Origin of the sequence: Vibrio gangliei (assembly GCF_026001925.1) — a bacterium.
In the GTDB taxonomy this organism is placed as follows: domain Bacteria; phylum Pseudomonadota; class Gammaproteobacteria; order Enterobacterales; family Vibrionaceae; genus Vibrio; species Vibrio gangliei.
In genome coordinates this window covers 1,499,457-1,614,799 of sequence record NZ_AP021869.1, presented here as the reverse complement: position 1 = coordinate 1,614,799, position 115,343 = coordinate 1,499,457, and the positions used below count along the sequence as shown (strand labels likewise).

Annotated in this window: 107 protein-coding genes, 1 tRNA gene and 1 pseudogene (2 of these 109 cut by a window edge); 73 read left to right on the top strand and 36 right to left on the bottom strand. The window is 42.1% G+C overall.

What is annotated here, in order from left to right; all coding sequences use genetic code 11:
- The 4 genes from Vgang_RS07360 to Vgang_RS07345 all read left to right on the top strand — a co-directional run.
- On the top strand, nt 1-395 hold the 3' portion of the coding sequence (locus tag Vgang_RS07360) for a YcxB family protein (protein ID WP_105903474.1). Its footprint begins 91 nt before the window's first position; 395 of the gene's 486 nt are visible here — the last part of the coding sequence; its start codon lies off the left edge, out of view; its stop codon occupies nt 393-395.
- Nucleotides 396-552: 157 nt separating this feature from the next.
- Nucleotides 553-951, top strand: a complete 399-nt coding sequence (locus tag Vgang_RS07355) for a LexA family protein (protein WP_105903463.1) — start codon at nt 553-555, stop codon at nt 949-951.
- Nucleotides 952-2,208, top strand: a complete 1,257-nt coding sequence (locus Vgang_RS07350) for a Y-family DNA polymerase (protein ID WP_105903462.1) — start codon at nt 952-954, stop codon at nt 2,206-2,208.
- 317 nt (nt 2,209-2,525) lie between these two features.
- A complete protein-coding gene (locus tag Vgang_RS07345) occupies nt 2,526-3,320 on the top strand; it encodes a glycoside hydrolase family 16 protein (protein WP_105903461.1) in 795 nt (264 codons plus the stop codon).
- A 167-nt stretch (nt 3,321-3,487) separates the two neighbouring features.
- Here the strand turns inward: Vgang_RS07345 and Vgang_RS07340 are convergent, their stop codons facing one another.
- Nucleotides 3,488-3,967 carry a peptide-methionine (S)-S-oxide reductase gene (locus Vgang_RS07340; protein WP_105903460.1) on the bottom strand — a complete coding sequence of 160 codons (480 nt, stop codon included), beginning with the start codon at nt 3,965-3,967 and terminating at the stop codon, nt 3,488-3,490.
- A 251-nt stretch (nt 3,968-4,218) separates the two neighbouring features.
- Here Vgang_RS07340 and Vgang_RS07335 point away from each other — a divergent pair, with 251 nt between their 5' ends.
- Entirely contained in the window at nt 4,219-5,265 is a 1,047-nt protein-coding gene (locus Vgang_RS07335; protein ID WP_105903459.1) for an NAD(P)-dependent alcohol dehydrogenase, read from the top strand.
- 59 nt (nt 5,266-5,324) lie between these two features.
- On the opposite strand, the gene Vgang_RS07330 is transcribed toward Vgang_RS07335, so the two are convergent.
- Entirely contained in the window at nt 5,325-6,218 is an 894-nt protein-coding gene (locus tag Vgang_RS07330; protein WP_105903458.1) for a LysR family transcriptional regulator, read from the bottom strand.
- Nucleotides 6,219-6,347: 129 nt separating this feature from the next.
- Between Vgang_RS07330 and Vgang_RS07325 the strand changes: the two genes are divergently transcribed.
- Complete coding sequence (locus Vgang_RS07325; protein ID WP_105903457.1) at nt 6,348-7,103, top strand: SDR family NAD(P)-dependent oxidoreductase; 756 nt, start codon at nt 6,348-6,350, stop codon at nt 7,101-7,103.
- 284 nt (nt 7,104-7,387) lie between these two features.
- On the opposite strand, the gene Vgang_RS07320 is transcribed toward Vgang_RS07325, so the two are convergent.
- The 6 genes from Vgang_RS07320 to Vgang_RS07295 all read right to left on the bottom strand — a co-directional run bounded on the left by Vgang_RS07320 (nt 7,388) and on the right by Vgang_RS07295 (nt 12,841).
- Entirely contained in the window at nt 7,388-7,855 is a 468-nt protein-coding gene (locus tag Vgang_RS07320) for an NfeD family protein (protein WP_105903456.1), read from the bottom strand.
- A 10-nt stretch (nt 7,856-7,865) separates the two neighbouring features.
- Entirely contained in the window at nt 7,866-8,813 is a 948-nt protein-coding gene (locus Vgang_RS07315; protein WP_105903455.1) for an SPFH domain-containing protein, read from the bottom strand.
- Between the two features lie 285 nt (nt 8,814-9,098).
- Nucleotides 9,099-9,530: an acyl-CoA thioesterase gene (locus Vgang_RS07310; protein WP_105903454.1), complete on the bottom strand. Its 432-nt coding sequence runs from the start codon at nt 9,528-9,530 to the stop codon at nt 9,099-9,101.
- 143 nt (nt 9,531-9,673) lie between these two features.
- The gene (locus Vgang_RS07305) at nt 9,674-10,576 is read right to left on the bottom strand and encodes an EamA family transporter (protein ID WP_105903453.1); all 903 of its coding nucleotides are present in this window, start codon (nt 10,574-10,576) and stop codon (nt 9,674-9,676) included.
- Nucleotides 10,577-10,697: 121 nt separating this feature from the next.
- Entirely contained in the window at nt 10,698-11,543 is an 846-nt protein-coding gene (locus Vgang_RS07300; RefSeq protein WP_105903452.1) for a patatin-like phospholipase family protein, read from the bottom strand.
- Between the two features lie 113 nt (nt 11,544-11,656).
- Nucleotides 11,657-12,841 carry a sugar efflux transporter gene (locus tag Vgang_RS07295; RefSeq protein ID WP_105903451.1) on the bottom strand — a complete coding sequence of 395 codons (1,185 nt, stop codon included), beginning with the start codon at nt 12,839-12,841 and terminating at the stop codon, nt 11,657-11,659.
- Nucleotides 12,842-13,050: 209 nt separating this feature from the next.
- Between Vgang_RS07295 and Vgang_RS07290 the strand changes: the two genes are divergently transcribed.
- The 3 genes from Vgang_RS07290 (at nt 13,051) to udp (ending at nt 16,227) form a co-directional block, all read left to right on the top strand.
- Nucleotides 13,051-14,595: a bifunctional GNAT family N-acetyltransferase/carbon-nitrogen hydrolase family protein gene (locus Vgang_RS07290; protein WP_105903450.1), complete on the top strand. Its 1,545-nt coding sequence runs from the start codon at nt 13,051-13,053 to the stop codon at nt 14,593-14,595.
- A 190-nt stretch (nt 14,596-14,785) separates the two neighbouring features.
- Nucleotides 14,786-15,202, top strand: coding sequence for a CBS domain-containing protein (locus tag Vgang_RS07285; RefSeq protein ID WP_105903449.1), 417 nt, complete (start codon nt 14,786-14,788; stop codon nt 15,200-15,202).
- Between the two features lie 254 nt (nt 15,203-15,456).
- A complete protein-coding gene (udp, locus tag Vgang_RS07280; RefSeq protein WP_105903448.1) occupies nt 15,457-16,227 on the top strand; it encodes a uridine phosphorylase in 771 nt (256 codons plus the stop codon).
- A 119-nt stretch (nt 16,228-16,346) separates the two neighbouring features.
- Here udp and Vgang_RS07275 read toward each other — a convergent pair whose 3' ends face one another.
- Nucleotides 16,347-17,510, bottom strand: coding sequence for a Card1-like endonuclease domain-containing protein (locus Vgang_RS07275; RefSeq protein ID WP_105903447.1), 1,164 nt, complete (start codon nt 17,508-17,510; stop codon nt 16,347-16,349).
- A gap of 497 nt (nt 17,511-18,007) precedes the next feature.
- On the opposite strand from Vgang_RS07275, the gene hinT reads away from it, so the two are divergent.
- From hinT to Vgang_RS07240, 7 genes are all read left to right on the top strand, one after another.
- Nucleotides 18,008-18,358: a purine nucleoside phosphoramidase gene (hinT, locus tag Vgang_RS07270; RefSeq protein ID WP_105903446.1), complete on the top strand. Its 351-nt coding sequence runs from the start codon at nt 18,008-18,010 to the stop codon at nt 18,356-18,358.
- Nucleotides 18,359-18,461: 103 nt separating this feature from the next.
- Nucleotides 18,462-19,841, top strand: a complete 1,380-nt coding sequence (locus Vgang_RS07265) for a COG3014 family protein (protein WP_105903473.1) — start codon at nt 18,462-18,464, stop codon at nt 19,839-19,841.
- A complete protein-coding gene (locus Vgang_RS07260; protein WP_105903445.1) occupies nt 19,838-20,227 on the top strand; it encodes a YcfL family protein in 390 nt (129 codons plus the stop codon). The genes Vgang_RS07265 and Vgang_RS07260 overlap by 4 nt, the downstream gene beginning before the upstream one ends.
- Nucleotides 20,228-20,243: 16 nt before the next feature.
- Nucleotides 20,244-20,828 (top strand): penicillin-binding protein activator LpoB, encoded by a 585-nt coding sequence (gene lpoB / locus Vgang_RS07255; protein ID WP_105903444.1) that lies wholly within the window; start codon nt 20,244-20,246, stop codon nt 20,826-20,828.
- Nucleotides 20,828-21,793 (top strand): phosphotransferase, encoded by a 966-nt coding sequence (locus Vgang_RS07250; protein WP_105903443.1) that lies wholly within the window; start codon nt 20,828-20,830, stop codon nt 21,791-21,793. The genes lpoB and Vgang_RS07250 overlap by 1 nt, the downstream gene beginning before the upstream one ends.
- A 147-nt stretch (nt 21,794-21,940) precedes the next feature.
- Nucleotides 21,941-22,480, top strand: a complete 540-nt coding sequence (ycfP, locus tag Vgang_RS07245; protein ID WP_105903442.1) for an alpha/beta hydrolase YcfP — start codon at nt 21,941-21,943, stop codon at nt 22,478-22,480.
- Between the two features lie 357 nt (nt 22,481-22,837).
- Nucleotides 22,838-24,127 carry an NAD(P)/FAD-dependent oxidoreductase gene (locus Vgang_RS07240; RefSeq protein ID WP_105903441.1) on the top strand — a complete coding sequence of 430 codons (1,290 nt, stop codon included), beginning with the start codon at nt 22,838-22,840 and terminating at the stop codon, nt 24,125-24,127.
- Between the two features lie 82 nt (nt 24,128-24,209).
- On the opposite strand, the gene Vgang_RS07235 is transcribed toward Vgang_RS07240, so the two are convergent.
- The 3 genes from Vgang_RS07235 to mfd form a co-directional block, all read right to left on the bottom strand.
- Nucleotides 24,210-24,749: a GNAT family N-acetyltransferase gene (locus Vgang_RS07235; protein ID WP_105903440.1), complete on the bottom strand. Its 540-nt coding sequence runs from the start codon at nt 24,747-24,749 to the stop codon at nt 24,210-24,212.
- Nucleotides 24,750-24,876: 127 nt separating this feature from the next.
- Nucleotides 24,877-25,620, bottom strand: a complete 744-nt coding sequence (locus Vgang_RS07230) for a peptidoglycan binding protein CsiV (RefSeq protein ID WP_105903439.1) — start codon at nt 25,618-25,620, stop codon at nt 24,877-24,879.
- 105 nt (nt 25,621-25,725) lie between these two features.
- Nucleotides 25,726-29,223 carry a transcription-repair coupling factor gene (gene mfd, locus Vgang_RS07225; protein WP_105903438.1) on the bottom strand — a complete coding sequence of 1,166 codons (3,498 nt, stop codon included), beginning with the start codon at nt 29,221-29,223 and terminating at the stop codon, nt 25,726-25,728.
- Nucleotides 29,224-29,571: 348 nt separating this feature from the next.
- Between mfd and lolC the strand changes: the two genes are divergently transcribed.
- Genes lolC through lolE form a run of 3 tightly spaced genes read left to right on the top strand, consistent with a single transcriptional unit; the run spans nt 29,572 to nt 32,796 of the window.
- Nucleotides 29,572-30,795, top strand: coding sequence for a lipoprotein-releasing ABC transporter permease subunit LolC (gene lolC / locus Vgang_RS07220; RefSeq protein WP_105903437.1), 1,224 nt, complete (start codon nt 29,572-29,574; stop codon nt 30,793-30,795).
- 49 nt (nt 30,796-30,844) lie between these two features.
- Nucleotides 30,845-31,555, top strand: a complete 711-nt coding sequence (gene lolD, locus Vgang_RS07215) for a lipoprotein-releasing ABC transporter ATP-binding protein LolD (protein ID WP_105903436.1) — start codon at nt 30,845-30,847, stop codon at nt 31,553-31,555.
- A 2-nt stretch (nt 31,556-31,557) separates the two neighbouring features.
- Complete coding sequence (lolE, locus tag Vgang_RS07210) at nt 31,558-32,796, top strand: lipoprotein-releasing ABC transporter permease subunit LolE (protein ID WP_105903435.1); 1,239 nt, start codon at nt 31,558-31,560, stop codon at nt 32,794-32,796.
- A 273-nt stretch (nt 32,797-33,069) separates the two neighbouring features.
- Here the strand turns inward: lolE and Vgang_RS07205 are convergent, their stop codons facing one another.
- On the bottom strand, nt 33,070-33,579 hold the full coding sequence (locus Vgang_RS07205; RefSeq protein WP_105903434.1) for a DUF2062 domain-containing protein: 510 nt from the start codon (nt 33,577-33,579) through the stop codon (nt 33,070-33,072).
- 53 nt (nt 33,580-33,632) lie between these two features.
- Between Vgang_RS07205 and Vgang_RS07200 the strand changes: the two genes are divergently transcribed.
- The 6 genes from Vgang_RS07200 (at nt 33,633) to Vgang_RS07175 (ending at nt 40,725) form a co-directional block, all read left to right on the top strand.
- Entirely contained in the window at nt 33,633-35,975 is a 2,343-nt protein-coding gene (locus tag Vgang_RS07200; protein ID WP_319952089.1) for a DNA internalization-related competence protein ComEC/Rec2, read from the top strand.
- An 82-nt stretch (nt 35,976-36,057) separates the two neighbouring features.
- Nucleotides 36,058-37,824: a lipid A ABC transporter ATP-binding protein/permease MsbA gene (gene msbA / locus Vgang_RS07195; RefSeq protein WP_105903432.1), complete on the top strand. Its 1,767-nt coding sequence runs from the start codon at nt 36,058-36,060 to the stop codon at nt 37,822-37,824.
- Nucleotides 37,824-38,831, top strand: coding sequence for a tetraacyldisaccharide 4'-kinase (gene lpxK, locus Vgang_RS07190; protein WP_105903431.1), 1,008 nt, complete (start codon nt 37,824-37,826; stop codon nt 38,829-38,831). Before msbA ends, lpxK begins: the two co-directional genes overlap by 1 nt.
- Nucleotides 38,812-38,991 (top strand): Trm112 family protein, encoded by a 180-nt coding sequence (locus tag Vgang_RS07185; RefSeq protein ID WP_105903430.1) that lies wholly within the window; start codon nt 38,812-38,814, stop codon nt 38,989-38,991. The genes lpxK and Vgang_RS07185 overlap by 20 nt, the downstream gene beginning before the upstream one ends.
- Nucleotides 38,991-39,746 (top strand): 3-deoxy-manno-octulosonate cytidylyltransferase, encoded by a 756-nt coding sequence (gene kdsB, locus Vgang_RS07180; RefSeq protein ID WP_105903429.1) that lies wholly within the window; start codon nt 38,991-38,993, stop codon nt 39,744-39,746. Before Vgang_RS07185 ends, kdsB begins: the two co-directional genes overlap by 1 nt.
- A gap of 646 nt (nt 39,747-40,392) precedes the next feature.
- Nucleotides 40,393-40,725 carry a hypothetical protein gene (locus Vgang_RS07175; RefSeq protein WP_105903428.1) on the top strand — a complete coding sequence of 111 codons (333 nt, stop codon included), beginning with the start codon at nt 40,393-40,395 and terminating at the stop codon, nt 40,723-40,725.
- 435 nt (nt 40,726-41,160) lie between these two features.
- Here Vgang_RS07175 and Vgang_RS07165 read toward each other — a convergent pair whose 3' ends face one another.
- On the bottom strand, nt 41,161-42,315 hold the full coding sequence (locus Vgang_RS07165; protein WP_105903794.1) for an IS110 family RNA-guided transposase: 1,155 nt from the start codon (nt 42,313-42,315) through the stop codon (nt 41,161-41,163).
- A 140-nt stretch (nt 42,316-42,455) separates the two neighbouring features.
- On the opposite strand from Vgang_RS07165, the gene Vgang_RS07160 reads away from it, so the two are divergent.
- Together Vgang_RS07160 and Vgang_RS07155 are read left to right on the top strand one after the other, a co-directional pair.
- Complete coding sequence (locus Vgang_RS07160) at nt 42,456-43,919, top strand: LA2681 family HEPN domain-containing protein (RefSeq protein WP_105901830.1); 1,464 nt, start codon at nt 42,456-42,458, stop codon at nt 43,917-43,919.
- Nucleotides 43,920-44,052: 133 nt separating this feature from the next.
- Complete coding sequence (locus Vgang_RS07155) at nt 44,053-45,117, top strand: Shedu anti-phage system protein SduA domain-containing protein (protein ID WP_211294008.1); 1,065 nt, start codon at nt 44,053-44,055, stop codon at nt 45,115-45,117.
- A 30-nt stretch (nt 45,118-45,147) separates the two neighbouring features.
- On the opposite strand, the pseudogene Vgang_RS07150 reads toward Vgang_RS07155, so the two are convergent.
- Nucleotides 45,148-45,489, bottom strand: a pseudogene (locus Vgang_RS07150) (transposase); the annotation flags it as partial.
- A gap of 95 nt (nt 45,490-45,584) precedes the next feature.
- Between Vgang_RS07150 and Vgang_RS07145 the strand changes: the two are divergent.
- The 3 genes from Vgang_RS07145 to Vgang_RS07135 all read left to right on the top strand — a co-directional run bounded on the left by Vgang_RS07145 (nt 45,585) and on the right by Vgang_RS07135 (nt 47,214).
- Entirely contained in the window at nt 45,585-45,878 is a 294-nt protein-coding gene (locus Vgang_RS07145) for a type II toxin-antitoxin system TacA family antitoxin (RefSeq protein ID WP_105901831.1), read from the top strand.
- Nucleotides 45,879-45,925: 47 nt separating this feature from the next.
- Complete coding sequence (locus Vgang_RS07140; protein WP_211294010.1) at nt 45,926-46,717, top strand: PhzF family phenazine biosynthesis protein; 792 nt, start codon at nt 45,926-45,928, stop codon at nt 46,715-46,717.
- Between the two features lie 71 nt (nt 46,718-46,788).
- Nucleotides 46,789-47,214, top strand: coding sequence for a GNAT family N-acetyltransferase (locus Vgang_RS07135; protein WP_105901833.1), 426 nt, complete (start codon nt 46,789-46,791; stop codon nt 47,212-47,214).
- 68 nt (nt 47,215-47,282) lie between these two features.
- On the opposite strand, the gene Vgang_RS07130 is transcribed toward Vgang_RS07135, so the two are convergent.
- The 6 genes from Vgang_RS07130 to pflB all read right to left on the bottom strand — a co-directional run bounded on the left by Vgang_RS07130 (nt 47,283) and on the right by pflB (nt 56,248).
- The gene (locus Vgang_RS07130; RefSeq protein WP_105901834.1) at nt 47,283-48,848 is read right to left on the bottom strand and encodes a SpoVR family protein; all 1,566 of its coding nucleotides are present in this window, start codon (nt 48,846-48,848) and stop codon (nt 47,283-47,285) included.
- Nucleotides 48,849-48,859: 11 nt separating this feature from the next.
- Nucleotides 48,860-50,134 (bottom strand): YeaH/YhbH family protein, encoded by a 1,275-nt coding sequence (locus Vgang_RS07125; RefSeq protein WP_105901835.1) that lies wholly within the window; start codon nt 50,132-50,134, stop codon nt 48,860-48,862.
- A gap of 91 nt (nt 50,135-50,225) precedes the next feature.
- Nucleotides 50,226-52,160, bottom strand: a complete 1,935-nt coding sequence (locus Vgang_RS07120) for a PrkA family serine protein kinase (protein ID WP_105901836.1) — start codon at nt 52,158-52,160, stop codon at nt 50,226-50,228.
- A gap of 343 nt (nt 52,161-52,503) precedes the next feature.
- Complete coding sequence (locus Vgang_RS07115; RefSeq protein ID WP_105901837.1) at nt 52,504-53,004, bottom strand: YfbU family protein; 501 nt, start codon at nt 53,002-53,004, stop codon at nt 52,504-52,506.
- Between the two features lie 67 nt (nt 53,005-53,071).
- The gene (gene pflA / locus Vgang_RS07110) at nt 53,072-53,812 is read right to left on the bottom strand and encodes a pyruvate formate lyase 1-activating protein (RefSeq protein WP_105901838.1); all 741 of its coding nucleotides are present in this window, start codon (nt 53,810-53,812) and stop codon (nt 53,072-53,074) included.
- 159 nt (nt 53,813-53,971) lie between these two features.
- Nucleotides 53,972-56,248, bottom strand: a complete 2,277-nt coding sequence (pflB, locus tag Vgang_RS07105) for a formate C-acetyltransferase (RefSeq protein ID WP_105901839.1) — start codon at nt 56,246-56,248, stop codon at nt 53,972-53,974.
- A gap of 738 nt (nt 56,249-56,986) precedes the next feature.
- On the opposite strand from pflB, the gene Vgang_RS07100 reads away from it, so the two are divergent.
- From Vgang_RS07100 to Vgang_RS07085, 4 genes are all read left to right on the top strand, one after another.
- Entirely contained in the window at nt 56,987-57,757 is a 771-nt protein-coding gene (locus tag Vgang_RS07100; protein ID WP_105901840.1) for an ABC transporter ATP-binding protein, read from the top strand.
- A 200-nt stretch (nt 57,758-57,957) separates the two neighbouring features.
- A complete protein-coding gene (locus Vgang_RS07095; protein WP_105901841.1) occupies nt 57,958-58,728 on the top strand; it encodes an ABC transporter substrate-binding protein in 771 nt (256 codons plus the stop codon).
- 66 nt (nt 58,729-58,794) lie between these two features.
- A complete protein-coding gene (locus tag Vgang_RS07090; protein ID WP_105902127.1) occupies nt 58,795-59,538 on the top strand; it encodes an ABC transporter permease in 744 nt (247 codons plus the stop codon).
- 2 nt (nt 59,539-59,540) lie between these two features.
- Nucleotides 59,541-60,218, top strand: coding sequence for an ABC transporter permease (locus Vgang_RS07085; RefSeq protein ID WP_105901842.1), 678 nt, complete (start codon nt 59,541-59,543; stop codon nt 60,216-60,218).
- Nucleotides 60,219-60,301: 83 nt separating this feature from the next.
- Here the strand turns inward: Vgang_RS07085 and xthA are convergent, their stop codons facing one another.
- From xthA to Vgang_RS07055, 6 genes are all read right to left on the bottom strand, one after another.
- A complete protein-coding gene (gene xthA, locus Vgang_RS07080; RefSeq protein WP_105901843.1) occupies nt 60,302-61,108 on the bottom strand; it encodes an exodeoxyribonuclease III in 807 nt (268 codons plus the stop codon).
- Between the two features lie 189 nt (nt 61,109-61,297).
- Nucleotides 61,298-62,458 (bottom strand): ribosomal protein uL16 3-hydroxylase, encoded by a 1,161-nt coding sequence (locus Vgang_RS07075; RefSeq protein WP_105901844.1) that lies wholly within the window; start codon nt 62,456-62,458, stop codon nt 61,298-61,300.
- A 347-nt stretch (nt 62,459-62,805) separates the two neighbouring features.
- Nucleotides 62,806-64,179: an adenylosuccinate lyase gene (gene purB / locus Vgang_RS07070; RefSeq protein WP_105901845.1), complete on the bottom strand. Its 1,374-nt coding sequence runs from the start codon at nt 64,177-64,179 to the stop codon at nt 62,806-62,808.
- Nucleotides 64,180-64,237: 58 nt separating this feature from the next.
- The gene (gene hflD, locus Vgang_RS07065; protein WP_105901846.1) at nt 64,238-64,858 is read right to left on the bottom strand and encodes a high frequency lysogenization protein HflD; all 621 of its coding nucleotides are present in this window, start codon (nt 64,856-64,858) and stop codon (nt 64,238-64,240) included.
- A gap of 97 nt (nt 64,859-64,955) precedes the next feature.
- Entirely contained in the window at nt 64,956-66,098 is a 1,143-nt protein-coding gene (mnmA, locus tag Vgang_RS07060; RefSeq protein WP_105901847.1) for a tRNA 2-thiouridine(34) synthase MnmA, read from the bottom strand.
- A 381-nt stretch (nt 66,099-66,479) separates the two neighbouring features.
- Nucleotides 66,480-67,193 (bottom strand): pseudouridine synthase, encoded by a 714-nt coding sequence (locus Vgang_RS07055; RefSeq protein ID WP_105901848.1) that lies wholly within the window; start codon nt 67,191-67,193, stop codon nt 66,480-66,482.
- Between the two features lie 422 nt (nt 67,194-67,615).
- Between Vgang_RS07055 and Vgang_RS07050 the strand changes: the two genes are divergently transcribed.
- The gene (locus Vgang_RS07050) at nt 67,616-69,847 is read left to right on the top strand and encodes an NADP-dependent isocitrate dehydrogenase (RefSeq protein ID WP_105901849.1); all 2,232 of its coding nucleotides are present in this window, start codon (nt 67,616-67,618) and stop codon (nt 69,845-69,847) included.
- A 191-nt stretch (nt 69,848-70,038) separates the two neighbouring features.
- On the opposite strand, the gene cspD is transcribed toward Vgang_RS07050, so the two are convergent.
- Complete coding sequence (cspD, locus tag Vgang_RS07045; RefSeq protein WP_105901850.1) at nt 70,039-70,260, bottom strand: cold shock domain-containing protein CspD; 222 nt, start codon at nt 70,258-70,260, stop codon at nt 70,039-70,041.
- 372 nt (nt 70,261-70,632) lie between these two features.
- On the opposite strand from cspD, the gene clpS reads away from it, so the two are divergent.
- Nucleotides 70,633-70,953: an ATP-dependent Clp protease adapter ClpS gene (clpS, locus tag Vgang_RS07040; protein WP_105901851.1), complete on the top strand. Its 321-nt coding sequence runs from the start codon at nt 70,633-70,635 to the stop codon at nt 70,951-70,953.
- Nucleotides 70,954-71,030: 77 nt separating this feature from the next.
- Nucleotides 71,031-73,295: an ATP-dependent Clp protease ATP-binding subunit ClpA gene (gene clpA, locus Vgang_RS07035; protein WP_105901852.1), complete on the top strand. Its 2,265-nt coding sequence runs from the start codon at nt 71,031-71,033 to the stop codon at nt 73,293-73,295.
- Between the two features lie 224 nt (nt 73,296-73,519).
- Here clpA and infA read toward each other — a convergent pair whose 3' ends face one another.
- The 3 genes from infA to aat all read right to left on the bottom strand — a co-directional run bounded on the left by infA (nt 73,520) and on the right by aat (nt 75,397).
- The gene (infA, locus tag Vgang_RS07030; RefSeq protein ID WP_001040192.1) at nt 73,520-73,738 is read right to left on the bottom strand and encodes a translation initiation factor IF-1; all 219 of its coding nucleotides are present in this window, start codon (nt 73,736-73,738) and stop codon (nt 73,520-73,522) included.
- A 118-nt stretch (nt 73,739-73,856) separates the two neighbouring features.
- On the bottom strand, nt 73,857-74,549 hold the full coding sequence (locus tag Vgang_RS07025) for an arginyltransferase (protein WP_105901853.1): 693 nt from the start codon (nt 74,547-74,549) through the stop codon (nt 73,857-73,859).
- Nucleotides 74,550-74,653: 104 nt separating this feature from the next.
- Complete coding sequence (aat, locus tag Vgang_RS07020; protein WP_105901854.1) at nt 74,654-75,397, bottom strand: leucyl/phenylalanyl-tRNA--protein transferase; 744 nt, start codon at nt 75,395-75,397, stop codon at nt 74,654-74,656.
- A 119-nt stretch (nt 75,398-75,516) separates the two neighbouring features.
- On the opposite strand from aat, the gene aroA reads away from it, so the two are divergent.
- From aroA to pyrF, 7 genes are all read left to right on the top strand, one after another.
- The gene (aroA, locus tag Vgang_RS07015; RefSeq protein WP_105901855.1) at nt 75,517-76,803 is read left to right on the top strand and encodes a 3-phosphoshikimate 1-carboxyvinyltransferase; all 1,287 of its coding nucleotides are present in this window, start codon (nt 75,517-75,519) and stop codon (nt 76,801-76,803) included.
- 221 nt (nt 76,804-77,024) lie between these two features.
- Complete coding sequence (cmk, locus tag Vgang_RS07010; RefSeq protein WP_105901856.1) at nt 77,025-77,705, top strand: (d)CMP kinase; 681 nt, start codon at nt 77,025-77,027, stop codon at nt 77,703-77,705.
- A 160-nt stretch (nt 77,706-77,865) separates the two neighbouring features.
- Complete coding sequence (gene rpsA, locus Vgang_RS07005; protein ID WP_105901857.1) at nt 77,866-79,536, top strand: 30S ribosomal protein S1; 1,671 nt, start codon at nt 77,866-77,868, stop codon at nt 79,534-79,536.
- A gap of 72 nt (nt 79,537-79,608) precedes the next feature.
- Nucleotides 79,609-79,896 carry an integration host factor subunit beta gene (ihfB, locus tag Vgang_RS07000; protein ID WP_105901858.1) on the top strand — a complete coding sequence of 96 codons (288 nt, stop codon included), beginning with the start codon at nt 79,609-79,611 and terminating at the stop codon, nt 79,894-79,896.
- A gap of 207 nt (nt 79,897-80,103) precedes the next feature.
- Nucleotides 80,104-80,391 (top strand): LapA family protein, encoded by a 288-nt coding sequence (locus tag Vgang_RS06995; protein WP_105901859.1) that lies wholly within the window; start codon nt 80,104-80,106, stop codon nt 80,389-80,391.
- A gap of 12 nt (nt 80,392-80,403) precedes the next feature.
- Nucleotides 80,404-81,573: a lipopolysaccharide assembly protein LapB gene (gene lapB, locus Vgang_RS06990; protein WP_105901860.1), complete on the top strand. Its 1,170-nt coding sequence runs from the start codon at nt 80,404-80,406 to the stop codon at nt 81,571-81,573.
- A 62-nt stretch (nt 81,574-81,635) separates the two neighbouring features.
- Nucleotides 81,636-82,334 (top strand): orotidine-5'-phosphate decarboxylase, encoded by a 699-nt coding sequence (gene pyrF / locus Vgang_RS06985; RefSeq protein WP_105901861.1) that lies wholly within the window; start codon nt 81,636-81,638, stop codon nt 82,332-82,334.
- Between the two features lie 125 nt (nt 82,335-82,459).
- Here pyrF and Vgang_RS06980 read toward each other — a convergent pair whose 3' ends face one another.
- Nucleotides 82,460-83,035 (bottom strand): UPF0149 family protein, encoded by a 576-nt coding sequence (locus tag Vgang_RS06980; protein WP_105901862.1) that lies wholly within the window; start codon nt 83,033-83,035, stop codon nt 82,460-82,462.
- Between the two features lie 376 nt (nt 83,036-83,411).
- Here Vgang_RS06980 and Vgang_RS06975 point away from each other — a divergent pair, with 376 nt between their 5' ends.
- The 3 genes from Vgang_RS06975 (at nt 83,412) to Vgang_RS06965 (ending at nt 85,613) form a co-directional block, all read left to right on the top strand.
- A complete protein-coding gene (locus tag Vgang_RS06975) occupies nt 83,412-83,852 on the top strand; it encodes an L-alanine exporter AlaE (RefSeq protein ID WP_105901863.1) in 441 nt (146 codons plus the stop codon).
- A 138-nt stretch (nt 83,853-83,990) separates the two neighbouring features.
- A tRNA-Ser gene (locus Vgang_RS06970) sits at nt 83,991-84,078 on the top strand.
- A gap of 311 nt (nt 84,079-84,389) precedes the next feature.
- The gene (locus tag Vgang_RS06965; protein ID WP_105902128.1) at nt 84,390-85,613 is read left to right on the top strand and encodes a tyrosine-type recombinase/integrase; all 1,224 of its coding nucleotides are present in this window, start codon (nt 84,390-84,392) and stop codon (nt 85,611-85,613) included.
- Between the two features lie 36 nt (nt 85,614-85,649).
- On the opposite strand, the gene Vgang_RS06960 is transcribed toward Vgang_RS06965, so the two are convergent.
- The gene (locus Vgang_RS06960) at nt 85,650-86,720 is read right to left on the bottom strand and encodes a hypothetical protein (RefSeq protein WP_157946015.1); all 1,071 of its coding nucleotides are present in this window, start codon (nt 86,718-86,720) and stop codon (nt 85,650-85,652) included.
- A 233-nt stretch (nt 86,721-86,953) separates the two neighbouring features.
- Between Vgang_RS06960 and Vgang_RS17105 the strand changes: the two genes are divergently transcribed.
- The 6 genes from Vgang_RS17105 (at nt 86,954) to Vgang_RS06935 (ending at nt 91,159) form a co-directional block, all read left to right on the top strand.
- Nucleotides 86,954-87,274, top strand: coding sequence for a YagK/YfjJ domain-containing protein (locus Vgang_RS17105; protein ID WP_105901865.1), 321 nt, complete (start codon nt 86,954-86,956; stop codon nt 87,272-87,274).
- Nucleotides 87,275-87,658: 384 nt separating this feature from the next.
- Nucleotides 87,659-87,844 carry an AlpA family transcriptional regulator gene (locus tag Vgang_RS06955; protein ID WP_105901866.1) on the top strand — a complete coding sequence of 62 codons (186 nt, stop codon included), beginning with the start codon at nt 87,659-87,661 and terminating at the stop codon, nt 87,842-87,844.
- A 113-nt stretch (nt 87,845-87,957) separates the two neighbouring features.
- Complete coding sequence (locus Vgang_RS06950) at nt 87,958-88,668, top strand: YagK/YfjJ domain-containing protein (RefSeq protein WP_105901867.1); 711 nt, start codon at nt 87,958-87,960, stop codon at nt 88,666-88,668.
- Between the two features lie 424 nt (nt 88,669-89,092).
- Nucleotides 89,093-89,752, top strand: coding sequence for an inovirus Gp2 family protein (locus Vgang_RS06945; RefSeq protein WP_105901868.1), 660 nt, complete (start codon nt 89,093-89,095; stop codon nt 89,750-89,752).
- Between the two features lie 204 nt (nt 89,753-89,956).
- A complete protein-coding gene (locus tag Vgang_RS06940; RefSeq protein ID WP_105901869.1) occupies nt 89,957-90,769 on the top strand; it encodes a YaaW family protein in 813 nt (270 codons plus the stop codon).
- Nucleotides 90,770-90,772: 3 nt separating this feature from the next.
- Nucleotides 90,773-91,159 carry a hypothetical protein gene (locus tag Vgang_RS06935; protein WP_105901870.1) on the top strand — a complete coding sequence of 129 codons (387 nt, stop codon included), beginning with the start codon at nt 90,773-90,775 and terminating at the stop codon, nt 91,157-91,159.
- Between the two features lie 169 nt (nt 91,160-91,328).
- Here Vgang_RS06935 and Vgang_RS06930 read toward each other — a convergent pair whose 3' ends face one another.
- Nucleotides 91,329-92,099 (bottom strand): helix-turn-helix transcriptional regulator, encoded by a 771-nt coding sequence (locus Vgang_RS06930; RefSeq protein WP_105901871.1) that lies wholly within the window; start codon nt 92,097-92,099, stop codon nt 91,329-91,331.
- A gap of 106 nt (nt 92,100-92,205) precedes the next feature.
- Between Vgang_RS06930 and Vgang_RS06925 the strand changes: the two genes are divergently transcribed.
- Nucleotides 92,206-92,916 carry a type 1 glutamine amidotransferase gene (locus tag Vgang_RS06925; RefSeq protein WP_105901872.1) on the top strand — a complete coding sequence of 237 codons (711 nt, stop codon included), beginning with the start codon at nt 92,206-92,208 and terminating at the stop codon, nt 92,914-92,916.
- A 147-nt stretch (nt 92,917-93,063) separates the two neighbouring features.
- Here Vgang_RS06925 and Vgang_RS06920 read toward each other — a convergent pair whose 3' ends face one another.
- Nucleotides 93,064-94,404, bottom strand: a complete 1,341-nt coding sequence (locus tag Vgang_RS06920) for an aminotransferase-like domain-containing protein (RefSeq protein WP_105901873.1) — start codon at nt 94,402-94,404, stop codon at nt 93,064-93,066.
- A 183-nt stretch (nt 94,405-94,587) separates the two neighbouring features.
- On the opposite strand from Vgang_RS06920, the gene Vgang_RS06915 reads away from it, so the two are divergent.
- The 11 genes from Vgang_RS06915 to Vgang_RS06865 all read left to right on the top strand — a co-directional run bounded on the left by Vgang_RS06915 (nt 94,588) and on the right by Vgang_RS06865 (nt 102,214).
- Nucleotides 94,588-95,610 (top strand): TauD/TfdA family dioxygenase, encoded by a 1,023-nt coding sequence (locus Vgang_RS06915; protein ID WP_105901874.1) that lies wholly within the window; start codon nt 94,588-94,590, stop codon nt 95,608-95,610.
- 10 nt (nt 95,611-95,620) lie between these two features.
- Nucleotides 95,621-96,493, top strand: a complete 873-nt coding sequence (locus Vgang_RS06910) for an NAD(P)-dependent oxidoreductase (protein ID WP_105901875.1) — start codon at nt 95,621-95,623, stop codon at nt 96,491-96,493.
- A 20-nt stretch (nt 96,494-96,513) separates the two neighbouring features.
- The gene (locus Vgang_RS06905) at nt 96,514-97,296 is read left to right on the top strand and encodes a sulfite exporter TauE/SafE family protein (protein ID WP_105901876.1); all 783 of its coding nucleotides are present in this window, start codon (nt 96,514-96,516) and stop codon (nt 97,294-97,296) included.
- A gap of 202 nt (nt 97,297-97,498) precedes the next feature.
- On the top strand, nt 97,499-97,924 hold the full coding sequence (gene radC, locus Vgang_RS06900; protein WP_245879910.1) for a RadC family protein: 426 nt from the start codon (nt 97,499-97,501) through the stop codon (nt 97,922-97,924).
- The gene (locus tag Vgang_RS06895; RefSeq protein WP_105901878.1) at nt 97,921-98,418 is read left to right on the top strand and encodes a DUF2787 family protein; all 498 of its coding nucleotides are present in this window, start codon (nt 97,921-97,923) and stop codon (nt 98,416-98,418) included. The genes radC and Vgang_RS06895 overlap by 4 nt, the downstream gene beginning before the upstream one ends.
- A complete protein-coding gene (locus tag Vgang_RS06890; RefSeq protein ID WP_105901879.1) occupies nt 98,415-98,684 on the top strand; it encodes a hypothetical protein in 270 nt (89 codons plus the stop codon). The genes Vgang_RS06895 and Vgang_RS06890 overlap by 4 nt, the downstream gene beginning before the upstream one ends.
- Before the next feature lie 238 nt (nt 98,685-98,922).
- Nucleotides 98,923-99,432, top strand: coding sequence for a hypothetical protein (locus Vgang_RS06885; RefSeq protein ID WP_264923418.1), 510 nt, complete (start codon nt 98,923-98,925; stop codon nt 99,430-99,432).
- Nucleotides 99,433-99,575: 143 nt separating this feature from the next.
- The gene (locus Vgang_RS06880) at nt 99,576-100,268 is read left to right on the top strand and encodes a hypothetical protein (protein WP_105901881.1); all 693 of its coding nucleotides are present in this window, start codon (nt 99,576-99,578) and stop codon (nt 100,266-100,268) included.
- Between the two features lie 66 nt (nt 100,269-100,334).
- On the top strand, nt 100,335-100,601 hold the full coding sequence (locus Vgang_RS06875) for a hypothetical protein (protein ID WP_105901882.1): 267 nt from the start codon (nt 100,335-100,337) through the stop codon (nt 100,599-100,601).
- 96 nt (nt 100,602-100,697) lie between these two features.
- On the top strand, nt 100,698-101,147 hold the full coding sequence (locus Vgang_RS06870) for a DUF2787 family protein (protein ID WP_157946017.1): 450 nt from the start codon (nt 100,698-100,700) through the stop codon (nt 101,145-101,147).
- 161 nt (nt 101,148-101,308) lie between these two features.
- Nucleotides 101,309-102,214 carry an LPD25 domain-containing protein gene (locus Vgang_RS06865; protein ID WP_105901884.1) on the top strand — a complete coding sequence of 302 codons (906 nt, stop codon included), beginning with the start codon at nt 101,309-101,311 and terminating at the stop codon, nt 102,212-102,214.
- A gap of 45 nt (nt 102,215-102,259) precedes the next feature.
- Here Vgang_RS06865 and Vgang_RS06860 read toward each other — a convergent pair whose 3' ends face one another.
- On the bottom strand, nt 102,260-103,120 hold the full coding sequence (locus tag Vgang_RS06860) for a helix-turn-helix transcriptional regulator (RefSeq protein WP_105901885.1): 861 nt from the start codon (nt 103,118-103,120) through the stop codon (nt 102,260-102,262).
- A 148-nt stretch (nt 103,121-103,268) separates the two neighbouring features.
- Here Vgang_RS06860 and Vgang_RS06855 point away from each other — a divergent pair, with 148 nt between their 5' ends.
- The 8 genes from Vgang_RS06855 to Vgang_RS06820 form a co-directional block, all read left to right on the top strand.
- Nucleotides 103,269-104,546 carry a hypothetical protein gene (locus Vgang_RS06855; RefSeq protein WP_105901886.1) on the top strand — a complete coding sequence of 426 codons (1,278 nt, stop codon included), beginning with the start codon at nt 103,269-103,271 and terminating at the stop codon, nt 104,544-104,546.
- Nucleotides 104,536-105,105, top strand: coding sequence for a condensin complex protein MksE (locus Vgang_RS06850; protein ID WP_105901887.1), 570 nt, complete (start codon nt 104,536-104,538; stop codon nt 105,103-105,105). Before Vgang_RS06855 ends, Vgang_RS06850 begins: the two co-directional genes overlap by 11 nt.
- Nucleotides 105,099-107,891, top strand: a complete 2,793-nt coding sequence (locus tag Vgang_RS06845) for a coiled-coil domain-containing protein (protein WP_105901888.1) — start codon at nt 105,099-105,101, stop codon at nt 107,889-107,891. Before Vgang_RS06850 ends, Vgang_RS06845 begins: the two co-directional genes overlap by 7 nt.
- Nucleotides 107,888-108,769: a DUF7281 domain-containing protein gene (locus Vgang_RS06840; protein WP_105901889.1), complete on the top strand. Its 882-nt coding sequence runs from the start codon at nt 107,888-107,890 to the stop codon at nt 108,767-108,769. The genes Vgang_RS06845 and Vgang_RS06840 overlap by 4 nt, the downstream gene beginning before the upstream one ends.
- Before the next feature lie 121 nt (nt 108,770-108,890).
- Nucleotides 108,891-109,388 (top strand): type II toxin-antitoxin system RelB/DinJ family antitoxin, encoded by a 498-nt coding sequence (locus Vgang_RS06835; protein WP_105901890.1) that lies wholly within the window; start codon nt 108,891-108,893, stop codon nt 109,386-109,388.
- Entirely contained in the window at nt 109,388-112,657 is a 3,270-nt protein-coding gene (locus Vgang_RS06830) for a helicase-related protein (protein ID WP_105901891.1), read from the top strand. The genes Vgang_RS06835 and Vgang_RS06830 overlap by 1 nt, the downstream gene beginning before the upstream one ends.
- Complete coding sequence (locus Vgang_RS06825) at nt 112,657-113,397, top strand: DUF4391 domain-containing protein (RefSeq protein WP_105901892.1); 741 nt, start codon at nt 112,657-112,659, stop codon at nt 113,395-113,397. Before Vgang_RS06830 ends, Vgang_RS06825 begins: the two co-directional genes overlap by 1 nt.
- A 58-nt stretch (nt 113,398-113,455) precedes the next feature.
- Nucleotides 113,456-115,343: the 5' portion of a site-specific DNA-methyltransferase gene (locus tag Vgang_RS06820; RefSeq protein ID WP_105901893.1), read on the top strand. 83 nt of this gene lie beyond the right edge of the window; 1,888 of the gene's 1,971 nt are visible here — the first part of the coding sequence; its start codon is at nt 113,456-113,458; its stop codon lies off the right edge, out of view.

Below are 115,343 nucleotides of genomic sequence, written 5' to 3'. Positions count from 1 at the left end.
TCCCTAAATCCTACTTAAAAGGGCTGTTTTTTCTCGTATTTGGCGTGATTGTCGTTAAGTTTGAACTTCTACCAAGCAGCTACCTTGGCTGGTTTTTTATTGTCTTGAGTGTGGTTGAATTTTTGAATGTATTTTTTAAAAAAAGCTGGTGGGTATGGCGACAAACCTACAGCACAGGCTCTGGCAGTAAAGTGATATTTAAAGTCGATTCTGATGGCGTGAGTTATGAAAGCAATGCCACTCAGCGAACAATTACCTGGAGTGAAATCAGCCAGCTTGAACAAACAGAGCGCGGCTTTATCCTCCATATTGGCAAACAGCGCCAATACCTCAGCAAGTCTTGCTTAAATGAAGATGTCATTGCGTTCATGATTGAGCAGTGTAAGCAACATTAAATCATTTAACTAGGATGCTCCATTTACCGCGCGTTGGTGGCAGCACTTTGCTTCAATGTGATGAACTTTGGCGTCCCCAACATTTACCTTGCCTTTTCCATCAATATCCCTAAAAATAATACTGTGTTTTTATACAGTGTTATTTTAGGTGATCACTATGAAAGTCATTCCTATTCGTGCCAGCGCTGGCGTGTCTGGTTTTGAGTCGCCGGCTTCAGAATATACTCAACTTGGGTTAGATCTTGATGCTTTGTTGATTCGTCACCCTAATGCGACTTTCTTTAGCCGTGTGTCGGGTGAGTCGATGCGTGATGATGGGATTTTTGATGACGATATTCTAATTGTTGATCGAGCTGTGAACGTAACTAACAACAGCATTATTGTGGCGAACTTTAATGGTGAATTTGTCTGTAAGCGCATTGATACTCAACGGGGGTTACTGCTTTCTTCTAATCAGGACTTTGCCCCAGTGGCAATTCATGATTTGGATGCCTTTTCGGTTGAAGGCGTGGTGATTTGCTCGATTCGTTGTCACTTGCCTGTGTCGTGGTGCTAGATGTTTGCTTTGGTGGATGCCAATTCGTTTTATTGCAGCGCTGAGCAAGTGTTTCGGCCTGATTTGCGTGGTAAACCGTTAGTCGTGTTGTCCAATAATGACGGCTGTATTGTGGCGGCCAATCGTCAAGCGAAAGCGTTGGGAATACCTAAATTCGCGCCATTTTTTAAAGTGCAGAAGCAATGTGAAAAATTAGGCGTGATTGCGCTCTCATCAAATTACGAGTTGTACGCCGATTTGTCAGCCAAAATGATGGCGGTGATTGGCCGCTTTGCACCATCTCAACATGTCTATTCTATTGATGAATCTTTTTTGTCGTTTCAGCATTGTTCAAAGGCGATTCCTTGTTTATTTGAGCATGGGTTGCTCATTCGAAAAACGGTGTGGAAAGAATGCCGTTTGCCAGTTTGTGTAGGGATGGGGCCGACTTTAACGTTGGCGAAACTGGCGAACCACGCAGCCAAAAAAGTACCAGGTTATCGCGGCGTGTGTGTGATTGATTCCTCGTTACAAAGAGTGGGTTTACTGAAACAGATTGCGGTATCCGATGTCTGGGGCGTAGGGCGAAAACTCACCGCCAAGCTCGACATGATGGGGGTAAAAACCGCGTTTGATTTGGCAAACCTTGACCCGCGATTAGTGCAACGCCAATTTAGCATTGAAGTTGAGCGCACGGTGCGAGAGTTAAATGGCCAAGTGTGTAAAAACTGGGATGAGGCGAAAATTGATAAGCAGCAGATCTTCTCAACCCGCAGTGTTGGCCGCCGCATTGAGTCTTTGGATGAACTGCAGCAAGCGCTCAGTAAGCATGTGGGTATTGCCGCCATGAAAGCGCGTAAGCAAGGATCGCTATGTCGTACTTTGATGTGCTTTGCGGCAAGTTCACCGCATGATGTGAATCCTGTGAGTGATAAAGCGGTGCATCGTTTTGTGCATCCAACGTCAGACACCTGTGTTCTTACTAAAACGGTTATGCGCATGGCGGAATCGATGTTCAAGCCCAATGTTCGCTATTACAAAATTGGTGTTGGTTTGATGGGTTTAATCAATGAGCAGTATGCGCAACTGGATTGGCTCAATCCTCAGCCAGAAAATCCGAAACTAATGACGGTGTTTGATAGCTTGAATCAGCGTTATGGCCAAGATTGTCTATTTTTAGCGGCGCAAGGCATTGAGCAAAAATGGGCGATGAAGCGGGATAGGCTGACGCCTCAATACACCACAATGTGGCAAGATATTCCGGTGGTGCGGTGTTGATATACATAGTTATTCGGTGTTTTAGGTTGAACGTTTGGCTAGCTCTCTGTGAGACCGTTCAATGTTCACTATGAAACAAGTTAAGCTAATTTTTCTTAGTATGTTTTTTAGCTATTTGAAATACAAAAGAAAATTAGGATTAGGTCAAACATGGGAGTTTCATAAAAATATAGGTTGTTGATGGGTGTGATTGGCCTCGTAGTTGAAAAATTCATATTTATATAGAGTTTAAATGATTGAAATACTTAGCAGTGGCTTAGGGTAACAAGCTAACTGGTGGAGTTATCGAGGATGGAAACTTAAATAAGGATAAAAATATGAAATATTGGCTTTTGCTCTGTTTTGCAGTTTTTAATGTGCAGGCTCAAGAGGTGAATCAAGATACTTTGACCGAAAATGGGGAGAAAAATATCTCATCAACACCTTTATATGGAGCTGAGTTGTATAGCTTAGATACCGTACATTTTGGGAAGTTTGTCATTAAAATGAAAATGCTTTCTGTTCCTGGTTCCGTGTCTTCTTTTTTTACTTATGACAATCAATCATGGCAAGGAGAAGGGCGACCATGGCGTGAAATTGATATCGAAGCGATCGGTATCAAGCCTGATGTGTTACAAACTAATTTAATCACTGGGGAATTGGATAAGCGAATTCACTCTGAAACCAAGCACACAGTTGAGAACTTAACTGATTATCATACTTATACATTAGAATGGACGCCTGACTTTATTAGCTGGAAAGTTGATGGCAGAGAAATTCATAAGGAGCTGGCTGAAAACTCTCAGCAAGTGGTCGATATGCGTGATACACCTCAAACATATCGAATGAATGTCTGGATTTCTGAAGCCATTGGTTGGGTGGGTAAGTTTGATCCAGTATCACTTCCTGCTTATCAGGTTGTCGATTGGATTGAATACTATGAATATAAAGATGATGGTAGCTATTCTCTCAAGTGGAGAGATGATTTTGACCGCTTTGATCAAAAACGCTGGGGCAAAGGTGATTGGGGTTTTCCTGGAAACTTAGTCACATTTTCACCTGATAACGTTATCGTCAATGATGGTAAATTAATGCTAATGCTTAGCACTGAAGCCGGCAGTGATAAAAGCTGAATGCGATAGTCTTGCTATGAACTAAGTAGGTTGCCTATTGATAGAAGCTTGAAGCTTTTCTTTGGTAGGCAACCTAGGGCCTGTTGAGCTTTGGAGATGATTTGCAGCGAATTGTTGGGTATTTGAAAAGCGGCACTATTTTCATTGAATAGGGAACGAATCGCTTATCAACTTTTATACTTATGCAATAAATCCCACGGGATATGGCATAGGTGATGATTCTCAGGGTGATGAGTAAGATGATGTTGATGCTCGTCATCGCTTGGGATGTAGTGAGTCAGTGGGAGCACTTCAAGCTGGATCTTATCGGCATCTTTGCGTTGTTGGATATAGCGTTTCGCTTCCAGCAAATGCTGATCATTTTGACTATAAATGCCGGTGCGATATTTCAATCCAATATCGGGGCCTTGCTGGTTCACACTGTATGGGTCGATGATTTCAAATAGCGCATCCATCAGCTTAGAGACACTCGTTAGTTGCGGGTCAAACACCACTTTCACACATTCTGCATAACCATCATATTCACTGGTGGTCGAGGAACTGCTGCCGTTGGCTCTGCCTGCTTCGGTGTCTAAGACGCCCGGTACATATTTAATGAATTCTTGTACGCCCCATAAACAGCCGCCGGCTAAATAAATCTGATCCATTATCCATTTCCTTGAGTAACGAGTTGTACGTACAGCTAATTATCTACAGCCGAGGTTAATTAGACTAGTCGTGGAAGGGTGCACAGTATGAACGGAATGGTCCCAAAAACAAAATTTTGGAAGATTAGGTAATAATTAAACAGGATCAAGCTAACGCTGTATATCATTCACTTCTATGATTAGTGTGTTGAAAATGCCGATGAAAAAGACGTTGGTTTTCCAAATCTGGCTACAAACCCAAGGAGAGTTTTATGAAAACAGTTGGTTATGCTGCACATTCAGATGATGCGCTCATGGTTCCTTATCATTTCGAGCGTCGTGATTTACGTTCAAACGATGTCGCTATTGAAATTTCCCATAGCGGTGTATGCCACTCTGACTTACACACAGTGAATGGCGATTGGGGCCCACAACCATATCCGCTTGTGCCTGGCCATGAAATCGTCGGTGTGGTGACTTCAATCGGTTCTGATGTCACTAAATACAAAGTGGGTGACCGTGTTGCGGTTGGCTGTATGGTTGATAGTTGCCAAGAGTGTGACCAGTGCCATCATGGTGAAGAGCAATATTGTCGCAATGGCATGACGCCAACGTACGGCGCACCTGATCGTATTTCAGGTGAAATCACACAAGGTGGCTATTCAAAACACATCGTAGTACGTGAAGAGTTTGTGCTATCAATTCCTGACAACATGGACATTAGCCGTGCGGCACCGATTCTATGTGCTGGTATTACAACCTTCTCGCCTCTGCGCACTTGGAACGTAGGTAAAGGCTCGCGTGTTGGTGTGATTGGTTTAGGTGGTTTGGGCCACATGGCAGTAAAACTTGCTGTTGCAATGGGCGCTGAGGTGACCGTGATCAGTCGTTCCAACAAAAAAGAAGCGCAAGCGAAAGAGCTTGGCGCGAAAGGTATTTTGGCATCTAGCGATGAAGCTGCAATGAGCGCAGCAGGATCGTCGTTTGATTTGATCATTGATACTGTGCCGACCAAACATGACATCAATATTTATGTACCGCTATTGGATATTGATGGCTCATTAGTCATTGTTGGCCAAGTTGGGCCATTAGAAGAACCATCGACAGCTCCAATGATTTTGGGTCGTCGCCGTGTGGCGGGTTCATTAATTGGTGGCATTAAAGAAACGCAAGAAGTCTTAGATTTCTGTGCTGAGCATGATGTGTATCCTGAATGTGAAATCATCCGTATGGATCAAATTAATGATGCATTCAAGAGTCTAGCTGCGGGCGATCTCGCTCACCGTTATGTGATTGATATGAGTTCATTAGAAGCTTAATGCTCAATCGCTAAGTTAATCTATGACGGCAGTTCTTCGGAGCTGCCGTTTTTTAAGGCTTATTGTTGTAAAAAGATACTTTCAATCCATTCCATAAAGCAGCGAATGCGTTTTGGCATTTGTTGCCTGGACTGATAAATAATCGCGATAGGCATCGGCTGGCATTGAAACTCAGGTAACACCTCAACCAATTCACCATTCCTTAAATATTCTTTAACGCCATTTTTGGGGAGCTGGATAATACCAAGTCCATGTAAGGCTGCGGAAAGGTAGGCATCGGTTGTGCTGACAGAAATGACACTCGGAACTGGAATGGTGTGTTCGGCTTCTTGGTTAAAATACTCAAACTCACTGTTATTTTGTCGTTGATTGGGGGTGTAATCGACGATGAAGTGCTGGCTAAGATCATCTAGACGAGTTGGCGTTCCATAACGAGCAAGATAATCAGGGCTGGCACAATTGACCATTTCCATTTGCCCAAGAGGCTTAGCGATGAGGTCGTTATTATCGAGCTTTCCTGCACGAATGACGCAATCGACCCGCTCTTTTATCGGATCAATACGATGATCAGCCCCGAGCACGTGAATTTGAGTGTGTGGATGTAACTCAAACCATTCCGATAATCTTGGCATCACAATGGTAGAAAGAAATCGACTGGGCATATCAATTCGAATCATACCTGACAGGCTTTGATTTTCGGTTTGAAAGGCTTCTTCGAGAATATCGAGTTCTTCTAACAGTTGAATACAGCGGGGAAGATAGCGTTCACCGGCTTCGGTTAAATTGACTCGGCGTGTGCTTCGGTTCAATAAACGTGTTTTCAAATGACTTTCCAGCTGACTAATGGAACTTGAAATAGCAGATTTCGGCACATTTAGCTGTTCTGCTGCCTGAGTAAAACTTTCAGTGCGTGCAACGGCGACAAAGCGCTTCATGGTTTCAATTCTATCCATATCAATCTCCATTGTTCACATTGGATGAACAGTCTTATCTTTTTGGTCTGATTTATCAATGTAAATATTTCGCCTAATCTGTATTTACTGTTTCAGACGCATTCAATAAAACAATAGAGGGTAAATACAATGAATAAAGTCGCATTAATTACTGGTGGTAGCCGTGGTTTAGGGCGTAGTGGTGCTATCGCATTGGCAAAACAAGGTGTGAATGTGGTGATCACGTATTTAAATAATGAGCAAGCGGCGCAAGAAGTGGTTAATGACATTTCTGCATTGGGCCAAAAAGCGGTGGCGATGCAGCTTGATACGCGAGATTTCGTTTCTTATCCCGCGTTTGTTGAAGCATTTAAGCTACAACTGCAAAGCGCATTTGGTCGTAATACTTTTGATTACTTGGTCAATAATGCCGGCACGGGGTTACATAAACCGTTTGTTGATACATCAATGCAAGAGTTTGATGATTTATACCAAGTGCATTTAAAAGCGCCTTATTTCTTCACTCAAGCCTTGTTAGATTTGATTGAAGATAAAGGTCATATTTTGAATGTCTCTTCTGGCTTGGCACGTTTTTCTCTACCAGGTTCGAGTGCCTATGCGGTAATGAAAGGTGGCGTCGAGGTGTTGACTCGTTATTTGGCTAAAGAACTCGGTGAACGTGGCATCAGCGTCAATACCCTTGCACCAGGTGCGATTGCGACTGATTTTAATGGTGGTAATGTGCGAGATAATCCGCAAGTAAATGGTTTTGTTAGTCAAGTCACGGCGAAGGGTCGAGCCGGCGAAGCAGATGACATTGGCGACATGATAGCAACCATTCTCAGCGACAAAACCTACTGGATGACTGGGCAACGTATTGAAGCCTCTGGTGGTATGTTTTTATAATTAAGTTCATTAATAGCTGCCATTTTTGTTTGTCATAATAACTGTTATCAATATGCGGGTATCGTATACTCTGCCGATAAGCGTTCAAATGGATCGATAAGGGTTAAGAAAATGAAATTTTTGTGGCTTAAAGTGCTGATCACTTTAGTGGTATTTGCTGCAATATTTGCGGGTGTATATTACAAAGTTCAAAGCGGAATACATTAAAAGCAAAAGCGATGAGCCGTTAAACTCATCGCTTTTTTAGTGTTAATGTCTGGATTATGCGGGACTAGATTGGACTGTTACCTCGGCTCTTGAACGGCTTCTACCCACATCACGCCAACTTCTGTTTTGACTACTTTGACTTTTTGTCCAGCGGCTAATGGAGTCTCACTTTTGACTTTCCATGTAATGCCAGAGTAGGAATGCAATATCGTTTCGCTGTCGGCATCAACGTTTGCATCAAGCACAAACGTTTTTTGCGCAAAATCGGAGGTCAGTTTTTGCGTTGATGGTTTATTTTGCAGTTGTTTTAACGGGCGCCATAGCACAACCGCTAATGCCGCGGTGAAGATAATGTTACTCCAAATAGCGCTGTTAACGGTATCAGGAAGCCAGCCCATATACATAGAAAAGCCACTGATAACGAATGACAAACCGACAAAAAATAAAATAAAGGTAGCAAAGCCTAATACCGCCGCTTCTATAATTAGCGCGATAACACCGAGCGTCATTAAAACCTGCGGTAAATAACTGGCAATCCACTCCATAGCATTAACCTTAAGATTGGTGTTTATTCAAAGTATTGATAATTGACATGCCTTGCGCCACTAATGAGCTGGCATCGGTTCCATTTTCTGGTAAGAGTACCACAGAAGATTCTTTAGCAATCGCATGTTTCGCTTCAATCGCTTTGGTGGCCAAGTCCAGTTGAATCGCTTTTTGACCTTCTTCAGTATTGGCCGCATCACCGATGGTTTTTAGCGCTTCAGCTTGTGCGTTGGCAACCGCAATAATAGCTTTCGCTTCACCTTCTGCTTTTAGAATTTGTTCGGTTTTATCTGCTTCAGCGGCTAATACTTGCGCTTGTTTTTTACCTTCAGCAACGTTGATGGCGGCTTGACGGTCACCTTCTGATTCCAAAATTTGAGCACGTTTCACACGCTCAGCTTTCATTTGCGCTTCCATGGATTCCATGATGGATTGAGGCGGAACAATATCTTTAATCTCATAACGTAAAACTTGGATGCCCCAAGGTTCTGACGCTACATTAATCGCCGACACGATGTTTGTGTTCAGCAAATCACGCTCTTCAAACGTTTTATCCAGCTCCATTTTACCCAGTTCAGAACGCATGGTGGTTTGAGCTAATTGGGTGACGGCAAAGACATAATCATCCACACCGTAGGTTGCTTTGTACGGGTCAAGAACGCGGAAGTAGAGCACACCATCGACAACTAACGAAATGTTATCTTTTGTAATGGCTGATTGAGAAGGGACATCTTGAGCCTGCTCTTTCAAGCTACGGATTGCAGCCACACGGTCGATAAAAGGAATAATAAAGTTAATACCGGCTAATTTGGTCGAGTGGAATTTCCCAAATCGTTCTACTACCCAGGCTTGGTTTTGCGGAACAAACTTGATCCCGCTTTTGAGGATAACAAGCACCAAAACGAAAGCGACAATTAACACCAAGTTATTCAATATAAGATCAAGAGGGTCGTTCATAATATCTTCCTAATATAAGTAAGTGACCTGTGCATCTTTGTGTACCTAACCTCAGTTGAGATCAGCTGTATGGCAAATATGAAAACAGGCAAATAGAAAATACCGACATATTAAGGGGTTTTATTGTAATTAGCTTGTTTGTTTTGAAAAAATGCGAATAAAAAGAGGGTTTAATGTCGTTGAATGAGAAGTTTCTTAAATAATAGAAACTTGATAGCAGGGAGATTGAGCGGAGTCGGTGTTTAACTCCACTCGAAAGAAAGATTTGACCTCAGCTGAGGTTATTTAGCGTAAATTTTCCAATTGTTGGATGGTCGCTAAAATTTCAGGTGAGAGGTTGGCTTTCTGGTTGGTTTTAAAATCAAACATCACCACGGTTGCACTACCTAATGTTGTGACCTTATTCATTTTTTTACTTACGATCTGATACTTCATGGTGAATCGGTCGTCTTGTAAATCGGTAATTTTGGAGCCGACGAGCAAAGTGTCAGGAAAGGTTACCGGGATTTTATAACGGCAGCTGGTTTCACTGACGACGGGGCCGATTTGGGTGATGGCGATATTTTCCATCATGTCGATGTGTTTGAAATAGTCGATTCGAGCCGTTTCAAAATAGCGAAAATAAGTGACGTTATTGACGTGCTGTAGCGCATCCATTTCACCCCAAGCAACAGGAATTTCTGTGACCACAGGAAAGCCATCTAATAAGTTTGTCATTACCTTCATCCTTTAAAGTTAAACGTGCGTTTAAGATAAGTGAAATGTCAATAAATACAATCAACTTATTTAAAAAGCGTGAATGATAGCTCTGAATTCTGCACCTTGATGCCACTGGGTATCGCTTATTTTTACTCGCTGATTTATTGCGTCCTTTCGCGTAAAGCCACCTGGCGCAGTTTGTTGTGAAAAGAATAAATGCTCAGGCCAGAGATTATAACTAAACAACCAAGTGCTTGAATCAAGTTAAGTGTTTCGCCTAAGAAAATCCAACCAGAAAACAGCCCAACAACTGGCACCAGTAGCGCAAATGGGACTACGTTGGCGGTGCCATGTTTTGCGATTAATAGGCCCCAAACGGTGTAGCCAAATAGGGATGCCGCTAAGATTAAATAAGCTAATGCCAGTATGGCCGACAGGCTTGGGTGAGTCACTGCGTAAGCGATCTGTTGATGGTCTTCGAGCAAAAAGCTGATAAAGAAAAATGGAATGATAGGCACCAGCGCTCCCCAAACAACTAATTGCATCATATTGGTGTTCTGATAGCGCATAGAAATGGTGCGATTACATAAATTACCCACGCCCCAAGAGCAGGCCGCGGCAAAAGTAAAGACATAACCTAGGATCGAAATGTTGGTTTCTAAAACCCCATACAATAATAGTCCGATGCCAGCGAGGGCTAAGACTCCGCCAAATAATTGCAGCGGAGTGAGTTTATCTTGATAAATGATCACACCAAGAAGGGCGGTAACAAAAACTTGTGATTGCAAAATGAGCGATGCTTGACCAGAAGGCATCCCAATATACAGTGCATAAAATAAGCAGGCGAATTGACCAAAACTGATGGTCATACCATAAGCAATCAACCAGCGAGTCGGCACTTCGGGTTTAGGCAAGAAACAAACTAATGGGAAAGCGAGAAACGAAAAACGTAGCCCTGCCATAAAGAAAGGTGGGATTTCTTTTACCCCGATGGTAATAACGACAAAGTTAATGCCCCAAACAAACACCACCAATAAAATGAGGCCAAGACTGCGTGCATTCATATTTCTTCCTTGAAAAATGTGTGGAGCAATAACGTTAATTGGTGAGGCTAAGTATTTTTTAAGACTAAGCCTTTTGGAAACTAAGCTTTCTGGGGGACTAAGCCTTGTGGATACTAATAAGCTAGGCAGTAGCGGCGAGCTGGTGCCGTTGCAGTACTTGTTTTGCTGCACTTATGCCCATTTCATAACCCATATCGAGCTTATTTAAATCTTTGGTTAAACGACCAACCGGAAAATCTGCAGGTGGCGCTATCACCGTAATGTTGCAATCTGGCGGAGGAGATTGAATAAATTCGATGCTTTTGTTGTAGTTTTCGGCGCGTTTCAGTGCCGCTTCCGCTAAGTTTGGTGTTTGAGCTAAAAACTTACGAGTGAGCCATGGTGCTTTCGACGGCTTTTTTTGATAGCCAAGTGGGCGAGATAAAATCACAGTAATGTCTTTGGCACCCATTTTATAGGCTTGCTCAACAGGAATAGAATCGGCGACGCCACCATCTGTCATCGACATGCCATCAATCACGGGAAAATCTCGGTAGGCCAAAGGTACAGAGCAAGATGCCTTTAATAGTTCAATCACATTATCTGATGTCGATTGAATATAGTGTGCCTGTCCAGATTGAATGTTGGTTGTGACGACATAAAAAGGAATGGTTTGATGGTGAAGAGCGTCAATATCAATTGGAATTTCTTTGATGGTAATATCCCACAGCCAATCCAGATCAAGCCAATGGCCACCACGAACAAAACGTTTGAAATCAATAAATTCTGGGCGACAAGAGTAGTCAGTAATCACCGTATAAGTTCGGCGTTGTTGCTGAGTGATCCAAGCGGCAAGGCTTGTTGAGCCAGCTGAGACACCAATACAAAAATCAAAGGGTTGATATTGATTGTCGAGAAAATGGTCAAGCACACCTGCAGAAAAGATCCCACGCATCGCTCCGCCTTCCACTACCAGTGCCTTTTGCATAACTCACCCCTGTAAAACTTAATTTATATCAATGTAACTAAATATTTCGATAATATAAACCACATAAAAAATGTGTCTCTAATTCATATAGGACGGTTCAGGAGGACGGACTGTTACACATCACGCACTTTTAGAATCGTAAGAAAGGACATCAGGCTAAGTACCAACGATGCCCAAAACACCATCTCAAAGCTAAAAATATCCGCAATCATGCCAGCTAAAACACCACCTAATACGCCACCGGTTTTAATGGCGTTGGAGTACAACGTGGTGATTTGTCCCATTTTCTTCGGTTTTAAATCTTGGAAATAAGAGATCCCTAAAGCCGCGGTTACGCCAATAAAAATACCATTTAAGAATTGTAATAAAACAAAGCCAACAAAACTGCTGTTAAGGATCACGCCAACGTAGAACAGGCTGCCTGCTAAAATGGCGGCAGTGATCATCTTCTTCTTACCAAATTTAAGCGCATAACGACCGGAAAGCAGCATAATTGGAATCTCAATTAACGCGGCGGTACCCATCATGATCCCTGCAACAGAAGAATCGAGCTGCATGTCGTGAGTAATGTAAAGAGGCATGCTGATGATGTACATGTTGTTTGAGCAGTACATGAATACAAAAGACAACGCCAGTAAGATGATGTTTTTGTCACGCCAAATAGAATCGCTTGGGTCAAAATGAGTATGCTTAGGCGTAGGGTCCATTTGCGGTAGGGTTAAATACGTGACTGCACACAGAATGATGAACATACTGGCGGCTAATAAAAATAGCTGAGTAAAACCTACGCCGGTCGCGATCATAAATGCAATAGGAGGGCCGATTACCCAACCTAATGAAATTTGCGCGCGAAGCAGAGAACTGAACGTTTCAGAGGGGCGTGTGTTTCTGTCTAGTATTTCACGAGCGAGAGCAAACACCTGTGGTATAGAAGCTGACGTAGCGCTAATGAAAACAGCGGAAGTCACCAAAAGCACCCAGTAATTACGATTGAAGGCAAAAATAATGAAACCAATCGCTCCCATCATGTTACAGATTAAAATGAGTCGTTTTCGGTCTATACCTTGATCTGACCACCAACCAATAATTTGGCTCACAATGACACCGGAAATCGTCATTACCATGAAAAAAACACCGATCAAATAAGGGCGCGCTCCGACTTCTTCAGAAATGAATAAACTCATGGTCGGCATGGTAAATGCGCCTGCTATTCCTACGAAAAAGCAAGTAAATAGTAGGGAGACCGACGTTTGATCTGGCTGATTGCCTGGGAACAGTGAATAAAGTAGTTTTTTCATTGCGTAAATGTTGAACCATGAGTGTTGAATTGGGAGGTAATGCGCGCATGATAGCAAAGCTGCTGAATGAAAAATATACGGAAGGAGCAAATAGTACTCACTTAGTGAATGTATAAGCTGCTGATTTTCAAGTAATGTGGATTAGAGTGGTGGAATTTATATTTCGAGTCTGCATAATGAATTTATAGATTGTTATGGAGCATAAATTTATGGATGAAAATAATACCCCGCTGTTAAATTTAAGAACGGTCACTCCTGAAGATTACGAAGAACTGGCCGCATTGATGGATCTCGTCTTTCCTGATGTGGGTGGTGCCTGGCCTGAATCGACTATTCGTGATTTGATTACGCAGTTTCCAGATGGCCAAGTTTGCATTGAAGATAACGGCCGTATGGTCGCGGCAGCGTTGACCATGAAAGTGGCGTACAGCCGTTTTTCTCTTCCGCATAAAAACAGCGATTTGGTCAACGAGAATGATGTGGTTCAGCATAATTCGAAAGGGGATGCATTGTATGGTCTGGATGTATTTGTGCACCCAGATTATCGTGGCTTGCGCTTAGGGCGTCGTTTGTACGAAGCTCGTAAAGAAATGTGCCGCGCCAATAATTTGAAAGCCATTTTGACCGGTGGCCGTATCCCTGGTTTTAAAAAGTATTCCGATGAGATGAAAGTCAGTGAATACATCGATAAAGTGAAACGCCAAGAGATTCACGATCCTATTTTATCCTTCCAATTATCTAACGATTTCGATGTAAAACGTTTGATGCGTGGTTATTTACCTGAAGATGAAAAATCGCAAGGTTACGGCACGTTGTTAGAGTGGGATAACATTTTTTACGAAGAAGAAGTGGCTTCCATTCACGCGACGGAAAAAAACATTGTCCGCATTGGGGTGGTGCAATGGCAAATGCGTCATGTCATGTCATTAGATGATTTGGTGAACCAAGCGGAATTCTTCATTACTTCTCTTGCGAATTACCAATCGGATTTTGCTTTATTCCCAGAGTTTTTCAGTGCGCCACTAATGGGGCTGGCTCCGGATTTACGCTCGGTGGAAGCGATGCGTTATTTAAGTGAGTATTCAGATGAAATTATTCAACGATTCTCCCACCTAGCGGTCACTTATAACATCAATATCATTGCTGGTAGTTTGCCTGTGATGCGTGACGGAAAGATGTACAATATTGCATACATGTTACACCGTGACGGAATCATCGAAGAGCAATATAAAATCCATATCACGCCACATGAAGAGTGGGATTGGGTAATTGAAGGTGGCGATAAAGTTCGTGTGATGGAAACGGATGCCGGTAAAGTTGGTATCTTAATTTGTTACGACGTCGAATTCCCTGAATTAGGAAGGATGCTAGCTGAGCAAGGTATTCAAATTTTGTTTGTGCCGTTTTGGACAGATACCAAGAATGGTTACTTACGTGTTCGCATTTGTGCGCAGGCAAGGGCGATTGAAAATGAATGCTATGTCGCAATCAGTGGTAGTGTCGGTAATTTGCCTCGCGTTGATAACGTCGATATTCAATACGCGCAATCGGCGGTGTTCTCTCCATCGGATGTATATTTCCCTCATGATGCCATCATTGCTGAAGCCGATCCGAATACGGAGATGATGATTTATGCCGATGTGGACTTATCGAAACTGAAAATGCTACATAGTGAAGGTTCAGTGACCAACCTCAAACATCGACGCCCCGAGTTGTATAAATTCTCACCAGTGAATAACCGCGCGAAGAAGTAACTTTCGTCCTAATGTTGCCAATGACGTAGGGTCTTTGGGCCTAGATAAACGTGTCATTGGCAACAGCTATTAACAAAATTGACGCAATCCATTTAGTAAAATCAAGAAATTAGGCGACACTTAAAGAACAAGCCAAATGTGCTACATAAAACGAAAGCCCCTGATAAATACAAAATAAAAGGAGTTGTTTATGGCATCGTTAAAAGTTCGAGATTATATGCGCCCAAGAGCCGTCACCTTTAGTGTTGATATGACATTGCCGATTGCTTTGGAAAAAGTGCTAGCCGCCCAAAATATTGGGGGGCCTGTGGTGAATGAAAAAAATGAAGTGGTCGGTTTTTTATCAGAACAAGATTTACTCAATCGTTTAATTCAGGTGAGCTATCATTGCCAAGATACGCACTCTGTGGGTGATTGTATGCGTAAAGACGCATTTACTATTAGCCCTGAAATGTCGGTTATTGAGTTGGCGAACATGATGCAAGAAGGTAAACCTAAAGTTTATCCTGTGGTTGAGAATAAGAAATTGGTGGGGATTATTTCTCGCCGAGAAGTGCTCAAAGCCATTAGCGATAATCTAGATAAGAGCTTCAAGCATCAACTATAATCGTCACTCGGGTATAGTGTAATCTACACCAGATTGTTGGGTCGCATATCGATGCGGCCTTTTTTATTGGTTCAAATGATGAACCTCAACTGAAGTGAATTAAAATGTGATGGCAACCGTTTAGCTGATTTATTATGTATACATGTTGCATTGATGATGTGAGTTTAATCACGTTAATAGCGATGCGGCGGCATTACAGTAGCAACATCTTTTTTAGCCAAACCCTCTGGCAGACGATAACTAAGGAGCACATTGTGGCACCAACCGATTCTCAAAACGTATTCCACCTAGGCGTGAACAAACAAGATTTAAATGGCGCAACGCTTGCAATTATTCCGGGCGATCCAGCGCGTGTAGAAAAAATTGCTAAGTTAATGGATGAGCCTGAGTTTTTAGCTAGTCACCGTGAATACACGGTATTTCGTGCGAAACTTGATGGTAAGTCTGTTGTGGTATGTTCTACCGGTATTGGTGGCCCATCAACCTCTATTGCGGTAGAAGAGTTGGCGCAACTTGGTGTTCGTACTTTCTTGCGTGTGGGTACAACAGGGGCGATTCAACCTCATTTGAATGTGGGTGATATGATTGTCACCACCGGCTCTGTACGCTTAGATGGGGCAAGTTTGCATTTTGCTCCAATGGAATTCCCTGCTGTAGCGGATTTTGATGTTGCCACTGCGATGAAACAATCTGCGCAAGAAGTGGGTTGCACAGTACATACTGGTGTCACAGCATCAAGCGATACGTTCTACCCAGGCCAAGAACGCTACGATACCTTTACTGGTCGTGTCGTATCACGCTTTCAGGGTTCAATGAAAGAATGGCAAGAAATGGGCGTGTTGAACTTTGAAATGGAGTCGGCAACGTTGCTGACCATGTGTGCGAGTTCTGGTCTTAAAGCGGGCTGTGTTGCCGGTGTGATTGTGAACCGTAGTAAAGATGAAATCCCAGATCATGAGACGCTAAAACAAGCAGAAACTCGCTCGATCGAAGTGGTAGTGAATGCGGCGAGAAAATTACTGTAAAAGTAAAATAGAAATTTTATAAATCCAGCGCATTAATCATATAAAAAAGCCCAATGATGTCGATCATTGGGCTTTGTTGTTGCGGGCTTCGCTTTGGGTTTTGTCTCATAAAGCGAAAGTTATAAATTCTCTTCGTGACCGCCAGCCTCATTAAACCAAGCCGTGAGATAGCTTTTCAGATCTTTGAGTTCATCTGGACCAATTAATGCTAACCCAAGATCTTGGGCACGAGAAATATCATTGTGACGCATTGGTCGGAAGCTCACGAGCATAGCCCGAGCCTGTAAGCCACCGAGTAAATCACGTAACGACTCCAGTTTGTATAAGGTATCGTCACCATCATCACGCATGCCTTTGGTTTTACATTCAATAATATGCAGCTTATTGTTGACCACTGTCGCTACATCTAATTCATTACGCACTTCGCGACTACCACTTTCACGGTACACTTGCACGTTTAAAGAGTGATCTTGAATTGTGGGCAATTCATCTTGAATTTCACGTACCGTATTGTGAACAAGGTTTTCCAACCATTCACCATTTGAGAAACGGCGAGCATCTTCATTGTAGAAGGTGAGAATGCCGTTTTCATAAGTGGCAAGTTCGATGTCAACTAAGTCGGAGATTAACATATCAAGTTCACGGTAACCTTGTTGTTTCTCGGTTAGTTCAACATCCAGTTTTTGCTCTTTACGGCAGGTTGTAGCCAAGTAGTTTAGAGTCGCAAGACCTGGGCCAAGCTCCAAAGCATTACCTGCCCAACGTTTACCTAATTCATGTAATTTGGCATCAAGTGGGGCTGGAATTTCATTGGTTGGAAATTCGCTGCGAGCACCGAAAATGGTTAAATAATCACTGATGCGAATATGGTCTTGTACTTGTTGTTCAGGTTGGTTGTCAGGATACAGCCAGCATTGATTGTCACTAAACGGTTCAACAACAAAGATAGGCCAGTTATAACTGCGAATCACTTCATAAACCGAGAGTAGTCGGTGTCTTAACCCACAACTGGCATTAAGAAAGATTTTGTCATCACGTGTTCTTAAACGTTCTGCGAGTTCTTTGACTTTTGCCTTTATAGCTGAAGTATTAACCGCACTTGGGATTTCGAAAAACTCAGAGCTGATCCCGCGAGAGCTGACGACGGTTTCGAGTCGTTGATACATTTCGAGTTGCTCATGGTCACCGATAAATGCCATGTGAGTACATTCAGAGCGGTTATCCAAAAGTGGGGTGATTAAACGAACGGGGTCTTGATCTATGATTCCAACATGAACCGCCATCTTAATTTCCTTTGTTAGCATTAGCTAAAATATAATAAATTCAATGACTCAACTTTAGTGTGTCGAAGGTATGAAGCGATGAACACAGGAAAGGTAAGTAATCGATAGTCAATGTTTTAAGTCACAGTCAAACGGAGTAATAGATAAAAAGTACAGTGACTTATGTCTCATATTCAATATGTGGCTAACCGGGGGTAATAACAAGGCAAGCGTTGATTATTTAGTAAAATAAGTCACTCGTCATGCTCAAAACCACATACTGCATGTATAAACTAGACTATAAAAAGTGTGATCAGTTCCAAATTAAATTCAATTTCGCTTGTAAATTCAGCGCTCTAAGCAAGGAAATCTGGCAAGAGAAAATATTGTGATATCCGCAGGCTTGTCGCATACTAATAAGCCCTACATGGTGAAAGTTATTCCAGATCAATTGGATGGATGAATATCCAGCATGTGGCGTAAGGCAATAATATCGATTAGCGAATTAGGAGTGAGAAATGTCTGAAGAAACGATTTTTAGCAAGATTATCCGTAAAGAGATCCCGTCAGATATGCTGTATCAAGATGACCTTGTCACTGCGTTTCGCGATATTAATCCAAGAGCGCCAAGCCATATTTTAATTATTCCAAATAAGTTAATTCCAACAGTAAACGATGTAGAAGAAGACGACGAACGTGTACTCGGGCGTTTATTTACCGTGGCAAAGAAACTTGCTCAACAAGAAGGCATTGCCGAAAATGGATACCGACTTATCGTGAACTGCAATGCTCATGGTGGACAAGAGGTCTATCATATTCATATGCATTTAGTAGGTGGCGAACCTTTAGGGCCAATGTTAGTTAACTAGGCCGCTAAACATTATGATGAAATCAATGCAGATAAAATCGTTACCAGTTTCGACTTTTCAGTTTACTGCTGCTTCGTATTGGGGCCGCTCGATAAAAATGATCATGATTGCAGTATGCTGTTTAACGTTAAGTGCTTGCGCGAATTTATCTGCAGGTAATCTTTTTAGTCATTACTCTGCACAAAATAAAGATATGTACCAAGATGTCGCGAAAGGCGATTTTAAAAGTGCAGAGCAAGAAATCATTGACTCAGACATCGGTGGCCCGGTTTTAAGTAATATGGAAAAGGGGCGGGTGTCATTCTTAGCTGAGAATTACCCAAACAGTTTTGCGTCGTTTCAACTGAGTGATAAAGCCTATACTGAACTGTCTCGACGCGCGACTATCTCTGTAAGTGAAAGTGCGAATCAAGCGGGTTCCTTAGCAACCAATGATAATTTAACCACGTATAACCCTGCCGATTATGAGCTTGGTTATTTACATCTGTATTTAGGGTTAAATTATTTACAGAATAATGATTTTCAAGGCGCATTAGTTGAAATGCGCCGTGCCAATCAAGTACAAGAAAAAGCGCGTAAAAGCCGAGATGCGGAGTTAAAAGACGCACAGGCACAAATGAAAAAGAATGGGGTTCAGCCGAATCTTGGCAGCATTATTTCTCAGTACCCTGATGCAGGGAAAACCTTGCAAGCTGTACAAAATGGGTATTTGTTATACTTATCTGCATTACTATTTGAAGCGGATAATCAACTTAATGATGCTTACATTGACTACAAACGTGCATTAGCAGTTTATCCAGAAAACCGTGAGATTATTGATGCCACCATCCGTGTAGCAAAAAAATTGGGCATGCGACAAGATTTGGATGCTTTGGTGAAACAATATGGTGATACGAAGGCGGTTCCTCGGGGCAATGGACAACTTATCGTGATTGATGAAAGGGGCGTGGTGGCACAACGTGGTAGTTGGCGTCTTTCATTGCCGATTTGGGACAGCTCGGGTCGAACCAAGTTTTATAGTGTCGCGTTGCCTGTGTATAAGAATGTTAAAGTACAAAATTTCAGCCCGTTAACATTAAATAATCAAGCGTTAACTGCTAGCCTTTTATCTGATACCAATTTAATGGCAGAAAATGATCTCAGTGAGCGTATTCCCACTATGGTGCTGAAACAAGGGCTACGTTTGTACACCAAAGATCAGTTAAGGCATCAAGCAGCCAAAGCCGATGATTCTGGTGTGTCAGAGTTGATTGCGAATATATGGAATATTGTCACAGAGCAGCCTGACACGCGCAGCTGGCAAACATTACCGGCTCAAGTTTTTAGCAGCAGTATTAATCTTACGCCTGGTGAATACACGATTTCCTCGGGTAGCCATCAATACTCAATTGAGGTAAAAGAAAATCGCCGAACGTTTTTATGGCTTTCGCGTCAAGGGAATACAGTAACAGCTTGGCATAAACAATTAGGAGTAATTCAATGAAAAAATGGTTAGTGATAGGCTTAGGACTTGTTGCCTTAGCGGGATGTTCTAGCAGTAATACCGCTGGATTGCGTATTGATAGCGCCAGTCAGCAAGTTTTATATAGTGACACGGCACTAGATGATGATTTGACAATTGACTCCATTGATACTCAAGCCAATAACGGTAATACTCGCGGTTTAGTAAAGATCATCAATAACTCTCAAGATACGCAAAATCTGCAATATCGTTTTTATTGGTATGATGAGCAAGGGCTAGAAGTGAATGCGAAGCAAGGGGCTTGGCGTCAGTTTATCCTACGCGGTTATGAATCAATGACTTTAAGTGAAGTGTCTGTGAACCCGAATGCGACACAATTCCGCATTCAAATTCGCCCACAAGATTAATGAAAGGAAGTAACGAATGAAAAAAACAGCAATTGCATTAATTAGCTTAGCTGTCATTTTAGGTGGCTGTTCAAATAAGGTTCAGTATGGCGACGCCAATTCTGCGGAAACCACAACAGTAGATTTCGGCTCGACTGATCTACAAAAAATTGCCAATGAAATGGCAGACAGCATGCTGGCTTCGGGTTCTGTTGCCGCCATTCAAGGTCGTCCAATTGTGTATGTGGACAACATTCGTAACAAAACCAGTGAGCATATTGATACAGAATCCATCACAGATTCAATCACCACTAAAATGCTGAACTCTGGTAAGTTCCAGCTGGTTGACATGACAAAAGTAGAAGATGTTCGTAAGCAATTGAACTTCCAAAACAATGACGAGTTGGTTGACCAAAGCAGTGCAATCAAATTTGGTCAAATGATGGGGGCGCAATACATGCTTTATGGCAACCTATCAAGCATTGTGAAAGAAGCGGGTAGTGATAAAGACGTGTACTACAAAATGACCATGCGTTTAATGGATTTGAAAACCGGCCTGATCCAATGGGCTGATGAAACTGAGATCCGTAAGCAAGAGTCGAAAAGTTTCTTCGGAATGTAATGTTGTCAGTGACTGAGTGCTGGTTACAAGCCACTAAACAAGAACCGAGTTTAGTGATGCTAGAAAAACAATGGTTTAAACAAACTATCAGTGCTCAGCCTCTTTCTGGAGGATTGACCAATCAATGTTGGAAAATATCCACCCAATGTGGCCGCCATTATGTATGGCGGCCACATTCTGTTTCTACGCAGGCTTTATCGCTTGAGCGTGGGAATGAATTTCAAATATTATCCGTTCTACAGCAAGCACCATTTTCACCACGGGTAGAAAACCTTTTTTCTGAAGGCTTGTTGGTCGAGTGGGTGGATGGTACTACTCTCACTCAAGTTGACCATCATGATGCTCTAGAGAGTGTGATGAAGTGTTTGTCGTTGTTACATCGATTTGAAGAGGGAAATACGCTATTTGACGATGATTTAATGTCTTCACACCCTGTTAGATCATTTGATTATGCCCGCTGCATAAAAACGTATTGGCAGTCATTAGAACCAGAACAGCGAACGCCTAGCCAAACTTATCGTTTTAACCATTTATTGTCTCTGTGTGATGACTTGTATCAAGAGACGCTTTCTGTTGCGCCTGCTTGTTTATGTCACTTCGATCTGGGCGACTATAATATTATTCAGAAAGACGATTCAGAATTAGTGATTATCGATTGGGAATATGCCGCTATGGCGAGCCCCATTTTGGATGTCTCAACCAGCATTCTTGCCGGGCAGTTTGATGTTGATTTGAGTGTTAAAGCGTATGCGAAATGGCGACTTGCAATGGATATAAAAAATGGCAATACACATGCTAAAGCCATCAATGAGCCGTTATGGCGAGAAATGGTTCAACGCTGGATTCCTTTATTACGCTTCATGGCTTTGTTGTGGCATAGCATTACTTACTCTTTATATGGGCGAGCTTCAGACCAAGAAGCGATACAAATATTAAGTCGTCAACTCGCTCTCGACGGTTATTAGGCGGTTATTAATTATGCAATGTCGAATGGTAAGAGTTACGTAGATCACTATTCATGTTTCATAAAGCATAAATTGTAGAAACAGTGGTTTAAAACCATAATAATCGTGGTAGATTGAGTTTATCTATCGAGAACTGAGGATGGTTCAATGATCATTTATTTACATGGCTTCGACAGCACTAGCCCAGGCAATCATGAAAAAGTATTGCAGCTGCAATTTATTGACAGTGATGTGCGATTCATCAACTACAGCACACTTCATCCTAAACACGACATGCAGCATTTGCTAAAAGAAGTGACTAAGGTCATCGAAGAAAGTGATGACCCATCTCCGTTGATTTGTGGTGTTGGTTTAGGCGGTTATTGGTCTGAGCGTATCGGCTTTTTATGTGGTATCAAGCAAGCTATCTTTAATCCTAACTTAAAACCACAAGAGAATATGCAAGGTCGAATTGATCGACCTGAAGAGTACGCGGATATTGCAACTAAATGTATCAAAGATTATCGAGAGCAAAACAAAGATAACTGTATTGTATTTTTATCTCGCCATGATGAAATTCGTGATAATCAAGATGTTTATGATGAGCTTTCACCGTACTATCAAGTGGAATGGGATGAAAAAGAAACGCATAAATTCAAAAAAATATCTCAGCATTTACAAAAGATAAAAGCGTTCAAACAAGCATAGAACCGTTGTAAAAATCATCAAAAAAGAGCCTTTCTTGCGGCTCTTTTTTTATTTCTATTGATTCAAACTTTTGTCTGGATATAATGAGCTAGATCAAATTTTTTGATATTTTCAAAATAAATTAAATCAAAAATGCACAACATCTCACAATATCGCAATTTGATTTCACCGATACGAAACAACTTTTTCATCTCTCAAAGATGGTCCTTTAAGTTCGCCTGAGATTCAAAATATAAGCGTGGCATGGTGAACGAACTGTATCGACAAACATGAAGAATTTCTCAGTTGGGTTGTGGCCGAGCTGATCCAATTTTAATTTTATGCCGATTTGATTTTTAATTTATTTAGGAGTGTCAGATGACGCGAATCGTTGTTGTAGGTGGTGGTGCAGGTGGTCTTGAACTTGCAACCAAATTAGGCCGAACATTAGGGCGCAAACGTCGTGCCACGGTAACTTTGGTCGATCGTAAAGCCAGTCACTTATGGAAACCATTGTTGCATGAAGTGGCAACAGGTTCATTAGATGAAGGGGTGGATGCATTAAGCTACCGTGCTCATGCCAAGAATCACAGCTTTGATTTTCAAATGGGCAGCCTAGAGGGCATCGACCGTGAACGCAAAGTGATTTCGTTGAGCGAAATTCGTGATGAAAACGATGAACTGCTGATCCCAAGCCGTGAAATTGAATACGATATTTTGGTACTCGCGATTGGTTCTAAGTCGAATGATTTCAACACTCCTGGAGTGAAAGAAAACTGCATCTTCCTTGACAGCCCAGAGCAAGCGCACCGTTTCCGTAAAGAAATGAATAACCTGTTCCTAAAACTGCATGCTAAGCACGGTGAAGGTACAGTGGATATTGCGATTGTCGGTGGTGGTGCAACCGGTGTTGAGCTTTCAGCAGAGCTGCATAATGCAATTAAAGAATTGCACACCTATGGTTTCGAAGATCTTGATTCAACCAAATTGAACGTTAACTTAGTGGAAGCGGGCGAGCGCATTTTACCAGCTCTACCACCGCGCATTTCAGCGGCAGCGCATAGCGAATTGACTAAGTTAGGGGTGAATGTTCGTACTGCAACTATGGTCACGCAAGCGGATTCTGAAGGTTTAGTGACCAAAGATGGCGAGCGTATTCCAGCACAGTTGATGGTTTGGGCGGCGGGTATCAAAGCACCTGACTTTATGAAAGAGATTGCGGGTCTTGAAACCAACCGCATTAATCAGATTGTGGTTAAAGAGACGTTGCAATCAACACGTGATGACGATATTTACGTCATTGGTGACTTGGCATCTTGTCAGCAAAAAGATGGCACATTTGTTCCACCTCGAGCTCAAGCTGCGCACCAAATGGCAAGCCTAGCTTATCGTAATATCGTGGCACAAATGAACGGTCATACTTTAAAGGCTTACACCTACAAAGATCATGGTTCTTTGGTTTCATTAAGCCGCTTTTCAACTGTCGGTAGCTTGATGGGGAACCTGACCAAAGGCTCGATGATGATTGAGGGACGTATTGCACGCGTAGTGTATATCTCGTTGTACCGGATGCACCTTGTTGCACTGCATGGTTGCTTTAAGACGGGCTTGATGATGCTGGTTGGCCGCATTAACCGTGTATTACGACCAAACCTGAAACTGCACTAAGAGCAGTTCGTTATATTACTAAAGGCTCCGGATGGAGCCTTTGTTGTTTTTAGCGTATGGCGTTTCAATTTTGAGTTTTGGACTATTCAGGAATAAATGAATAAACGATGCCATCTTTAGGCTTGCCATCATACAAGTAACGATTACGCGCTAGCCCTTCTTTTAATCCACCACAGCTTTCTGCTAAATAGTGACTATCGACATTGTCTGGATCGCAAATACACTCTAAGCGAGTCAGTTGCAGAGTTGAAAAGCAAAAGTCTATTAGGGCCAATGTGGCTTCTTTTCCATAGCCCTTGTGCTGAAACTGGTCACAAATCCAATAGCCAATCGTGCCCATGTTAAAGGTTAATGCCACATCGGTTAGTGCCACCATGCCAATAAGTTCGCCTTTCTTTTGCGTATAAATACCAAACCCATAAGCGGTGTTTTTTACCCAATTTAGCCGAGTATGCATGATGAAATCGCTCGCTTCATCTTGTGAAAACCCGGTATGGCACCAATCTAACCAAGGATAAAGAGAAGGCGAACTTTGAATAGCTTGAGCGAAAATCGCACTTTCATCTGCCGTGATCATACGTAATTTCAATCTTGGAGTGACTAAACGATGGTCAGGAGTCATGGATGTCCTTAGTTTTTATTCTAGAGAAACAATAAGAGGCCATATTCGGCCTCTTATTGTTATTCATATCTTAGTTTGTCTATCTCGAACCTGTGGTATCTCGAGCAATTAGTATGTCGAGATTCGTTTACGCTTTGTCGATACGTATAATCACACCTAGGAATGGATTGTCTAAGTAATGAATCTCACCACTGCGAATTTGGCGTTTTTGCTGCATACGGTAGCTATTTAAGAAATCTTGCACTTCAACTTTTGGCTTGATTGGCTCAAGATTACCGACTTGCACTTCATCACCTTCATCTTCAGAAGAGGGTTCGATCACTGAATCTTTTAATACCACTTCATTTTTGCCAGGTACACGTAAGTTTAGGTTGGTTTTTAAGTATAAGTAATGCTGAACGTAAACCTGAACCGTGCCCTCTAGCTCATAAAGAGGCGATTTTTCAATCGATGTTGGCGTACCATCGGCAGCGATTTCTTTTAGCGAGCGGCCATCAGGGGCGTATTTACCGGAAAAATCTTGACCGGCTTGAATATGAAGCACAGGGGAAGTGCGCTCACCACGATCATTCTGACGCCAAGTCACGTGAACTAGCGGTTTAAAACCGGCATGACGGTTAAGCGCTTGGTATTGATTGTTTAAACGGTAGTAGCCACTTGATAATAGGCTAGCTCTGTGCTCAGACATAGCGGCACTATCGCGGTATGAGAAAGCACGGTCATAGTTAATTGGCTCTAAGTCTTGTGGCCATGCTTCGTTAACTTGAGAAGGCTCAACATTGCGTTTAAAAATGATGACTTCAACGTCAAAAGAACGCGCAAATGTTGGTAATGAAACAAAAACCAATAGAAATAAAATCAGTTTTTTCATTGTTACTCCGTAATCAGAGGTACTCATTCGTTAAGCACCTCAGTAATAGTGTTGTGTGATGTTTGGCTTTTAAAGGACTAAACATCATGATATTGCTCGCTTACATTAACTAGCTTGAGGTAAGCGGTTTTGATGAAACTGGGCTAGTAAATCGTTAATAAAGTTCACCCGTTCACGTCTATCTGCTAATGGTACAGTAAACTTGAACTTTGTGGGGCCTTCCATTGCAAATTTTTTCGGTGACGATTGCAATAATTTCACCAAGAATGCAGGGTTGATATCTGCGGTTGGTAAAAATTCAATGTAGCCACCTTTATCATGAGCCTCAATTTTTTTCGCTTTTATTCTAGCAGCTTGAAGTTTCATTTCACTGATAACCAATAAATTTTTTGCTGCATCGGGCAGTGTGCCAAAGCGATCAATCAGTTCCACTTTCATTTCTGCCAATTCATCTTCATTACTGACACTGGCGATACGCTTGTACATCGATAAGCGTGTATTAATGTCAGGAATGTAGTCATCAGGCAGTAATGCAGGTAAACGTAATTCTACTTCAGTTTGTTCACGTAAAAGTTCGTCTAATGACAATTCTTTGCCTTCTTTTAACGCATTGACCGCTTGTTCTAGCATCTCCATGTATAACGAGAAGCCAACGGACTGAATTTGACCACTTTGTTCGTCACCTAATAATTCACCAGCACCACGAATTTCTAAATCGTGGGTAGCAAGGGTAAAGCCTGCGCCAAGATCTTCTAATGAAGCGATAGCATCAAGGCGTTTAACGGCATCTTTACTTAGGGCTTTCGGATGCGGTGTGAGCAAGTACGCATAGGCTTGGTGGTGAGAACGACCCACACGGCCACGTAATTGATGTAACTGCGCCAGGCCGAGTTTATCTGCTCGGTCCATAATAATGGTATTGGCGGTCGGCACATCGATACCGGTTTCAATAATGGTGGTACATACCAACAAGTTAAAACGCTGGTGATAGAAATCGTTCATTATGCCTTCGAGTTCACGTTCGCGCATTTGTCCATGAGCAGTCACCACACGCGCCTCGGGAACCAGTTTGGCAAGGCTTTCCGCAACTTTATCAATCGTTTCTACATTATTATGTAAGAAGTACACTTGACCACCGCGCATGATTTCACGCAGTACCGCCTCACGGATCACGCTGTCTTCACTTTGTCGCACAAAAGTTTTAATCGCTAAGCGACGTGCGGGTGGGGTGGCAATAATCGAAAGATCGCGCATGCCACTCATTGCCATATTTAAAGTACGTGGAATTGGGGTGGCAGTCAGTGTCAAAATATCGACATCGGCACGCATCGCTTTCACTTTTTCTTTTTGACGTACGCCAAAGCGGTGTTCTTCATCGACAATCAAGAGCCCTAAATCTCGGAATTTGATGTCATCTTGCAGCAGTTTGTGAGTACCAATAATGATGTCGACTTTCCCTTCTGCCACATCGGCCAAAATTTGTTTTTGTTCTTTGGCTGATTTAAAGCGCGATAACACTTCAACTCGAACCGGTAAGTTAGCGAAGCGGTCACGGAAGTTTTCAAAGTGTTGTTGGGCTAGCAGTGTCGTGGGGACTAATACGGCGACTTGCTTGCTATTGTCTACGGCTAAGAAAGTCGCACGCATGGCGACTTCGGTTTTACCAAAGCCAACATCACCACACACAAGGCGGTCCATCGTTTTGGCTTGGCACATGTCAGATAACACGGCATTAATGGCTTGCGATTGATCGTCGGTTTCTTCAAATGGGAACGTGGCTTTAAAGTTAGCGTATTGTTCTTTATCGTGAATAAATTTAAAGCCTTTTTTGATTTCACGCTTAGCGTAAACATCGAGTAATTCAGCGGCGACATCACGCACTTTTTCCGCGGCTTTCTGGCGCGCTTTGTTCCAGGCATCACTACCGAGTTTATGCAGTGGTGCCGTTTCTTCTGCGCCACCAGAGTAACGACTGATGAGGTTCAGTGAAGAAACCGGCACGTATAACTTGGCGTTGTTTAAATATTCCAGTGTGACGTACTCTGTCGCCAGACCACCCGCTTCAAGAGTCTGCAAGCCAATATAGCGACCAATGCCGTGATCAAGGTGAACCACAGGTTGCCCCGGTTTGAGTTCAGCGAGATGACGAATCACGGTATCACTGTTGACCGCTTTGCGATCTTTTTTGCGACGCTGAATAACGCGATCGCCTAACACATCACTTTCACAAATGAATACAAAGTCTGGTGAAGTATGAATGAAACCGTGCTCAGTTGAGCCCAGCACCAGTGAGTATTTATCTTTTGAAGTAAGCGCTTGCTGTAAGTCGTCACATTCTTTGGGTCTCACTTTAATGGGCGCAAGGAGTTCGTTGAGCGCTTCACGACGGCCTTCCGATTCAACTGAGAAAATGACTTTGCCTTTAGGATGTTCGGTTGTGTATTGCTCTAAAAATTGACGCAGGGCAGATAACGGTTCTTTTAACTGATGCTGTGCATGCAGGTTGGGCAATAACGTGACAGCGGCATTCTTACGTCCGGCCTTTTCTTCAATGCTTTCAACTGACAAGGTTGCTTGTGGCATACCTTTGAAGTGGCTGAATAACTCATCTTTGCGTAACCATAATTCATGCGGTTCGAGCAATGGGCGCAATGGGTCTACTTTACGTTGTTCAAAGCGATAATCGACATCCGCTAAAAAGGTATCAATGCTTTTTTCTAAATCGCCTGTGGTGAGCAATAACGTGTTATCAGGCAGGTAATCGAACAGAGTATCAGTACGTTCAAAAAACAGCGGTTGCCAATATTCAATACCGGCAGGCCAGGTTCCTTTTGATACCTGCATATAGACAGATTCAGGCTCTCGGCGCGCTTCAAAGCGTTGACGCCAGCGAATACGAAAATCTTCAATCGCCGCTTCAGTGGTTGGAAATTCATGAGCGGGTAGCAGACGAATTTCTTGAATGTCTTCTATGGTGCGTTGTGTTTCGGCATCGAAAGTACGGATGCTGTCAATTTCATCATCAAAGAAATCAATACGATATGGATTTTCGCAACCCATAGGAAAGAGATCGATGATGGAGCCGCGGCTCGCGTATTCACCCGGTCCAAAGACTTGGTCAACATGGCGATAACCAGAGTGTTCAAGTTGCATACGCAGTTTTTCCAACGAATACAAATCACCATTCTTGACCATCAAAGTGGTCTTTAATAAGAAATCCTTTGGCGACTGACGTTGTAATAAGGTGCTGATTGGCACAATGATCAAACCATTCTTTTGTGTTGGTAGTTGATACAACTGTGCTATGCGGTCGGAAATAATGTCTTGATGAGGTGAAAAATTATCATAAGGCAGCGTTTCCCAGTCTGGGAAAATAGACACAGAATGCGGGGTAAATTGACTGACTTCATGCTGAAGTTTTATCGCAAGCTGATGATCGGGTACGGCAAGCAATGTCACCCCTTGATGTTGCTGCGACAACTCGGCAATGGATAATGCCATCGCACCGCCAACCAGGTGGCCAATGTGCTTTTTATCGCCGCTTTTACTCGGCAATGGGAGTTGAAGTAGGGAAGACGCTGACTTAGAAGAATTTTCAGACATAATTGGACTTGGCTTTTCTCTATGGGATGGCTCGACTGGCCGAACATGCTTTATTTCGTTCGCACATACATTTCTTAGTTCGAACATGTTTTTTTAGTTCAAACATAGTTTTTTAGTTCAAACCTAGTTTTTGGTTAGAACATACTTGTATCGCTCGAACAGCCTTTAATGGTTTGATTATCGTCATGTGGGCGAACTTATCAAGGCAAACTGAGCAATAGTTATCCTCATGCTATTGAAATCGCCATTTTTTTGCTAGAAGCGTGTGAATTCTTCGCTTTGCTCTTGGTAAAATTTACAGAGACCGTTATGCTCTGTTTTCATTATTTTTCTTCAGGGATGGTTGGCATGTTTCACCCAGTTTCGGCCTACATTGGTTTGCGTTATTTGAAAGGTCGATCAGGCGATAAATTCAGTCGATTTGTTTCTTATATGTCAACGGCTGGCATTTCGATTGGTGTGCTTTCGTTAGTGACCGTGTTATCCGTGATGAATGGTTTCGAAGGCCAACTCAAACAAAAAATTCTTGGTGTGCTGCCGCAAGCGGTTGTCAGCCAAGCCAACGATAAAACGGCGATGAGCCAAACACCACCGGACTTCCTTAATCGCATCCCCCATGTGGAAGACATTTCTCCCGTTGTACGCAGTGAAGCCATCATTCAAAGTGCAAGTAAACTCAGTGCTGGTTTAATGGTGGGCATTGAGCCAAGAGACAATGACCCTATTGCGCGCCGCATGATGATGGGGCAAATATCGCAGCTCTCACCGGGCAGTTATCATGTTTTTCTTGGTCATACGCTGGCGAGAACGTTGAAAGTCAATGTCGGCTCAAAGGTGCGTTTAATGGTAACGAATGCGAGTCAATTTACGCCGCTTGGCCGAATTCCTAGTCAACGTAACTTTACTGTGGCTGGGATTTTTAATACCGGTTCCGATGTCGATGGTATGTTGATGGTCACCAATATTGAAGATGCTGGCCGTTTATTGCGTTATTCAAGTAATACGATTTCTGGTTGGCGATTGTTCTTTGATGACCCATTTGTGGTGGCTGACTTGGCTCAACAGGTAAAGCATGAACAATTACTGCCTGAAAAATGGTATTGGTCTGATTGGCGTGACCAACGTGGCGAGTTATTCCAAGCTGTGCGTATGGAAAAGAATATGATGGGGCTGATGCTAGGTTTAATCATTGCGGTTGCGGCTTTTAATATTATTTCTGCGCTGATCATGGTGGTGATGGAGAAGCAATCTGAAGTCGCGATTCTAAAAACTCAAGGTATGTCGAATCATCAGATCCTTGCCATTTTCATGGTGCAAGGTGCGAGCAGTGGCGTGATTGGCGCAATTGTGGGCGGTGTTTTAGGTACGGCATTGGCGGCGAATTTAAACAGCATCATGGATGGGTTTGGTTTGTCACTATTTGCACCTGGCACAGAATTGCCGGTTGTGATTGAACCGCTGCAAGTGGTGGTGGTGATCATACTTGCGATTGGTTTAAGTCTTCTGGCGACATTGTTTCCATCTTATCGCGCGGCTTCAGTCAAACCCGCAGAAGCGCTGCGTTACGAATAATTTTGATTAATGAGTTGTTCTACTTTCAAAACTCAACAAGGCAATAAATATGAATCCTTTATTAAGCTGTCAAAATATCAGTAAAACTTACCAAGAGGGCAGTCTCGAAACCGAAGTGCTGAAAGGGGTGAGTTTATCCATTAATAAAGGCGATTTTTTAGCGATTGTCGGCTCTTCTGGCTCAGGTAAAAGTACATTGCTTCATATTCTTGGTGCTTTAGATGATGCCAGTGCCGGGGATGTGACGGTGCTCGGACAATCCTTACTGAGCCTTTCTGGTAATAAGCAAGCGAAACTGCGTAATCAGCACATCGGCTTTGTATACCAATTCCACCATTTGTTGGCAGATTTTACCGCGTTAGAAAATGTTGCAATGCCATTATTAATTGGCAAATTAAGCGCAGCGGATGCTAAACAAAAAGCACAGGCTATTTTAGAAAAAGTCGGGTTAGGCCACCGTTTAGAACATCGTCCATCAGAGCTTTCCGGCGGTGAGCGTCAACGGGTTGCCATTGCGAGAGCGTTAGTGAATTCACCCGATTTGGTGTTGGCTGATGAACCCACCGGTAACCTTGACCAAAAAACCGCACTAGAAATTTATGATTTAATGCGTCAGCTAAATCGTGATTTTGGTACCGCATTTTTGGTGGTGACGCATGATGCCCAATTAGCTCAGAAAATGGATAAGCAATATACCATGCGCGATGGTGTACTCGCTTGGCAACAAGATGACGATTCACTTGATGTGGCAGGTGAGTAAAGATGTTTTTATCTCTATTTATTGGTTCAAAATTCAGCCGAGCGAAAGAACGCAATAAGCTGGTTTCTTTTATTTCATTTTCTTCCACGATTGGGATTGCAGTCGGTGTTGCGGTGATCATTATTGGTCTTTCTGCGATGAACGGTTTTGAACGTGAACTGGAAAATCGCGTGTTATCAGTGATCCCGCAAGCGGAAATTGAAGGGGTACGAGACCCGGTACAAAACTGGAATCAAATTGCCGCTATTGCCAATAAACATAAACAAGTCAAAGCCGTTGCGCCTTATGTCCGTTTTACTGCATTACTCGAGCGTGGCAGCCAGCTTAAAGCGGTAGAAGTCCGTGCTGTTGATGCCGATTATGAACGTGCGGTGAATAGTTTATCCAACTTTGTTGATAAAGACGCGTGGAAAAACTTTCGTGCCGGTGAAGGCCAAATTGTATTGGGTAAAGGGGTGGCCGATAAGTTAGGTGTGAAAGTAGGCGATGGCCTGACGATTTTGATCCCACCTGCGGGTAATAGCCAAGATTTAAGTGCACCGAAGCGCGTTCGCGTGCATGTGACTGGCTTTCTCACACTCGGTGGTCAGATTGATCATGGCCTAGTGATGATTCCACTGGAAGACGGTCAAGACTACATGAACATGGGTGATGCTGTAACCGGTGTGTCGCTTAAAGTCTCTCCTGTGTTTGAAGCTGACCGAATCGTTCGTGAAGTCGGCGCTTATATTCCGATTTACGCTTACCTCAAAAGCTGGAAAGAGAAGTACGGATTTTTGCACCATGATATTCAAATGGTACGAACCATTATGTATTTAGTGATGATACTGGTGATTGGGGTGGCGAGCTTTAATATTGTTTCTACCTTGATGATGGCGGTAAAAGATCGCGCTTCAGATATTGCTATCTTACGCACGATGGGCGCGAGTGATGGCTTAATTAAACGTATTTTCGTTTGGTATGGCGTGCTTTCTGGTGTGCTTGGTAGCATTGTTGGCAGCATTATTGGTGTGCTGGTGGCATATAATTTAACGCCAATCATCAAAGGGTTAGAAAGCCTAATTGGACATCAATTCTTATCGGGCGATATTTATTTTATTGATTTTCTTCCTTCGCAAGTTGCGTGGTCAGATGTATTGCTGGTTTCCGGCACCGCGATCACTTTGAGCCTACTCGCAACCTGGTACCCAGCATCAAGAGCGAGCAAGTTGAATCCAGCAACGGTGCTGAGTGCGAAATAGGGTGACGTAGCTCGAGCGCTGCGCTTTTCGTTTCTCGTAGCTCTATGTTGTTGCTTTAGTTGTTGCTTTAATAGGGGAACCGTTAGGCCTCGAGACACGAGAAGTGAAACGCCCGAGAGCCGAGCGTCGTAAGTTGTCTTAAAAAAAAGAGTGCTATCAAGTTTGTTCATTTAGAACGTTAACTTGGTAGCACTTTTTTATTTGTGTTGGTTTTTTTATTGGATAACAGCTGACTTTATTTATAGCTGCTTTATCGTGAAATTTATAGCTGCTTTATCTTGAACGGCGTTTTTTCCAACTGCGGGCGACGGAATAACGCCACAGGCCTTGGATACCGAAATAACCTACGATCGAGAGAACAGCACCGCAGACGAGGCAGCCTAATAACAGTGGTGGGCCAATGGTATTGATTTGTTCAACAAAGAAATGCCACGTGAGCTCGAAATGAAAAGATTGCTCTGGCGTATGCATAATCCAAGCGCCAATCCGATAAGCAAAATAGAACAAAAATGGCATGGTAATAGGATTACTGACCCATACTAGGGCAACCGATAGAGGCAAATTGACACCGCATAGAATCGCCGCACCTGAAGCCATGATCATTTGGCTTGGGAGTGGCACAAAAGCGATAAATAAGCCAACCGCAAAAGCACCCGCAGCCGAACGACGATTCAAACACCACAAATTGGGGTTATATAAAACGCTACCAAAAATTTTTAAAGCTTTTTGGTTTTTGATTTTTTCATGGTCTGGCATGAAGCGTTTAATCAATTTCTTTGGCATAAAGGGTGGCTCGTATTAATCGTAATTATGTTCTGCTCGGTTGTTTTTTTAGCATGGCAAGTGGGGCTATATGGCCAACTATGCCGTCGCTGATCCTGCTGTTGCCGATTGTAGTACTCTTTCTTGTCCTTTTCTCCACAAAAAATGCATATTGTCTACAAGGTGTTTGCCTTGGCTGCTTACTTATCATCATCCATGGGAATCATTATCGCCATGTGACAGAGAAACTTTTTTCACATGGGAGTCTAATTACGGTACAAGCGAAAATCGTTGCGTTGAATCAAACCACATTGCATGGGGCACAAACGATTCTATCCATTCAGCGCATCAACGGTGATGTTTTACCATTTTATGCGCAGCCCCAAGTTAAAGCTTACTATGCAAGCCCTAATCAACCGCCATTAAAACTTGGTGAGTTATGGCAACTGCAACTTGAGGTTAAGCCAGCGATAGGTCGGTTAAACGACGCGGGCTTTGATAACGAGCGCTATTATGTATCTAATCAATGGCATGGTAAAGCGGTTATTGAATCGGAAAATGCGAATAATACGCTTTTGAAATCAAGTTCATCGTGGCGATTATCTCTGCATAATGATATCAAATTGGCAACGGCTTCACTGCCTAGCCAATCGTTTATTCTTGCGCTTGCTTTTGGTGATAGAAGTTTAATTACCGATAAGCAATGGCAACAACTCCGTGATTCAGGCTTAGCGCATTTGATGGCGATTTCAGGTTTGCATATTGCACTCGCTATGGGGATAGGTTGGCAGCTTGGACGCATCATAAAAACGATAGGCGCGATTGGTTATCCAGCTGGTTATTATGCTGTAGGGCAACTTATGCGTATGTTACCCATGCTGATGAGTTTTGGATTGGCGGTGATGTATTCCTACCTGGCGGGCTTTTCATTGCCAACGCAACGAGCCTTGGTCATGGGAACGTTGTGGTTGTTAACGCTTCTTTTTCGAATCCATTGGTCGATTTGGCAAATTTTATTATTCAGCTTAGTGTTGGTCCTCGCTTGGCAACCTTTCTCAATTTTACAAGCCAGTTTTTGGTTATCGTTTAGTGCAATCATGGTGATTTATTTATCGCTATGGTTTTGCATGAAACCCGAAGAAACCTCGTCACAACATCGATTTAAACTCCGGCTAATACGCATACTGACTGTTCAAATGGGATTGTTTATTGGTTTGGCGTTTATTTCCGCATCGGTTTTCGGTGGTTTAAGTTGGGTATCCCCCTTAGTGAATCTCGTCGCTATTCCTTGGGTTAGCGTGATTGTCGTCCCACTGATTTTTCTTATGCTAGCTCTGTCTTCCTTGTTTATTGAGCGTTCGGTTTCAGACCATTCTGATGATTCGCCTTTGCTTAGTGATACAGAATTCGTTCATGACTTATTAGCGACAGGCTGGAAGATAGTAGACATAAGTTTACAGCCAATTACTAAGCTGCTTGATTGGGCTGAAGGTGCATGGTGGCCGCTTTCCAATCAATCAGTTTGGCTGTGCTTGATATTGGTTATGAGTGTGTTGTTATGGCGATTTCGATGTTTCGTCACCTTGTTTGTGGTGCTATTACTTGCAGGCGTATTACATTTTGGAATGTTTCAAGCTGTTCATTCACCACGCTGGCAAGTACAAGTCGTCGATGTTGGGCAAGGGTTAGCGATTTTAATTCGTAAAGATGGCCGCAGTGTGTTGTACGACACGGGAATTGGCTGGCAAGGTGGAAGCATGGTTCGCTCCATTGTTACCCCGCTATTAAACCAGTCTGGAGAGTGGCAATTGGATGGGCTTATTATCAGCCATACCGATTTTGATCATGCCGGTGGACGTAAAGATGCCGAGCACTCTCTCAACCCCAAATGGAAGCGCAGTAGTGAGCTGATTTCTGGTTATCAACCTTGCGTGAAAGGGCAGAGTTGGCAATGGCAAGGTTTACAATTTGAAGCGTTATGGCCGCCAAAGCAGGTTACGCGTGCTTACAATCCACATTCTTGTGTGGTTCGTATTTCCGATTCTACATTCAGTCTATTATTAACTGGCGATATTGATGCAATTTCTGAAATTCTTTTAACTCGTGAAGCCGGTATCAAACCTGTTGATGTCATGACAGTGCCGCATCACGGAAGCTCGACGTCGTCATTTCCAACTCTACTTGAAGTATTTCAGCCCAAGGTTGCGGTTGCCTCATTAGCGCTCAATAATCAGTGGGGCTTGCCGAGCCAAATGGTGAAACAGCGTTATCAGCAAGCGGGAATACCGTGGCTCGATACGGGGACAGGTGGACAAATAACGCTGTCAATTTATTCAAATGATTGGTCTATCGAGCAAAAGAGGCGAGACCAATATCAACCATGGTATAGGCAGATCGTGCGTAACGGGTTAGAATGAATCTAATTGTCTCACTAACTTGTGGTTTGGATGACTCGTCGTTTTCTTATCTAAATTACCAGTTAACTAATAATAAGTTTTTATGACTCAACAAACAGACACTCCGTCATCAAAAGACGAAAGCACGTTCCAAACGTTTAAAAAACTATGGCCGATGATCAGCTTGTATAAAGCCGGTCTATTCGTTGCCACTATCGCATTAATCATTAACGCTGCCAGTGATACGTATCTGGTTTCATTATTGAAGCCATTGCTCGATGAAGGCTTTGGTAATGCCGAATCCAACTTCCTACGTATTTTACCTTTCATTGTGATGGGTATGATGATTGTGCGCGGGTTAAGTGGCTTCGTTTCAACCTATTGCTTAAGCTGGGTTTCAGGCAATGTAGTGATGGAAATGCGTCGTCGTTTATTCAACCATTTTATGCAAATGCCAGTCAGCTATTTCGATAAAGAATCAGCTGGCTCGTTGTTATCGCGTATTACTTACGATTCAGAGCAAGTCGCAGCGGCAACCAGTAAAGCGTTGGTGAGCATTGTGCGTGAAGGCGCCAGTATCATCGGTTTATTGTTCTTAATGTTCTATAACAGCTGGCAATTGTCATTGGTCTTACTGGCAGTCGCGCCATTGGTGGCTTATGCGATCCGCATTGTTTCGAAGCGTTTTCGTAAGATCAGTAAAAACATGCAAGACATGATGGGTAATGTGACCTCATCTGCCGAACAAATGCTAAAAGGGCACAAAGTCGTTTTAAGCTATGGCGGCCAACATGTTGAGAAGAAACGCTTTGATTCTGTCAGCAACAAAATGCGTCAACAATCCATGAAGTTAGTGGCAGCTCAAGCAGCAGCTAACCCGATTATTCAGGTGATCGCGTCTATTGCGTTAGTTGTGGTGTTGTATCTAGCCAGTATTGATTCAATCAAAGCAGACCTAACGCCGGGTACTTTTTCTGTGATCTTCTCGGCCATGTTTGCTTTGATGCGCCCATTGAAATCGCTTACGAACGTGACCTCAGATTTCCAAAAAGGTATGGCTGCTTGTCAGACTTTATTTGAAATTATTGAATTAACACCTGAAGTCGACACCGGCAAAAAAGAGATTGAAAAAGTAAAAGGTAACTTGAGCGTGAAAGACGTGACCTTCACTTACCCAACTAAAGATGCCCCAGCATTGCGTAACGTTTCATTCGATGTTCCTGCCGGTAAAACCGTGGCGTTAGTAGGTCGTTCAGGCTCGGGTAAGAGTACCATTGCCAACTTATTTACCCGTTTCTACGATATTGACTCTGGTGAAATTTATTTAGATGAGACCGAAATTCGTGATTACACCTTAGCGAACTTGCGTACTCACTTCGCATTAGTATCGCAAAATGTGCACTTATTTAATGACACCATCGCCAATAACATTGCTTATGCCGCGACCGAGCGTTACAGCTTTGAGCAAATCAAACATGCAGCGGATTTAGCTCACGCGACCGAATTCATTGAAAATATGGATCAAGGTTTCGACACCATTATCGGTGAAAACGGGGTGAGCTTATCGGGTGGTCAGCGTCAGCGTTTAGCCATTGCTCGTGCTTTATTACGTGATGCTCCTGTTTTGATTCTTGATGAGGCCACATCTGCACTGGATACGGAATCTGAGCGTGCGATTCAAGCGGCACTCGATGAACTGCAAAAGAACAAAACCGTGATTGTGATTGCGCACCGTTTATCCACCATTGAAAATGCTGATGAAATTCTCGTTGTCGATGAAGGCGAGATCATTGAGCGTGGTAATCACCCTGAATTGCTTGCCAAAGATGGGGCTTATGCGCAACTTCACCGTATTCAATTTGGTGAATAATGATTGAGAAAATTTGGTTTCATCGTCATCCGCTAGGTTATGTGCTTGCGCCGTTATTATGGCCGTTAAGTCAATTGTTTAAGCTGATAAGCCGTCAACGTCGCCAGTCATATATGGCCGGCGACAAACCTCGTTACCGCGCGCCTGTGCCAGTTATTGTTGCCGGTAATATTACCGCTGGTGGCAATGGCAAAACGCCGGTGGTGATATGGCTAGTCGAGACGTTGCAAGCGCTTGGAATGAAACCGGGTGTGGTTTCCCGTGGTTATGGTGGCAAAGCAGCCAAGTATCCTTTGGTTGTTGAACTTGATACGCCTAGTTCGCAATCGGGCGATGAACCCGCTTTAATTAAACGTAGAACTGGTGCACCTGTTGCGGTTGATCCAGTACGAAGCCAAGCTGTACAAGCCTTATTGCAACATGATGTCGACGTGATCATCACCGATGATGGTTTGCAGCATTACGCTTTAGAGCGAGATATTGAATTTGTTGTGATTGATGGCCAGCGCCGTTTTGGTAATCAGCACTACATTCCATTTGGCCCATTACGTGAAGGGCTAGAACGATTAGATGAAGTCGATTTCTTGATCACTAATGGTGGTCAAGCTCAAAGCAATGAAATCGCGATGACGCTTGAGCCGAGTGACGCAGTGAACCTAAAAACGGGCGAGAAAGTGCCTGTTAATTCGCTGTCACAATTGGTGGCTTTTGCAGGTATCGGTCATCCGCCGCGTTTCTTTAAAACATTAGAAACCTTAGATGCTGAAGTGATCAAAACTCAGGCGTTTGCCGATCATCAAGCATTCGAACAATCGGAATTACAGCAGCTTGCCAAACAGGGTAAGCATTTAATCATGACAGAAAAAGATGCGGTGAAATGCTATCAATTTGCCGAAGATAACTGGTGGTATTTACCCGTGTCGGCCAATATTTCAGCGCAAGATAAACAGAATATTATTGAAAAAATCACAGAGGTTAAGAGTCAATATGGATCATCGTCTACTTGAAATCGTGGCTTGTCCAGTATGCAAAGGTAAAGTGGTATTGGACAATGAAAAACAAGAGCTTATTTGTAAGTTTGACCGTTTAGCCTACCCAATTAAAGATGGCATTCCAGTGATGTTGGAAGTTGAAGCACGTAAAATGTCGATGGACGAGGGGCGCTAATGTCATTTACTGTCGTTATCCCGTCACGTTACCAATCTTCTCGTTTACCGGGTAAGCCACTGGCAGATATTGCCGGTAAACCTATGGTTCAGTGGGTACACGAGCAAGCGATTCAGGCCGGTGCCGAACGAGTGATTGTTGCCACTGACGATGCTCGTATTGAAGCGGTCGTGAAAGGCTTTGGTGGCGAAGTGTGTATGACCTCGCCGGATCACCAATCTGGCACCGAACGTTTAGCCGAAGTGGTTGAGAAGATGGGCATTGCCGATGACCACATTATCGTGAATGTACAAGGTGATGAGCCGTTAATTCCGCCTTCTATCATCAAACAAGTGGCAGACAACTTAGCCAATAGCACAGCGCCAATGGCAACGCTAGGGGTGAACATTGATGAGCCACAAGAAGTATTCAACCCGAATGCCGTTAAAGTGGTAACAGATGAACAAGGTTACGCACTGTACTTTAGCCGTGCATCGATTCCTTGGGATCGTGACGCCTGGGCTAAAGAAGACAAAACCATCCGCCAACCGCTTATGCGCCACATCGGTATTTACGGATATCGCGCCGGTTTTATTAACACCTACATTAACTGGCAACCAAGCGCGCTAGAGCAAATTGAATCTCTAGAGCAACTACGCGTACTTTGGTATGGCGAAAAAATCCATGTCGCACTAGCCAAAGAAGCCCCAGCCGCAGGTGTAGACACGCCGGAAGACTTAGAAATCGTGCGTAAGATTTTATCGAAATTAGCGTAGTTGGAATATTTAGATTGTTAAAGCTCAGATTTTTCTGAGCTTTTTTTTGCTTACAGAGTAAGTGAGGTAGGAGAGTGACTCAAAATCATGTAATACGCGTTCCTACCCCATTTGTCTCAACGAGCTTTTAGGAGATTCCGTATCTTCACTCGCTGCGCTCGTTGTACGGAATGACGCCCTAAAAAACTTAATATTTCCTGTCATTCTGAAAAGTGAGGTACGAGCGCAATTCAGAATCTCCTATTTATATTGCTATTACTTCAATGCACAAGAATTTATATTTCATATCAAAATATCGACTGATAATTATGAATAGTTGTACCCAATATAAATACGATTTGATCGTTTTATTTGCATAGTGGCGGCTAACCATAAATTCATGGATATAAGTTAAAAAAGGAGATTTCATTGGGTACCTTGATACTGTTTTTATGTACAGGCTAAGGGTGTCGGGTTTCAGCAATAGATAACAGGAAAAGTGCCTTCTTTTCTGATTCATATCTAAAGAATGAAACAAATAGTCATTTCTATACATAGGCTTGAGGGCTACTTGCTGTATAGTGGAAAAACTAAACAGGCAAAGAGTTGTCAGGAAAAGCGGCACTTTGCCGTCTAATAAGCTTTATATATTTGGAGGAAATGCAGAATGAAAAAATGTACTTTAGCTATTGAAAAATTATCTATAGAGCAACCTGTTACAGAGTTGAAAGCTACAGTGACCCTGGATAATAAGAAAAGCTTATCATCGTTCTATTCGAGAAATATAAATATTGACGCAAAACAATGGCAAGTAGTTAACACGCCGAACTACAAAGCAGAATTTGACTTAAGTGATGAGCAAGTCAACGATATTATATTGGTCTTGGATTCTCTTATTGACACTTATGCAAACGGTAACAAAGAGGAAGGTTCCAGATCAATGCTGCAGACGAGCCTTGAGTGTAAGTTGATAAATGAAATTTCTTGGCTCCAAGAATAGCAGCAAGTATATACATAACAAACAACTTAAGAGTGATTCAACACGCGTGGCATTTTTGGTATGCGTTAATTTTAGTGATTAAGGCGGTATACGGTAGCATCGGTATTGCGTGCTTCACACCTTAATTGGGCGTTGGTATGACTCCCACTGTCAAGTAGAGCGCAAAAATTCTACCCAGTTATTTTGGGCATTTTTCTTTAAAAAAGAGATAGTGTTAACGCATTGCTCAAGCAAGTACTTTCGTCGGTTATCATGCTGGTATTCGTAGATTACTCACTCTAAAGTGAGCAGAGCTTACCTTACTTATTCCGTCGTGGCACCTGTCTGCAGTCTATGCTCGTGGTTCAATAGCCGTTAGGCTATTGCCATCCTAACGCCGTCGGAGTTTATGCCACACCCGATGCTTAATGCGTTGCGCTAACACTAATTTATTATTCATACTGGTAACCTTGATATTCTTTGGCGTGGATCAATCGGTATGATTACCACCTCCCGAGCAATCGCCCAAATAAATGCGACCATTTCACGGGCTATCGCTGTGACGACGACACTGCGGTGCTTTCCTAAAAACATTAATCGTTGGTAGCGCCGACATAACCGAAGCTGAGCTTGCCAAGCAATATCAATAATTTCTTTTGATAAGTCTTCTTGTCGTATTTGCAGCTCTGCTGAGATATTGGGTTTGTGTTTATAAGTATGTGCACTTTCAACTAATAATCGTCGAGCTCGTTTATTGCCACATTTTGTAATACTGCCTTGTCTTCGTTTTTGTCCACTAGAGTGCTCAGATGGGACAAGCCCAAGGTAGGACATGAGCTTTCTCGGGTGGTCAAAACGCCTTAAATCCCCCAGTTCAGCGATGGTTCCTAATGCCACGAGTAAACGAACGCCTCTCATCGCTTGAATCGCTTTTACAACAGGGTAGTAACGCCAGTTTTTAACTTGATATAGCAGCTCATTATCGAGCCTTTGTAATCGTTGCATTCGTTCCGAGATGATTTGAATCATCTCTTGCAGCACAATTTGTTGGCTGTGATGAGGGAGCACTAATTCTGTTAACCATCTTAAATGTTTTTTAGACCAGTTATCTTTGACCGTTGCCGTAATATTATTTCGTAGTAAGAAGCCTTTGAGTTGGAATTTGGCATCTTTTAAATCTTTCATTGCCGTTTCTCGTGCGCGAGATAAATCACGTATAGCTTCATCTTCTGCTTCAGGTACATAGATGGCATTGAGTTCATCTGCTCGAAAAAGGCGCGCTAATTTGGCGGCATCTCTTTTATCGGTTTTGATTTTATCGCCAGGCGCTTTGGGGATTAAAGATGGCGCAACAATGTAGCATTGGTGTCCAATGCTTGTGAGCAATCGATAAATCCAATATCCACAAGGACCAGCTTCGTAAATGAAATTCAGGGTAGCTTTAGGAAATTGGGATTGGAGTGTTTGGCTGAGTTTTATAAATGCTGATTTAGTTGATTGAATACGACTGTACGATGAAGGGGCTTCTCCACGTTTATCTTTTAAAAGTGCGACTTGGGTGAAGGATTTATGGGTATCTAACCCAATAAAAATAGTGCTATCGTTATTCATGCTAGCCTCCTAATTTAGTTCTTTAGCAAACTAATTATGGCTCTGGCTTAGCTAACCCACGATATTGGAGGCTAGCACCTTCATGGGAGTCATTATGTCTAGACCACCTAAATCCACATTACATTTAATCGAGAGAATGCATGGACGAATGGAACGAAAAGATCGCTTTTTTTGCAGGAAACATTGATACTTGTATTGAATCTAATGATATTGACTCTTTAGTACGTTTTTGTGATGAGTTAAAGAAAATCATCTCTGATGAAAGTGAAGCTCCCGATATTATAAAAAGTATATTGACTTACTACTTGTCGAATATATACCAGCATTTAGCTTCTGATAGAAATGACAGATGGAACAATCCAAATTATGGTAATGCTATCATTTGCCATAGGAAATTTTATCGATATAAAAGTCAGGCTTATGAACTACTTCCTCAAGTAGAAGTAAACCATGCAAATACACTACAGACATTATGTAGAACCTTTGAAGCCATTCCTCTTTGGAAACAAGGTATTTCCCATTTTGGTGATGCCGAAGAAGTCGGGTTATATAGACTTACAACAGGTCTGCTTTGGATTTCTCACTATTTATACGATGAAGAGCATATTTATTATTACCAGCTATATGCATACAACTATGCAAAAAAACTACTAGCTAAAGATGAAATTTATCATAATGGTATTAGAGAAAGTATCAAAGTTGATTCAGGATCTGAATTTGGACGCTTCCTTCAACATGTTCAAAATTCATTTGACGAAGATCCTGATCTATTAGCTCACCCTTATAAGCCAGACTATTCAAAAGAAGAAACAAAATATCGGAGCTGGTGTAAAGATAATATACTATTCCTCAACCCATTAAATGATCTAGAAAATGCTTGGGTTGTAGATCACGATGTTCTCAATTTTCCATCATATAGCACTCCAGTTTTTGAAGGCCCATATCTATCTGCGGCATTTTCATCAATGAAAAATGAGTATTGCTACTTTCGTCATTTGTTCTACGAAGGGTTGAATAAAAAATACGTAAAATTCACTGACAAAGATAAATATCTAACAGACACATTAGACGGTGTAATCTACGAAGGATACATTGAAAAAATAAAGAGCGCTTTGAAAGGCTGTTTTAGTGTTCTAGACAAAATCTCAAGACTCTTAGATAAGTACTATGAATTAAACAGCTCCAAGATTGCGTTTAATCGGCAATGGTTTGATACGCAGAAAAAATTAAAAGACCAGAACAATCCATTTTTAACTGCATTGTTCTGGTTAAGCAAAGACTTTACCCAGCACGATGATGATGAGAGAAGACCTTCTTATTGGCTTGATGATTCGGCTTTCGAAGTGCGAGAACTACGCAATGAACTAGAACACGGTTGGGTTAGAGTTGTGAACCCTGGTTTTGAAGGTTTCTCTACTTGGAAAAACGAACATGATTATGCGTATAAAATTACGTCTGATGAGCTAGTTGATAAAGGAATGTATGTTTTCAAACAAACGAGACATGCATTAATATATCTATGCTTGGCTATTAACTTCACCGAAAAGTTTGCAAAAAAAGATAATAAGTTGAGTGTGTTATCAAATGATGTACCACTCATTTAACAGTGCTCTAACAAAACATTCAAAGGGACGCCGAACGCTTAGCACTTGTGGTTTAGAGTTCGGCTGTTGTTGAAAATCCAGTGAAAGCGCCCTTCAATGTGACGTTAACTTTCTTTTGAGTTCGGAGGTAAATTTGGCAGTAGGCTCAATTGGTAAAAAGCAAGCAAAGTCAGGAAACGTTGGGTACAGTGATCCAGTAACGATCCATGAAACCACTCGTTCAAGAATTGACTTTGTTCCATTCTATATAACTAAATCTCAAGGCGTAGAGCTTGCTGGAAAGATCATTACGTACAAGAAAGACAAAACTCCTTTTGGGTGGCTTCCCGTTGATGAGAAGTCTGTGTCATTACAAGCAGGGTCGTTGCTCAAACTATATGAAGCAATTAAATCTCACGTTGCGGTTAAAGATGAAACAGAGGGCGACTTTCTTCTAATTCGTGTCAATGACGGTACAGCACAATTAGCTGAGCATGACCCTCAATCAGTTGCTAATGCGTTAACAGCAGTGTTATCTCAAACAGAAATCGTTAAGCATCTGGAAAATACAGACCTATCTGATGAATTAGCAAATGCGTTAAAAGGCTCTATCCGCCTAAAAGACATGAAGTCAGCAGTTAATCAATTGCGTAACCATCTGAACAACCAAGAAAACGATGAAAAGATATACCAAAAATGGTGTGAGGAATATCCTTGGGCATTTGGTAATGCCTACGTCGTTAACGACGATGTTAGAGCCATCTCCCCTCATGACCACTTAGATTTGATGTTATCCAATGTCATTGGTGGCTTTAGGGATATCATCGAGTTGAAGCGCCCAAATATGGAAGTTTTAAACTACGATAGTTCGCATCGGAATTTCTATTTTTCTTCTGAAGTCTCTAAGGCAATTGGCCAATGCCATAGGTATATGGATGTCTTTAATGATGTTGCATCCAAAGGGTTAGCAGATCACCCCGAAATTGTTGCATATCATCCAAGAGCAACGATTGTTATTGGTCGTTCTTACGATTGGTCTCCTGAAAAACACAAAGCGCTACATGGCTTGAATTCAAGGCTAACGAGTTTGTCAATAATGACTTACGATCACCTTTTGAACCAAGGTGAAAGGCTCGTGAATCTACTTGAACCCAGTCAATGTACTGAAAGTGAGGACAATTCTGTAGACAATGATGATTGGTTAGATTTCGAGTTTTAAAAAGCTAACAAACGAGTATGGCGTCAATAGCTAAATTTTAGCTTTATTTTCATCCCACATGACGACATCTCTTAACATCGAATTTAAAGTTACAACCATATTTCTTACGCAGGCAATAATAGCAACTTTCTTCGGTTTTCCTGCGTCTAAAAGATGCTGATAAGTGGCTTTAAATACTGGGTTGCATTGCATCGCTGACATCATTGCCATATAGAGAACCGTCCTTGCTTGGGCTCGACCACCTTGAATGATTCTTTTGCCTTTATAGCGGCCATTTTCTTTGGTTATCGGTGCAACGCCGATAAGAGAGGCCGCTTGCTTATTGGTAATATACCCAAGCTCAGGAATATTACGAATAATCGACGTGGTGGCTGTGTTTCCGTAAACTATCTGTACAAATTGAATGCGCTCTATATTTGCACTATAACCACTAGTGTTACGGAATAGATCCGTACATAGGAGTAATTATGGCAACAACACGTTTAGATATTCGCCTTGATGAAGAGATTAAGGCAAAAGCTGAAAAAGCAACAGCTTTACTTGGTTTAAAAAGTCTCAATGAGTATGTAGTTAGACTTATGGATGAAGATGCAACTCATGTCATTAAAGAGTATGAAACTATTGTGGTTAAAGCCCGAGTTTTTGACGAATTTATGATTGCATGTGATAAAGCAAAAGCGCCGAACCAGGCTCTGCTTGACGCTGCCAAATTCACAGACGCGAGTGGCATAAGTGAGTTTGGGGAAAGGGTTCGTTGGTAGTGATTTAGTCAGTGCGACCTAGATATAAAGAACATGGAGTTCATAAAGTGAAAATGGATATATTTGTTGTTGATGCATTTACCGATCAACAGTTTAAAGGTAACTCTGCTGCTGTTGTTCCGGTCGCTGAATGGCTATCTGAAGATTTAATGCAGAATATCGCGGTTGAAAATAACCTATCAGAAACCGCTTTTATCAAAAATATTGGTGAGAATCGATATGAAATTCGCTGGTTTTCACCATTAACTGAAATCGATTTTTGTGGTCATGCGACTTTGGCGTCTGCCTATGTGCTATTTAACGAGTTGGGTATTGAAGACCAGATTGAGTTCATTACTCGTGAAGTGGGCAACCTAACCGTTATTCGTAATGCCAACAATGAAATTCAAATGACGTTCCCAAATCAGAAACCAGATATCGTCTCTGCCATTCCGTCTCAACTTCTCGATGGGCTTTCAAATAGACCCATCGAAGTGCTCAAAAACAGGCAAGCGTATTTTGCCGTTTATGATAATGAGCAAGAGGTTTTGGATATATCCTATGATGCAGAACAGTTAAAACAACTTGCACCTTTCGATGTCGTGGTTACGGCTAAATCTGACCATTATGATTTTGTTTCTCGTTATTTTTGGCCAGCCAATGGGGGCGAAGAAGATCCGGTGACAGGTTCTATTCATTCAGGTTTAGCACCGTATTGGGCTGAAAAACTGGATAAAGTGGAGCTACTTGCCTATCAAGCATCAAGGCGAGGCGGAACGTTAAAATGTCACGTCTCTGGAGACAGTGTTGTTATTTCAGGAAAAGGGGTTTTGTATCTTAAAGGTTCTATTGACGTGTGAGTGAGGGTTAACTCTTAATAACGCAATTACGTTCTTGGATATAAAAATTTTTGTATAGCAACAGGGTAGCAATGATTACGTATCAAAATACAATAGATTTAGCAGCTTCAGCCAATCTCACTTACTTAAATATGCGTTCATATTATGAGCATTATGCGGTTGATTGGGAGAGTTCGAAAATCGAAGAGCAAATCCGTGAACTGACGAATATCGATATCTTATTTGATGGTGAAATTGCTGGAGCGATTAGATTAGCCTTTGATGATGAGAGCTGTTATATCCGTGATTTGCAGGTGAGTCAGAAACATCAAAATCAAGGTATTGGCGCTGCGGCTTTGTCTGAATGCGAACGGTTAGCTACGGAGTCTGGTTTCAACAAGCTAACATTGCGTGTATTTAGAATCAGTCCTGCATTTAATCTTTATAAAAGATCGGGTTTTGTGGTTGATAGTGATGACGATAGGTTCTATTGGATGTCGAAAACGATCTCTGAATAACCATGACTCACGGGCGAACCTGAATGACGCACTATCGCCATGTTTCAAGTTCGCCCGCAAGTAAGTATCTAAGAAATCCCATGTCCATGATGTTGTGATGGCGTTGGTGGGCAGGTCGCGAGGATTTCACGTCGGCCAGAATCTTTTACCTCTTCCAAAATCACATCAAACCCCCATAAGCGGTGTAAATGTTTCAGTACTTCAGGGTAACTGTTGTTAAGTGGGATCCTATCTTGCGGAATATGTTGCAAGGTGAGTGAGCGGTCGCCACGTACATTCACATTCCACACTTGAATATTCGGCTCTAAATTACTGAGGTTGTATTGAGAGGCCAATTTTTCACGAATCGCTTGGTAGCCGGTTTCGTTATGAATGGCACTGATTTCAACATAATTTTTTCTATCATCATCTAAGACCGAAAATAACCTGAAATCACGGATAACTTTGGGGGATAAATATTGGCTGATAAAGCTTTCATCTTTGAAGTTATGCATGGCGAAGTGCAAGGTGTCGAGCCAATTACTGCCAGCGATTTCGGGAAACCATTCTTTGTCTTCATCGGTCGGGTGTTCACAGATGCGGCGAATATCTTGGAACATGGCGAACCCGAGTGCATAAGGGTTGATGCCGCTGTAATACTTACTGTTGTATTCAGGTTGTGCAACTACGCTGGTGTGGCTGTGTAGAAACTCCAATATGAAAGAATCCGTTACGACGCCTTCATCATATAGATGGTTCAAAATGGTGTAGTGCCAGAAAGTCGCCCAGCCTTCATTCATGACTTGGGTTTGTTTTTGTGGGTAAAAGTACTGGCTGACTTTACGAACAATACGAACCACTTCACGTTGCCATGGCTCTAGCAGTGGGGCGTGTTTTTCGATGAAATACAACAGGTTTTCTTGTGGTTCGCTTGGAAAACGTTGGCTGTCATGATGCTCATCTTGCTTAGATTTAGGCACGGTTCGCCACAATTCATTCACTTGTGATTGCAGATAAGCCTCACGAGATTCTTGCCGTGCTTTTTCTTCTAAAATCGAAATCTTTTCTGGTCGCTTGTAACGATCGACGCCGTAATTCATTAAGGCATGGCAAGAATCGAGAATTTTTTCCACTTCAGCTATTCCGTATTTTTCTTCACATTGAGTGATGTAATGTTTAGCAAACAATAAGTAGTCAATAATCGAGCTGGCATCAGTCCATGACTGGAATAGATAGTTGCCTTTAAAGAATGAATTATGCCCATAACAAGCGTGCGCCATAACAAGCGCTTGCATGGTGATGGTGTTTTCTTCCATGAGATAGGCAATACATGGGTTGGAGTTGATGACAATTTCGTAGGCTAGCCCCATGTGACCATGTTTGTAATTTTGTTCCGTTTGAATGAAACGTTTACCGAAAGACCAATGGTTGTAATTGATGGGCATGCCGATACTGGAATAGGCATCCATCATTTGTTCTGCGGTAATCACTTCAATCTGATTTGGATACGTATCTAAGCGATAATGTTCGGCCACACGTTTAATTTCAGTGTGGTAAAGCTCTAATAAATCAAATGTCCAATCCGGGCCTGTCGGTAATGGGTAGCCTGGATGGTGTTGTTCTCGCTCAATGGTATCTTGTGTTTTTGTGACCATAACGTATCCCCTCAAGATTGAGCTTGCTTTTGAAAGAGCTCGCGGAAAATTGGGAAAATATCATCCACAGATTGAATGTTTTTCATGGCAAAGTTTTCGTAGGCTTCATCGATTCTTTCATATTCACGCCATAAGGTTTGGTGTGCACGTTTGGTGATTTCGATGTACGAATAATATTGGCAATAAGGTAATAGGTTTTTGACTAATAGATCTTTACAGCGGGGAGAATCGTCAGCCCAGTTATCACCATCAGAGGCTTGCGCTGCATAGATATTCCATTCGTTAGTGGGGTAGCGGTCTCTAACGATATCGCTCATGAGTTTTAAGGCACTGGAAACAATGGTGCCACCTGTCTCTTGAGAATAGAAGAACTCGTGCTCATCCACCTCTTTTGCCTGTGTGTGGTGACGAATAAATACCACTTCGACATTTTCATAGGTACGAGTTAAGAATAAATAAAGCAGAACGTAGAAACGCTTAGCGATGTCTTTGGTAGGCTGGTCCATTGAACCTGAGACATCCATCAAACAGAACATCACTGCTTGGCTCGATGGAATCGGTTTACGCTCGTAGTTTTTATAACGTAGGTCAAAGGTGTCGATAAATGGCACGCTGGCAATTTTTTCGCGAAGTTCCGCGATCTCGGCTTTTATACGTGTTTCTTCAAGTGGTTGCGCAGGCTCCGACATTTGAATTTCATCAAGTAGGCTTTCAAGATCACGTAAATGTTTACGCTTTGCGGCCGTCATTGCTGTGCGTCGAGCGAGTGACTGTTGTAATGAACGCACAATTGCTATGTTTGATGGAATACCGGCAGTTTGATAGCCCGAACGGTGGGATTTCCACTCGGTAATTTTATTGACTTGGTTTTTCTTCAAATTAGGTAGCGCAAGATCTTCAAACAGAATATCTAAGTATTCATCTTTTGAAATTTGAAAAATAAAGTCATCTTGTCCTTCGCCATCATTACTGGCATCACCTTGACCCGAGCCACCACCAGAACCGCCTGCTGGTGGGCGATCGATTTTATCTCCAGTGGTGAATTGATCATTGCCTGGATGCACGCGTTCTTTAGTGCCGCCTTTGCCTTGATGAAATGTTGGCTCAGTAATGTCTTGATTGGGAATCGTGACATCTTCACCGGTTTCAGTATTGGTGATAGAACGTTTTTTAACGGCTTCTGCGACAGACTTTTTGATCTGCTCTTTATTTCGACGAATAAACCGCTGCCGGTTGACGGTACTCTTATTTTTCCCATTCAAACGTCGGTCGATAAATTGTACCATAGCGCCTCCCCAAACTGCCTCATGAATAGCGGTTAAAAAGTAACGAGAAACACTATCTCGTCACTCTTTATTCTAGGTATTAAGAGCTAGGCTATGAGGACTTACGTACACGCAAATACCACTCTGCAAGTAAACGAACTTGTTTCTTGGTGTAACCTTTCTCCATCATGCGCGCCACAAAGTTGTCGTGTTTCTTTTGATCATCGTGCGAGGTTTTTGCATTAAATGAAATAACCGGCAGTAGCTCTTCGGTATTGGAGAACATTTTCTTCTCGATAACAGTGCGAAGTTTCTCGTAGCTGGTCCATACTGGGTTTTGTCCATTGTTATTAGCGCGAGCACGAAGAACAAAGTTCACAATCTCATTACGGAAGTCTTTCGGGTTACTGATCCCTGCGGTTTTCTCAATCTTTTCTAGTTCTTCATTTAGGGCAGAGCGGTCGAATAATTGGCCCGTTTCTGGGTCGCGATATTCTTGGTCTTGAATCCAAAAATCCGCGTAGGTGACATAACGGTCAAAGATATTTTGCCCATATTCAGAATAGGATTCTAAGTAGGCGGTTTGGATTTCTTTACCAATAAATTCCACATATTTTGGTACTAGATAACCTTTCAAATATTCAAGATAGCGTTCAGCGGTCTCTTGAGGAAATTGTTCGCGCTCGACTTGTTGCTCAATTACATAGAACAAATGGACAGGGTTTGCCGCCACCTCCGTTTGATCGAAGTTAAACACGCGAGACAAAATTTTAAAGGCAAAGCGGGTTGATAAACCGGACATACCTTCATCAACGCCCGCGTAATCGCGATATTCCTGATAGCTTTTGGCTTTAGGATCGGTGTCTTTTAATGTTTCGCCATCATAAACGCGCATTTTGGAGAAAATGGACGAATTTTCAGGCTCTTTTAAGCGAGACAAGATACTGAATTGTGCCAAAATATCGAGCGTGCTTGGTGAACATGGCGCTTCGGATAATTCACTGTTAAGTAATAGTTTTTTGTAGATTTTTTTCTCTTCCGATACGCGTAAACAATAGGGCACTTTGACAATGTAAACCCGGTCTAAAAAGGCTTCGTTGTTTTTGTTGTGACGGAAGGTCTGCCACTCAGATTCATTAGAGTGCGCTAGGATCATGCCTTCAAATGGAAGAGCAGAAAGCCCCTCGGTACCGTTGTAGTTACCTTCTTGAGTGGCTGTTAATAGTGGGTGTAATACTTTAATCGGCGCTTTAAACATCTCCACAAATTCCATCACACCTTGGTTAGCACGACAAAGCGCACCAGAGTAGCTGTAGGCATCGGGGTCATCTTGTGAGAAATGCTCCAGCTTACGAATATCAACTTTACCGACCAAAGAAGAAATGTCTTGGTTGTTTTCATCACCCGGTTCGGTTTTAGCAATAGCAACCTGGTTGAGAATGGACGGGCGTACTTTGACCACTTTGAATTTAGTAATGTCACCACCAAATTCTTTTAAACGTTTGGCGGCCCAAGGCGACATGATGGAACGTAAGTAACGAGGGTCGATACCATATTCACTTTTGAGCAGAGCACCATCTTCTTCCACGTTAAATAGGCAGAATGGGTGATCATTGACTGGGCTACGTACCCCATTAGCAGAAAGGACATAAATGGGCATTTGTTGCATTAAGGCTTTCAGTTTTTCAGCTAATGATGACTTACCACCACCCACAGGGCCTAGTAGATAGAGAATTTGTTTGCGCTCTTCTAAACCTTGTGCGGCATGTTTTAAGTAAGACACGATTTGTTCTATCGCATCTTCCATGCCATAAAAGTGTTCGAATGTTTTATAACGTGAAATGACACGGTTAGAGAAAATCCGGCTTAACCTCGGGTGTTTAGAAGTATCGATTACTTCTGGTTCACCAATGGCCATGAGTAGCCGTTCGGCCGCATTGGCGTAAGCACTTTTGTCCTGATGGCATAACGTAAGAAACTCTTGCAGAGACAATTCTTCATCTTTAGCGGCTTCGTAGCGTGATTGGTAGTGGTCAAAAATACTCATAGCGAATCCCCTTGAACATATCGAATGATGGGGTAACTGATGACGTGGTATCCAAGTTACGCAAGATATGGTTTCCAGCTGCTTGAATACATACCCCCTAGAACTAAGACTAGACTCGATTTTGGATTCTGCTTAACAATTATGTACTTATTTATGTCAGCATTTGCTGTGTGTCACGAGTAGCAGGGTGTGAAAAAGGGAAATAGCGAGTAGGACAAAAGAGGCAGAATTAGGTGCTAAATTAAGAGAAATAAAAACAGAAAACGCGGCTTCAAAAATCGTTCCTGTCGCCGCGCTTTATGCTGTAACCTTTTTGCTTTTCGACTTTTTGCTTTATGAGTAGTTAAGCATTAAAAATCTGCGTTAATTCCGTAGCAGAAAGGTGATATTGACGTGGGCAGTTACGCCAAGTGTTTAGCATACGGCGATATTTATCAATCATTGGCATTTGCGCGTTGAAGTGATGGTCTGCTTTATCAAACTGAGGGTATAAGCCTTCTGAATCGACCAAGAAACGAACGTAATTCATAGCTTGGTGTTCGGTAGCAATATCAAAGCCTAGGAACTGTAGGCGACGTTGGTCAACATTGGCTTTGTCTGCATCTGACAGCATGTTATTAGATTCTTGCATTGCATGGTACATTTCCATGATGTCGATGATTTCACGGCATGCTTCTTCTTCCATGTAACCAAAGTTTTTATCTAATTCACGCATTTGCAGACCGTAACCACGTTCTACGATGGTTTGCAGGCGTTTAAATTTCTTAGCTTCACTTGGCTCAAGGCTTGCCATTAGGCGGTATTGGTTTGAAAGGATCAAACGCTGTGCATGTGTCATTTCCATTGTGGACCTCAAAAATCTAATTTGAATTTGGTAAATAAACGAGCAAATATAGTCGAGTCGATAAGGATTAAAACATCACGTTATCGTGGTATTTGCTTAGTACAGAAACCACTTTTTCCATCGTTTCTTTTGATGGTGGATTCACACCTTCCAGAGGATAATCGTGACCAAGTGCCTCCCATTTATGGGCACCAAGTTTGTGATAAGGCAATAGCTCAACTTTTTCGATGTTATCCATATCTTTAATGAATTCACCTAGCATTTCTGCCGCTTCGAGGTCATCAGTATAGCCAGGTACGATTACGTAACGTAGCCATGTTTTTTGACCAATTTTGTGAAGGTAACGCGCGAAATCGAGTGTGCGACGGTTGGATACCCCAATAAAGTCATGGTGAATTTCATCTTTCATGTGTTTGATGTCGAGCATAACTAAATCGGTAGCATCAAGCACTTCATCAATGACATCCGTGTGTTTGCGAATGTAACCATTAGTATCTAGGCAAGTGTGGATGCCTTCGGCCTGTGCGGCGCGGAATAGGTCGCGCACAAATTCCGGTTGAAGCATGGCTTCACCACCAGAGCAAGTGATGCCGCCACCTGAAGCGTTCATGAAGTGACGATAAGACTTCGCTTCGTTAATGATCTCATCTACGGTCACCTCTTTGCCGCCATGGGTATCCCACGTGTCGCGGTTATGACAATACATACAACGCATTAAGCAGCCTTGCATGAAAACGATGAAACGAATACCTGGGCCATCAACAGTGCCACAAGATTCATAAGAGTGAATACGACCAATAGTAGACATAGGATAATTCCTTAGCTTTGTAATGTTTTTATTTTATTACAAAAGATAGGGTTAACCTAGCAGAAGCATGAGTTTTTTGTAGGCAGACTGTTAGGTAAAGGCGATAAAAAAGCCCCACTCCGAAGAGCAGGGCTTGATGGTTCTGATTTCTCTAAAAGATTATAGAGATTCAGTGAAAGTACGTGCGATAACGTCTTGTTGCTGTTCTGTAGTCAGAGAGTTGAAACGTACAGCGTAACCCGATACACGGATAGTTAGCTGAGGGTATTTCTCTGGGTGCTTAACAGCGTCTTCTAGCGTTTCACGGTTAAGAACGTTTACGTTTAGGTGTTGGCCACCTTCAACGCCTGCCTCGTGGTGGAAGTAACCATCCATTAGGCCAGCAAGGTTCGCTTTCTTCGCTTCGTCAGTCTTACCTAGAGCGTTAGGTACGATAGAGAAGGTGTAAGAGATACCATCTTGTGCATCAGCAAACGGTAGTTTCGCTACTGAAGTTAGAGAAGCTACAGCACCTTTCTCATCGCGACCGTGCATTGGGTTAGCACCTGGAGCGAATGGTGTACCAGCGCGACGACCGTCTGGCGTGTTACCCGTTTTCTTACCATATACCACGTTTGAAGTGATAGTAAGGATAGACTGAGTAGGAGTCGCATCACGGTAAGTCTTAAGCTTACGGATTTTGCCCATGAATACAGAAACAAGTTCACATGCGATATCATCAACGCGTGGGTCGTTGTTACCAAATTTAGGGTAATCGCCTTCGATTTCGAAATCGATCGCTAGGCCGTCTTCGTCACGAATTGGCTTAACTTTAGCGTATTTGATTGCAGATAGTGAGTCAGCTGCAACCGATAGACCTGCGATACCACAAGCCATTGTACGACGTACGTCACGGTCATGAAGAGCCATTAGAGACGCTTCGTAGCTGTATTTGTCGTGCATGTAGTGGATTGCGTTTAGCGCAGTCACGTATTGTTTTGCTAACCAATCCATGAAGTGGTCCATTTTTACCCACAACTCGTTGTAATCTAGGTATTCACCTGCGATTTTGTCCATTTTAGGACCAACTTGGATTTTCAGTTTTTCATCGATACCACCGTTGATGGTGTATAGCATTGTTTTTGCTAAGTTCGCACGAGCACCGAAGAACTGCATTTGTTTACCAACAACCATTGGAGATACACAACATGCGATTGCGTAGTCATCAGATTGAAGGTCAGGGCGCATTAGATCATCGTTTTCATACTGGATAGATGAAGTGTCGATAGATACTTTTGCACAGAAGTGCTTGAAGCCAGCAGGTAGTTGCTCAGACCAAAGAACAGTGATGTTTGGCTCTGGGCTTGGACCCATTGTGTATAGGCTGTTTAGGAAACGGAAGTTAGTACGAGTTACTAGTGTACGTCCGTCAAGACCCATACCACCCATTGATTCTGTCGCCCAGATTGGGTCACCAGAGAACAACTCATCGTATTCAGGAGTACGTAGGAAACGAACCATACGTAGTTTCATTACGAAGTGGTCGATCATTTCTTGAGCTTGTTCTTCAGTGATGCGACCAGCAGCGATATCACGTTCTACGTAGATATCTAGGAAGCTTGAAGTACGGCCAAGAGACATTGCAGCACCGTTTTGAGACTTAACAGCCGCTAGGTAACCGAAGTAAGTCCATTGGATAGCTTCTTGTGCAGTTTCAGCAGGGCGACCGATGTCATAACCGTATTTCGCAGCCATTTCTTTGATTTGGCCAAGAGCACGGTGTTGCTCTGCGATTTCTTCACGAAGTTGCATTGTTGCAGTTAGGTCTTCGCCGTTTTCGAAACGCTCTTGTAGAGACGTGAATTGAGCGAATTTATCTTTCATCAAGAAATCAATACCGTATAGCGCTACGCGACGGTAGTCACCGATGATACGACCGCGGCCGTAAGCATCTGGAAGACCAGTCAATACGCCAGATTTACGACATTTCATGATGTCTGGAGTATAGATATCGAAAACACCTTGGTTGTGTGTTTTGCGGTACTCAGAGTAGATTTTAGAGATTTCTGGGTCTAGCGTGCGGCCGTATGCTTTACAAGAACCTTCAACCATGCGAATACCACCGTTAGGGATGATCGCACGTTTTAGTGGCGCTTCAGTTTGAAGACCAACGATAGTTTCTAGATCTTTGTTGATGTAACCTGCATCGTGTGCAGTGATGGTAGAAATAACAGAAGTATCGAAATCAACGGGAGCAAGAGTTTTGTTTTCTTGCTTGATGCCTTCCATTACTTGAGCCCAAAGCGTTTTCGTTGCTTCAGTACCCTCAGAAACTAGGAAAGATTCATCACCTTCATACGGTGTGTAGTTCTTTTGAATGAAATCACGAACGTTTACTTCGTTTTGCCAATTACCGTTAGCAAAACCTTCCCAAGCTTTAGCAAATTGCTCTGCCATGACATACCTACCTTTTTAGTAGAAAAAATACGTACTGTTGTGAGCTACCAGTTTTAGTCGCCACTGCTATTAAGCACAGTACACTCAGATTAATAATACTGATGAGCTATAAGCTAACCCATTAGTATTAGCATTCAAAGCCGCGACATCGTATCGCACTCAAATGAAATTAAAAACCGAACCCTCATTTCACTCTGTGCTGGGTTTAAGTTTTGGACCAAGAGATTAGTCCGTTCATACCAGTTCGTAATATGAGTTATCGACGTTCTTCTCAGTATAATCAAAATTGATACTTATGATTTACTGTCGTCAAAACTTAACAATAGACACACCCAAATGTGTTGATCTCGATCATTTTATCTAAACAATTTGTGTAAATTTAAAAATCTTTTTATAAATTCTATAATTTTTTTTGAAATGGATATTTTGGCAGGTTTTATGCTTGTTAATGAATAAGGTTCTTACGGGAGTGGGGATGATCATAGTGGAAGAAAGTGATTGTTTAGGCGTTTCGACGAGTGTTGAGATTGTGCTTTTATTTTGAGCGATCAGTCAATAGTAGTGATATCCAGACTTGATGTAGGTGAAAATGTCTATATCATGCATAAAAATTCAAAATAAGCGGTTGTATGGAATTAATTATACGAGGCAGACGGATTGCAAGCCTCTAAAACCAGTGCTAGGTTGATTTTAACCATCAGGAAGATGGACGTTTACAATACAAGGGAGTAATGGCGCATGACGGATGTACCCGCGCTAGATATCAAAGATTTACATAAAACCTTTGGGAAAAACGAAGTTCTTAAAGGCATCTCACTTTCCGCCCATAAAGGCGATGTTATTTCTATTATCGGTTCATCGGGTTCCGGTAAAAGTACTTTCCTTCGCTGCATCAACTTACTTGAAACGCCAACCTCGGGTGATATTTGGGTCAATGGTGAATTGATCGAAATGAAAACCAATCGACGTAATGAAACCTCTCCGGCTAATGAACAACAAGTGCAACGAATTCGTTCACGTCTGGCGATGGTTTTTCAAAGTTTTAACCTTTGGTCGCATCTCACGGTACTCGAAAATGTGATCGAGGCTCCAGTTCACGTATTAGGTGTGCCAAAAACTCAAGCGATTGAAAATGCAGAATTGCTGCTTAAAAAAGTAGGCTTGTACGAACGTAAAGATTATTACCCAGGTCATTTGTCTGGTGGTCAGCAACAACGTGCTGCTATCGCTCGTGCATTAGCTGTTGAGCCTGAAGTGATGTTATTTGATGAGCCAACTTCAGCTCTTGACCCTGAATTAGTGGGGGAAGTGCTCGGCGTGATGCGTGATCTGGCAGAAGAAGGCAGAACCATGTTGGTGGTTACGCACGAAATGGCCTTTGCTCGCGATGTCTCTACTCATGTGATGTTCCTGCACCAAGGAAAGGTGGAAGAACAAGGCGCGCCAAGTAAACTATTTAATAATCCAGAATCAGAAAGGTTTAAGCAATTTATCTCATCGGTGTATTGATACCCTTGAAGATAGGTTTAAGTAGCTAGGTTTAAGCAGTCAGGTTCAAATTTAACTGTGGCTTATTATTTTTAATAGCAGCAGTTAATCCAAACACTTTGCGAGTGGATGAAACAAAATAATTTAGACAAAGCTGGCAAAGTAAATAACAACAAAACAAAACACAACATAACAAAAGTCATAATCACAGGAGTATGGATATGAAAAAGTGGTTTTTAGCGGCGACATTGGCAGCAACAGCGCTTTCTGGTGCGGCACAAGCTAAGGATTGGAAGACAGTACGTTTTGCAACAGAAGGGGCTTACCCTCCATTTAACTACACTAATGCTGATGGCACGCTCGCGGGCTTTGATGTGGATTTAGCGAACGCATTATGTAAAGAAATGCAGGCGAAGTGTCAAATTCTTGCGCAAGACTGGGATGGCATCATTCCGGCACTACTTGCTCGTAAGTACGACGCTATCATTGCTGGCATGTCGATTACTGAAGAACGCAAAAAGAAAGTCGCTTTTACGCATAAGTACGCTCTTATTCCAAACAAGTTTATTGCGAAAAAAGGTGCGAATATTGAATTTACCAAAGAAGGGCTGAAAGGCGTGAAAATTGGTGTTCAGCGTTCAACGACGCATGATCAATACATTGAAGATAACTACAAAGGCATTGTTGATGTCTCTCGCTACGGTACATTCGACGAGGCTTATCTTGACCTAGAAGGTGGCCGTATTGATGCGGTATTTGGTGATGCATCTGCACTACAAAGTGGCATGTTAGATAAGAAAGAAGGCTATGAATTTACTGGCCCATCTTTAACGGATGAAAAATGGTTCGGTGAAGGTTTTGGTATTGCAGTGCGTAAACAAGATCAAGATCTTGCTGAGCAATTAAACAAAGCGATTGATTCACTTCGCGCGAAGGGCATCTATCAAGAGATTGCCGCTAAATACTTTGCTTATGATGTTTACGGCGAATAATTCGCAGTATTAAGAGCTTGCTCGAGGCAATATTTTTCTGCCTCGAGCTAAGAAGTAGAAATGACGATGTTAGATTTTTTACAAGGCTATGAAACCACCATTTTACAAGGTGCACTTCTTACCATAGAGGTGGCCGTTCTTTCTTTGGTGGTAGCAGTAATACTCGGTATATTGGGCGCATTAGCGAAACTATCGCCGTATCGATGGGCGCGTGCCATTGCCACAACGTATACCACTATCATTCGCGGGATCCCTGATCTGGTGTTAATGATGCTGATTTTCTTTGGTGGGCAAATTTTGCTCAACAATTCTTTATATGCGCTTAATGAGCAATTCAATGCGTGGATGACGAGCTATGATCCGAGTCATGAATGGACATCGTATTTACCCGACTATATTGATGTTAGCCCATTCAGTGCCGGCGTATTAACTATCGGCTTTATCTTCGGCGCGTATATGGCTGAAACCTTTCGTGGTGCGATTATGGCTGTCGATAGGGGAGAATTAGAAGCCGCAAAAGCTTATGGCATGAGCAGCGTATTGGCTTTTCGCCGCATATTATTACCGCAGATGATTCGTCACGCTATCCCTGGGTTTGGTAACAATTGGCTGGTGCTATTGAAAACCACCGCATTGGTTTCGATCATAGGTTTAGATGACATGGTTCGAGTCGGTGCATTGGCGGCGGGTTCGACTAAAATGCCGTTTACTTTTTATATGACGGTGTCGGTTATCTTCTTAATTTTTACCAGTATTTCCATTGGTCTTCTTAGAGTGTTGGAACGTAAATACACATTACATACGAGGTAAGCATGGATTTTTCAGTTGTATTCGACAGCTTGCCTTTATATTTCGAAGGATTATGGACCACATTTTGGCTGGTGGGGCTGTCTTTGATTATTGGACTTGGTATTGCTATTCCTGCTGGCATTGCACGAACCAGCAAAAATCCGGTAATCAATTTCCCCGTATGGTGCTATAGCTACTTTTTCCGTGGCACGCCATTATTGGTACAGCTTTATTTGATTTACTACGGCAGCAACCAGTTTATGGAAGTGCGTGATACCTTATGGGAACACGCTTGGTTTTGTGCTTTAGTGGCCTTTGTATTGAATACTGGAGCGTACACAGCAGAAATCTTTGCGGGAGCGATTAAAGGGTTAGACAAAGGTGAGGTGGAGGCTGCTAAAGCCTATGGCATGTCTAAACGTAAAATTTATCAGCGCATTATATTGCCAAGCGCCTTACGTCGTGCATTGCCAGCATATAGCAATGAAGTGATCTTTATGCTGCATGGTTCAGCGGTGGCTGGGATAGTAACCGTCATGGATATTACTGGTGTAGCTCGATTAGTTAACTCAAGAACTTACGCACCGTTTGAAGCTTTCTTTACCGCCGGTATCTTCTATATGATATTGAGCATGGCGATTATCTTTGCCTTTAAGCAAGCGGAAAAACGTTTTCTAGCATACGCTAGACCATTGAGCTAAATGAATGTGAGATAAACAAAATGTAACGCCAGTGATTGTGAAGTCACTGGCGTTTTTATTTGTTGCGCTTACTGTTTAAAATGCTATTTAAACACTGACCAAATCGGTGCATGATCGGAAGGCTTTTCAATGCCACGCAATTCGTAATCAATGCCGGCTTCAACACATTTTGCCGCTAGGCTAGGGGTCGCTAAAATGACATCGATACGTAGGCCACGGTTGTCATCAAAACCGCGTGAGCGATAATCAAACCACGAGAATTGATCATCAACCGTTGGATGTAAGTTACGGAAAGTGTCCTCAAATCCCCAATCTAATAAGGTTTTCAGCCATTCACGCTCTTCTGGTTGGAATGAGCATTTACCAGTTTTTAGCCAGCGTTTAGCGTTAGGCTCACCGATGCCAATGTCTAAATCAATCGGGCTGATATTGATGTCTCCCATTACGATAATCTGCTCACCGCTGCTGTGGTGCGTGTTGAGGTGAGTCATTAAGTCCTTATAGAACTGGCGCTTGTATGGGAATTTGGTTTCGTGATGAATGTTATCACCTTGCGGAAAATAACCGTTCATCACTGTGGTTTTTTGTCCATTTTCATCTTCAAACGTCGTCATGATCATGCGGCGTTGATGTTCTTCAGTATCGGTTGAGAAACCGCGCTGAACGGCAATCGGTTCTTGTTTACACAACATTGCCACACCGTAATGGGCTTTTTGACCGTGAAAATAAACGTGATAACCCATGGCTTGTACATCTTCCAGCGGAAAGGCTTCATCGTGTACTTTGATTTCTTGTAAGCCAATCACATCCGGTTGATGCTTATCAATGATGGCTTGCAGTTGGTGAAGGCGGGCGCGTAGGCCATTAATATTGAATGAGATCACTTTCATTATCAGTTATTCCAGTCCGTTCGTATTGAGAATGTCTACCATCATACAGAGCATTTTAATGATAGGGTATGGTATGGGCGCTGTTTGTTGGAATTGTATTCAGTAGGATTAAAAAAAATAGGCGCTGAGTATGGACAATCAGCGCCTATATATCGACGTTACATGGGTGTGGAATGGGTTATTAGGCGGTTATTCTACGAACCAATAGCCTTTATTCATGAGCTGAGTAAGTAAGTTCATTGCAGCTGGAATACTGGTCAGAGACGCTAGGGTCTGTGGTTCAATATCGTCATAATCACATAAGATTTGCGCTAATGGTTCTAATCCCGTTTCTAGTTCAAATACCTCTCCATTGATGTACAAGGTATTCGGGTTGTGTTCATGATAAACCGCTCGTAATCCGGCCACTTTATATAAAGGCTGTTCTGTTTGAATGTGCTGCATCAGTTCATCGGCATCGAATTCTTCTTCAGGTACGATGATATTAAGCTGATGGCGTGATTGGCTTAACATACAACCTAGAAAGTCATTAATACGGGCCTGATCTTGCAATGCTGAGGTGAGCATCGACGTTAAATGCTGAGCATCTTGGGCTTGGATCATACCAAATCCGGTTTGCGTTTTTTGCTCAGGGTTATGTAAATGCACATCGCCAATATCATGCGCCAAAATGTAGTCGGCAAAGTTACTGAGCAGTTCTTGTTCTTTGGGGGAGCGGAAGCCAACCGAATAGCTCATTGATGGCTCTAAGGCATAACCATCGTGAGGGAATCCTGGTGGAATGTATAAGATGTCGCCTGGTTCGAGTACTTCATCAATAATGGCATCAAACTGTTTGATTTGACGCAGTGCTTGCGCTTGAATGACTTCTTCATATTGGCCTTCATCTTTGGCGCCAACACGCCAGTGACGTTTACCCATACCTTGGCAAATAAATACGTCATATTGATCGATGTGTGGCCCCACGCCACCATGTTCGACGGCAAAACTGATCATCACATCATCAAACAACCAACTCGGCATGGACTGAAAAGGAGACACCAATTGTGCCACTTCTGGATGCCAATGATTCGCCGCTTGCACAATTAAAGACCAATGACTTTCCGGTAAGTCAGCAAACTTATCTTCTGCAAACGGGCCATGCTCAGCGCGCCATTGCTGATTTTTGTTAGAGACAAAGCGAGAGTCGACCACTTCCTCCATCGCAAGGCCCGCTAATTCATCAGGAGACAGCGGATCAATAAAGCCTTGTTCAGGCGATTGTATGAAAAAACCACCTTTGATAACCGTGGGTTTCTTTTGCCAGTATTCAGCAAGAAATTGTTCAAGCGAGAAAGAGAGTTGGTACATGTGGTGCCTACATTGAGATGAAACGGAACAGGGCTCAGAGTGTAACAGAAAGCACAGATTAAAGGGAAATGAAGCAATAGCAAGGGATGAGGTTGAATACAAAAAAAGAAAAGGGCTAGCCGAAGCTAACCCGTGGTGTATGCTTATGAGTGAATTAACAGCGTCATCCTGAATAACGACGAAGGAGTGTAGTTCAGGATCTCCTAAAGCTATCGACTTCACAGCTTAACGTAGGAGATTCCAAACAGCTCGTACCTCACTTTTGGAATGATGAGCTTTTGGAGTGACGAGTGTTAATCTTTTCGAAACTCGAGCAGCAAAGCGCCCGAGCCTCGATAACCGTTAGATTACTTCAACAAATCTGTCAATTTAACAGCATCACCGATGTAATTTGCCGGTGTCATTTGCTTCAAGCGATCTTTTTCTTCTTGTGGAATCTCAAGACCGTCGATAAATGCACGCATGCCTTCACCATCAACACGTTTACCACGAGTTAGCTCTTTTAGCTTTTCGTATGGTTTTTCAATGCCGTAGCGACGCATCACGGTTTGTACTGGTTCGGCTAGTACTTCCCAGTTTTTATCCAGTTCTGCTTCTAGTGCCGCTTGGTTCACTTCTAACTTACCGATACCACGCATCACAGATGAATAAGCGATCATGGCATAGCCACAACCTACGCCCAAGTTACGTAGAACCGTTGAGTCGGTTAGGTCACGTTGCCAGCGAGAAATTGGCAGTTTTTGCGCAAGGTGAGTGAAGATAGCATTCGCTAGACCTAGGTTGCCTTCTGAGTTTTCGAAGTCAATAGGGTTCACTTTATGAGGCATGGTTGAAGAACCGATTTCACCCGCAATGGTTTTTTGTTTGAAGTGGCCAAGAGCGATGTAGCCCCATACGTCACGGTCAAAATCGATCAAGATAGTATTGAAACGCGCAATTGCATCAAACAATTCAGCGATGTAATCGTGTGGTTCGATTTGAGTTGTGTACGGGTTCCAGTCTACGCCTAGAGATTCGGTAATGAACTCTTCGCTGAATTTGTGCCAATCAAGCTCAGGATAAGCAGAAAGGTGAGCGTTGTAGTTACCAACAGCGCCATTGATTTTCGCTAGGATTTCTACGTTCGCGATTTGCTTGAATTGACGCTCCATACGGTACGCCACGTTAGCCATTTCTTTACCCATTGTTGATGGAGACGCAGGCTGGCCGTGAGTACGAGATAGAAGAGGGATGTCACGGTATTCAACCGCTAGGCCTTTGATGGCATCGATGATTTCGCGAATCGCTGGCAAGATCACTTCATCACGTGCTTCTTTTAACATCAAAGCGTGAGAAGTGTTGTTGATGTCTTCAGAAGTACAAGCAAAGTGAATGAACTCGCTCACTGCGTGAAGTTCTGGCAATGCTTCTACTTTTTCTTTAAGGAAATACTCAACCGCTTTTACATCGTGGTTTGTCGTACGTTCAATCGTTTTGATGCGGTTTGCATCTTTTTCGCTGAAGTTCGCTGCGATATCGTTTAGGTATTGATTCGCTTCTGCGCTAAAAGCCGGTACTTCTGCAATTGCAGCTGTTGCCGAAAGCTTTTGTAACCAACGGATTTCAACGATAGTACGGTACTTTAGGAGGCCATACTCACTAAAGATGCTGCGTAACGCAATCGTTTTACTTCCGTAGCGGCCGTCTACCGGTGAAACAGCAGTCAATGCTGACAGTTCCATGTGTATCTCCTGAATTGAATTTAACTAAAAAAAGAGGGTGAAATAGGTTCGGATCGTATTACCACGATCTCGCGAGTAAAATTTTAGCTTGTTCGAGCATTTTTTTACGACCAAGCAATAAGTGACGACGACGTCCACCAACCTGGCGCCACAGTACCGCACAACGTACGCCTGCCAATAAGAGAGCTCGAACTTTATGTTGATTTAATGTTTGTTGCAGTACCGCTGGCGTACCAGAGACTTGGATGCGAGGGCCGACTGGGCTAATCACATCGAGGTAGACGCTGGCTAAGTTGCTGATCATTTGTTCATCAAGCAGGTCATAGTGATCCAGTTGACGTTCAATGGTAGTGAGGCGATCACCAAGCTGTGACATTGAGTCAGAACGAGCGCTGAGTTTACGCTCTAAAGACATAATACTGATGATGTAGCGAGTCACTTCACTGCCTTTTGGTGTGCTATCAATCCCTTTCACCATGGTTTCTAAACCCAGTTTAAGGTTTGATTCGTCGCCAAATACATCCAGTGTATTGCGAGGATTCATATTCACAATTGTATTCAAGGTCGCTTTAAGCTCGGCGGAATCACAATCTCCGTTTCGCGCTACTTGTTGAACAAGCGCAACAGCTTGGCAGATACCTGCAAAAGCGATAGTACGGTCATATAGATTGTTTGCCACGTTTGATTCTCCTGAAAACTGACCAAAAACAATGAAGTGTTACTATAAATGAAATCTAACTATAAACAAAAGGGCCACAAAGAGCCCTTAATTATGATTACATTCTTTCTTCGATGATGCCGCCACCTAAGCATACATCGCCTGAGTAAAATACCGCCGATTGCCCAGGTGTCACGGCAACTTGAGGTTCATCAAAAATCACTTTGATATTTTCGGCATCAATTGGCTCAATCGTGCAGGCAATATCTTGTTGACGGTAGCGCGTTTTCACACTGCAACGTAATGGCTCAGTAATGGCTTTACGATCTACCCAATGAAGTTGAGAGGCGATCAAACCAGTGGATTTCAATAGAGAATGTTCCGCACCTTGCACCGCGATTAAAACATTACGTTTTAGATCTTTATCGGCAACATACCACGGATCTTCGTTACCGCCACCGCCTTTTTGACCACCAATGTGTAAGCCTTTGCGTTGGCCTAAAGTGTGGTACATCAAACCTTGGTGCTCGCCGATCACTTTACCCTCTGGTGTTTCAATTTTACCAGGTTGAGCAGGTAAGTAACGCGATAAGAAATCAGTAAATTTACGTTCACCGATAAAGCAAATACCGGTGGAGTCTTTTTTCTTCGCTGTGATTAAGCCTTGTTCCTCGGCAATGCGGCGAACTTCAGGTTTTTCTAAATCGCCCACTGGGAACAAGCTGCGCGCCACTTGCTCATGACTTAATGTGTACAAAAAGTAGCTTTGGTCTTTATTGTTATCTAAGCCACGCAACATTTGAGGTAATTCACCCGCTGCCATTTGTTCAGGCGTTGGGAAAGTACGACGAACATAATGGCCCATAGCAATGTAATCGGCATCAAGTACTTCATCAGCAAATTCTAAGAAGGCTTTAAACTTGATTTCTTTATTACACAGAATGTCTGGGTTCGGTGTACGGCCAGCTTTGTATTCAGCTAGGAAGTATTCGAACACATTGTCCCAATACTCCGCAGCAAAGTTGATGGTATGTAAGTGGATACCTAGCTTGTCACACACAGCCTGCGCATCAGCAAGATCTTCTGCTGCTGTGCAATATTCTTCGTTATCGTCTTCTTCCCAGTTTTTCATGAAAAGACCTTCAACTTGATAACCCTGCTGTTGGAGCAAGTAAGCTGAAACGGAAGAATCAACACCACCGGACATTCCGACGATGACTTTTTTATCGCTGTTATTACTGTTTTGGCTGTTATCTGACATGCATGAATTACCACAAAATGAATCTGCTGCGGATTCTAACAGAAAGTTATCGGAGGCAACAGATCCGTGAAGGAGTTCACATTCAAATTACGGTGGAAAAATACCCCATTAGATTACAAATACGTGTGTTTATACCCAAGTAACCTCAAGATGCGAGTTTCAGCAAGAATAAAACAAGTTTTAGGCAAGGCAAATTGACTATGATCATAGTGATTCTATCTCTGTTCAATTTAACGCAGCATAAAGCTTGTTTTAACTTGCCCTTCGGGAGCTTCATCCAAGCCCTCAGCCTACGTCAGATTTAATTGAAAGGTGTTTATTCCGCATAAATCTTCCTTGTCTAAGAACTTGGATGATAGCTCTGAATTCTGCATCTTGAGGTCACTTGGGTATATATTCACCTGGCTGCAGATCGCCTAAATTCCACTCACCAATGGCGTAGCGAATTAAGCGTAGGGTGGGAAAGCCGATGTGTGCCGTCATGCGTCTTACCTGGCGATTTCGGCCCTCAATGATGGTAATGGCAAGCCAAGTAGTTGGGATATTAGCGCGAAAGCGAACCGGTGGATTTCTTGGCCACACATTGGGTTCTGCCATTATTTCCACTTTGGCGGGTAGCGTCATACCATCTTTGAGCTCGACCCCTTGACGTAATTTATCTAAATCGGTTTCACTTGGAGCGCCGTCGACTTGCACCCAATAGGTTTTTGGCGACTTCGACTGCGGCTGTGTGATTTTAGCCTGCAAAATACCGTCATTGGTCAATACCATTAAGCCTTCGCTATCTCTATCTAATCGACCCGCTGCATAGACATCTTTTACATCAATATAATCGGCTAAGGTTTTACGTTGTTCACCGTCAGTAAATTGACTCAATGTGTCGTAAGGCTTGTTAAATAATAAAATAATGCGTTCGCTGTCATTGATACGCTTTGTTGGCTTGTTTTTTTGTGACTTATTTGCCTGTGAATGCGGCTTATTTTTAAACCTAGACGACTTACGCGCTTCATGGTTTGCAGTGTGTTTTCTGGTCGAACCTGTTTTAAACCGATGACGTGATTGTGGCTTTTTTGAAGAAGACTTTGTCGTCGACATGTTAACTACCTTGCAAAAATGTAAACAAACGGAGTGGCTAAGTTTTAATAAATTAAGAATTGATCTAGTATGGTGCCGCTAAAAGAACAAGATAATAGACCAATAACTCGAATTTGTTTAATTCATTTGGGAATTTCTTCCCCATAAAGAGTTCTCACAATACCCGCGATTGACGGTTGCTTGCTAAGTCAATGTACGAATAGAAATACATTGATGAATAAAACTTGGCTAAATCGAAGAATCGTAACAGTAAGAGTGCAACAAATTTGAGTGATCCAAACAGGTATGCTTGAGATGATAGGGTATGCCTGATGAGCTGTTATCTAACAAGAGAGAAAAGGGTGCATACGATGATACCGTTTTCTTGAGCCATACAGCCGTTCTCATCTACTAAGGCTGTTCGATCTATATAGGGAAATTCAATGCCTACACAAAAGCCAACAATTATTTACACTATTACCGATGAAGCGCCAGCACTGGCTACTTATTCATTACTGCCTATTATTCGCGCATACACCGCATCTTCTGGTATCAATGTAGACACTCGTGATATTTCATTGGCGGGACGTATTATTGCAAACTTTCCTGAGTACTTAACTGAAGAGCAACGTATTGGTGATGCTCTGACTGAGTTAGGTGAGCTGGCAAACACACCTGAAGCCAATATCATTAAATTACCAAATATTTCTGCTTCCATTCCTCAGCTACGTGCTGCGATTAAAGAATTACAAGCGAAAGGTTACGCGCTTCCAAATTACCCAGATGAGCCGAAAACGGACGAAGAACGTGCCATTAAAGAAACTTATGACAAGATTAAAGGCAGTGCGGTAAACCCAGTTTTACGTGAAGGTAACTCTGACCGCCGTGCGCCACTTTCAGTGAAAAACTATGCGAAGAAAAATCCACACTCAATGGGTGCATGGGATTCAAACTCGGCTTCTCATGTTGCAAGCATGACAGAGCAAGATTTCTACGGTAGTGAAAAATCATTGACGGTTGACGGTGCGCGTAACGTTCGTATCGAACACCTTGATGCTGGTGGCAATGTTGAAGTGCTTAAAGCGCCATTTGCTTTACAAGATAAAGAAATCATTGATGCTGCTGTACTCAACAAAGCCGCTTTGGTTGAGTTTTTCGAAAAAGAAATCCAACAGGCGAAAGAACAAGGCATCCTGCTTTCTTTGCATTTGAAAGCGACCATGATGAAAGTGTCGGACCCTGTCATTTTCGGTCACGCGGTTAAGGTTTACTACAAAGACGTATTCGCAAAATACGGTGAGCTATTCGAAGAGCTTGGTGTCGATGTGAATAATGGTATTGGTGATGTGTATAGCAAGATCGAGAACTTGCCAGCGGAACAAAAACAAGAGATTGAAGACGCACTGGCTGCGGTTTACAGCACTCGTCCTTCTCTTGCAATGGTGGATTCGGATCGCGGTATTACTAACCTACACGTACCAAGTGATGTAATCGTTGATGCTTCAATGCCTGCGATGCTTCGTTCATCTGGTAAAATGTGGAATAGCGAGGGTCAATTGCAAGATACTAAAGCGATGATCCCAGATCGCTCTTATGCGGGTGTGTATCAAGCGGTTATCGACTTCTGTAAGAAACACGGTGCATTCGATCCAACGACTATGGGTAGTGTTCCAAACGTTGGCTTAATGGCGCAAAAAGCGGAAGAGTACGGCTCACACGATAAAACCTTTATCGCGAAAAAAGCGGGCACTATCCGTGTAGTGGATGACAGCGATACAGTATTGCTTGAGCAAGAAGTTCAAGAAGGCGACATCTTCCGTATGTGCCAAGTCAAAGATGCACCAATTCAAGATTGGGTGAAGTTAGCCGTATCTCGTGCGCGTGCAACTGGCGTTCCAGCAGTATTCTGGTTAGATGAAAACCGTGCTCACGACGCTGAACTCATCAAGAAAGTTAATGCTTACCTACCTGAGCATGATACTTCTGGTTTGGAAATTAAGATTCTGGCACCCGTTGATGCGACTAACTACTCGCTAGAGCGCATCAAGGAAGGGCTAGATACAATTTCTGTGACTGGTAACGTACTACGTGACTACCTAACGGATCTATTCCCAATTCTTGAGCTAGGTACTTCAGCTAAAATGCTATCAATCGTTCCATTAATGAATGGTGGTGGTTTATTCGAAACAGGTGCCGGTGGTTCAGCGCCGAAACACGTACAGCAAGTAGAAAAAGAAAACCACTTACGTTGGGATTCACTGGGTGAGTTCTTAGCGCTAGCGGCATCTTTGGAGCACTTAAGTAGTGTTGCTGGTAATGAAAAGGCGCAAGTTTTAGCTGAGACCTTGGATAAAGCGACGGGTCAATTCTTAGATGAGAATAAGTCACCATCACGTAAAGTAGGTGAACTTGATAACCGTGGTAGTCATTTCTACCTAGCTACATACTGGGCGAAAGCACTTGCTGAGCAAACAAAAGATGCAGAGCTTGCTCAACAGTTCGCACCAATCGCAGAGCAACTGATTGCCAATGAACAAAAAATTGTTGATGAGTTGAATGGCGCACAAGGTGTCGCTGGTGACCTAGGTGGTTACTACTCATTTGATGATGAAAAAGTATCACGCCTAATGCGTCCAAGTGAAACGCTGAATGCCGTATTGGAACAATTGAAATAAAGTTCTAGATTGAGTGAATTAGCATAATAAACACCAGCTGCGAGGCTGGTGTTTTTTTATGTCGATTTCATCGGGCTGTATTGCCATCTAATTAATGTAATAGGTATAAAAGCAAAACAGCAACACCGTTGAAGAAACAGTATTGCTGTTGATAGATAACTGAAAAGTGGTTTGCTAAAAAGGTTCGCTACCTATTTGCTTTGATCACTATCGAGAGGCGTAACTAGGCTTGCATGAGAGCCTTTTGGGCCTTTTTCTACTTCGTAGGATACTTGTTGTCCTGCTTTTAACGTTCTGTACCCATCCATTTGAATTGTCGAGTAGTGAGCGAAGATATCGCCTTCTTCACCTTCTGGACAAATGAAGCCAAATCCTTTGGCATTGTTAAACCATTTAACTGTACCTGTAGCCATGCTTTACATCCCTCATGCTTTTTCAACGATATAACGGTTATTTTTTTAACCACCTCAGAACACAATTTAGACAATCACAGCTGACAGTCAATAGCTGAGAGTGATAATTGTTGTCGAAATGACAAAATAGAGATATGGATTTAACTTTTGCTTAACTACGGGATTGAAAATTACATTTTAAGCTCCCATTTTTGAGATGCTTTGCTTTCTTTTTAGGCGCTTGATGTGCGACTTTTACATAATGGCTATCTTTTATTTGCAGGGATACAATTGGTGCATTAGTCTCTAATTATGAAGACAGATTGAAGTATGAAGACAGATCGTCAATTCGGTTTTCTAGCAGTCCTGTTAAAAAAGTAGAAATAAATAAACATGAATAAGCAATACCAATGGACTTCACCAGATATCGATCTTCTGGAAGATGAGAAGACCAAACTGAAGCCACCGGCGATGTATCATGTGATTTTAAATAATGACGATTACACTCCGATGGACTTCGTGATAGAAATACTAGGTCGTTTTTTCTCTATGGATTTGGAGAGTGCGACACAAGTAATGCTTAAAGTGCATTTTGAGGGAAAGGCAATTTGCGGCACGTTTACAGCAGAAGTGGCTGAGACAAAAGTAATGCAAGTTACCATGCATGCACGTGAAAACGAACATCCCTTACTGTGCACTATGGAGCAAGTATAACCACAAGAATTTGCGTTTTTATACGCTGAGATTTTTGCTGGATATGAACAGAGTAATTGTTCTTTGGGGAGGTAGCTATGCTAAATAAAGAACTTGAAATGAGCTTAAATAGCGCATTTATGCGTGCCAGAGAGAAACGTCATGAATTTATGACGGTTGAGCACCTCTTATTAGCGTTGCTCGATAACAACTCTGCTCATGAAGCATTATCGGCCTGCCAAGCTGATATCGACACATTACGTCAAGAGCTCGAAGCTTTTATCGAGCAAACCACACCACTTATTCCTAGTGCGGATGAAGAACGTGAAACTCAACCTACATTAAGTTTCCAACGTGTACTTCAGCGTGCCGTTTTCCACGTTCAATCTTCTGGCCGCAGTGAAGTCGCTGGCGCCAATGTTTTGGTGGCGATTTTCAGCGAGCAAGAATCTCATGCGGCTTATCTTCTCAAGAAAAATGATATTAGCCGTTTAGACATAGTCAACTTTATTTCTCATGGCATCCGTAAATCCTCGGACGATGAAGTAGGCGGCGCAAACTTAAGCGATGAACAACCACAAGAAAATGGCTCGGAAGAGCGTCTTGATAGTTTTGCAACCAACTTAAATGAAATTGCCAAAAAAGGGCAAATTGATCCTTTGATTGGGCGTGATGTTGAGTTAGAGCGCACGATCCAAGTGTTATGTCGCCGCCGTAAGAACAACCCGCTATTGGTGGGGGAAGCCGGGGTAGGTAAAACCGCTATTGCTGAAGGGTTAGCATGGCGCATTGTGGAAGGCCAAGTTCCCGATGTCATCAAAGACAGCGTGATTTATTCTTTAGATATTGGTTCGCTATTGGCTGGCACTAAATATCGCGGTGACTTTGAAAAACGTTTTAAGACCATTTTAAAGCAGCTTGAAAAAGAAAAAGACACGATTCTGTTCATTGATGAAATTCATACCATCATTGGTGCTGGTGCAGCATCCGGTGGTCAGGTGGATGCCGCTAACTTAATCAAGCCTTTATTGAGCAACGGTAAATTACGCTGCATTGGTTCCACGACTTATCAAGAGTACAGCACGATTTTTGAAAAAGAACGTGCACTTGCTCGTCGCTTCCAAAAAATCGATATTTTGGAACCATCGATTGATGATACGACTAAGATCTTGATGGGGCTTAAGAGCAAATACGAAGAGCACCATCAAGTGAAGTTCAGCAATAAAGCCCTACGAGCTGCGGTTGAGCTTTCGGCTAAATACATTAATGAAAGACACTTGCCAGACAAAGCGATTGATGTGATTGACGAAGCAGGGGCACATTGCCGTTTGGCACCAGAAGGTAAGCGCAAGAAAATGGTGAATGTGGCAGATATCGAAGCCATTGTTGCCAAGATTGCGCGTATTCCAGAAAAATCGGTGTCATCTTCAGACAAAGAAGTGTTGTCTCGCTTAGACAGCCGATTGAAGTTGCTTGTGTTTGGACAAGATCCTGCTATCGAAGTCCTATGTGAGGCGATTAAACTCACGCGTGCTGGGCTAGGTCATGATAATAAGCCTGTCGGTTCATTCTTGTTTGCTGGCCCTACTGGTGTGGGTAAAACGGAAGTCACCGTTCAGTTATCTAAGCTACTGGGTGTTGAGTTGTTGCGCTTTGATATGTCCGAATACGGAGAACGTCACTCAGTGAGCCGCTTGATTGGTGCACCTCCGGGTTATGTCGGTTATGACCAAGGCGGTCTATTGACGGATGCCGTGATTAAACATCCTCACTCAGTTGTGTTGCTGGATGAGATTGAAAAAGCGCACAGTGATATCTTCAACCTGTTATTGCAAGTGATGGATAACGGTACATTAACGGACAACAATGGCCGTAAAGCCGATTTCAGAAATGTGATTCTTGTGATGACCACTAATGCCGGTGTACAAGAAACCGAGAAGCAATCTATTGGTTTGATTCAACAAGATAATAGCCATGATGCGATGTCTGAAATCAAAAAAGTCTTTACGCCTGAGTTTAGAAACCGCTTAGATAATATCATTTGGTTTAATAGCTTAAGTGAAGACATGATCCATCAAGTGGTCGATAAGTTTATCGTTGAGCTTCAAGCGCAATTGGATGGTCGTGGTGTTTCGATGGAAGTATCAGAAGAAGCTCGTCATTGGCTGGCTAAGAAAGGTTACGACAAAACCATGGGGGCAAGACCTATGGGACGAGTGATCCAAGATAAACTCAAAAAACCACTAGCGAATGAATTGCTGTTTGGTTCATTAGTGGATGGTGGCACGGTTCGAGTGACATTAAGTTCTAGCGGTGAAGAGCTAGAGTTTACCTACTTGAACCAAGAAGAAGCGGTACATTAATACAATACCAAACGGTAAAGTCACAGTATTGTATGTAGCTGAAGCATGTAGAGTGAGCTATCACTAATCAGCGCCTATCAACATAAGTTTCATGTTGATAGGCGTTTTCTTTTGCCCTAAATGTAGGCAAGAACTGGGGAAGTAAAGGCATAAAAAAACCGAAACGTTGAGGTTTCGGTTTTTATTTTATCGAAGCGGCGAGTATGCCACTTGAAGGAAAAATATTAACGTGCGCGGAAGACGATACGGCCTTTAGATAAATCGTATGGAGTCATTTCTACAGTCACTTTGTCACCAGTAAGGATGCGGATGTAGTTTTTACGCATTTTACCTGAAATGTGTGCTGTCACTACGTGACCATTTTCTAATTCTACGCGGAACATAGTGTTTGGTAATGTGTCAAGGACAGTGCCTTGCATCTCAATTACGTCTTCTTTTGCCATTTAATCCTCTTACCGAAATTTGGCTTATTCTTAACCGCTGAGTTGAGCAGTAAATTAAGGGGTAATAATGCTCAAGCAGTGAATAAATATTTGCTCGAGTTTAAAGTTGTTGCGTATTCTACCCTTGCCAACGCTGATTTACTAGCTTTTGATGGCGTTGAAAGCGAACTTTGTAGCTCATCGCAGGGCATTCATCAATTTGATAGCCTAAATATAACCAGTCTTTTTGCATTTTCTGACATTGTTTAATTTGCAATAGTACACACAAGGTTCCTAGTGATAGCGGGTGCTCGGGCTCATAGAAAGTATAAAATGCACTCAGCGCATAAGGCACATCATCTGTCACAGCAACGGCGATGAGCTTTCCATCTTCATAAACATGCAGAAGTTTGGGAGTAAGCCAATCGGAAAAGATAAAATCGTGGAAAAGTTTTTGATTGGCAGGGTACATGCTGCCATTTCTATGACGTTTTTCAATATAACGCTCATACAGCTCAAACCAATTCTCATCTAAGTCAGTTTTGAATTCCCAGGTGAAGTGCTTGGTTTTGTTTAATAATCTCTTTTGGCTTTTTGACCATTGAATATCAGCAATAGCGACACGAATCGGTTGGCAAGCCTGACAACTTTGACAATGCGGTTTGTACACCATATTACCACTACGACGAAAGCCATTCGCCAGAAAAACTGCGTAGTTGTCTTCTGTATGCAATGCATCATCCATTAATACGGCAATCCGCTCTTGCTGTTCAGGTAAGTAGCTGCACGGGTGGTTAGGGCTTAGGCCAATTTTAATTCGATTGGTTTGCATATCTTAATCTAGTCTTCAAGAAATGGATGGTCGTTAAAGAGCATTTACGTCTTGGTTATTTATGCGTTAGTAATTTATGTATTGTTAATTTATGTATTGTTAATTTATACATTAGTTATGTGCGTATGACTTACTGTCTGCGTATTGCTAAATAATACTTGTGGCTCCAAAGTGGATGGGCTCGTTGCTTGGTGACAAAGCCGATTTAATTGCTCGATGAAATCTTCACGACGAATTTCTATTACCCCAAGAGTTTCTAAATGCGGGTTCATCATTTGACAATCGATCACCTGCCCATCTATTGATTTAAGATGTTCACACAAATGCCAAAATGCAAGTTTGGATGCATTACTTTCAAGTGAAAACATGGACTCACCGCAGAAAACTTTGCCAAGTTTGAGGCCATACAGCCCACCGATGAGCACGCTGTCACGCCATACTTCAACCGAATGGCAGTGCCCTAATCGAGCCAATTGAATGTAAGCGTCGATCATTTCTTGTGTGATCCAGGTTTGTTCTGGTGGGCGGGTGCTCGCACACAGTTGGATAACTTGTTCTGTGGCTTGATTTAGGGTGATGGTCAGTTTCGATTTTCTAAGGTGTTTACGTAAACTTTTAGATGGCTGAAACTGCGCTGGATGAATAATGGCTCTCGGGTTAGGACTCCACCATAAAATTGGTTCACCATCAGAAAACCAAGGAAAGATACCGTGCTGATAGGCATTAAGAATTCGCTCTGGTGATAAGTCACCACCAAAAGCCAGCAGACCATTAGGCACGGCTAATGCGGAGCCAACATCCGGAAATGCAGTGTTATTATCATCTAAGCATGGTAGGTGGATAGTCATAAAATTACGTGTGTAATGGGCTATGGACTGAATAATAACAATATTTGCACTAGCACCGCATCTCGATTTTCGTTAATCTCAAGCCAATCGTTAGAATCTTGCAAGGAATGTTGTAATCAATGGAAAGCCTTACTCTTCAACCTATTCAAAAAATATCTGGTGAAGTTAATTTACCGGGATCCAAAAGTGTGTCGAATCGCGCGCTTCTTCTGGCTGCATTATCAAATGGCACTACGCGTCTAACCAATTTACTGGATAGTGATGATATTCGTCACATGTTGAATGCCTTGACTAAACTCGGTGTTCAATATGAGCTTTCAGAAGATAAATCTGTATGTGAAGTGCAAGGGCTAGGTAATGTCTTTCAAACGGGAGATGCATCATTAGAGCTTTTTCTGGGTAATGCAGGAACGGCGATGCGTCCTTTAGCCGCAGCATTATGCTTAGGGAAAGGCGAATATGTTCTAACCGGTGAGCCTCGAATGAAAGAGCGCCCAATCGGTCATCTTGTAGATGCTCTGCGTACCGCCGGGGCACAAGTGGAATACCTTGAAAATGAACACTATCCACCACTTAAAATTGTTGGCACTGGGCTTAAAGCCGGTACTGTCAGTATTGATGGCTCGATCTCAAGCCAGTTTTTAACCGCTTTCTTAATGGCGGCTCCGTTAGCTGACGGAGAAGTGACTATTAATATCGATGGCGAATTAGTGTCTAAGCCTTATATCGATATTACGTTAGATATCATGGCTAAATTTGGCGTTAAAGTGATTAACAACAACTATCAATCCTTTGTGATTCCTGCAGGCCAATCTTATCAAAGCCCAGGTCAATATCTGGTTGAAGGCGATGCTTCTTCGGCGTCTTATTTCTTAGCTGCCGCGGCCATTAAAGGCGGTGAAATCAAAGTGACGGGTATTGGAAAAAATAGCATTCAAGGTGACATTCAATTTGCTGGCGCCTTAGAGAAAATGGGGGCAGAAATTGAATGGGGGGAAGATTATGTGCTTTGTCGTAAAGGTGAGCTGAATGCTATCGACATGGACTTTAATCATATTCCTGATGCCGCAATGACGATCGCAACGACAGCGCTGTTTGCAAAAGGCACGACATCCATTCGTAATGTTTATAACTGGCGGGTTAAAGAAACCGATCGTTTGTCTGCTATGGCAACGGAATTACGAAAAGTGGGGGCAGAAGTCGAAGAAGGGCATGATTACATTACAATTACGCCACCGGCTCAACTTACTCATGCGAAAATTGATACTTATGACGACCACCGCATGGCGATGTGTTTTTCATTAGTGGCACTCAGTGATACGCCAGTGACGATTAATGATCCTAACTGCACCTCGAAAACATTCCCAGGTTATTTTAAAACCTTTGCTGAATTGAGCGAAAGCTAGTTGACCCTCACTCAAATGGATACATTAAAGCCTCACATCTGTGGGGTTTTATTTTATGTGCTACTGTCATGGGGCAAATATAATCGTCGTTGAAAATGTGCTGCTATAAGATCTTTTCACGAATAAGTCATGCAACCGAGCTGGTATTCCGATATAATTGCGCGCCGTAAATTCGTCTAATTTATTGAGTCTTTTGCTCATTCAAACCCTGGAGAAAGTGTATGTCATCTCAAAGCCCAATAATCACTGTTGATGGGCCTAGTGGCGCAGGGAAAGGCACATTATGCATGTTGCTTGCGGAAAAGTTAAACTTCCATTTATTAGATTCTGGCGCAATTTATCGCGTACTTGCACTGGCTGCTTTGCATCATGGTGTCGATACAGAATCCGAAGACGCATTAGTTCCTATTGCAACGCATCTTGATGTGCAATTTATCGCTGAAGGTGACTTGGTAAAGGTTATCCTTGAAGGCGAAGATGTATCTAAAGAATTACGTAAAGAAGAAACAGGTACTGCCGCCTCTAAAGTTGCCGCATTGCCAAGAGTGCGTGAAGCGTTATTGCGTCGTCAGCGTGCTTTTAGTGCAGAGCCGGGTTTGGTTGCCGATGGTCGTGATATGGGAACGGTAGTATTCCCTAACGCTGAAGCCAAGATATTTCTCGACGCCAGTGCCGAAGAAAGAGCTCAACGTCGCTTGAATCAGTTGCAACTTAAAGGCTTAAGTGGTAAATTCGACCAACTTTTACGCGATATTCAGGAGCGCGACGATCGTGACCGTAACAGAGCGGTTGCTCCATTACGCCCTGCAGATGACGCGTTAGTGATCGATTCTACCTCTCTTTCTATTGATGATGTGGTAGAAAAGGCACTACAATTTATAGAATCTAAGCTCACTAAGTAGCCGTTTATGATATTCAAACCTTTGCTTTTACAGTAGGGGTTTGTATCGATATAGGCACTTGGTGTTTAGACTGTTGGTCGCAAGGATGATGACTGGCAAATTTATCAACCCCATGCGGTAGGATACCCATGGACGTTTAAACTATTGAAGATCATATATAATGACTGAATCTTTTGCTCAACTCTTTGAAGAGTCGCTAAACGAACTAGAATTCCGCCCAGGTACTATTGTTAAAGGTACTGTTGTTGCTATCGAGAACGGTTTTGTTCTTGTTGATGCAGGCCTAAAATCTGAATCTGCTATTCCAGCTGAACAATTCAAGAACGCTGCTGGCGAACTTGAAGTTGAAGTTGGTGCTGAAGTAGATGTAGCACTTGACGCGGTAGAAGACGGCTTCGGTGAAACTCAACTTTCTCGTGAGAAAGCGAAACGCCACGAAGCTTGGATCGTACTTGAGAAAGCATGTGAAGAAGCTGAAACTGTTGTTGGTATCATCAACGGTAAAGTTAAAGGCGGTTTCACTGTTGAACTAAACGGTATCCGTGCATTCCTACCTGGTTCTCTAGTAGACGTACGTCCAATTCGTGACACTGCTCACCTAGAAAACAAAGAGCTAGAGTTCAAAGTAATCAAGCTAGACCAGAAACGTAACAACGTTGTTGTTTCTCGTCGTGCTGTTATCGAATCTGAAAACAGCGTTGAGCGTGACGAACTTCTTGAAACTCTACAAGAAGGTACTGAAGTTAAAGGTATCGTTAAGAACCTTACTGACTACGGTGCATTCGTTGACCTTGGCGGTGTAGACGGCCTACTTCACATCACAGATATGGCTTGGAAGCGTGTTAAACACCCATCTGAGATCGTAAACGTTGGTGACGAAATCCTAGTTAAAGTTCTTAAGTTTGACCGTGAGCGCACTCGCGTTTCTCTAGGTCTTAAGCAACTTGGCGAAGATCCATGGGTAGCTATCGCTAAGCGTTACCCAGAAGGTCACAAACTAACTGGTCGTGTAACTAACCTAACTGATTACGGCTGCTTCGTTGAAATCGAAGAAGGCGTTGAAGGTCTAGTACACGTTTCAGAAATGGATTGGACTAACAAAAACATCCACCCATCTAAAGTGGTTAACGTTGGTGATGAAGTTGAAGTTATGGTTCTTGATATCGACGAAGAACGTCGTCGTATCTCTCTAGGCCTAAAACAATGTAAAGCTAACCCTTGGCAGACTTTCGCTGAAGCACAAGCTAAAGGCGACAAAGTTACTGGTAAGATCAAATCAATCACTGATTTCGGTATCTTCATCGGTCTTGAAGGCGGTATCGACGGTCTAGTTCACCTATCTGACATTTCTTGGAATGCTCAAGGTGAAGAAGCGGTTCGTGACTACAAGAAAGGCGACGAAATCTCTGCAGTAGTTCTAGCAGTAGATGCTGACCGTGAGCGTATTTCTCTTGGCGTTAAGCAAATGGAAAACGACCCGTTCAACAGCTACGTTGCAGACAACAAGAAAGGTGCTCTAGTAACGGGTACTGTAACTGCAGTTGATGCAAAAGGTGCTACAATTGAACTAGTTGAAGGCGTTGAAGGTTACATCCGTGCTTCTGAAGCAGCTCGTGACCGTATCGAAGACGCATCTCTAGTATTCAGTGTTGGTGACAGCGTTGAAGCGAAATTTACTGGTGTTGACCGTAAAAACCGCGTAATCAACCTATCTATCAAAGCTAAAGATGAAGCTGAAGAGCAAGAAGCAATGGCTACTCTAAACAAAGCTGACGAAGCTTCGTTTGGTAACGCTATGGCTGACGCATTCAAGGCTGCTAAAGGCGAATAATCATTGCCTATAGAAGGGAGCCGCTAATGGCTCCCTTTTTTCGATAAGAAGAGTAAAGTGAGGGAATCACCTATGACTAAGTCAGAATTAATTGAAAGACTCTGTGCTCAGCAAACCCATTTATCAGCGAAAGAAGTTGAAGATGCCGTGAAAGATATTCTCGAGCATATGGCGACTAAGCTGGAAGAGGGGGATCGTATTGAAATTCGTGGTTTCGGAAGTTTTTCTCTACATTATCGAGAGCCACGTATTGGCCGTAACCCGAAATCAGGTGAAAAAGTGGAATTGGAAGGTAAATACGTTCCGCACTTCAAACCAGGTAAAGAGTTACGCGAACGTGTGAATAACAGCATTGCTTAAGTATCTCGATATCGTTTCAACGATGAGAACTCTATAAAAACGGCTTTCGGTTTGAATGCCGTTTTTTTATGCTCAAAATTCACTCTAAATGCGGTTAAATTCAGAATATTTCCATCTTTCAACTGATTGGCAATGGAGTGTCAGGCAAATTTACTGCATAATCTAAACCATGTTTAAACATTGTTTCGCTGTAGGAAGGTGGTAATTATGAAAATAATAAAAATCATATTGGTTATCGCACTTTTTCTTGTCGCACTCGCACTGGGCGCACAAAATCAAGAAACAGTGACATTCAATTATCTAATCGCTCAAAATGAATTGCCCCTTTCTTTACTGCTTGGGATTGTATTTGTTGTAGCCTTTGCTATTGCATGGCTCATTTTTGGTGGTTTATATTTAAAATCGAATCTCACGGTTCGTCGTTTACGTAAGCAGTTAAATAAAGCTCAAAAGTCATCGAAGTCTTCAGAACAGTTACCTGAGACGAAAGGTTAGGTTTATTCGTTAATGCTAGAGCTATTATTCCTGTTATTACCTATTGCTGCCGCGTATGGCTGGTATATGGGTAATCGCAGTGCTCGCCATGATAAGCAAGAACATTCGCATCAGATCTCTCGCCAATATGTGAGAGGTCTAAACCTTTTATTGTCTGAACAATCTGACAAGGCTGTCGACCACTTCATCGAACTTCTTCAAGTGGATGATGAAACCATTGATACTCACCTCGCTTTGGGTAACCTCTTTCGCTCCCGTGGTGAAGTGGATCGCGCCATTCGTATTCACCAAAACCTCATCACTCGTGAAGGCTTAACGGTCGATCAAAAAAACCTCGCATTGCAACAGCTGGCAAAAGATTACATGGTGTCGGGCTTTTTTGACCGGGCAGAAAAAATCTTCGAACAATTGCTTGATGAACCTGAACATCGCGAGCAAGCTCTGCAGCAGCTAGTGACGATTTATCAACAAACTCGAGAGTGGAACAAAGCGATAAAATATGGCGATGCGTTGGTAGCGATGGGGCGAAAAAAAATGCGCCGTGACATCGCTCATTACTGGTGTGAAATCGCCATGTTTGAACTTGGACAAAGCAATACCTCGAAAGCCATTTTGTACTTTAAACGCGCGTTAACCGAAGATCCAAAATGTGTGCGCGCAACCATCGCACTTGGCAACATTTACCTTGAGTCTGACAATTACAAACAAACTATAGATTGCCTTGAAAAAGTGCTTGAGCAAGATATCGACTATATTTCAGAAGTGCTGCCAACGTTAGCCGATTGCTATTATCAACTTGGCAATGAAGCGGGCATGCTTGAGTTCTTGAAAAAATGTATCGCTAAGAAAGCCGGAGTATCGGCAGAGTTAATGTTGGCACAAATGGTGGCGCAGCATGATGGTATTGCAGCGGCACAAACCTTGTTGACTCAACAACTTGTTAAGAATCCAACTATGAAAGGCTTTTACCGCTTAATCGACTATCACATCGCAGAAGCGGAAGAAGGCCGAGCCAAAGACAGTTTAACCACCCTACAAGAAATGGTTGGTGTACAAATGAAAGCTAAGCCACATTACCAGTGTCGACAATGTGGTTTTGCAACGCACTCTATCTATTGGCATTGCCCATCTTGTAAAGGGTGGGGCACCATTAAACCGATTCGTGGGTTAGATGGTGAGTAATTCTTGTCAATCAGAGAGTTATATCTTTAATGACGACTTATCACACATTTAGAGGAAAGCCGATGTTCGATCCAAAAGTAATTGTTGCCCTTGATTATGACAACCAAAATGAAGCGCTTGCTTTTGTGGATAATATCGACCCGGATCAATGTCGTTTAAAAGTGGGTAAAGAGATGTTCACCTTCTTTGGCCCTGAATTTGTGCGTCAATTGCATCAACGTGGCTTCTCGGTGTTCTTAGACCTCAAATTTCACGACATTCCTAATACCTGCTCGAAAGCGGTGAGAGCGGCTGCTGAAATGGGCGTGTGGATGGTGAATGTTCATGCTAGCGGTGGTGAGCGAATGATGGCGGCCTCTCGTGAAATTCTAGAGCCTTACGGCAAAGACCGCCCACTGTTAATCGGTGTGACCGTATTAACCAGTATGGAACAAACCGATCTTGCAGGTATTGGCTTAGATATCGAGCCGCAAGAGCAAGTGAAGCGTCTAGCTAAATTGACACAACAAAGTGGCTTAGATGGCGTTGTGTGTTCAGCACATGAGTCTTCAATGTTAAAAGCAGAGCTTGGTAAAGAGTTTAAACTGGTCACTCCTGGCATCCGCCCTGCAGGAAGTGCAGCAGGCGATCAACGCCGCATTATGACGCCAGCAGAAGCCATGCAAGCTGGCTCCGATTACTTAGTGATTGGTCGTCCAATTACACAAGCTGAGCAGCCTAACCAAGTTCTGATTGATATTAATGCTTCATTAGCTAAATAACCTCAGCTAGAATCATTAACGACAAAAAATTAAAGCCAGTGCTGAAATCATCAACACTGGCTTTACTTTTATATTTGATTCGATCTACAAGAAGCGCAAAGCCCGAAATTCTGGCTTAGGGAAAATTAATGCTTCGACGATTGCGCCAATTGATTACCGCGTTGAGACAGCCCACACAACATCACAGGCATTGCATTATAAATCTCAGCAAATTCATCTAAGCCCGTTAAGCCTTGTTCAGACAGGGTCATGATCGCCGTTTCCGGATCGTACAGCATGCTCACTGAAAGCAGCACGCCACCCAATAGTGCATTATCTTCACTGTCTTCTGGCATTAAGGTTTCCCAATCATCGCGGCTTAGCTGCCAGCCTTGTAACAAGCCTTCAGCAAAATCACGCACCGATTCTGTCACCACTTCTTCTTCATCTAAATCATAACCCTCAGGCCATGCCCAAGTGCCTTCTAATAAAGCTGCATGGGTTTGGTTCCACTCATTCACAATCAGCCCTGCGTATTGCTCAAATTGCTCGGCAGATTCAAACGGCGCGGTTTCTTCACCACCCCAAAGATACGGTAGCCATTCAGATGGGTCTAATACATGCGGAGCCGCAGCCATCGCAGTGACAAAGCCAAGCGTTTGTTCGGCATTGAGTAATTTGTTTTCTAATTCAGGCTGGCTGAGCAATTCATTTAAAGTCACGAGAGTTACCTATAGGGTTCCGGTTGTGTATCAAAAAAAGAGGCGCTAATGATAGCAAGCAGGTGAGTGCGCGAACACCTTAAAGTATCAGTTTAGCCTCATTTCGCATGCCTAAAACTTTTTGGTAGTTAAAGTGACTGAAAGGTTGACTTTATCTAGTTATTCGGGCTGGTTATCCATCAAATATATATAAAATAAGACTAATTAATTTTATCTATATGGTGTTTTGTGCTTTGATTTTGTTGGTTTATTGTCTATATAATCCGCGTTAAATGAGTAGGGTAGTGAACACATGCAACACTCATCTAATTTTCTAGCGGTTTATTTTTTGAATTTTATTCTCTTTTATGGCTCCTTTTTACGAATAGGTGAGTGAATGCGACGTATTGATTCTGCACGTTTTCGCCAGGCAGCGGCGGACATGTTTGCCATGGTAGTCTTTGGCTTTGTTGCCGGTATGGCGATTGAAATATTTGTCTCTGGTATGTCATTTCAGCAATCGTTAGCATCACGAACCCTATCGATTCCCGTTAACATCGCGATAGCGTTACCTTATGGTTTATTTCGTGACTGGGTGCTACGCTCAAGCCAAAGAGTCTCCAGCCAGTTTTGGATGCGTAAAATTGCCGATATGTTCGCATACGTTACCTTTCAATCACCCGTATATGCGGTGCTGCTTATGATCGTCGGCGCAACGCCGCATCAAATCGTAATAGCTGTGATTAGCAACGCAGTAATTGCCGGAGGAATGGGCGTAGTCTACGGCGTTTTCTTAGATGCCTGCCGCAAATGGTTTCGCGTTCCGGTTTACTCATAAATTAAAAAAGCGCCGATATCAGTTAAATATTGACCACTTAACCACAAAACGAAGGAAATTGGCCCAAAGCGCTTGACCAAACCCCGTAGAATCATTAAATTAGCGCCTCGTTAAGCAAAGCCTTAACCCACAAATTACGGTGAGTTGTCCGAGTGGCCGAAGGAGCACGCCTGGAAAGTGTGTATACGGAAACGTATCGAGAGTTCGAATCTCTCACTCACCGCCAACTTCAAGTTTAAAGACGTCCTAGGATGTCTTTTTTCTTATCTAAAAAACATTAAAATCAATAACTTACATTCCAATAACGTCCTGTAGTGTCTTTTAAAATCCAAGCTATCATGTAATACCAAAAGTAATACCAAGAATAAATTTACAATGCTAGTATTACTTTTTCAGGGTTGTTAGGTATTACTTTACTATCTTTTTTATTGGATTTTGTTTTTATAACCAATTGAAATAAAATACAAAACTCACAAAAAGTAATACCTGATTTTCTATTGTTTTGGTTCAGATTTAGGTATTACTTGAGAGATGCGTATGGCTTATAAATTAACAGCGGTCCAAGTGAAGACGGCAAAACCCAAGGATAAGCTTTATCGCCTATCTGATGGTGGAAATCTCTATTTTTGTGTTCGACCTAATAATTCCCGTTCATGGCAATTTCGCTATAAACGTCCAGCACAAGATAAAGTGACTTATTTGTCTTTTGGTACTTATCCAGATATGACATTAGCTGAAGCGAGAGATAAAGCGTTAGAAGCTAGGAGAATGATTTCTGAAGGAATAGATCCTCAATTGGCCAAAGCTGAGCAGAAAGCTATGGCAATTGTAGAGCAGAATGCCACATTCTTATTTGTTGCTGAGCAATGGAAAGCAACGAAGGAGGGAAGGATCAAAGAAAAAACACTTCACGGTAACTGGAGGAAATTGGAGTTGTATGCTTTTCCTAAGCTAGGAGCAATTCCTGTTACGAAATTAACCGCACCATTAGCCATCGCTGCATTAAGACCGATTGAAGAGCAAGGGTTACTTGAAACAGTAAAACGCACAGCTCAATTGATGAATGAAATCATGAACTATGCAGTGAATAGTGGCTTGATCATGGCGAATCCATTGTCTGGTATACGTGATGTGTTTAAAAAGCATAAAGTTGTTCATATGAAAGCATTACAACCACATGAAATGCATGAGCTAATTAAAACTGTTGCAACTGCGAATATTCAAAAAGTGACACGATTTTTGATTGAGTGGCAACTCCATACCATGGTACGTCCAAATGAAGCTTCGGGAGCGAAGTGGAATGAGATAGATTTAGATAATAAAGTGTGGGTTATCCCCGCTGAGCGCATGAAAATGAGCCGTGAGCATGTGATCCCTTTAACAGACCAAACAATGGCTATTTTAGAGGCGATAAAACCGATTAGTGGGCATCGAGAATTTATCTTTCCATCAAGCCGTAATCCTAAAGTATCAACAGATTCAGAGACAGCGAATAAAGCATTGAGTCGAATGGGGTTCAAAGATAGAACAACTGCTCATGGACTGCGTTCGCTTGCAAGTACTACGTTGAATGAGCAGGGCTTTGATTACGATGTAATTGAAGCAGCACTTGCCCATACAGATAAAAATCAAATTCGTGCGGCTTATAACCGTACAGATTATCTCGAACGCCGCCGAACTCTAATGAGCTGGTGGAGTGAACATATCGAAAAGTCGAGTTATGGAAGTTACAGTGTTACAAATCTGAGAAAGGTGATGTGAGCACGGTTTAATAAATTATAGTGGCTGTAAAGCCACTTATCTATTCAGCAATCTGTTTGCTTCATTTTTTATTAGTATTTCTAATATTTCGTTTCGATGGAATACTCTCGTATCCCAAGGCTCAGTGCTGTTTTTATTCGCCATCTCTTCCCAGTGTAACTTAATATAGTCTAAATTTTCTTGGACATCCTTATTCATTATAAAATTATAATTTTTCTTTCCTTTTTTATCTAAGTTATTCCTTTGTATTTTTTGATTCCAACTTTTCTTTAAATTAATGATCCATTCAGATTTAATCTGTTGAGGTATCGTGTGACTAATATCAAACATTAAAATTATTATATTTTGTTTGTCATAGTTTAATAGGGCTTGAGGTAAAAACCCTGAATGAAAGTTTATTTTTTTAAATTGGTTATCGATATAATCGATAGCCCATGAGGTTTCAATTTTTTTTCCTAGCCAGTTAAAAGGTTCAAACTCACTGGCTATGGCGAATTGTTTATAAACAAAGTTAATAAAATTGAGTTTTTCACTTTTTATAACATCTGAAATACTTAAGAATGCTAAGGATTCATCAAAACAACTTTCACGTGTAGGGCTAGAATTTGGCAATATGTATCTAAGGTAATAGTCACTGAATATTTGTAGTGCCATAGGATCTGTTACTAGCCTTTGAGGCAAGGTTGGTGAGTACAGCTCTGGTTGAGATTTTATGCAGTTAATCCAGATAAAAAAACACATCCTTGAGTTTGTTTTATCGAGCCAAGGAACCTCTTCAGGTCTAATGATCTTTGAGTCAATATAGACATTTATCTCTTTTTCGACTTCTGAATACTCCAAGTGTGCAGCTTGAAGAAACTGGTTTAGTTCTTCTTCTAATTGGATTGCAGTGTATTGATTAAACCAAAAGAGTCCATGCGGAGCAGGTCGGTTACATTGCTTGTTGTTATATAAATACTCGAGTGCTAAATAGAGTTCTATCTGTGATTTATTGAGCTTTCTTGTACTATCAATGAGTCTAGCCACATGCAATCCTGTAATAATAAAGTAGTAAAAAAGTTGATATGTTAATTCATTAAAGGTTATATATAGATAACTTAAAGTCATAATAAATTGCTTATAGTTTATTGTAATCGCTGAAAAATAGCCACCTTAATGACTTATAAGCTAGGTCTTTATGTCAAAATATGCTTGTTTGTATAAATTGCGAGTCTGTCGGTAATGTTGGCATTAACACATTGTTAGTAGCAGTGCACCAATCCAATCTATCTAATCAGATATCTAATCGATAAACCAAACAATGCATCACCTCCTATGAAATTAATCACAGGAGAGTGCAAATGAACTCATTTCAAAACCTTCTTAAAAACCAAAAAAGCGACTTTCATGAATGGCAGACTTTAGACAAATATGCAGCTAACAGTCACCCCGATCACTTACTCTCGATTGAACATGTTATGAGGCGGTCGATGCATAATCATTCCGATTCGCTAATGGTGAAATTTGACCTTCATTTACCCGAAGGGGGCCAAGATGATAGCCGATTGTTGAGTCGATTTTTTGAATCGTTAAAAGCAAGGATTAAAGCTAGAGAGAGCCGAAATCAACGAAATAAAATTTGTGTTCACAAGTCTCAATTAGCCAATGTTTGGTGTCGATAAATCAATCTCAGTGATATGCGCAATTACCATGTGTTGATATTTATAAATCCAAATGCTTTTTAACATGTCGTCATCTATCGACTATTTAAGGTAAGGCTTATCAGGGATAATTTATAAGTATTGGCTAAGTGTGCTTGGTATTAATGATTTGAACTATGACACCTTGGTGTAACTTTCCGATAGTTGTCATGATCAGTGGAATGCATGGGGCATGATTATACGGAGTAATGTAATTCAGCCTTTCAGCGATTACGTTATTTAGCTAAATCAGAAACCAAAGGGTATGGCGATAATAAGCACAACTTTGGCACCAGTCATATCTCTCCGTGTATAAAAAAACAAATCACTCATTACTCATGAAATAAACCTTACGAGGAAGAAATCATGAGATTAATTCGATTAAAAGAAGTCATTAACTTAACCGCTTTAAGCCGTTCGAGTATTTATAAAAAAATGAATGAAGGCACCTTTCCTAAAACGGTGAGTCTAGGCGATAGAGCTGTCGCTTGGGTAGAGAGCGATATCAATGAGTGGATTGACCGTATGGTCCAGCAAAGCCGTCAAGATTAAGTTCAAAATCATTTTATATAGCCAAATATGAATGTGAGCCGATGGTTCTTTAACAAGCTATCGGTTCAATTTGGTCTCTCAACGCTTCCCATCAATTTAGAAAGAAAAATACAATGAATATGCCATTCGCTATCAAGCAATTATTAATCAGTAATTTAAATCACAGTACTTACAGTGCGCATGCCTACAGAGGAAAGTCATTAGCCTACCCATTAGCGCAAGCAAGGCTAGGGGCGCTATCGATTTGTAGGCATGCATTAGAGCATACTCTCCAAGTGCACCCATTACGTTTAATGGTTTGTGTTGCATTGTCACATCCATCTCGGCAAGGGCCACTCATTCATCATTTAGGGCATAATCCCAAAGCGACCAACTTGAAAGCGCCCACAGCAGATTCCAAGACCGAAGACGTTTTAATGAGGGCTTACTTTGATAATCTGAATTATCGATTAGAGAAAGAGTTCATCTTCAGGCGAACAGGTAAATTTGGCTGCAAGCCTTATCATGCTTTGACAATGAATGTAGGGAATTATCACACGCTGGTTATTTTCGCTTTTAATCGCTCTGAATACCGAAAGCTAGGAAGAGCAACTTCACACCCGAGGTATTTACAAACTCAGATACGAAATGCATGGGCTGATACGATAGGTTTGAACCACTTTCAATTCGATTCTCTGAAAGCTTGGGCTGATGTGGGCGAGCAATGGGAAGTCAATATGAAACATGAAGACAAACAATCTGAAGTTAATGCTATGCACTATCAACTGTCATGGCTTGCGCATCGCTCATTAGGTGGCAATCCCGTTATTTATTGGAGATATTAATTTTAAAGGAGGGTTTAGGAAGTAAGAACGGGGTATTTTACTTCCAAATAATCCTACTTTTTGGCGGGTAATCAGAAACCTTTATTTTATAAGGTTTGATTAAAAAAGCGTGCAGTTTGAAGCATTGAAAATTCGAGTGATTTAAAATCCGCATTCTCGGTATTAGTAGTATACCCTTGGAGTAATAGCAAGGTATAGCCAGTAACCGATAGGTATACACTAAGTAACTAGTATCAGTAGATAAATAACCTAATAGGTAATAATTAGATAAAAGATCAAGTTAAGTAGGGCTATCTATTAAGCAATGTCCTGAAGTGATTCAATCAGTATCTAAGCAAGAGTCATGGCCTTATGACATGACCCATCGGATAAAATAAACAACATCACCTTGTTCTATGAAAAAACAACTCATAGGACAACAACGATGAAAAACAATACCCCGAAAAACTTTTCTTTGTATACGGCCAATCAATATCAAGGTTACTCTGTATATACCCGTAAAGGCCCACTGGTGAGACAGTACTTAGAACGCACTTTTGAAACCATTGCTCATACGCTAAAGCGGCACCCTAGAGTCTTTGCCGTGCGTGTTGATTTACGCTTTCCTGTAAATGGCATGCAGCAATACGATAATCAAGTTATCAATAAATTCTTTAAATCTTTACGAGAACAAATCAAACATAATCGAGCGATGGCGATGAGAAATAACCCTTACGCTCATCAAACTAAAGTTTCTTATATCTGGTGTAGGGAGCAAGATACGAGTAATGGGCCACACTATCACGTATTGATAATGTTTAATGGCAATGCTTACACAAGTCTAGGTAACTATAAAGAAATAAAGGGGAATATGGCAGCAAGGATAAAAAAGGCATGGTTAAGTGCGTTAGGTTATCACCCTCTGTACGATATGGATATGTATGGTGCATTGGTTCACTTTTGTAAAAATGGGGTATATCACATCAATACAAACTACGATAACGATTCATTAGCAGACCTACTTTACCGGGCCAGTTATCTATGCAAAGTGGATACAAAACGCTTTGAATGTTATCAGCATGTGTTTGGACGCAGTAATGGATAGAAAGTAGACCGTGAGGTGACCATGCCGTTAGCCATATTTTTCATGGCTACTTTTTGCTTACTGAGGTAATAAACACTTTACTGTCGTATTTCATGATATTTAATCTGTGATTTAAATCACAAGTTTTCCTATCTATGCATACTTTGCATATAGTGCAATTTCTATCATTAAGATGAAGCCATTATTCAACAATAAGGAATTAACATGGCTTCCATTTCAATCATTATTCCAAATCCAAATACGGCGTTAAATACCGTACTGTGCAAAGCCTCTAATGACGACTTAAGTCCATTAGTGGATTATCTGAAGAAGAAACTATCCGAAGATTTAACCTGCCATGAAGCGTATAAAAAACACGCCCCTAATCATCAAAAATACTATGGCGTTATCGCCAAAGAAATTCGCGATATGGGTGGTAATTCGTTTGCTAATGTGTGGCGAAAAGAAGGCCCTAACTATCATGAGATCGTTTATGACGTTGCTAAGAAACTGAAAGCGACGGTCAGTAAAAGCGATAGTGTGGTGGAGATGGAAAACGCCATTTTAGAGAAGTTGCTGACTGACGCTATCGGTCACATGACAGAGGAAGATCAACTCGAAATCTTAAAAGAGGTCGGCCATGGCGATGTGTCATTAAAAGGTAGCGTGACCAGTTTGGCTATTGCTGCTTTTCGTGCTGGTGGTTTTAAGTCGTATCAACTGACTCTTATCATTGCTAACCAAATTGCCAGAGTAGTACTTGGCCGAGGATTAATGCTCGGTACGAATGCTGCCTTAATGCGCTGGGCTTCTATATTAAGCGGCCCCATGGGGTGGGTGATAAGTGGGGTATGGACGGCAGTAGATATTGCAGGCCCTGCATACAGCGTCACTATTCCTTGCGTTATTCATATTGCCATGTTGCGTAAAAAGCAAGATACCATTGTTTGTAAAGCATGTGGGAGTCTATTGGGGGAGGTCAGTATCAAGTTTTGTCCTGAGTGTGGTGCAAAGCAGCCATTAGATACCGAGGAATAACTTATGGCTCTATTTAAAAGAAAGCACAAAGCTAAGATTACACAAGAAGTACGCAAGCTGACGTTTGAGGATTTGTTGCCAGAGAAGTTATCTAGCCTGGTGAAAAGCGGTGAGTCATTTGAAGTGATTGCTTTAGGTGGGAATATGCTCGAAGCCACTAAGCGTATTGAACATGCGATTGAAACTGAAGGGCTGCGTTGTCGTGTTTATACCATTGGTCGAGTTGCCGCTTGTGGATTAAGCCTTGCTGGTGGTGTAACAGCGTTGGTCGGTGCTGGTGCAATAGCTGGGATCATGTATCACAACCTTTATACTTATAACCCAGATTATAAGATCGGCAAAGATTTAGTTAATAATCAGTTGCTGGTTGAGTTTAAGAGTAATGGCTGAGTGGGGTCAACGTGATTCGTAGGATTCAAGTCAGTGTAGCGCTGGCTTGTTTTTTTACCCCTTTATAATTTAGAGTCCAATCTGAGCATATGCTTATTCGCGTGGATTTCCCTTATCCAAAATAATTCCAAAAGTGGTGTCACCTGTGTATTAAAGAGTCTGTACTCGTTTATAGATTTGCAGTGCGGTATTTTCTTGGTGTCTGATTGAACAGCTTTTTAAAAGCCTGTACATAGGATGAATCAGATGCGTATCCCAACTCCATAGCAATTTCCTGTATGCTCATTTTCGAGCTTAATAATGGCAGAGATAAAACCAGCCTTATATTTTGTCGCCACAGAGCAAATGATTGAGAGAACTCTTTCGTACATAATCTGGATAATGTGCGCTCAGATGCTCCGACTTTTTTTGCCCATTCTTTTAACGTAAACGGTATGTCAGGTTGCTGTTTAAGCTGTAGAAAAATAGATAAAAGACGTTTGTCCGTAGGGATGAGAAGTGGTATTTCATAACTTTTTGCTGCCTCGATTTGATCTCGTAAGACCGTCAACAAATGTACCAAGTTGGATTCCGATTGTGAGAGCGTATCGCTTTCAAATAAAAGTAGTATCAACTCTTTTAGGAAAGCGTTTACCTGACAAGATTTAGGCTCACTTCCATACTGCACATGCTTGTTAGGATTGAGGTAAATCGCTAAAAATTGTGTGTCTGTAATTGCAACAGATTTATGAATGGTATTGGCGGGGATAAAGAGCATCCCATTATGAGGGACTATTGCACTTCTATTAGCTATATCTGATTGTAATAAACCTTGACGAGGAAAGACGATTTGGTGCCATGAATGCAAATGGAAATCATCAATATAACCAGAAGGCATGATGGTCTTTTTCGTTATAAATTGTGTATTCGGACAATCTCTAATTAAATCGTTAGCTTTCATAATTGGCGACTTATCTACATTATTTGTCAGTTATTATAAATTACGCCATTTGGTTTTGATATAACATCGTCAGTCAATTGATAGCAAAAAACCAAAAGGCCAAATAATGCACATTCACTTTATCATCCATGAACATTTTGAAGCTCCGGGAGCTTATGAGTCCTGGGCTAAAGCTCGCGGTTACACCACGACTTATTCTCGAGTCTATGCTGGTCAATCTCTTCCAAAAAAGGTAGATGATATCGATTTTCTGATTGTCATGGGTGGCCCACAAGATCCTGTGACCACTATCGAGCAATGTGCTCACTTCGATGCCAAAGGTGAACAGGCGGTAATTAAAAAAGCGATTGATGCTGGAAAAGTCGTACTTGGTATTTGTTTGGGCTCTCAACTCATTGGTGAAGCATTAGGTGCTCACTATGAGCATAGCCCTGAACGTGAAATTGGTAAGTTCCCCATCACGCTAACCAAGGACGGCATTACACATCCACTGTTTGACCATTTTGGCACCGTTCTGGAAGTGGGCCACTGGCACAACGATATGCCGGGACTAACTCAAGATGCAAAAGTCATTGCGTACAGTGAAGGCTGTCCTCGACAGATCGTTGCTTATAGCGATTTGGTGTTTGGTTTTCAGTGTCATATGGAATTGACTAAAGAAGTTGTAACCTTGCTCATCGAAAATGATGATCTCAGCGAGGCAGTAAACTACCGTTTCGTTGATGAGCCCCAAGTGTTACTGAATCATGATTATGATGAGATGAACCAAAAGCTACATGAATTTTTGGATAAACTAGCGAAAGCCTATCAAGCATAAAGTTAAGTTTCTGGTTGGGTTTAAGAATCATGGCAGAGTAGGGTCAAAGTGATTAGTGAGATTCAAGCCAGTGTGGTGCTGGCTTGTATTGACTAATATACACTCAAATATTTTAAGAGTGCTAGTTACGCTAAAACTCAGAGCATTTTAGTATGGAAAAAAACTATTTAGATCTGAATGCAATAATTTCTGTAGCTCATGCAATCCATCTCTTAATCTTTCTTTACTGCCAATCGACATTAAGGATAATCGTATGTATTTTGTGCTTTTATTATTTGCGCAAAAATAGCTACCACTGGTAATTATGATCCCTCGGCTTTTAGCTTCCATGGCGAATCGATCCGGTTGCCAGTGTTCTGGTAAGGGTAGCCAGATGTGGTAGCCGGAAGAATTGAATTCTATCGAAGGATATATTTCCCTGACCATCTTTTGTCTTTCATTTGCAATTATTCGCTGTTGGGTAGCTATTTGAAAAGCATCGCCTGACTCAATAAGTAGAGTTGCGACTATAAAATTAATTGGTGATGCTAACCAAATATTTGTTCTGATACTCGCGTTGAGGGCAGTTACTTGACTATCTGGAGATTTTAAGTATCCACAGCGCATAGCTGGACTAATCGCCTTAGATAAAGATGAAATATGAAAAGTATAATCTGGAGCAAAGTTTGCGATAGGGGCTACAGGTTCATCGTCTAAGAAGCAGTAAATATCATCTTCAACAAGCCAGATTTTTTTTTCATTGATAATTTTTGCTATCTCTTTTTTTCGTGATTCTGGCATTGAAATGCCAGTTGGATTTTGATGGCTAGGAATAGTAATTATCATTGTCGGGCTATATTCATCGATAGCAGAACTTAAAGCATTTGGGCATAAGCCATATTCATCTAACTCTACACCTACCACACGACGATTTGACAAGTTTGCTATTGCTAGAATACCAGGATAGGTAAGTTGTTCGACTAAAATGGTATCACCAGGCTTGGTTATAGTCTCAATTATTAAAGATAAAGCGTGCTGTGCACCATTAGTCAACAGTATATTTTCTTCAGTTGCACCTTTTAAGCCGTATTTATTAACCCATTTTATTCCAGCTTCTCTATGTGCCTTGTGGCCAGAATGTTCTGCATACCCGATTACGGAGGGGGTCAGTAATTCAGCCGCTTGTTTATAGGCACTCTTCAATGCTGATAGGTTCTTTTCTAAACAAGGTTGAAGTATCGAGAAATTAAAATCAGTTTCTTGATCGGTTGCTTGAATAGCTTTATCAAGCTTTGAGCTGGCTCGAACAAAAGTGCCGCGACCAATGAAGGATTCTAAACACCCTTTGTCACTGAGTAACTTATAAGCTTTTGCAACAGTTGCAGGTGTGGTTTTCAGATCTTCAGCAAGCAATCTATGAGTTGGTAACTTTGAACTTGGTGGGAATTCACCGGACTCAATTTTTTGTTCGATAACTTCTGCAATGCGAATAAATTTACTATTACTCACCAACAACTACCTCTCTGAATTAGTCTGTTTTTATTTGATTATAACATATGTCCTTTTTATTTGATTGTTTTCATAAAACGGAAAAAATTCAAATTGACATATTTCAATTGCGTATTGTATCCTTGTGGTTATGATATTGGTGTATGTCATTTTGTTTTTGGTATAATTTTTTAGGATTTTTAGATGGAAAGTAAAAAAGTAGGGATGCTTGATGAGGTGAGAGCGGTTCAAGAAGTGCATGTATCCTATGAGGCTGCAAACAAACTTAAAAGTGCCTTTAGTAATCTGCGAATAAGTGATGATAATGAATGGCTTAACATACGAGAGTGGCTAGGGAATATAGTGAAATTTAGCTTGGAAGAGGATGTACTTCAAAGTATTCAAAGCTTTAAATCAGATAATGCCCGTAGTGCCTTGATTATTCGAGGCTTACCTGTTGATAATAATTTATGCGCGACACCTTATAATGGTTATATTCCACCATCAAAAATTCCTTTAGCTAGCGCTATACATATTGGCATATATCAATTGGCAGGAATTGAGCCTGTTTCATATCAAAGTGAAAATAATGGGTTTTTATTTAGGCATGTTGTACCTGCATTAAATGCTCAAAATGAAAAATCGTCGCATGGTTCTACTTTTACCTTTGGTCATCATGTTGATAATCCTGACTTACCATTAGCCTGTGAGAGGATTACGGATAGAAGTGGCTGTCCCGAATTTTTATCTTTAATGGCCTTACGTTCCGACCTTAAGGTTAAATCCAATTTTATCTTACTGGATGACTTAATTGGGTATTTAAGTCATGGTGTGGTGAATGAGTTATGTCAACCAAACTTTTGTATTAACAGACCGGATTCATTTTCGCAATCGCGTTCTAGCCGCCTTCCTATCTTAGTTATTGATCAAAATGGTTTGATGCTATGCCGTTACGATAAAGAAAATACAACGCCACTTACAGAAAGTGCCGCCGCTGCGTTAGTTATGCTAGAAGCACAGTTACAAAATGAATCCTTAAAGCATTATATGGTTTATCAACCTGGTGACCTATTAGTGATTAAAAATCAGCGTCTTTTACATAGTCGAGAAGGGTTTAAATCTAGATCTGATGGTTCAGATCGTTGGTTAATTCGTATGTTTGGGATGAGCACATTAAAACGTATGGTTCCTGCTACACCAAAATTTCAGCATATAGGAAAGGATTGAGGGATATAACATGAATGTAAATAACGTAGCCTTTATAGGCTTAGGTGTAATGGGATTCCCTATGGCTGGTCATCTCTCTGATGAAGGTTATAAGGTTAAAGTGTTTAATCGTACGGAAAATAAAGCATGGCAATGGCTTGAACGGTACAAAGGTGAATATTTATCAACACCTAAATTAGCAGCGACTAACTCTGACATTGTTTTCTTGTGCGTAGGAAATGATGACGACGTTAGGAGTGTGGTATATGGAGAACATGGGGTGCTTGCTGGCATGCAGAAAGGCTCTATTCTTGTTGATCATACAACAACATCGGCTGAGCTTGCAGAAGAGTTGGCTATAGCGTGTATGGAAAATAATGTTTCATTTATCGATGCCCCTGTATCTGGAGGTCAAGCGGGTGCTGAAAATGCTGCTTTAACGGTAATGTGTGGTGGAGAGCAGGATGATTTTGAACGAGTAACACCAGTAATGAAAAGTTATGCTAAGCATTTGTCTCTAATGGGAGGGAATGGGCAAGGACAACGCAGTAAAATGGTCAATCAAATCTGCATTGCAGGTGTATTAAATGGATTAAGCGAAGGTCTTTTTCTGGCCCAAAAGGCTGGGCTTGATATTAACGAGTTGGTTGATGTGTTGAGACATGGTGCAGCTGGTTCGTGGCAAATGGAGAATAGAGCTATCACTATGTCCCAAAGTAAATTTGATTTTGGTTTTGCTATCGATTGGATGCATAAGGATCTCAGTATTTGTTTAAATGAAGCAACAAAGATGGAGATAGAGCTCCCGTTAACAAAGAAAATAGATGGAGAGTACCAATCTTTGCAGCAAAAAGGTTTTGGCCGTATGGATACCTCTGCGTTATTTAAAATTTACGATCGATAATTTTAACAGGAAATGTAAATATGGAAATTTTTGGTAATGATATTACATTGTTGATATTAATTGCGCTAATGGTATCAGCTTTTGCAGCTGGTTTTATTGACTCAGTGGCTGGTGGTGGCGGGCTAATCTTAGTACCTTCTTTTATTCTTGCCGGATTACCGCCTCAATTAGCTCTTGGTCAAGAAAAAGTGGTGAGTACATTAGGAACAATAGCTGCAATTCGAAATTTTATTTTAAATAAAAAGGTAATTTGGAGTGCGGTAGCAACTGGCATCCCCGCAGGTTTAGTTGGTGCGTATGCTGGAGCGCAAGCAATTTTGTATTTTGATCCAGAGACAATAGGGAAAATAATTCTTTTTATGCTCCCCTTCGGAATTATTTTATCTTTCCTTCCAAAGAAAAATAGTAATGTAAAGGACGTAGAACCAATCAATACATCCGTCATTCTATTTGGCGTTCCAATTGCTGTATTTGTTATTGGCTTTTATGATGGATTTTTTGGTCCTGGTACAGGTAGTTTTTTGATTTTAGCTTTACATTACTTACTGAGATTTGATTTGGTTTCTTCATCAGCCACATCGAAATTATTTAATTTTTCCTCTAATATTGGAGCGTTAATCGCTTTCATGATGGCTGGTAATGTCTTGTATATGTTAGCGATACCTTTAGTTGCAATGAATTTATTAGGTAATCATGTCGGGAGCTCATCAGCTATGAAGTATGGTGAGAAATTGATTCAGCGAACTATTTCGATATCACTTAGTATTCTCATGGTTTCACTTGGTTATAAATTTTTATTTTGAGATGATACAGGACTATAGCTACTTTATTTATTCTGGTTTAAAACCAAAAATCTACACATCTATATTCTCCTCATGAACCTGCCCGTGAGCCTTGTGCTTGCGGGCTTTTTTCATTTTAGGAGAACGCTAGATGAATACATTCATTATTCCAACCCAAGGTGATAAGCCGGTCTATTATCATTTCCCAAAACCCATTACCGCTATGGAGCTACTTGAAAAAGCTGCCGAAGTTATTGGCGAGACGTTAATCGGACAAGATGCCTACACCAATCCTTCCGTAACCAAGCAGTTTTTAAGCTGCAAGTTGGCAAAACAAGAGCGCGAAATTTTTGCGGTGATGTTCTTGGATAATCAAAACCGTTTAATTGAATACCAACAATTATTTTATGGCACGGTTAATGCCGCTTCGGTTTACCCTCGTGAGGTGGTGAAAGCAGCACTGGCGCTAAATGCGGCAGCTCTCATCATTGCTCATAATCATCCCTCAGGTGAGCCAGAGCCATCGAGCGCGGATATCACCATTACGGAGCGTATTAAGGCCGCTTGTGAGCTGGTGGATGTGCGTTTGCTTGACCATATTGTGGTGGGTAATGGTTGTGTGTCATTTGCTGAAAGGGGGAAGATATGAAGGCATTATCCATTCAATCTGAGTTGTTGCCGATATCTGATGCATTAGTGACAGCATTAAATAACGTTGTCACTTGTGTTCAACCCTCGTCTGATTTTGAAAGCGAGTTACTTCAGGCTAAATCCATCACATTTAATTTTCGTGATGAAAGTTACAGCGCCGAGAATGGCGGTTTTCATCCAGTTGAAATTCAACTGCAACGTGCTTCAATCAAATCTTCGAGCTGGCAACTGGCCTACATTACTACGTTTGCTTATATCGGTAATGTTTATCCTGAGCTTGAGCGTAACCTGGATTTTGATTGTCAATCTGGGCGCTGTTTGGTGCATCCGCATATTCAATGGGAACCCATAAAGGGCAATCAAGAAGTATTGAACATGTACCAGCTTTGGGAGAGCAGTTTTCTTTCTTACCTTGAGATGGGGAGTTACTGCACCCACCAGGTTACGGTGAACGATAACGCGTATTGCGCTAACCCCAAGGAGCGTCTATGAAATCATCCAGTCAACTCAGAAGTGCTCAGCCAGATTGGGGTAACACTCTTGGGCAAGTTATCACTCATACCACAACCATTGCCGGATTGATGACCGCATCCCCTTTATTTGGTCCTGTGGGGCGTTTAAGTGGAGGCGGGGTGATGGCCTCCATTGCGATTGGCTCAACCATGGCGGTGTTGGGCATGCGTGAAGACCGCCATCCATTTCTCTGTTATCAAGAAGAGGTAATGGTCGTAGAGCCGATTCAAACCAAGCACGAATGAGACGGTGCATACGCTTTGCATACACACCTTACTAGCCAAAAGCCCAAGATAGTGAATGAGTATCTTGGGTTTTTCTATATTGGCTTATACGGTTCATCATAACAATATAGGGGAAATGATGCGTCAATTTGAATCCATGCTCAGGCTTTATCATGTATTGCCCAGGCGGTCTTGGACAACGTTACAATCCCTGCATGGGCAATGCGTATCGATTGGAATAATTTGCTCGAATCATACCTTGCGCCGTTGGTTAAAGGCATGGGTGACGGCGGGGTTTGTTGAGGAGAGAAAAGGGGAGAAACAGTACTTATATCGACAATCGAGCCACCAGCTATTTGTTACTTATCATCAAGATGCGCTGCTGTATTGGCTGTCTCGTTACTTTTATCCCTTACTGCCTGATGGCACCTCCCTGCAATTAGCCACCCGATTGGAAGACAATCAAACACGATTACTTTCATCGGCGTTTTGGAAGAATTACCTGGAGCATATTGAGATTGAGTTGCCTATCTTGCCTAAGCGATACCTCACCATATTAAGTCCGATAAAGAAAGCCATGCTGAACCAGCGGGAAATAGATTGTGTGTTCATCGGTCAATCACTGCGTTTAATGCCGCAAGCCTTGGTGCTTAACAGTCAAGGTTGGTGGTTGCGCTATCAGATAAATAAGTCTGCTTTGAAAGAAACCGATGCAACCTTATCCGTTATGCGATTAGTGGTGTGTTTGTTGTGGGTGGATGAGTACTAGCGGTCATCATTATCCATAGCAAAAGTGTGACTAAGCTCAATATCCATACAACTTTTAAGACAATAATTTTTACTTTGCACCATATGCAAAGGTCGTGTTTATCCTCGGGTGTCATATTAAATAACGACAGGCGACGCCTTGCTGTGCCAAAACATCAACTTAAAACTATCGAAACCTTATTGTGCTTAGCCGAGGTGATACCACATCCGCCCGCGAAGCCAATCACTTACCAAGAGCTGGCCGATGCGGTCATCGATAGAGGCAGCTCGACCGATTACCATGCCGTACGTCGCATTTTAAATAATGAACGTGTCCGAAACCTACTGGGCATTGAGCAAGTGTTGCTTGGTCGAACCCATGGCATTCGCTACCGGGCCTCATTATTAGAGCGGTTCTCACACACCGAGCTTGTGGCTTATCTAGTAGAAGCTCACCTTAACGCCTTACTTCCCAAGGAAATTCGTCATCGTTTGAGTGAGCACTTAAAACCTCACTATGAGCGCTTTCAGCTTTTCAATGAATACATGCGCGATAAGCATTGGCTCAAAAAACTCACCATAGCGCCTGAGCGATTAGGTCATTGGTTAACTGAGCCGCTTAGCCCTACGGTTGAGCTTATTTTATCGGCGTTATACCGAGAGCAACATTTACTGATGCGTTATTACGTATCCGGTTGCGTAACTTCGCGTGAACAAAAAATCATGCCGATTGAGCTGCAAGTTAAAGAGGAGGGCACCTTTTTACTTTATCAAACCCGAGAAACCCAAAAATACGGACAGGAGGCTAAATCCATCTCTATTCAATTTATTGAGGCGCTGCAACTCGTTTATCAATAAAGCAACAACACTCACCATCACATTACATTTACCAATTAAAGATTGGCATCATAACTGGAAAGCATTATGAACATTCAAGCAACGTTATTATTCATCACCTCGTTATTAACACTTACCCCTGAATCAGCATTAGCTCAAGGCGGTAGCTTAGGCGGCTCTAACATTGAAATGTGTCAAAGTGGCGCGATTAACTGTGGTTACCCAGCAAATCATAAAACTGATAAATCCGAGAAGCTCACGGAGAAAGAGTATAAGCCAAAAGCTGAAACCACTCAGCAAGGTTCGGATAAGAGCAAAAGCAGCGCCAGTAAAATCGCCGTTAACGAACACTAAAAAGCGTTCTACTTTTCCACTCACTCAGCCGCCAATTCTGGCGGCTTTTTCGTCGCTTACGATGACTCACCAAACATGAGGCAGTGCATGTGCATTATGACCATTAATCCTATTTCGTTTATCGATATTCACCATGACTTAAAAGGGGCCATTATCAAATCTGTTCATGAGCACCTTACGAAAACATCAAGGCTAACATTAGACAATATCCATTACGTAACCATCCGCATTAAAGATAGCCAATACAAGGCTGAATTAGGCGGTCTAAGGCCTGTTGAGATAGCGCTAAAGCGAAGAGATATTCATCAATGGGAACTGGCTTACATTAGCGTTTATGGTTATTTAACCGCTCAATCTATCGCATTAACACGCTGGCTAGATTTTGATTTTCAATCCGGTAAATGCTTATTAACGCCTAAAGGGGATTGGCAGAAAATGGAGGATAACCCAAAGGCGATTAAGCTCTATCAGCAGTGGGAAGGCGCGTTTTTAAACGCCATGAACGCTAACCAGTTTGATGACATTAAAGTCATGCTGATTGGTTAACACCATCTATCCTCACTGCTTCAAGTGCATCCACCAGCAAGAAAACCCCAGCCTGCATCATTAACACATAAACCAAGGTACACCAGATTGAGCGCCGTCTATTGGTAGTGATTTGTTGTGCCTGTAGCTCTTGCATTCAAATAATAAAAAAGGAATACATCATGAAATCATCTAATAGTGAACCAGCATCCAATAAAAAGATCACTCCGACTACCGTATTCATCCACGGCTCTGAATCTCGCCAGTTTCAAACCGGTGATGTTTGGGACTTTGAGGATTTTGAGCAAAAAGCGCTAGAAGTGGCGTTAGATAACCCTAAAGGTGGTTATGATAAGACCTTTGTCACGGTCACCTTTAGTGATGACAGTGAGCACAAGTGCCGTTTGGACTTAGGCTGTAACATGAATGATTTAGGGTTTAGCGACCATTGCTTGTCGGTGTATGACTACCACCAGCAAAATCACGATAAACCTGAAATGACCTGGATGCGAGAAGAGCACCAGCTTGAGTTGATGAAGCTTATCTCGACATACCAACTCGACCGAAATCAAGTGCAACAAGCCAGAGCGAAGGCAAATCACATCATCGAACAAGTCAAGCGTGAGCAAGAAGCCCAAAGACGCGAACAGGTCAAAGCCCGAGAAGAAGCCATTCGTCTCCACCAGCAACAGGAAGAAGCCTTTCAACAAAGCTTAGATATTCCCAAATGGGCAAAGGCCGCCATCATAGCTACTTTAACTGAATACGACAGTGAAAACAGTTGTCCACATACCGGTGATTATGAATCCAAAACCATTAAAACTATCATCTTATCTTGGTCTAAACACACCCTGCAACGCTTCCCTGAGATGCGTAAAGCCTGTTTAAATCATCCTGATACGGCGTTCTTGCATGACAAAACCCAAAGCAAGGAACATCGAGAAAACTATTCGATGGGGGCTGGCAATTACCGAACGGAAAATAACTATCTGTATCATGGCTGGAAAGTACGCAAACAGCGGTTTTGGGATGAAGACAATAAGGCTAAAAGTGTGCCTTTGGGGGAGCTGGCTGTATGTCGCCAGTAACCTCAATCTAAAAGGCACAAACCGTGTCTTTTTTATTTTAAGGGACTAATAAGGCAAATATGGTTTGAGTTCCTGTCTATTATTTATTTCGAGTTGCTGCCCTTCAGGAACCGCATTCTGAGTGTAGATATTGATGTTATAAGCATCGAGTACGTATTGAATTAAAGAGGCATTAGTCTCAATTGTTAGTAAACCATTGTTCATAGCGAAATCATATTCGATCACCTTTTTTTTCTCATCCTTAAGTCTAGAATCGGCTTTGAGTTCTATATTAATAGCAGTATTCCAGAGTACATCTTCACTTTTACTGTACTGTGCTTTATCGTTCAGGTCGGGCACCCCACGAATTCGGCTTAATACAAAATCGCGATAACCATTTGAGTGCTCACAATAAGCGCGAACGTGCCATCGCACTGGGGTACAAACGAGAGTATGAGGAGATATGATCCGCTCTTCTTCAATTCCATTCTTTAATGACATGTAGCATATATCGACACGTTTTTTCTCTCGTATTGCTTGAACTAGTGGACGTAATATATCTGGGGAAATATTTCGTGCGATAGGGCGAACAGAGGTGGTATGGTCAAAACCCATATCAAGCGAATCGAATGTTGCCGCCATATCTTCACTGCGTGACAAGATGTGCAAGTATTCATCAGCATGGCCCGTGGTGAGTTTGGGTTCAAAGCTCTCACTAGGTTTATAGCCTTTTAAATACTTATCGTACACCAAATTACCAGGTGCAATATCCGAAAGGTAAGAGTTGATATCTTTAGAAGCTTGCTGCCGACCAATGCCAAAGTTTTGTATTAAATGGTTGGTAGTCAGCCTGCCTTCCCATAACGCGATAATTTCGATCACTCGGTAGCGAAACAATAAATCCCAGCGTATTGGCCATTTCTTCATATTGCTTATTTCCTGTCCATTTTTGCGACGTGTGCATGTATTCAGTATTTACCTGTCGCTACTGACGTCATATTATTGAAGGGGTATCTAAGAGTCAACGTAGAGATAGGTTTGTTGGGATTTAATTTTACAAATAAGGCAATGACAGATGGCGGCACCTAAAAGTCTCACCTTTCAGCTACACCAACATTGGGAGGTGGTTGAGCAGTTAACTCGGCTTTCGAGAGAGTTTCCGGCGTTTGAGCTGAGAATACTTGAACAGGTGATCAATCAGTACAAAAGCAAAAATGCGGAAAGTAATACTGTGCTCACCAGTCTTGTTAATGCAGACATATTGCAGCCTATCAATCGCAGCAGCGACTATCAGCTAAACACTCTAGTTGTGGACTTTGTCAGAGGCTTAACCCAAGAGCATGAGTTAGGCCTATCAGCGGTACTTAAAGCGCGAGTTGATGCGATTAAAGACGCCACCAGCCAAGTGTTAGAAGGGCTTGATTTGGCGGACAACGATTTACTTCGTACTGGCGCGAACAGGTTGTCGGAACTGGTTAGAAAAATTACCCAACAGTTAACTCAGGACAAACAAGCCATCTTTGAAATAGCAGAATTGGCAAAATCAGCTGATACCAATGTGCCCATTGAACGGCGTTACCATGAAGTGTTAGAAGTGTATGACCAATACGTAGAACCAATGAACGAAATGATGGATAGCGGCCTTGGCGGAAGTTTCTACCCCTTATTAGAAAAGGCGGAAGAAGCATTGGATACTGCCGTTGACATACTTTCCATGCGTGGATCTTTGTATCAACAAAGGTTGGCAATGCGTCAGATAGCTTATCAAGTCAAAGATCTTCGATACCAAGGACGAGTCATTACTCAGCAATGTGCCGATACTTTGTTTCCATTAAGAGAGGAAGCAAGGCAGCACAACCAACTTTCAGCGGTGATCAGCAAGCAACTAAGCCAAGTTCGTAAAAAGGGTTTAGCGCGAGGGCTGAATGCCGAAGGTTTGCCAATGTGGAAAAGTAGCCGCGTGACTAAAATTCAATTGGGTAACGAGGTACGTGAGTTGATGGCAGAATTCTTGGACTTTGAACCTAGCTCTATGCCATTCCCGGAAGAAGAGGAAGCGCCAATCAGTCCAATTATCAACTGGGTTGATGAAGAGCTTCTGAGGGAAGAACTTGCTGACTCGCTACCGGTCACGAATCTAATGACGTGGCTCAGAGAAAACTACCAGCGTCTACCAGATGCGGAGCTGTTGCGACTCTACCATGAGCTTGTCCGTGACCCTCAGTGTCAAAGTACATTAGCGACGAGCTCAAGTACTACAGCGTTGAACACAGTAGCCGTAACCTACCACCCTCACGAAATAAAGATGTTAACTGGTTCAACAAAAGCAAAGGATGTTGATAATGCAAACTAGCAAAATCGATTTAAATGAGCTGGCTCATCTGACTGAGCTATTTAACCTATTTAATTCTGGCAGGCACCTAAATCGCTCGACGGATGCAGCTCTATGGCATGAGTTAGAACAGCAATCAGGGCAGTACCAGCACCTATTTACTAGCTTCGGTTTTGACTTGCGTATTGATGGGCGGGGTTTTGCTTGGTTTAATGATGAAGATGGTAACCAGAACATCAATAAACAATCACGCCAGCTAGCACTATTGCTGATGGTGATATTTGACCATCAAGCTGATAGCGGTCGCTCCCTTGGTCAGTTCTACCAATGGAGGATTGATAATGTCTTGCTAGAGGAGGTTTACGAAAAGCATCAAGAGCTTTTGGATGCGGAAGAGCTCGACCAAGATGGACTAGCAAAGATATTCGACAACGCAGTGCGAAAAGGCTTTGCCGCTCAAGAGAACAATCATTGGCGTTTACTGCCTTCGGTATATCGCTACCTTGATCATTTCGAAGCCATTACAGAGCAAGCATCCGAAAGCGATGCGGCCACTTATGAGGAAGATGAATCATGCTAAGTTACGGTTTCCAACGTTTAGCGTTAATTGGCAGTGCTGGATACCAGCGAGCAGAACTTCCTCTAGATGACTCTGTTTCACTAATTGCGCCCAATAACCATGGCAAAACAAGCCTAATCAACGCACTCCAATTTCTTCTGATCATAGATCAAAGGAGAATGGATTTCGGCTCTCATTCATTAGAGAAGGCTCGCCGTTTTTACTTCCCAAATAACAGTGCTTATATCTTGCTAGAAGTCATCCTGCCACAAACCGGCACCGTGGTGTTTGGCTGTGTTGGTAAAGGGGTAGGTTATGACTACGAATACTTCGCTTACAAAGGTGAATTAAACCTAGATGATTTCCGTTTAGATGATGGCAATATCGTTGCCCAACCAAAGTTAGTCAACCACTTAGCGACGAAGAAGCATCGAGTCTATAAATTCAATGATAAAGAATTTCGACACTCGCTTTATGGTGGTTCAAAAAGTAAGAAGGCTAGCGACATCGACTTTACGGTATTTAAACTTGAACACGTAAGCGACGCTCGTTCGTTCCAGCAGGTATTAACCAAAACGCTCAGGCTCGATAAGCTCAATTCCAGTGATGTGAAAGACTACTTGCTGAAGATATTTAGTCGAGAACTACCCAATTCCAGTATTGATTTTAAGCAAGAATGGGAAAAAGCATTTCAAGACATAAATCTAGAACGCGAACAGTATCTAGCAGCCGTAAATAATATCGAAACGATTCAAGAGCTTGAACAAAAGTTTGAGCGTACCTTGTCGTTACGAGGAAAAATCTCCGCATGCCAGCCGAAGGTGAATGAATTGCTGCAGGATTGGCATGGTCATGTTCAAACGCTGACTAAGAATCTATCAACGAAAAAAACTGAGCTTGAGCAAACACAACGTGATCTCCGAAGCCAAGATATTGCCCGTGCAGGAAAGCGTACAGATTTAACCAATAAACTGGAAGAATTAAACCGTATAGAGAAGCAGCAACAAGAGCTGGAAGAGCGGTTTACCTTGATCCCGGAACAATCATTTTTAGAGCGTCAATTGAAAGCTACGGAGCAAAAATATGATGCTCAGGCTGCCTTGTGTGTTCAATCACAGCGGTCTTCTTCTGCCGCGATTGGCAAACAGTTGGAAGAGAAGCAAGATCAGCTGCAAAGGTTGCACTCTCAACATCAAACGTTGGGCGACAATTTATACCTTCATCTTTCTAAGGTGCTTAGTGTAGATGAATTAGAAAAGCTGAACAAAGTACTTAGCCAACGAGTAATGCAACTGCCACCTTCGAAGTATTCGTTTGACATCAATCAGCTTCGATACATGCTCAATGGTGAATCGTCTGAGCAACTCTGGTTTTCAGGTTTAAAACTTTCACTTGAGGCGCTTATTCCTCAGCATGTTCAAAAAACAGAACAGGAGCTGGTAGAGGAAATAGGTGATGTTAATAAGCAAATAACGGAACTAAAACAACTGCTTGAAGTAAGTAGAGAAAGCGAAACTGCTGAGAGGAAAAAGAGTGAATTAAATAGCGCAGTCAAACAGTGTGAACAGGATCTTGAGGATTACCAAAAGCTTCAACAGTTAACAAAAAGTCAGGCTCAGCGATCTGAGCAAAAAGAGACGCTTGAGCAAGAGCTAAAAACCATTACTGCTGAGCTAGATAATGCAGAACAAAGGCATAAAACGATAACGACTCAAATCAATGAAATTGCAGGTAAGCTAGCTCAGCTTAAAACGGATAATGAAAATGTTGAAAAGCTAAAAAATCAAAGAATTGATGATCAATCGCTGTTTAGCATGCTTTCGGATCAACCACATACCCCATGGATAGTGATGGATGAGTGGTCTCTTGAGTATCTACCTGTTCGCCTCGAACAGTTTATCGAGGATTGCAAAGACTTCGATAAATTGTCCAAAGACTTGCGCCACATAAAAAATGAGTTAGCTCAGAAGGGGCTTACAAAGTTCCAGATGGCGCAAACTCAGGATGAAGAGTTAAAAGGCATCATTCAATTCAGTCATTGTTTAGATAATGAGAAGAAAGCGTTGGAAAGACGTGCCCGCTCGGCAGTGGTAAACGTCACAGCGAGTCTAAGAGAGCTACGCGGTGGACTCTATGCTCTACAAAGTAAGATGAAAGAATTTAACAGGCTAATCAGTCACAGGCAGTTGTCTGACCTTAAAATTTTCAAAATTGAACCCGTTGAGGAGAATCAGCTTGTCGATGCGATGAATGTACTAATACAGCAAGCAGAGCAAACTGAAAGTGGTCAGAGTTTCGAGCTGTTTGATCAAGGTAGCATTCTTGATGATGTAGAGTTAGACCGAGCGAAGAGCCTTCTGATAGAAGAAGGCAATGCACGCCAAGGCTTAAGAGTGGCAGACTTGTTCAGACTTGAATTTGTCGTCGCTAAACAAGGGCAGCAACAAGAGTCATTTGAAGATATTGATAGTGCTGCTTCTAACGGAACAGTATTGATGGCTAAGCTTGTTACTGGTCTGGCAATGCTCCATCTAATGCAAGATAAACGTCATCAAATGAAAGCGGTATGTTATTTGGATGAGGCGTTGGCCCTGGATACCAAGAACCAAGCTAACTTGATAGAGATTGCTAATCAGTTCAGTTTTGCACTGATTTTTGCTTCACCAGCACCGTTAACCACCGCTCGTTATTGTGTGCCTATCCACCAGGCTAATGGTAAGAACCACATCAGCAAAAATAGTTGGCAGATTTTCGAACCAATTGAGAGCCAAGAACTGTCGCAACCACAAGTGGAGCCATCACTATGAGCCAGGTATTGGTTAAAGCACTAACGCGACTAATCGAGGTGTACCCTGATTCCATTGCCGGAAGCACATTGGCGCCATCTCAGAAGAAGCAGCTTGATGAGTTCAGCCGCAAAACTCAGAGTGTACAAGTTACTCCTAAAGGCCGTGGCGTTGTCTACGGCATTCTAGATATGGATGTCGTTAAAGTCACACTGGAGCAGTTGGCACCAAATCAAAACGTGTCTCCATCAGCCCCGCAAAGAGCCGTAAACATAGCCTCCACACGCAGCAGCAAACAAGGAAGAGTAGGTCACGATGTGACTTACGTGCTGGCTAAAGCGGTGGCGAATCCGCTATGGGAGTCTTCCGGAGGGCCAACTGAGCACTTAAATGTAGCGACAGAAGAGTTTGGCGTTTTTTCCCTTGAAGTGGGTGGAGAAAGAAATAGGGATCTTAACACTCATCATTCTATTTGGTTGGTGGAAAACCAAGCATTGTTTGACCGTCTAGATTGGCTACCCAATAACGAACCCACTACCGTTATTTGGTACCGAGGGCAGTTACACAACAAACTGATTGATTGGCTATCGGTGCGTGAAAGGGCGCCGATGGTCTACTTTTTTGCTGACTATGATGGAGTCGGGCTGAATAACTTCCGACGCCTGAATGAGAGGCTTAAAGAAAGAGCAGAGTTTTGGATGATGCCTAACTGGAAGGAACTTTTGAACCGTTACGGGCAAAACCAGCTTTGGGTTGATACCGCAAGAGAATTCAACTCATTTCTTGAGAATAGTAGCAATTTGTTGGCTCAATCCTCTCATCTACAAGCGCTAGTTCTAGAGATGCAAACGAACGGGTTAGCACTTGAGCAAGAGTCCATTTGGCTTAGTAAGAAATAGGCTAGTGAATTGAGTAGGACACTAATGAGTGAAAGACGTTTGTTTTAGAACGCCATCCTATTCAAGAGTTGTTTCATGAGCTAATATACAAAAGTTACAAATTGTAGGGATAGCAAATTGCATGAAAGACTCAAAACTAGATCCTGAATTACTTGAGAAGGCGACAGAAATTTTTAGCGAGCTTGGCTTACCGGTCGAGCTCGCTATCAACGTATTTCTTGCAAAAGCGGTTCAAGTGCAAGGTTTTCCATTTCCAGTTGCCCTGGATGGGGATAGCGCAGTGACTCAGCAGGGAGCGAATAGGATCTCAAATGCTGAAATAACAGAATCTATACAACATCTGGTAGAAGTGAGATTACCTTTTTCAGAGATTAACAATCTCACCCAGCTAGAGTATTGCAAAACCACATTTGGTCTATCATTCCCTGTTCTGAAAATATCAAAAACGGCTAGGCCAGAAGATGTAAGGCTTAGCGCTAAAGATGCCAAAGGCCGCAACCGTTACTCTACAACTAAAGTTGCTCAGCGTGATGGACAAACGTACTTGATTTGTACCCAATGGACTGATCGTCATCGACCTGCCTTTGTTCGTTGGCAGCAGACATTTGGAGATAATTAATGCGTATCATCGACAATATAAATGATCTGCTTGGTGACGACTTAAAAAGCACAATAAAGCCAGGAGCAAAGCTTAAAATTGCAGCATCCTGTTTTTCGATCTATGCGTATGAAGCTTTAAAAGAGGAGCTCGAACAGATTGAGTCACTGGAGTTTGTCTTTACCTCTCCTACATTCGTTGAATCAGAAGTAACGGATAAACTGAGTAAACAGAAGCGAGAGTTTTTCATTCCGAAAGAGCAAAGAGAAAAGAGCTTTTACGGAACTGAATTTGAAATACAGCTAAAGAACAAGCTTACTCAAAAAGCGATTGCTCGAGAGTGCGCGGACTGGATTCGTCGAAAGGTGGAGTTTAGGTCAAATACTACTGGTGCACCAATGCAGCAGTTGGCGGCAGTGCAAGTAAGTGAAGAACAAGCGGTATATCAGCCGCTTAATGGTTTTTCAGCGGTAGATCTTGGTTACCAAAAGGGTAATGCAGTTTCCAACATTGTTACCTGTATGGACGAGCCCTCGTCCACCCGCGTTTTCATGGGTATGTTTGATCTATTATGGAATGATGCAGAAAAAGTGCAGGATGTGACGGATAGACTGGTCAATCACATATCTACCGTATATCAAGAAAACTCTCCTGAACGTATCTATTTTCAGTTGCTATACAACATCTTCAGTGAATTCCTCGAAGACCTTAACGAAGATGTCCTCCCGAATGATAAGACGGGCTACCAAGACAGTTTAATCTGGAATAAATTGTTCAATTATCAGAAAGATGCTGCTACCGGAATCATCAATAAGCTGGAGACATACAATGGTTGTATCCTTGCCGACAGCGTAGGTTTAGGTAAAACATTTACAGCCTTGGCTGTCGTTAAGTATTACGAGCTACGTAACAAATCAGTGTTGGTCTTGTGTCCTAAAAAGCTGGCAGATAACTGGCTTAACTACAACCGTAACCTGATTACCAATCCTTTTGTAAAAGACAGGTTCAATTTTGATGTCTTGTGCCATACGGATTTGCAACGTACGAAAGGAGAGTCCTTTGGGCTCCCAATGGATCGAGTTAATTGGGGCAACTACGATCTGGTTGTAATAGATGAGTCGCATAATTTCAGAAACAATCAGGTATACAAAGATAAAGAAACTCGCTACCAGTCACTGATGAACAAAGTCATTCGTGCTGGGGTGAAAACGAAGGTGTTGATGCTGTCGGCAACACCGGTAAACAACAAATTCTCAGATTTACGTAATCAGTTAGCATTGGCCTACGAGGGTGATTCACATGTGCTTCGAGAGCAGATAGGTACGCAGTTCAGTATTGAAGAAATTTTTAAACGGGCGCAAAAATCATTCAATGCGTGGGCAGATCTCGCGCCTGAAGAACGTACTGCTTCTGCGTTATTAGAGACGCTAGACTATGACTTTTTCCAACTGCTCGATAGTGTGACTATTGCTCGCTCTCGTAAGCATATACAAACGTTCTACGATACGGCTGATATAGGTCATTTCCCTGAACGAATGAAGCCGAAGTCTTTTCACCCGGCGTTGACTGCGCGATCTGACGTAATTGGGTTTAATCAGATATTCGAGCAGCTTTCGAAGTTAAAGATGGCTGTTTATGCCCCAATTAGCTATATCCTACCTAGTCGTATCGCCAAGTATGAAGAGATGTACGATACCGATGTAGGAAGTAAAGGTAAGCTGCGTCAGGTTGATCGAGAAAAAGCACTGCAACGTCTGATGACCATTAACTTACTAAAACGTTTAGAAAGTTCCGTCCATGCATTCCGATTAACGTTGCAAGGGCTACAGTCAATACTTGATGACGCATTGAGTAACATCGCAGCATTTAAGAAAAGTGGATTAGATACTGGCTATCTAGATAGCGCAAATGATTTTGATGGTATTGACTGGGATGAAGATGTAACAGAATACCAGGAAGGCTTTTCAACCGGCGGAAAAGTAAAAATCAACCTTGCTGATATGGATCTTCCTTCGTGGGAGCACAACTTAAGTGCCGACCTAGAAGTGATATGCAAACTGCTTGAGGAAATGGATAAAGTGCTACCTGAGCAGGATGCTAAGCTTCAGCATTTACGACAGCATATCTTTGAAAAGTGGCAACATCCTCTTAATCCAGGTAATAAGAAAGTTCTTATATTCACAGCTTTTGCTGATACCGCTGATTACCTTTATGAGAACTTAGCTCAAGAATTTAAAGATAAGTATAAAATTCACACCGGAAAGGTAACTGGTAGCAGTGCAGCAAAGTCGACGATAGGTAAGAGCTATGATTTTCAAAGCTTGCTTACGCTGTTTTCACCTGCCTCTAAAGAAAAAGCCCAGATACTTCCAAATGAACCTGTTGAGCTTGATGTTCTAATCGGTACAGACTGTATTTCAGAAGGTCAGAACCTACAGGATTGTGACTATCTGATTAACTACGACATTCATTGGAACCCAGTACGCATAATCCAGAGGTTCGGACGAGTAGATCGCATAGGGTCAGCAAATCAAGCCATTCAGCTAGTCAATTACTGGCCAGATATAAGCCTGGATGAATACATTAACCTTAAAGAGCGTGTCGAAAACAGGATGGTAATATCAGACATTACCGCGACTGGTGATGATAACGTGTTAAAGGCTGAAGCAAACGATGTTGCCTATCGCACAGAGCAGCTCAAACGTTTGCAAGAGGAAATGGTAGATTTAGAAGACGTCAAAACTGGCGTGTCCATAACTGATCTCGGACTCAATGAATTTCGCATGGATCTTCTGAATTACATCAAAGCGAATGGGAATATGAACACCACACCAAATGGGTTGCATGCAGTAGTGGCGGCAAAGCCGGACATGGGGCTCGTACCAGGCGTGATTTTCTCATTACGTAATCGTAATCATAGCGTCAACATCAATAAGCAGAACAGACTTCACCCATACTACTTGATTTACATGGCAGAGTCGGGTGAGGTTGTGATTAACCATATGCAGGTAAAACCGCTGCTCGATCAGGTACGGGCTGCATGTAAAGGCAAAGATGGCCCAGACACGCTAGCATGTACAAACTTCAATAGAGATACTAAAGACGGTCGTGAGATGAGTTTCTACTCTGAATTATTGAACCAAGCGATAGGCTCTATTGTGGAAGTTAAACAGGCTAGTGACATCAACAGCCTGTTTAGTGGAAAACAGACATCAGCATTGGCTAATGAGATTAAAGGGGTGGAAGATTTTGAGCTGATTAACTTTATTGTCGTAAAGGCGGAAGGCTAATGGCATCAGCCCAACAACATGTATTCATTCCTTTCAGATTTCCTCAAGCTGCTGCATTAGGAAGTCAAAAGCAAGGGCAGAAAATTCCCAAGGAAACGATTTATCAGCAATCAAATCTTCCGCCGGCGACTAAGCAATTATTTGTTAATCAAGTCGAGCAAATAATCTGGCGATACAAATTGTCTCCAGATACGTTGAATGTCGCTGAAAGTGAAGATGTGGCTGAGATACAAGTTTTTGATATACATTTAAAACCGAATTGTAGGGACCTTGATGCCACGGTACTGGAAATATTAGATCGTGCAGTTCCCTCGAACATTTTGTTTCGTATCTTCAATGGCCTCCCGCATAGGCCACAAGTGCAGCATGCGATGGCTTGTAAAAGAGAGAGCAAGCGAGATGCTGGAAGTATGGTCATTAAGGAACATTTTCTATCTGATTGGGTCGCTATCTCTAAGTTAGGTGAGCTAAATTATGCCGAAACTAAAAAGCTTCCAGTTATCATTAACATGGCAACACTGTACAATGAGCTGTTACGAAGCCTACTGGCAGAACCCCCATTAGAAGGCGAGTCTATAGACGAGCAAATGAAGCGGATAGCGATGCTGAATGTTTGCAGAGATAAGTTAACCAAGCTTCAGGCAAAGCAACAAAAAGAAAAACAGTACAATCGCAGGGTTGATATGAACAGTGAAATCAACCGACTAAAAGAACAGATTAGCTCGCTAAGTGGCCTGTGAGTGAACACTCAGCGAATCGCGCAGAAACAACGAATTAGACAACAGAGAGCCTCCAGATATGGAACAACTAAAAATGCACAGCCCGAATATGGTTGACCAAAATATCGAAAAACTAGCGGAGCTGTTTCCAGGCTGTGTGACAGAAGCGCAAGGCGAAGATGGAAAACTACGCAAAGCGATAGACTTTGATCTTTTAAAGCAGGAGTTGTCTCGCAACATAGTCGAAGGCCCTCAAGAGCGTTATCAACTTAACTGGCCTGGTAAACGTGAGGCTCTACTAACGGCTAATGCCCCGATTGCGAAAACGCTACGTCCTTGTCGTGAAGAGAGTGTGGATTTTGATACGACTCAGAACCTTTTCATTGAAGGGGATAACCTAGATGCACTAAAGCTTCTTCAGGAAACATATCTTGGAAAAGTTAAGATGATCTATATTGATCCTCCTTACAACACAGGTAATGACTTTATATATGAAGATGATTTCGCTGAAGACGTTGATTCCTATATTGAGCGTTCGAATCAGATAGATGAGGAAGGGAATCGTCTTGTTAGCAATACCGAGTCTAACGGCCGTTTCCATTCTGATTGGTTGAGTATGCTCCTTCCTAGGATCAAGCTTTCTTATAACCTTTTAAAAGATGATGGCTTTTTGGTAGTCAGTATTGATGATGCAGAAGTTAAAAACTTGATCTCAGTTCTTGATGAAGTCTTTGGAAGGGAGAATCAAATAGCTACTCTGGTATGGGACAAAAATAGAAAGAATGATGCAAAGTATTTCTCTGTTGGTCATGAGTATATGCTTATATATTCCAAAAGTAAGTTATGTTTACAAGCTAGTAAAACCATCCTTAGAGAGCCTAAACCCGGCATAGATGAGGCTAAAGAACGGTTCGATAAACTTATGCAGAGCTGTGACGGTAATATAGAGAAAGTACAGAGTGAATGGAGAAAGTATTACAATCAGCTTTCAAAAGACCATCCTCACAAACAAATCGGAAGGTTTGGAAAAATTTCTGAAAAAGGCCCATTTCGTGATGATGGTAATATTTCATGGCCTGGCGGTGGCGGTCCTAAGTATGAGGTGCTTCACCCTGAAACCAATAAGCCGTGTAAAGTTCCTGATGGTGGCTGGAGATATTCAAAGCCAGAGAAGTTTTGGGAAGAAGTAGCTTTAGGTAAAGTAGTATTCGGAGAGGATGAAACGACTCTTCCTAGACAATGTCGTTATTTATTTGAAGGTGAAGGGCAAGTAATGACTTCTGTTCATTATAGCTATGCTCAAACCTCAGCGGTAGAGTTTGAAAAGCTAATGGGTGGGAAAGTTTTTGAGAATCCCAAAAATTACAGAGATATTGAACGGTTAATTCGTTATCTAGGTGTTGGTAGTAACGATACGGTTTTAGACTTTTTTGGTGGCTCGGGAACTACCGCGCACGCTGTATTGACAGCTAATGAAAACGACAATGGCACAAGAAGGTTTATTTTAGTGCAGATACCTGAGTTGGTATCTAAAAAATCAGTAGCACATAAGCACGGCTATAAGACAATTTCTGATCTCTGCATGGCTAGAATTAAGAAAGTATCTGGTAGGTATTTAGGTTCTGAGAGCAAATTGGATCATGGCTTTCGCGTATTGAAAGTTGATAGTTCAAACATGGCTGACGTTTATTATCAACCAGACACCATGACTCAAGAGGACCTGTTTGCACAAGTAGATAACGTCAAAGAAGGTCGGACTGAAGAAGACCTACTATTCCAAGTCATGTTGGATTGGGGCGTAGATTTAACTCTGCCTATTCGTCGTGAAATTGTGGATGGAAAAACAGTATTCTTTGTTGCGGATAACGCGCTCGTGGCTTGCTTCGACAAAGAAAGTGGCATCAATGAAGCCTTTGTTAAAGAGTTAGCAAAGTCTGAACCGTTACGCCTGGTGTTCCGTGATGCTG

Coding starts and splice junctions, on each gene's coding strand:
- Vgang_RS07355 (WP_105903463.1), top strand. CDS start 553: ATGAAAGTCATTCCTATTCGTGCCAGCGCTGGCGTGTCTGGTTTTGAG.
- Vgang_RS07350 (WP_105903462.1), top strand. CDS start 952: ATGTTTGCTTTGGTGGATGCCAATTCGTTTTATTGCAGCGCTGAGCAA.
- Vgang_RS07345 (WP_105903461.1), top strand. CDS start 2,526: ATGAAATATTGGCTTTTGCTCTGTTTTGCAGTTTTTAATGTGCAGGCT.
- Vgang_RS07340 (WP_105903460.1), bottom strand. CDS start 3,967: ATGGATCAGATTTATTTAGCCGGCGGCTGTTTATGGGGCGTACAAGAA.
- Vgang_RS07335 (WP_105903459.1), top strand. CDS start 4,219: ATGAAAACAGTTGGTTATGCTGCACATTCAGATGATGCGCTCATGGTT.
- Vgang_RS07330 (WP_105903458.1), bottom strand. CDS start 6,218: ATGGATAGAATTGAAACCATGAAGCGCTTTGTCGCCGTTGCACGCACT.
- Vgang_RS07325 (WP_105903457.1), top strand. CDS start 6,348: ATGAATAAAGTCGCATTAATTACTGGTGGTAGCCGTGGTTTAGGGCGT.
- Vgang_RS07320 (WP_105903456.1), bottom strand. CDS start 7,855: ATGGAGTGGATTGCCAGTTATTTACCGCAGGTTTTAATGACGCTCGGT.
- Vgang_RS07315 (WP_105903455.1), bottom strand. CDS start 8,813: ATGAACGACCCTCTTGATCTTATATTGAATAACTTGGTGTTAATTGTC.
- Vgang_RS07310 (WP_105903454.1), bottom strand. CDS start 9,530: ATGACAAACTTATTAGATGGCTTTCCTGTGGTCACAGAAATTCCTGTT.
- Vgang_RS07305 (WP_105903453.1), bottom strand. CDS start 10,576: ATGAATGCACGCAGTCTTGGCCTCATTTTATTGGTGGTGTTTGTTTGG.
- Vgang_RS07300 (WP_105903452.1), bottom strand. CDS start 11,543: ATGCAAAAGGCACTGGTAGTGGAAGGCGGAGCGATGCGTGGGATCTTT.
- Vgang_RS07295 (WP_105903451.1), bottom strand. CDS start 12,841: ATGAAAAAACTACTTTATTCACTGTTCCCAGGCAATCAGCCAGATCAA.
- Vgang_RS07290 (WP_105903450.1), top strand. CDS start 13,051: ATGGATGAAAATAATACCCCGCTGTTAAATTTAAGAACGGTCACTCCT.
- Vgang_RS07285 (WP_105903449.1), top strand. CDS start 14,786: ATGGCATCGTTAAAAGTTCGAGATTATATGCGCCCAAGAGCCGTCACC.
- Vgang_RS07275 (WP_105903447.1), bottom strand. CDS start 17,510: ATGGCGGTTCATGTTGGAATCATAGATCAAGACCCCGTTCGTTTAATC.
- hinT (WP_105903446.1), top strand. CDS start 18,008: ATGTCTGAAGAAACGATTTTTAGCAAGATTATCCGTAAAGAGATCCCG.
- Vgang_RS07265 (WP_105903473.1), top strand. CDS start 18,462: ATGATTGCAGTATGCTGTTTAACGTTAAGTGCTTGCGCGAATTTATCT.
- Vgang_RS07260 (WP_105903445.1), top strand. CDS start 19,838: ATGAAAAAATGGTTAGTGATAGGCTTAGGACTTGTTGCCTTAGCGGGA.
- lpoB (WP_105903444.1), top strand. CDS start 20,244: ATGAAAAAAACAGCAATTGCATTAATTAGCTTAGCTGTCATTTTAGGT.
- Vgang_RS07250 (WP_105903443.1), top strand. CDS start 20,828: ATGTTGTCAGTGACTGAGTGCTGGTTACAAGCCACTAAACAAGAACCG.
- ycfP (WP_105903442.1), top strand. CDS start 21,941: ATGATCATTTATTTACATGGCTTCGACAGCACTAGCCCAGGCAATCAT.
- Vgang_RS07240 (WP_105903441.1), top strand. CDS start 22,838: ATGACGCGAATCGTTGTTGTAGGTGGTGGTGCAGGTGGTCTTGAACTT.
- Vgang_RS07235 (WP_105903440.1), bottom strand. CDS start 24,749: ATGACTCCTGACCATCGTTTAGTCACTCCAAGATTGAAATTACGTATG.
- Vgang_RS07230 (WP_105903439.1), bottom strand. CDS start 25,620: ATGAAAAAACTGATTTTATTTCTATTGGTTTTTGTTTCATTACCAACA.
- mfd (WP_105903438.1), bottom strand. CDS start 29,223: ATGTCTGAAAATTCTTCTAAGTCAGCGTCTTCCCTACTTCAACTCCCA.
- lolC (WP_105903437.1), top strand. CDS start 29,572: ATGTTTCACCCAGTTTCGGCCTACATTGGTTTGCGTTATTTGAAAGGT.
- lolD (WP_105903436.1), top strand. CDS start 30,845: ATGAATCCTTTATTAAGCTGTCAAAATATCAGTAAAACTTACCAAGAG.
- lolE (WP_105903435.1), top strand. CDS start 31,558: ATGTTTTTATCTCTATTTATTGGTTCAAAATTCAGCCGAGCGAAAGAA.
- Vgang_RS07205 (WP_105903434.1), bottom strand. CDS start 33,579: ATGCCAAAGAAATTGATTAAACGCTTCATGCCAGACCATGAAAAAATC.
- Vgang_RS07200 (WP_319952089.1), top strand. CDS start 33,633: ATGGCAAGTGGGGCTATATGGCCAACTATGCCGTCGCTGATCCTGCTG.
- msbA (WP_105903432.1), top strand. CDS start 36,058: ATGACTCAACAAACAGACACTCCGTCATCAAAAGACGAAAGCACGTTC.
- lpxK (WP_105903431.1), top strand. CDS start 37,824: ATGATTGAGAAAATTTGGTTTCATCGTCATCCGCTAGGTTATGTGCTT.
- Vgang_RS07185 (WP_105903430.1), top strand. CDS start 38,812: ATGGATCATCGTCTACTTGAAATCGTGGCTTGTCCAGTATGCAAAGGT.
- kdsB (WP_105903429.1), top strand. CDS start 38,991: ATGTCATTTACTGTCGTTATCCCGTCACGTTACCAATCTTCTCGTTTA.
- Vgang_RS07175 (WP_105903428.1), top strand. CDS start 40,393: ATGAAAAAATGTACTTTAGCTATTGAAAAATTATCTATAGAGCAACCT.
- Vgang_RS07165 (WP_105903794.1), bottom strand. CDS start 42,315: ATGAATAACGATAGCACTATTTTTATTGGGTTAGATACCCATAAATCC.
- Vgang_RS07160 (WP_105901830.1), top strand. CDS start 42,456: ATGGACGAATGGAACGAAAAGATCGCTTTTTTTGCAGGAAACATTGAT.
- Vgang_RS07145 (WP_105901831.1), top strand. CDS start 45,585: ATGGCAACAACACGTTTAGATATTCGCCTTGATGAAGAGATTAAGGCA.
- Vgang_RS07135 (WP_105901833.1), top strand. CDS start 46,789: ATGATTACGTATCAAAATACAATAGATTTAGCAGCTTCAGCCAATCTC.
- Vgang_RS07130 (WP_105901834.1), bottom strand. CDS start 48,848: ATGGTCACAAAAACACAAGATACCATTGAGCGAGAACAACACCATCCA.
- Vgang_RS07125 (WP_105901835.1), bottom strand. CDS start 50,134: ATGGTACAATTTATCGACCGACGTTTGAATGGGAAAAATAAGAGTACC.
- Vgang_RS07120 (WP_105901836.1), bottom strand. CDS start 52,160: ATGAGTATTTTTGACCACTACCAATCACGCTACGAAGCCGCTAAAGAT.
- Vgang_RS07115 (WP_105901837.1), bottom strand. CDS start 53,004: ATGGAAATGACACATGCACAGCGTTTGATCCTTTCAAACCAATACCGC.
- pflA (WP_105901838.1), bottom strand. CDS start 53,812: ATGTCTACTATTGGTCGTATTCACTCTTATGAATCTTGTGGCACTGTT.
- pflB (WP_105901839.1), bottom strand. CDS start 56,248: ATGGCAGAGCAATTTGCTAAAGCTTGGGAAGGTTTTGCTAACGGTAAT.
- Vgang_RS07100 (WP_105901840.1), top strand. CDS start 56,987: ATGACGGATGTACCCGCGCTAGATATCAAAGATTTACATAAAACCTTT.
- Vgang_RS07095 (WP_105901841.1), top strand. CDS start 57,958: ATGAAAAAGTGGTTTTTAGCGGCGACATTGGCAGCAACAGCGCTTTCT.
- Vgang_RS07090 (WP_105902127.1), top strand. CDS start 58,795: ATGTTAGATTTTTTACAAGGCTATGAAACCACCATTTTACAAGGTGCA.
- Vgang_RS07085 (WP_105901842.1), top strand. CDS start 59,541: ATGGATTTTTCAGTTGTATTCGACAGCTTGCCTTTATATTTCGAAGGA.
- xthA (WP_105901843.1), bottom strand. CDS start 61,108: ATGAAAGTGATCTCATTCAATATTAATGGCCTACGCGCCCGCCTTCAC.
- Vgang_RS07075 (WP_105901844.1), bottom strand. CDS start 62,458: ATGTACCAACTCTCTTTCTCGCTTGAACAATTTCTTGCTGAATACTGG.
- purB (WP_105901845.1), bottom strand. CDS start 64,179: ATGGAACTGTCAGCATTGACTGCTGTTTCACCGGTAGACGGCCGCTAC.
- mnmA (WP_105901847.1), bottom strand. CDS start 66,098: ATGTCAGATAACAGCCAAAACAGTAATAACAGCGATAAAAAAGTCATC.
- Vgang_RS07055 (WP_105901848.1), bottom strand. CDS start 67,193: ATGTCGACGACAAAGTCTTCTTCAAAAAAGCCACAATCACGTCATCGG.
- Vgang_RS07050 (WP_105901849.1), top strand. CDS start 67,616: ATGCCTACACAAAAGCCAACAATTATTTACACTATTACCGATGAAGCG.
- cspD (WP_105901850.1), bottom strand. CDS start 70,260: ATGGCTACAGGTACAGTTAAATGGTTTAACAATGCCAAAGGATTTGGC.
- clpS (WP_105901851.1), top strand. CDS start 70,633: ATGAATAAGCAATACCAATGGACTTCACCAGATATCGATCTTCTGGAA.
- clpA (WP_105901852.1), top strand. CDS start 71,031: ATGCTAAATAAAGAACTTGAAATGAGCTTAAATAGCGCATTTATGCGT.
- infA (WP_001040192.1), bottom strand. CDS start 73,738: ATGGCAAAAGAAGACGTAATTGAGATGCAAGGCACTGTCCTTGACACA.
- Vgang_RS07025 (WP_105901853.1), bottom strand. CDS start 74,549: ATGCAAACCAATCGAATTAAAATTGGCCTAAGCCCTAACCACCCGTGC.
- aat (WP_105901854.1), bottom strand. CDS start 75,397: ATGACTATCCACCTACCATGCTTAGATGATAATAACACTGCATTTCCG.
- aroA (WP_105901855.1), top strand. CDS start 75,517: ATGGAAAGCCTTACTCTTCAACCTATTCAAAAAATATCTGGTGAAGTT.
- cmk (WP_105901856.1), top strand. CDS start 77,025: ATGTCATCTCAAAGCCCAATAATCACTGTTGATGGGCCTAGTGGCGCA.
- rpsA (WP_105901857.1), top strand. CDS start 77,866: ATGACTGAATCTTTTGCTCAACTCTTTGAAGAGTCGCTAAACGAACTA.
- ihfB (WP_105901858.1), top strand. CDS start 79,609: ATGACTAAGTCAGAATTAATTGAAAGACTCTGTGCTCAGCAAACCCAT.
- Vgang_RS06995 (WP_105901859.1), top strand. CDS start 80,104: ATGAAAATAATAAAAATCATATTGGTTATCGCACTTTTTCTTGTCGCA.
- lapB (WP_105901860.1), top strand. CDS start 80,404: ATGCTAGAGCTATTATTCCTGTTATTACCTATTGCTGCCGCGTATGGC.
- pyrF (WP_105901861.1), top strand. CDS start 81,636: ATGTTCGATCCAAAAGTAATTGTTGCCCTTGATTATGACAACCAAAAT.
- Vgang_RS06975 (WP_105901863.1), top strand. CDS start 83,412: ATGCGACGTATTGATTCTGCACGTTTTCGCCAGGCAGCGGCGGACATG.
- Vgang_RS06965 (WP_105902128.1), top strand. CDS start 84,390: ATGGCTTATAAATTAACAGCGGTCCAAGTGAAGACGGCAAAACCCAAG.
- Vgang_RS06960 (WP_157946015.1), bottom strand. CDS start 86,720: ATGACTTTAAGTTATCTATATATAACCTTTAATGAATTAACATATCAA.
- Vgang_RS17105 (WP_105901865.1), top strand. CDS start 86,954: ATGAACTCATTTCAAAACCTTCTTAAAAACCAAAAAAGCGACTTTCAT.
- Vgang_RS06955 (WP_105901866.1), top strand. CDS start 87,659: ATGAGATTAATTCGATTAAAAGAAGTCATTAACTTAACCGCTTTAAGC.
- Vgang_RS06950 (WP_105901867.1), top strand. CDS start 87,958: ATGAATATGCCATTCGCTATCAAGCAATTATTAATCAGTAATTTAAAT.
- Vgang_RS06945 (WP_105901868.1), top strand. CDS start 89,093: ATGAAAAACAATACCCCGAAAAACTTTTCTTTGTATACGGCCAATCAA.
- Vgang_RS06940 (WP_105901869.1), top strand. CDS start 89,957: ATGGCTTCCATTTCAATCATTATTCCAAATCCAAATACGGCGTTAAAT.
- Vgang_RS06935 (WP_105901870.1), top strand. CDS start 90,773: ATGGCTCTATTTAAAAGAAAGCACAAAGCTAAGATTACACAAGAAGTA.
- Vgang_RS06930 (WP_105901871.1), bottom strand. CDS start 92,099: ATGAAAGCTAACGATTTAATTAGAGATTGTCCGAATACACAATTTATA.
- Vgang_RS06925 (WP_105901872.1), top strand. CDS start 92,206: ATGCACATTCACTTTATCATCCATGAACATTTTGAAGCTCCGGGAGCT.
- Vgang_RS06915 (WP_105901874.1), top strand. CDS start 94,588: ATGGAAAGTAAAAAAGTAGGGATGCTTGATGAGGTGAGAGCGGTTCAA.
- Vgang_RS06910 (WP_105901875.1), top strand. CDS start 95,621: ATGAATGTAAATAACGTAGCCTTTATAGGCTTAGGTGTAATGGGATTC.
- Vgang_RS06905 (WP_105901876.1), top strand. CDS start 96,514: ATGGAAATTTTTGGTAATGATATTACATTGTTGATATTAATTGCGCTA.
- radC (WP_245879910.1), top strand. CDS start 97,499: ATGGAGCTACTTGAAAAAGCTGCCGAAGTTATTGGCGAGACGTTAATC.
- Vgang_RS06895 (WP_105901878.1), top strand. CDS start 97,921: ATGAAGGCATTATCCATTCAATCTGAGTTGTTGCCGATATCTGATGCA.
- Vgang_RS06890 (WP_105901879.1), top strand. CDS start 98,415: ATGAAATCATCCAGTCAACTCAGAAGTGCTCAGCCAGATTGGGGTAAC.
- Vgang_RS06875 (WP_105901882.1), top strand. CDS start 100,335: ATGAACATTCAAGCAACGTTATTATTCATCACCTCGTTATTAACACTT.
- Vgang_RS06870 (WP_157946017.1), top strand. CDS start 100,698: ATGACCATTAATCCTATTTCGTTTATCGATATTCACCATGACTTAAAA.
- Vgang_RS06865 (WP_105901884.1), top strand. CDS start 101,309: ATGAAATCATCTAATAGTGAACCAGCATCCAATAAAAAGATCACTCCG.
- Vgang_RS06860 (WP_105901885.1), bottom strand. CDS start 103,120: ATGAAGAAATGGCCAATACGCTGGGATTTATTGTTTCGCTACCGAGTG.
- Vgang_RS06855 (WP_105901886.1), top strand. CDS start 103,269: ATGGCGGCACCTAAAAGTCTCACCTTTCAGCTACACCAACATTGGGAG.
- Vgang_RS06850 (WP_105901887.1), top strand. CDS start 104,536: ATGCAAACTAGCAAAATCGATTTAAATGAGCTGGCTCATCTGACTGAG.
- Vgang_RS06845 (WP_105901888.1), top strand. CDS start 105,099: ATGCTAAGTTACGGTTTCCAACGTTTAGCGTTAATTGGCAGTGCTGGA.
- Vgang_RS06840 (WP_105901889.1), top strand. CDS start 107,888: ATGAGCCAGGTATTGGTTAAAGCACTAACGCGACTAATCGAGGTGTAC.
- Vgang_RS06835 (WP_105901890.1), top strand. CDS start 108,891: ATGAAAGACTCAAAACTAGATCCTGAATTACTTGAGAAGGCGACAGAA.
- Vgang_RS06830 (WP_105901891.1), top strand. CDS start 109,388: ATGCGTATCATCGACAATATAAATGATCTGCTTGGTGACGACTTAAAA.
- Vgang_RS06825 (WP_105901892.1), top strand. CDS start 112,657: ATGGCATCAGCCCAACAACATGTATTCATTCCTTTCAGATTTCCTCAA.